Origin of the sequence: Pseudomonas sp. RC3H12 (genome assembly GCF_018596375.1) — a bacterium.
Classification (GTDB): Bacteria; Pseudomonadota; Gammaproteobacteria; order Pseudomonadales; family Pseudomonadaceae; genus Aquipseudomonas.
Genome location: NZ_CP075595.1, coordinates 4,542,257 through 4,654,023, shown reverse-complemented (window position 1 = coordinate 4,654,023; position 111,767 = coordinate 4,542,257). Strand labels below are relative to the sequence as shown.

At 64.3% G+C, this 111,767-nt stretch carries 109 protein-coding genes, 1 tRNA gene, 1 other RNA gene and 1 pseudogene (1 of these 112 cut by a window edge); 70 read left to right on the top strand and 42 right to left on the bottom strand.

All coding sequences use genetic code 11. The features are described 5' to 3' along the window. The 3 genes from KHO27_RS21270 to KHO27_RS21260 all read right to left on the bottom strand — a co-directional run. Positions 1–223, bottom strand: partial view of an SfnB family sulfur acquisition oxidoreductase gene (locus KHO27_RS21270; RefSeq protein ID WP_110697146.1) — the start only. The gene continues 959 nt to the left of window position 1, outside the view; the window shows 223 of its 1,182 coding nt (coding positions 1–223); it begins with the start codon at positions 221–223; the stop codon falls past the left edge of the window. A gap of 82 nt (positions 224–305) precedes the next feature. Beyond that, positions 306–1,547 (bottom strand): SfnB family sulfur acquisition oxidoreductase, encoded by a 1,242-nt coding sequence (locus tag KHO27_RS21265; RefSeq protein ID WP_110697148.1) that lies wholly within the window; start codon positions 1,545–1,547, stop codon positions 306–308. Between the two features lie 250 nt (positions 1,548–1,797). Next, positions 1,798–2,778, bottom strand: coding sequence for an NADPH:quinone oxidoreductase family protein (locus KHO27_RS21260; RefSeq protein WP_110697150.1), 981 nt, complete (start codon positions 2,776–2,778; stop codon positions 1,798–1,800). A 157-nt stretch (positions 2,779–2,935) separates the two neighbouring features. Between KHO27_RS21260 and KHO27_RS21255 the strand changes: the two genes are divergently transcribed. After that, positions 2,936–3,337 (top strand): flagellar basal body-associated protein FliL, encoded by a 402-nt coding sequence (locus KHO27_RS21255; RefSeq protein ID WP_046853718.1) that lies wholly within the window; start codon positions 2,936–2,938, stop codon positions 3,335–3,337. Here KHO27_RS21255 and KHO27_RS21250 read toward each other — a convergent pair whose 3' ends face one another. From KHO27_RS21250 to KHO27_RS21235, 4 genes are all read right to left on the bottom strand, one after another. After that, positions 3,338–4,447 (bottom strand): ABC transporter permease, encoded by a 1,110-nt coding sequence (locus tag KHO27_RS21250; RefSeq protein ID WP_111531964.1) that lies wholly within the window; start codon positions 4,445–4,447, stop codon positions 3,338–3,340. Position 4,448: 1 nt separating this feature from the next. Further along, positions 4,449–7,172, bottom strand: coding sequence for a ribosome-associated ATPase/putative transporter RbbA (gene rbbA, locus KHO27_RS21245; protein ID WP_214500727.1), 2,724 nt, complete (start codon positions 7,170–7,172; stop codon positions 4,449–4,451). Beyond that, positions 7,169–8,128 (bottom strand): HlyD family secretion protein, encoded by a 960-nt coding sequence (locus tag KHO27_RS21240; protein WP_046853721.1) that lies wholly within the window; start codon positions 8,126–8,128, stop codon positions 7,169–7,171. Before KHO27_RS21240 ends, rbbA begins: the two co-directional genes overlap by 4 nt. A 93-nt stretch (positions 8,129–8,221) precedes the next feature. Continuing rightward, on the bottom strand, positions 8,222–8,671 hold the full coding sequence (locus tag KHO27_RS21235) for an EVE domain-containing protein (RefSeq protein ID WP_110697156.1): 450 nt from the start codon (positions 8,669–8,671) through the stop codon (positions 8,222–8,224). 176 nt (positions 8,672–8,847) lie between these two features. Here KHO27_RS21235 and KHO27_RS21230 point away from each other — a divergent pair, with 176 nt between their 5' ends. After that, positions 8,848–9,003 (top strand): hypothetical protein, encoded by a 156-nt coding sequence (locus KHO27_RS21230; protein WP_011536298.1) that lies wholly within the window; start codon positions 8,848–8,850, stop codon positions 9,001–9,003. 8 nt (positions 9,004–9,011) lie between these two features. Here KHO27_RS21230 and KHO27_RS21225 read toward each other — a convergent pair whose 3' ends face one another. The 4 genes from KHO27_RS21225 to KHO27_RS21210 all read right to left on the bottom strand — a co-directional run bounded on the left by KHO27_RS21225 (position 9,012) and on the right by KHO27_RS21210 (position 10,402). Further along, entirely contained in the window at positions 9,012–9,620 is a 609-nt protein-coding gene (locus tag KHO27_RS21225; RefSeq protein WP_102690651.1) for a 5-formyltetrahydrofolate cyclo-ligase, read from the bottom strand. 61 nt (positions 9,621–9,681) lie between these two features. Continuing rightward, positions 9,682–9,861: non-coding RNA, 6S RNA (ssrS, locus tag KHO27_RS21220), on the bottom strand. Positions 9,862–9,878: 17 nt separating this feature from the next. After that, a complete protein-coding gene (locus KHO27_RS21215) occupies positions 9,879–10,196 on the bottom strand; it encodes a cell division protein ZapA (RefSeq protein ID WP_023631617.1) in 318 nt (105 codons plus the stop codon). Continuing rightward, positions 10,193–10,402 (bottom strand): TIGR02449 family protein, encoded by a 210-nt coding sequence (locus tag KHO27_RS21210; RefSeq protein WP_023631616.1) that lies wholly within the window; start codon positions 10,400–10,402, stop codon positions 10,193–10,195. Before KHO27_RS21210 ends, KHO27_RS21215 begins: the two co-directional genes overlap by 4 nt. 146 nt (positions 10,403–10,548) lie before the next feature. Between KHO27_RS21210 and KHO27_RS21205 the strand changes: the two genes are divergently transcribed. From KHO27_RS21205 to gcvP, 10 genes are all read left to right on the top strand, one after another. Continuing rightward, on the top strand, positions 10,549–11,103 hold the full coding sequence (locus KHO27_RS21205; RefSeq protein ID WP_038707024.1) for a YecA/YgfB family protein: 555 nt from the start codon (positions 10,549–10,551) through the stop codon (positions 11,101–11,103). A 21-nt stretch (positions 11,104–11,124) separates the two neighbouring features. Beyond that, on the top strand, positions 11,125–12,459 hold the full coding sequence (pepP, locus tag KHO27_RS21200) for a Xaa-Pro aminopeptidase (RefSeq protein ID WP_214500726.1): 1,335 nt from the start codon (positions 11,125–11,127) through the stop codon (positions 12,457–12,459). Beyond that, complete coding sequence (gene ubiH / locus KHO27_RS21195) at positions 12,456–13,655, top strand: 2-octaprenyl-6-methoxyphenyl hydroxylase (protein WP_214500725.1); 1,200 nt, start codon at positions 12,456–12,458, stop codon at positions 13,653–13,655. Before pepP ends, ubiH begins: the two co-directional genes overlap by 4 nt. Continuing rightward, complete coding sequence (locus tag KHO27_RS21190; RefSeq protein WP_110697164.1) at positions 13,652–14,134, top strand: DUF4442 domain-containing protein; 483 nt, start codon at positions 13,652–13,654, stop codon at positions 14,132–14,134. Before ubiH ends, KHO27_RS21190 begins: the two co-directional genes overlap by 4 nt. A 9-nt stretch (positions 14,135–14,143) precedes the next feature. Beyond that, positions 14,144–15,361, top strand: coding sequence for a 2-octaprenyl-3-methyl-6-methoxy-1,4-benzoquinol hydroxylase (locus KHO27_RS21185; RefSeq protein ID WP_178082000.1), 1,218 nt, complete (start codon positions 14,144–14,146; stop codon positions 15,359–15,361). 116 nt (positions 15,362–15,477) lie between these two features. Continuing rightward, positions 15,478–16,479, top strand: coding sequence for an extracellular solute-binding protein (locus KHO27_RS21180; RefSeq protein WP_110697168.1), 1,002 nt, complete (start codon positions 15,478–15,480; stop codon positions 16,477–16,479). A 116-nt stretch (positions 16,480–16,595) separates the two neighbouring features. Continuing rightward, positions 16,596–18,218, top strand: coding sequence for an ABC transporter permease (locus KHO27_RS21175; protein ID WP_102685069.1), 1,623 nt, complete (start codon positions 16,596–16,598; stop codon positions 18,216–18,218). A gap of 124 nt (positions 18,219–18,342) precedes the next feature. Beyond that, on the top strand, positions 18,343–19,425 hold the full coding sequence (gene gcvT / locus KHO27_RS21170; RefSeq protein WP_110697170.1) for a glycine cleavage system aminomethyltransferase GcvT: 1,083 nt from the start codon (positions 18,343–18,345) through the stop codon (positions 19,423–19,425). A 48-nt stretch (positions 19,426–19,473) separates the two neighbouring features. Further along, positions 19,474–19,857, top strand: a complete 384-nt coding sequence (gene gcvH / locus KHO27_RS21165; RefSeq protein WP_214500724.1) for a glycine cleavage system protein GcvH — start codon at positions 19,474–19,476, stop codon at positions 19,855–19,857. Between the two features lie 177 nt (positions 19,858–20,034). Beyond that, entirely contained in the window at positions 20,035–22,908 is a 2,874-nt protein-coding gene (gene gcvP / locus KHO27_RS21160) for an aminomethyl-transferring glycine dehydrogenase (protein ID WP_214500723.1), read from the top strand. Positions 22,909–22,940: 32 nt separating this feature from the next. Here gcvP and KHO27_RS21155 read toward each other — a convergent pair whose 3' ends face one another. The 3 genes from KHO27_RS21155 to KHO27_RS21145 all read right to left on the bottom strand — a co-directional run bounded on the left by KHO27_RS21155 (position 22,941) and on the right by KHO27_RS21145 (position 25,430). After that, positions 22,941–23,255, bottom strand: a complete 315-nt coding sequence (locus KHO27_RS21155; RefSeq protein WP_102685073.1) for a DUF2388 domain-containing protein — start codon at positions 23,253–23,255, stop codon at positions 22,941–22,943. A 92-nt stretch (positions 23,256–23,347) separates the two neighbouring features. Next, complete coding sequence (locus tag KHO27_RS21150) at positions 23,348–25,006, bottom strand: GspE/PulE family protein (RefSeq protein WP_111531969.1); 1,659 nt, start codon at positions 25,004–25,006, stop codon at positions 23,348–23,350. Between the two features lie 97 nt (positions 25,007–25,103). Beyond that, positions 25,104–25,430 carry an ACT-like domain-containing protein gene (locus KHO27_RS21145; RefSeq protein ID WP_110697176.1) on the bottom strand — a complete coding sequence of 109 codons (327 nt, stop codon included), beginning with the start codon at positions 25,428–25,430 and terminating at the stop codon, positions 25,104–25,106. 125 nt (positions 25,431–25,555) lie between these two features. On the opposite strand from KHO27_RS21145, the gene KHO27_RS21140 reads away from it, so the two are divergent. Continuing rightward, entirely contained in the window at positions 25,556–26,026 is a 471-nt protein-coding gene (locus KHO27_RS21140) for an Lrp/AsnC family transcriptional regulator (protein WP_110697178.1), read from the top strand. 56 nt (positions 26,027–26,082) lie between these two features. Here the strand turns inward: KHO27_RS21140 and KHO27_RS21135 are convergent, their stop codons facing one another. Continuing rightward, positions 26,083–27,462: a CYTH domain-containing protein gene (locus KHO27_RS21135; protein ID WP_102685075.1), complete on the bottom strand. Its 1,380-nt coding sequence runs from the start codon at positions 27,460–27,462 to the stop codon at positions 26,083–26,085. A gap of 143 nt (positions 27,463–27,605) precedes the next feature. On the opposite strand from KHO27_RS21135, the gene argE reads away from it, so the two are divergent. After that, a complete protein-coding gene (gene argE, locus KHO27_RS21130) occupies positions 27,606–28,751 on the top strand; it encodes an acetylornithine deacetylase (RefSeq protein ID WP_110697180.1) in 1,146 nt (381 codons plus the stop codon). Between the two features lie 108 nt (positions 28,752–28,859). Continuing rightward, positions 28,860–30,158, top strand: coding sequence for an amino-acid N-acetyltransferase (gene argA, locus KHO27_RS21125; RefSeq protein WP_102685077.1), 1,299 nt, complete (start codon positions 28,860–28,862; stop codon positions 30,156–30,158). A gap of 45 nt (positions 30,159–30,203) precedes the next feature. Here argA and KHO27_RS21120 read toward each other — a convergent pair whose 3' ends face one another. Further along, positions 30,204–31,580, bottom strand: coding sequence for a glutamine synthetase family protein (locus tag KHO27_RS21120; protein ID WP_038707015.1), 1,377 nt, complete (start codon positions 31,578–31,580; stop codon positions 30,204–30,206). A 667-nt stretch (positions 31,581–32,247) separates the two neighbouring features. Between KHO27_RS21120 and KHO27_RS21115 the strand changes: the two genes are divergently transcribed. From KHO27_RS21115 to KHO27_RS21085, 7 genes are all read left to right on the top strand, one after another. Continuing rightward, the gene (locus KHO27_RS21115; RefSeq protein WP_038707014.1) at positions 32,248–33,606 is read left to right on the top strand and encodes a glutamine synthetase family protein; all 1,359 of its coding nucleotides are present in this window, start codon (positions 32,248–32,250) and stop codon (positions 33,604–33,606) included. A 48-nt stretch (positions 33,607–33,654) separates the two neighbouring features. Next, the gene (locus KHO27_RS21110) at positions 33,655–35,016 is read left to right on the top strand and encodes an aspartate aminotransferase family protein (protein WP_111531971.1); all 1,362 of its coding nucleotides are present in this window, start codon (positions 33,655–33,657) and stop codon (positions 35,014–35,016) included. Positions 35,017–35,185: 169 nt separating this feature from the next. Beyond that, positions 35,186–36,283 (top strand): polyamine ABC transporter substrate-binding protein, encoded by a 1,098-nt coding sequence (locus tag KHO27_RS21105; RefSeq protein ID WP_110697184.1) that lies wholly within the window; start codon positions 35,186–35,188, stop codon positions 36,281–36,283. 162 nt (positions 36,284–36,445) lie between these two features. Beyond that, a complete protein-coding gene (locus tag KHO27_RS21100; RefSeq protein ID WP_110697186.1) occupies positions 36,446–37,540 on the top strand; it encodes a polyamine ABC transporter substrate-binding protein in 1,095 nt (364 codons plus the stop codon). A 57-nt stretch (positions 37,541–37,597) separates the two neighbouring features. After that, the gene (gene potA, locus KHO27_RS21095; RefSeq protein ID WP_110697188.1) at positions 37,598–38,740 is read left to right on the top strand and encodes a polyamine ABC transporter ATP-binding protein; all 1,143 of its coding nucleotides are present in this window, start codon (positions 37,598–37,600) and stop codon (positions 38,738–38,740) included. Then, positions 38,737–39,657, top strand: coding sequence for an ABC transporter permease subunit (locus KHO27_RS21090; protein WP_023630467.1), 921 nt, complete (start codon positions 38,737–38,739; stop codon positions 39,655–39,657). The genes potA and KHO27_RS21090 overlap by 4 nt, the downstream gene beginning before the upstream one ends. After that, on the top strand, positions 39,654–40,547 hold the full coding sequence (locus KHO27_RS21085) for an ABC transporter permease subunit (protein ID WP_038707013.1): 894 nt from the start codon (positions 39,654–39,656) through the stop codon (positions 40,545–40,547). The genes KHO27_RS21090 and KHO27_RS21085 overlap by 4 nt, the downstream gene beginning before the upstream one ends. A 63-nt stretch (positions 40,548–40,610) precedes the next feature. Here the strand turns inward: KHO27_RS21085 and KHO27_RS21080 are convergent, their stop codons facing one another. Further along, positions 40,611–41,777: an AAA family ATPase gene (locus tag KHO27_RS21080; RefSeq protein ID WP_110697190.1), complete on the bottom strand. Its 1,167-nt coding sequence runs from the start codon at positions 41,775–41,777 to the stop codon at positions 40,611–40,613. A 139-nt stretch (positions 41,778–41,916) separates the two neighbouring features. On the opposite strand from KHO27_RS21080, the gene KHO27_RS21075 reads away from it, so the two are divergent. The 18 genes from KHO27_RS21075 (at position 41,917) to KHO27_RS20990 (ending at position 59,983) form a co-directional block, all read left to right on the top strand. Further along, entirely contained in the window at positions 41,917–43,005 is a 1,089-nt protein-coding gene (locus KHO27_RS21075; protein ID WP_214500722.1) for an efflux RND transporter periplasmic adaptor subunit, read from the top strand. Continuing rightward, complete coding sequence (locus tag KHO27_RS21070; RefSeq protein ID WP_102685443.1) at positions 43,002–44,069, top strand: efflux RND transporter periplasmic adaptor subunit; 1,068 nt, start codon at positions 43,002–43,004, stop codon at positions 44,067–44,069. Before KHO27_RS21075 ends, KHO27_RS21070 begins: the two co-directional genes overlap by 4 nt. Then, on the top strand, positions 44,066–47,119 hold the full coding sequence (locus KHO27_RS21065) for an efflux RND transporter permease subunit (RefSeq protein WP_102685444.1): 3,054 nt from the start codon (positions 44,066–44,068) through the stop codon (positions 47,117–47,119). Before KHO27_RS21070 ends, KHO27_RS21065 begins: the two co-directional genes overlap by 4 nt. A gap of 189 nt (positions 47,120–47,308) precedes the next feature. Then, positions 47,309–47,491, top strand: coding sequence for a sulfur starvation response protein OscA (gene oscA / locus KHO27_RS21060; protein WP_003258557.1), 183 nt, complete (start codon positions 47,309–47,311; stop codon positions 47,489–47,491). Between the two features lie 47 nt (positions 47,492–47,538). Continuing rightward, complete coding sequence (locus tag KHO27_RS21055; RefSeq protein WP_102684754.1) at positions 47,539–48,546, top strand: sulfate ABC transporter substrate-binding protein; 1,008 nt, start codon at positions 47,539–47,541, stop codon at positions 48,544–48,546. Between the two features lie 199 nt (positions 48,547–48,745). Beyond that, positions 48,746–49,564 carry a sulfate ABC transporter permease subunit CysT gene (cysT, locus tag KHO27_RS21050; protein WP_110697194.1) on the top strand — a complete coding sequence of 273 codons (819 nt, stop codon included), beginning with the start codon at positions 48,746–48,748 and terminating at the stop codon, positions 49,562–49,564. 13 nt (positions 49,565–49,577) lie between these two features. Continuing rightward, on the top strand, positions 49,578–50,450 hold the full coding sequence (gene cysW, locus KHO27_RS21045; protein ID WP_046853746.1) for a sulfate ABC transporter permease subunit CysW: 873 nt from the start codon (positions 49,578–49,580) through the stop codon (positions 50,448–50,450). A 3-nt stretch (positions 50,451–50,453) separates the two neighbouring features. After that, positions 50,454–51,443, top strand: a complete 990-nt coding sequence (locus KHO27_RS21040; protein WP_008093195.1) for a sulfate/molybdate ABC transporter ATP-binding protein — start codon at positions 50,454–50,456, stop codon at positions 51,441–51,443. 390 nt (positions 51,444–51,833) lie between these two features. Beyond that, positions 51,834–52,640, top strand: coding sequence for an energy transducer TonB (locus KHO27_RS21035; protein ID WP_110697196.1), 807 nt, complete (start codon positions 51,834–51,836; stop codon positions 52,638–52,640). A gap of 30 nt (positions 52,641–52,670) precedes the next feature. Continuing rightward, entirely contained in the window at positions 52,671–53,393 is a 723-nt protein-coding gene (locus KHO27_RS21030; protein WP_110697198.1) for a MotA/TolQ/ExbB proton channel family protein, read from the top strand. Between the two features lies 1 nt (position 53,394). Continuing rightward, positions 53,395–53,796, top strand: coding sequence for an ExbD/TolR family protein (locus tag KHO27_RS21025; RefSeq protein WP_111531975.1), 402 nt, complete (start codon positions 53,395–53,397; stop codon positions 53,794–53,796). 193 nt (positions 53,797–53,989) lie between these two features. Further along, entirely contained in the window at positions 53,990–54,571 is a 582-nt protein-coding gene (locus KHO27_RS21020) for an alpha/beta hydrolase (protein ID WP_111531976.1), read from the top strand. 63 nt (positions 54,572–54,634) lie between these two features. Beyond that, positions 54,635–55,582: a sigma 54-interacting transcriptional regulator gene (locus KHO27_RS21015; RefSeq protein WP_110697203.1), complete on the top strand. Its 948-nt coding sequence runs from the start codon at positions 54,635–54,637 to the stop codon at positions 55,580–55,582. 181 nt (positions 55,583–55,763) lie between these two features. After that, positions 55,764–56,549: a MetQ/NlpA family ABC transporter substrate-binding protein gene (locus tag KHO27_RS21010; RefSeq protein ID WP_094010961.1), complete on the top strand. Its 786-nt coding sequence runs from the start codon at positions 55,764–55,766 to the stop codon at positions 56,547–56,549. Positions 56,550–57,026: 477 nt separating this feature from the next. After that, positions 57,027–57,692 (top strand): amino acid ABC transporter permease, encoded by a 666-nt coding sequence (locus KHO27_RS21005; RefSeq protein ID WP_102684747.1) that lies wholly within the window; start codon positions 57,027–57,029, stop codon positions 57,690–57,692. After that, entirely contained in the window at positions 57,673–58,332 is a 660-nt protein-coding gene (locus KHO27_RS21000; protein ID WP_214500721.1) for an amino acid ABC transporter permease, read from the top strand. The genes KHO27_RS21005 and KHO27_RS21000 overlap by 20 nt, the downstream gene beginning before the upstream one ends. Continuing rightward, positions 58,329–59,114, top strand: coding sequence for an amino acid ABC transporter ATP-binding protein (locus KHO27_RS20995; protein ID WP_110697207.1), 786 nt, complete (start codon positions 58,329–58,331; stop codon positions 59,112–59,114). The genes KHO27_RS21000 and KHO27_RS20995 overlap by 4 nt, the downstream gene beginning before the upstream one ends. Then, positions 59,111–59,983 (top strand): transporter substrate-binding domain-containing protein, encoded by an 873-nt coding sequence (locus KHO27_RS20990; protein WP_214500720.1) that lies wholly within the window; start codon positions 59,111–59,113, stop codon positions 59,981–59,983. Before KHO27_RS20995 ends, KHO27_RS20990 begins: the two co-directional genes overlap by 4 nt. Positions 59,984–60,020: 37 nt before the next feature. Here the strand turns inward: KHO27_RS20990 and KHO27_RS20985 are convergent, their stop codons facing one another. Both KHO27_RS20985 and KHO27_RS20980 read right to left on the bottom strand, forming a co-directional pair. Further along, the gene (locus tag KHO27_RS20985; RefSeq protein WP_110697211.1) at positions 60,021–60,839 is read right to left on the bottom strand and encodes an alpha/beta fold hydrolase; all 819 of its coding nucleotides are present in this window, start codon (positions 60,837–60,839) and stop codon (positions 60,021–60,023) included. A gap of 47 nt (positions 60,840–60,886) precedes the next feature. Beyond that, positions 60,887–63,250 (bottom strand): annotated as a pseudogene (locus tag KHO27_RS20980) (penicillin acylase family protein). An 88-nt stretch (positions 63,251–63,338) separates the two neighbouring features. Between KHO27_RS20980 and KHO27_RS20975 the strand changes: the two are divergent. Beyond that, positions 63,339–63,905 (top strand): sugar O-acetyltransferase, encoded by a 567-nt coding sequence (locus KHO27_RS20975; protein ID WP_214500719.1) that lies wholly within the window; start codon positions 63,339–63,341, stop codon positions 63,903–63,905. Here the strand turns inward: KHO27_RS20975 and KHO27_RS20970 are convergent. After that, entirely contained in the window at positions 63,884–64,441 is a 558-nt protein-coding gene (locus tag KHO27_RS20970) for a DUF6436 domain-containing protein (protein ID WP_094010966.1), read from the bottom strand. The genes KHO27_RS20975 and KHO27_RS20970 overlap by 22 nt on opposite strands. Positions 64,442–64,632: 191 nt before the next feature. On the opposite strand from KHO27_RS20970, the gene bipL reads away from it, so the two are divergent. Beyond that, entirely contained in the window at positions 64,633–65,559 is a 927-nt protein-coding gene (gene bipL / locus KHO27_RS20965; protein WP_102684738.1) for a phospholipase BipL, read from the top strand. Between the two features lies 1 nt (position 65,560). Here the strand turns inward: bipL and KHO27_RS20960 are convergent, their stop codons facing one another. Continuing rightward, positions 65,561–66,313: a DUF2059 domain-containing protein gene (locus tag KHO27_RS20960; protein WP_038707001.1), complete on the bottom strand. Its 753-nt coding sequence runs from the start codon at positions 66,311–66,313 to the stop codon at positions 65,561–65,563. Positions 66,314–66,434: 121 nt separating this feature from the next. On the opposite strand from KHO27_RS20960, the gene KHO27_RS20955 reads away from it, so the two are divergent. After that, positions 66,435–67,058: a 2OG-Fe(II) oxygenase gene (locus tag KHO27_RS20955; RefSeq protein ID WP_110697221.1), complete on the top strand. Its 624-nt coding sequence runs from the start codon at positions 66,435–66,437 to the stop codon at positions 67,056–67,058. After that, positions 67,045–67,542, top strand: coding sequence for a 2-thiouracil desulfurase family protein (locus KHO27_RS20950; protein ID WP_110697223.1), 498 nt, complete (start codon positions 67,045–67,047; stop codon positions 67,540–67,542). The genes KHO27_RS20955 and KHO27_RS20950 overlap by 14 nt, the downstream gene beginning before the upstream one ends. An 81-nt stretch (positions 67,543–67,623) precedes the next feature. Here KHO27_RS20950 and KHO27_RS20945 read toward each other — a convergent pair whose 3' ends face one another. Further along, positions 67,624–68,106: a transporter substrate-binding domain-containing protein gene (locus KHO27_RS20945; protein ID WP_214500718.1), complete on the bottom strand. Its 483-nt coding sequence runs from the start codon at positions 68,104–68,106 to the stop codon at positions 67,624–67,626. Between the two features lie 226 nt (positions 68,107–68,332). Between KHO27_RS20945 and KHO27_RS20940 the strand changes: the two genes are divergently transcribed. Beyond that, positions 68,333–68,809: a DUF4399 domain-containing protein gene (locus tag KHO27_RS20940; RefSeq protein ID WP_214500717.1), complete on the top strand. Its 477-nt coding sequence runs from the start codon at positions 68,333–68,335 to the stop codon at positions 68,807–68,809. 73 nt (positions 68,810–68,882) lie between these two features. On the opposite strand, the gene serA is transcribed toward KHO27_RS20940, so the two are convergent. After that, positions 68,883–70,112 carry a phosphoglycerate dehydrogenase gene (serA, locus tag KHO27_RS20935; protein WP_110697229.1) on the bottom strand — a complete coding sequence of 410 codons (1,230 nt, stop codon included), beginning with the start codon at positions 70,110–70,112 and terminating at the stop codon, positions 68,883–68,885. Between the two features lie 170 nt (positions 70,113–70,282). On the opposite strand from serA, the gene KHO27_RS20930 reads away from it, so the two are divergent. The 4 genes from KHO27_RS20930 (at position 70,283) to KHO27_RS20915 (ending at position 74,383) form a co-directional block, all read left to right on the top strand. After that, positions 70,283–71,680, top strand: coding sequence for a D-2-hydroxyglutarate dehydrogenase (locus tag KHO27_RS20930; RefSeq protein ID WP_110697231.1), 1,398 nt, complete (start codon positions 70,283–70,285; stop codon positions 71,678–71,680). Between the two features lie 25 nt (positions 71,681–71,705). Next, a complete protein-coding gene (locus KHO27_RS20925; RefSeq protein WP_110697233.1) occupies positions 71,706–72,371 on the top strand; it encodes a fumarylacetoacetate hydrolase family protein in 666 nt (221 codons plus the stop codon). A gap of 105 nt (positions 72,372–72,476) precedes the next feature. Then, positions 72,477–73,397, top strand: coding sequence for an SdiA-regulated domain-containing protein (locus KHO27_RS20920; protein WP_214500716.1), 921 nt, complete (start codon positions 72,477–72,479; stop codon positions 73,395–73,397). 86 nt (positions 73,398–73,483) lie between these two features. After that, a complete protein-coding gene (locus KHO27_RS20915; RefSeq protein ID WP_111531981.1) occupies positions 73,484–74,383 on the top strand; it encodes an SdiA-regulated domain-containing protein in 900 nt (299 codons plus the stop codon). 104 nt (positions 74,384–74,487) lie between these two features. On the opposite strand, the gene rpiA is transcribed toward KHO27_RS20915, so the two are convergent. Next, positions 74,488–75,162, bottom strand: coding sequence for a ribose-5-phosphate isomerase RpiA (gene rpiA, locus KHO27_RS20910; protein WP_214500715.1), 675 nt, complete (start codon positions 75,160–75,162; stop codon positions 74,488–74,490). A gap of 134 nt (positions 75,163–75,296) precedes the next feature. Here rpiA and ilvA point away from each other — a divergent pair, with 134 nt between their 5' ends. The 4 genes from ilvA (at position 75,297) to ptsP (ending at position 80,332) form a co-directional block, all read left to right on the top strand. Beyond that, positions 75,297–76,811, top strand: coding sequence for a threonine ammonia-lyase, biosynthetic (ilvA, locus tag KHO27_RS20905; RefSeq protein WP_102684731.1), 1,515 nt, complete (start codon positions 75,297–75,299; stop codon positions 76,809–76,811). 79 nt (positions 76,812–76,890) lie between these two features. Then, the gene (locus KHO27_RS20900) at positions 76,891–77,316 is read left to right on the top strand and encodes a DUF2269 family protein (protein WP_110697240.1); all 426 of its coding nucleotides are present in this window, start codon (positions 76,891–76,893) and stop codon (positions 77,314–77,316) included. A gap of 240 nt (positions 77,317–77,556) precedes the next feature. Beyond that, complete coding sequence (locus KHO27_RS20895; RefSeq protein ID WP_028688498.1) at positions 77,557–78,036, top strand: RNA pyrophosphohydrolase; 480 nt, start codon at positions 77,557–77,559, stop codon at positions 78,034–78,036. 22 nt (positions 78,037–78,058) lie between these two features. Then, the gene (gene ptsP, locus KHO27_RS20890; RefSeq protein ID WP_046853769.1) at positions 78,059–80,332 is read left to right on the top strand and encodes a phosphoenolpyruvate--protein phosphotransferase; all 2,274 of its coding nucleotides are present in this window, start codon (positions 78,059–78,061) and stop codon (positions 80,330–80,332) included. 47 nt (positions 80,333–80,379) lie between these two features. Here ptsP and KHO27_RS20885 read toward each other — a convergent pair whose 3' ends face one another. Next, positions 80,380–81,126, bottom strand: coding sequence for an NRDE family protein (locus KHO27_RS20885; protein ID WP_111531983.1), 747 nt, complete (start codon positions 81,124–81,126; stop codon positions 80,380–80,382). 132 nt (positions 81,127–81,258) lie between these two features. Between KHO27_RS20885 and KHO27_RS20880 the strand changes: the two genes are divergently transcribed. Genes KHO27_RS20880 through KHO27_RS20870 form a run of 3 tightly spaced genes read left to right on the top strand, consistent with a single transcriptional unit; the run spans position 81,259 to position 83,887 of the window. Further along, complete coding sequence (locus KHO27_RS20880; RefSeq protein WP_028688501.1) at positions 81,259–82,041, top strand: sulfite exporter TauE/SafE family protein; 783 nt, start codon at positions 81,259–81,261, stop codon at positions 82,039–82,041. A gap of 16 nt (positions 82,042–82,057) precedes the next feature. Then, complete coding sequence (gene lgt / locus KHO27_RS20875; protein WP_102684727.1) at positions 82,058–82,867, top strand: prolipoprotein diacylglyceryl transferase; 810 nt, start codon at positions 82,058–82,060, stop codon at positions 82,865–82,867. Positions 82,868–82,915: 48 nt separating this feature from the next. Then, positions 82,916–83,887, top strand: coding sequence for a thymidylate synthase (locus KHO27_RS20870; protein ID WP_046853772.1), 972 nt, complete (start codon positions 82,916–82,918; stop codon positions 83,885–83,887). A gap of 135 nt (positions 83,888–84,022) precedes the next feature. On the opposite strand, the gene cadR is transcribed toward KHO27_RS20870, so the two are convergent. After that, complete coding sequence (gene cadR / locus KHO27_RS20865) at positions 84,023–84,466, bottom strand: cadmium resistance transcriptional regulator CadR (protein WP_023630699.1); 444 nt, start codon at positions 84,464–84,466, stop codon at positions 84,023–84,025. 111 nt (positions 84,467–84,577) lie between these two features. Between cadR and KHO27_RS20860 the strand changes: the two genes are divergently transcribed. The 8 genes from KHO27_RS20860 to KHO27_RS20825 all read left to right on the top strand — a co-directional run bounded on the left by KHO27_RS20860 (position 84,578) and on the right by KHO27_RS20825 (position 93,123). Continuing rightward, complete coding sequence (locus KHO27_RS20860; RefSeq protein WP_110697246.1) at positions 84,578–86,821, top strand: heavy metal translocating P-type ATPase; 2,244 nt, start codon at positions 84,578–84,580, stop codon at positions 86,819–86,821. Between the two features lie 30 nt (positions 86,822–86,851). Further along, on the top strand, positions 86,852–87,721 hold the full coding sequence (locus tag KHO27_RS20855; protein ID WP_046853775.1) for a LysR family transcriptional regulator: 870 nt from the start codon (positions 86,852–86,854) through the stop codon (positions 87,719–87,721). 126 nt (positions 87,722–87,847) lie between these two features. Beyond that, on the top strand, positions 87,848–88,906 hold the full coding sequence (locus KHO27_RS20850; RefSeq protein ID WP_110697248.1) for a putative 2-aminoethylphosphonate ABC transporter ATP-binding protein: 1,059 nt from the start codon (positions 87,848–87,850) through the stop codon (positions 88,904–88,906). Position 88,907: 1 nt separating this feature from the next. Beyond that, positions 88,908–90,632 (top strand): putative 2-aminoethylphosphonate ABC transporter permease subunit, encoded by a 1,725-nt coding sequence (locus KHO27_RS20845; protein ID WP_110697250.1) that lies wholly within the window; start codon positions 88,908–88,910, stop codon positions 90,630–90,632. A 30-nt stretch (positions 90,633–90,662) separates the two neighbouring features. Further along, the gene (locus KHO27_RS20840; RefSeq protein WP_110697252.1) at positions 90,663–91,685 is read left to right on the top strand and encodes a putative 2-aminoethylphosphonate ABC transporter substrate-binding protein; all 1,023 of its coding nucleotides are present in this window, start codon (positions 90,663–90,665) and stop codon (positions 91,683–91,685) included. Positions 91,686–91,776: 91 nt separating this feature from the next. Continuing rightward, positions 91,777–92,322: a phosphonate degradation HD-domain oxygenase gene (locus tag KHO27_RS20835; RefSeq protein WP_102681828.1), complete on the top strand. Its 546-nt coding sequence runs from the start codon at positions 91,777–91,779 to the stop codon at positions 92,320–92,322. A gap of 179 nt (positions 92,323–92,501) precedes the next feature. Further along, entirely contained in the window at positions 92,502–92,693 is a 192-nt protein-coding gene (locus tag KHO27_RS20830; RefSeq protein ID WP_102681827.1) for a type II toxin-antitoxin system HicA family toxin, read from the top strand. 16 nt (positions 92,694–92,709) lie between these two features. Then, a complete protein-coding gene (locus KHO27_RS20825; RefSeq protein ID WP_214500714.1) occupies positions 92,710–93,123 on the top strand; it encodes a type II toxin-antitoxin system HicB family antitoxin in 414 nt (137 codons plus the stop codon). Here KHO27_RS20825 and KHO27_RS20820 read toward each other — a convergent pair whose 3' ends face one another. Together KHO27_RS20820 and KHO27_RS20815 are read right to left on the bottom strand one after the other, a co-directional pair. Further along, positions 93,124–94,446: an ATP-binding protein gene (locus KHO27_RS20820; RefSeq protein WP_214502012.1), complete on the bottom strand. Its 1,323-nt coding sequence runs from the start codon at positions 94,444–94,446 to the stop codon at positions 93,124–93,126. A gap of 58 nt (positions 94,447–94,504) precedes the next feature. Continuing rightward, positions 94,505–95,224: a response regulator gene (locus tag KHO27_RS20815; protein ID WP_214500713.1), complete on the bottom strand. Its 720-nt coding sequence runs from the start codon at positions 95,222–95,224 to the stop codon at positions 94,505–94,507. Positions 95,225–95,365: 141 nt separating this feature from the next. On the opposite strand from KHO27_RS20815, the gene KHO27_RS20810 reads away from it, so the two are divergent. The 3 genes from KHO27_RS20810 (at position 95,366) to KHO27_RS20800 (ending at position 99,190) form a co-directional block, all read left to right on the top strand. Continuing rightward, the gene (locus tag KHO27_RS20810; protein ID WP_110697260.1) at positions 95,366–97,660 is read left to right on the top strand and encodes a TonB-dependent siderophore receptor; all 2,295 of its coding nucleotides are present in this window, start codon (positions 95,366–95,368) and stop codon (positions 97,658–97,660) included. A gap of 88 nt (positions 97,661–97,748) precedes the next feature. Beyond that, the gene (locus KHO27_RS20805) at positions 97,749–98,000 is read left to right on the top strand and encodes a helix-turn-helix domain-containing protein (RefSeq protein WP_110697262.1); all 252 of its coding nucleotides are present in this window, start codon (positions 97,749–97,751) and stop codon (positions 97,998–98,000) included. Next, a complete protein-coding gene (locus tag KHO27_RS20800) occupies positions 97,997–99,190 on the top strand; it encodes a type II toxin-antitoxin system HipA family toxin (protein WP_111531986.1) in 1,194 nt (397 codons plus the stop codon). Before KHO27_RS20805 ends, KHO27_RS20800 begins: the two co-directional genes overlap by 4 nt. Here the strand turns inward: KHO27_RS20800 and KHO27_RS20795 are convergent. From KHO27_RS20795 to KHO27_RS20765, 7 genes are all read right to left on the bottom strand, one after another. Beyond that, positions 99,171–99,404, bottom strand: coding sequence for a DUF3079 domain-containing protein (locus KHO27_RS20795; protein ID WP_102681821.1), 234 nt, complete (start codon positions 99,402–99,404; stop codon positions 99,171–99,173). The genes KHO27_RS20800 and KHO27_RS20795 overlap by 20 nt on opposite strands. Before the next feature lie 78 nt (positions 99,405–99,482). After that, on the bottom strand, positions 99,483–100,628 hold the full coding sequence (gene nirK, locus KHO27_RS20790) for a copper-containing nitrite reductase (RefSeq protein ID WP_110697266.1): 1,146 nt from the start codon (positions 100,626–100,628) through the stop codon (positions 99,483–99,485). A 155-nt stretch (positions 100,629–100,783) separates the two neighbouring features. Further along, positions 100,784–100,859, bottom strand: a tRNA-Thr gene (locus KHO27_RS20785). Between the two features lie 98 nt (positions 100,860–100,957). After that, on the bottom strand, positions 100,958–101,209 hold the full coding sequence (locus tag KHO27_RS20780; RefSeq protein ID WP_371918090.1) for a hypothetical protein: 252 nt from the start codon (positions 101,207–101,209) through the stop codon (positions 100,958–100,960). Positions 101,210–101,231: 22 nt separating this feature from the next. Further along, positions 101,232–101,618 (bottom strand): Aq_678 family protein, encoded by a 387-nt coding sequence (locus KHO27_RS20775; protein ID WP_214500712.1) that lies wholly within the window; start codon positions 101,616–101,618, stop codon positions 101,232–101,234. 18 nt (positions 101,619–101,636) lie between these two features. Beyond that, positions 101,637–101,843 carry a helix-turn-helix domain-containing protein gene (locus KHO27_RS20770; RefSeq protein WP_023629980.1) on the bottom strand — a complete coding sequence of 69 codons (207 nt, stop codon included), beginning with the start codon at positions 101,841–101,843 and terminating at the stop codon, positions 101,637–101,639. A 9-nt stretch (positions 101,844–101,852) separates the two neighbouring features. Beyond that, complete coding sequence (locus KHO27_RS20765) at positions 101,853–102,431, bottom strand: hypothetical protein (protein WP_214500711.1); 579 nt, start codon at positions 102,429–102,431, stop codon at positions 101,853–101,855. 457 nt (positions 102,432–102,888) lie between these two features. Between KHO27_RS20765 and KHO27_RS20760 the strand changes: the two genes are divergently transcribed. Continuing rightward, complete coding sequence (locus KHO27_RS20760) at positions 102,889–103,248, top strand: SMR family transporter (RefSeq protein WP_214500710.1); 360 nt, start codon at positions 102,889–102,891, stop codon at positions 103,246–103,248. After that, complete coding sequence (gene mdtI, locus KHO27_RS20755; protein ID WP_023629978.1) at positions 103,242–103,559, top strand: multidrug/spermidine efflux SMR transporter subunit MdtI; 318 nt, start codon at positions 103,242–103,244, stop codon at positions 103,557–103,559. The genes KHO27_RS20760 and mdtI overlap by 7 nt, the downstream gene beginning before the upstream one ends. Before the next feature lie 225 nt (positions 103,560–103,784). Here the strand turns inward: mdtI and KHO27_RS20750 are convergent, their stop codons facing one another. The 5 genes from KHO27_RS20750 to KHO27_RS20730 are packed head-to-tail and all read right to left on the bottom strand — an operon-like array spanning position 103,785 to position 108,056. Next, complete coding sequence (locus KHO27_RS20750) at positions 103,785–105,008, bottom strand: methyltransferase (protein WP_214500709.1); 1,224 nt, start codon at positions 105,006–105,008, stop codon at positions 103,785–103,787. Between the two features lie 59 nt (positions 105,009–105,067). Beyond that, complete coding sequence (locus tag KHO27_RS20745) at positions 105,068–105,757, bottom strand: ABC transporter permease (protein ID WP_110697277.1); 690 nt, start codon at positions 105,755–105,757, stop codon at positions 105,068–105,070. Further along, a complete protein-coding gene (locus KHO27_RS20740) occupies positions 105,758–106,450 on the bottom strand; it encodes an ABC transporter permease (protein ID WP_110697279.1) in 693 nt (230 codons plus the stop codon). It abuts the gene before it with no gap. A 57-nt stretch (positions 106,451–106,507) separates the two neighbouring features. Beyond that, entirely contained in the window at positions 106,508–107,269 is a 762-nt protein-coding gene (locus KHO27_RS20735; protein WP_094010997.1) for an ABC transporter substrate-binding protein, read from the bottom strand. Between the two features lie 13 nt (positions 107,270–107,282). Next, the gene (locus KHO27_RS20730; protein ID WP_046853793.1) at positions 107,283–108,056 is read right to left on the bottom strand and encodes an ABC transporter ATP-binding protein; all 774 of its coding nucleotides are present in this window, start codon (positions 108,054–108,056) and stop codon (positions 107,283–107,285) included. Positions 108,057–108,662: 606 nt separating this feature from the next. Here KHO27_RS20730 and gabP point away from each other — a divergent pair. Next, positions 108,663–110,048, top strand: coding sequence for a GABA permease (gabP, locus tag KHO27_RS20725; RefSeq protein WP_110697283.1), 1,386 nt, complete (start codon positions 108,663–108,665; stop codon positions 110,046–110,048). Positions 110,049–110,134: 86 nt separating this feature from the next. Here gabP and KHO27_RS20720 read toward each other — a convergent pair whose 3' ends face one another. Together KHO27_RS20720 and ppk2 are read right to left on the bottom strand one after the other, a co-directional pair. Beyond that, the gene (locus KHO27_RS20720; protein WP_110697285.1) at positions 110,135–110,578 is read right to left on the bottom strand and encodes a hypothetical protein; all 444 of its coding nucleotides are present in this window, start codon (positions 110,576–110,578) and stop codon (positions 110,135–110,137) included. Between the two features lie 89 nt (positions 110,579–110,667). Then, the gene (ppk2, locus tag KHO27_RS20715) at positions 110,668–111,678 is read right to left on the bottom strand and encodes a polyphosphate kinase 2 (protein WP_250888388.1); all 1,011 of its coding nucleotides are present in this window, start codon (positions 111,676–111,678) and stop codon (positions 110,668–110,670) included. Between the last annotated feature and the right edge of the window lie 89 nt (positions 111,679–111,767).

Genomic DNA, 111,767 nt, shown 5'->3' with positions numbered 1-111,767 from the left:
TGCGTGCGATGACCTTGGCCAGGGTGGCACTGGACACGCCGGCGCCGCCAAAGGCCCTGGGCACGCTGATGCCCCACAGGCCGGACTGCACGAAATGTTCGAGTTCGGCATGGGGCAGGCGGCGTTCGCGGTCGCGCAGGGCGCTGTCTTCGCGCAGGTAGTGGGCGAGTTCGTCGGCGACGGCCAGGGCCTGGCCGTCGGTGGTGATGATGGATGCAGTCATTGTGCTCTCCAGGTCCCATCGCGGAGCACGCCCGACCTTACGCGAGCGCGTGGGAGCGGGCTTGCCCCGCGATGGGCCGATATCAGATCCAGGAATGGCGGGCAGGCAGGGTGCCGTTGAGGTGGTAGGCGCCGACGGCGTGGTATTTCCAGCGCACCGGGTCGTGCAGGGTGTGCACGCGGGCGTTGCGCCAGTGCCGGTCGAGGTTGAACTCGGCCAGGCTGGCGCGGCTGCCGGCCAGCTCGAACAGCTTCTCGCTGGCCTGCAGCGAAATCTCGGTAGTGAGCACCTTGGCTTCGGCTACGGCGATCGAGGCACGGGCCGCGGCGGCGGCATCGATCACGCCGGCGTTGACCTCGTCGAGCACCCTGGCGGCCTTGCGCAGCAGGGCCTCGGCGGCATGCAGTTCGAGCTTCAGGCGGCCGATGTCGGCAATCACATAGGGATCGTCGCTGTTGCGTTCGACCTTGGCCTCGATCCAGGGCCGGGACTTCTCCCGCACGAACTGGATCGTGTCCTCGATGGCCGCTTCGGCGATGCCGGCGTCGATGGCCGCCTGGATCAGCTGCGAGGCGGCGCCCTGGATGCTGGGCTCTTCACGCAGGCGCCAGTTGTCCACCACCAGGTCGGCGTCCACCGGCACCTTGTCGAGCAGCACGGTGCCGCTGGCGGTGGTGCGCTGGCCGAAGCCGGACCAGTCGTCGACGATGCGCAGCCCCGGGCTGCCGCGACGGACGAAGGCCAGGCGTTGCCGGCCTTCATCGTCCAGGGCTTTTACCGCTACCCAGTGGGCGTACAGGGCGCCGGTGGAGTAGAACTTCTCGCCACTGATGCGATAGCCGTCGCCCTCGCGGGTAATGCGTGCCTTGAGCGTCAGGGTGTCCTTGGTCCCGCGCTCGGGGCCGGCATTGCCGATGCGCCAGCCGTCGAGCACGGCGCGGAAGATCGCTTCCTGCTGCGCCTGGGTGGCGGTAAGGCGCACCAGTTGCAGGATGCCGAACTGGTTCTGCGGAATCTGCCCCAGCGCCGGGTCGGCGGCACTGATCAGGCGGAACACTTCGGCGATGGTTTCGAACGAGACCTCGGGGCCGCCGAACGCCTTGGGCACGCTGATGCTGCCCAGGCCGCTGCGGGTGAACTGTTCGATCTCGGCCCATGGCAGCTTGCGCTGCTGGTCACGTTTGGCGGCCTGCTGGCGGGCCACCTCGGCCAGTTCGCGGGCGGCCTGCAGGGCCTCTTCGTCGTTGCGCAGCACCTTGGCCGGCAGCAGCAGCGGCGAGCTGTCGTGATCGCTGTGGAATCGGGTAGTTGGTTGGCTGGACATCAGTACCGCTCCTTGGCTGCACTCAATGCCCTGGCGTTATGCACTGGGGTGATTGTGATCCTGACCATTCCTAACCTCACAAAGTTGAAAGCGTCGCCTCAGCTGATGGCGACAGACGTTTGCTGGTCCGGTGGTCCGGTTGATATACCCTATTCGTTTATAAAAAGCTTATGAACTACCGTTTAGGAATATGAATAGAAGAACTGCGGGGTCGGCCCTGTCACTGTGAGCCAGCGACAGGGCAGAAAGGTCAGCGCTGAACCGTTACCACCAGCTTGCCCGCTGCCTGGCGTTGCCCCAGACGTTCGATCGCGGCGCCGCCCTCGGCCAGCGGGTAGGTCTGCGACACCAGCGGTTTCAGCTTGCCCTCGGCATGCCAGGCGAACAGCTGGCGGAAGTTGGCGGCGTTGTCCTCCGGCTGGCGCTGGGCAAAGGCGCCCCAGAACACCCCGACCACCGCCGCGCCCTTGAGCAGCGCCAGGTTCACCGGCAACTGCGGGATCGTCCCGCTGGCGAACCCCACCACCAGCAACCGGCCGTTCCACGCCAGCCCGCGCACAGCCTGATCGAACAACTCGCCACCGACCGGATCGTAGATCACATCCACGCCCTGACCGCCGGTCAGGCGCTTGATCTCGTCCTTGAGGCTGGCCTGGCTGTAGTCGACCAGCTCGTCGGCGCCGGCCGCCTTGGCGATCGCCAGCTTCTCGGCACTGCTGGCCGCCGCAATCACCCGTGCCCCGAGGGCCTTGCCGATTTCCACTGCCGCCAGCCCCACGCCACCCGAGGCGCCGAGCACCAGCAGGGTTTCACCGGCCTTGAGCTGACCGCGCTGGGTGAGGGCGTGCATCGAGGTGCCGTAGGTCATGCCGAACGCGGCGGCAGTGGTGAAGTCCATGTCCGCCGGCATCGGCAGCACGTTGTAGAACGGTACCGCCACTTGCTCGGCGAAAGCGCCCCAGCCGGTCAGGGCCATGACCCGGTCGCCAACCTTGAACGCGCCGGCCTTCTCGCCGACCGCGGCTACCACGCCGGCGGCTTCCGCCCCCGGTGAGAACGGCAACGGTGGCTTGAACTGGTACTTGCCCTCGATGATCAGGGTGTCGGGGAAGTTGACCCCTGCGGCGTGCACGTCGAGGAGGATCTCGTTCTTCTTCGGCACGGGGCTGGCGACCTCTTCCAGGACCAGGTCCCGCGCCGGGCCCAGGGCTTTGCACAACAAGGCTTTCATCAGGGCTATTCCTTTGCGTGTGGTGGCCGATAAGTGTAGGAGGGCCGCCCCGAGGGTCAACGAGCATGGTCGGCCCTGATGAGCCGGCATAAGCCCGGGCTTGGGTTTGGCCGGCGCGCTGGGTAAGCTGGCGGCAACTGTAATGAGGAGCGAATTCGTGAAAGCGTGGATCTTGATGGTGCTGGCCCTGATGCTGCCGGCGGCGGCCATGGCCGAGGAAAAGGAAGGCGAGCCCAAGGTCGCCTATATCAGCCTCAGCCCGCCCTTCGTTGGCAACTACGCCCTCGACGGCGGCCCCAAGCTGCGCGTGTACAAGGCCGACGTCGCCCTGCGCGTGACCGGGGATGCCGCCGCCACGGCGGTCAAGCACCACGAGCCGCTGATCCGCAACCAGCTGGTGGCGCTGTTCACCCAGCAGGGCGTGGACAACATGAGCAACGTCGAGGCCAAGGAAAAACTGCGCCAGGAAGCCCTGAAGCAGGTGCAGCAGGTGATGGAGTCCGAAGAGGGCAAGCCGATCGTCGAGGACCTGCTGTTCAACAACCTGATCGTGCAGTGATCAGGCGGCGAGGCTGCGGCGAAAGCGCGCCAGGGCCACGCCGAAGAATATCAGGCCGATCGCGGCCAGCGCCGCGACGTCCGGCCAGACCACGCTCAGCCCGGCGTCGCGGAACAGGATCGCCGCGCCGAGGCTGACGAAATGGGTCGAGGGCGACCCCTGCATGACCCACTGCAGCCACTGCGGCATGCTGTCCAGCGGCGTGCTGCCTCCCGACAGCAGCAGCATCGGGATGATCACCGGGATCGCCAGCAGGCCGAACTGTGGTGTCGAGCGCGCCAGGGTGGCGAGGAAGATGCCCAGTGCCGTGCTGGCGAACAGGTACAGCGCAGTCACCCCCAGGAACAGCCCCATGGAGCCCGCCAGCGGCACGCCCAGGGCGCCCTTGACCACCACTTCCAGCGAAATCCAGGTACAGGCCACCACCACCAGGGCGTTGCTGGCGATCTTCGCCAGCATGATTTCCAGTGCCGTCAGCGGCAGCACCAGCAGATGGTCGAGGGTGCCGTGCTCACGCTCGCGCAGCAACGCGGTGCCGGTGAGGATGATGGCCAGGATGGTGATGTTGTTGACGATCTGGATCACCGCCAGGAACCAGCCGCCTTCGAGGTTGGGGTTGAACAGGGCTTTCGGGTTGAGCAGGGCAGGGCTGCTGGTGCTGCGGCCTGCGTACTCCAGCAGTTCGCGTTCGAAGATCCGCCCGATGTAGCCGGCGCCCATGAAGGCCTGGCTCATGGCCGTGGCATCGACGTTGACCTGCAGCTCCGGCGAACGCCCGGCCAGCAGGTCGGCCTGGAAGTTCACCGGCACGTTGATCACGAAGGTGTACTGGCCGCTGTCCATGGCCTGGTCAAGGCGATCCGCCGGCAGTGCCACGGTGGGCTGGAACTCGGGCGGTTGCAGCGACTCGGCGAGCTTGCGCGAGATGGCGCCGTGGTCTTCGTCGACCACTGCGACACTGGCGTTGTGCACGCCGATTACCGAGCCTGCGGCGGGCATGTAGATCGCCACGCTGAAGGCGTACAGCAGGAACAGCAGCAACACGCTGTCATGGCGCAGGCTGGTGAGTTCCTTCAGGCCCAGGCGCAAGGTATGGGAGAGCTGGCTCATCTCAGGCCTCCTGCTTTTTCAGCATGATCAGGCTCAGCCCGGTGAAGGCGGCGAAGAAGCCCAGCAGCGCCAGGCACTGCGGCCACAGTTCGCGCAGGCCCAAGGCCTTGGTGAAGGTGCCGACGGCGATGTCGAGGAAGTAGCCGGCCGGGAACAGCTGGCCCATCAGCGCTGCCGCGCCGTCCAGCGACGAGCGCGGAACGATCAGGCCGGAGAACTGGATGGTCGGCAGGCTGGTGATGATCAGAGTGCCGAGGATCGCCGCGATCTGCGTGCGGGTGAACGCCGAGATCAGCAGGCCCAGGCTGGTGGTCGCCAGCAGGTAGGCCAGGCCACCGCAGGCCAGGGCCAGCGGGCTGCCCTTGAGCGGCACGCCGAACAGCCAGCGGTTCATCGCCACCAGCAGCGCCAGGTTGACCAGGCTTACCGCGAGGTAGGGCGCCTGCTTGCCGAGCAGGAACTCCAGGCGGGTCAGGGGCGTGGCGTAGAAGTTGGTGATCGAGCCCAGTTCCTTTTCCCGCACGATGCCCAGCGCGGTCAGCATGGCCGGGATGAAGGCCAGGATCAGCGCCATGACGCCGGGGCCGATGGCGTTCACGCTGACCACGTCCTGGTTGTAGCGAAAGCGTGTTTCCAGGCGTACCGGCTGCTGGCGCGAGACAGGGTTCGGGCCGAGGGCCGCGAGCTGTTCGAGGTTGGCCTGGTGCACGGCTTCGACATAGTTGCGGCTGGTTTCGGCGCGAAACGGCATGCCACCGTCAAGCCAGGCCGCAACCACCGGCTGGCGCCCGGCATGCAAATCGCGGCCAAAGCCTGGCGGGATCTCCAGGGCCAGCTTGATCTCCGAGCGCTGCAAGCGCTGGTGCAGCTGGCGGGCATCGCGGATCGGCGGCTGCTCGGCGAAGTAGCGTGAGCCACGGAAGGCCTCCAGGTAGGCGCGGCTCTGCGGGCTCTGGTCCTGGTCGTACACGGCGAAGGCGAGGTTTTCCACATCCAGCGAGATGCCATAGCCGAAGATCACCATCATGAACAATGCCCCTGCCAGGGCGAAGGCCAGGCGCACCTTGTCGCGCAGCAGCTCTTTGCCTTCGCGACTGGCGACGGCCAGCAGGCGGCGCAGACTGAATGCCTGGCGCAGGGCGGTCGCTGGGGCAGCGGCCTGTTCCAGCGTGGTGTCGGCTTGTGTCTGGGTGGGCGCGTCCTGGGCCTGTTCGAGGCAACGCACGAAAGCGTCTTCCAAGGTGTCGCCGCCGAACTGGATTTGCAGGGCCTGCGGGGTGTCGCAGGCCAGCACCCGGCCGGCGTGCATCAGTGAGATGCGGTCGCAGCGCAGGGCCTCGTTCATGAAGTGGGTGGACAGGAAGATGGTCACGCCCTGCTCGCGGGACAGTTCCACCAGGAGCCGCCAGAAGCCGTCGCGGGCCGCCGGGTCGACGCCCGAAGTCGGCTCGTCGAGGATCAGCACTTCGGGGCGGTGCAGTACCGCCACGGCCAGCGAAAGGCGCTGACGCAGGCCCAGTGGCAGGGCGCCGGAAGGCTGGTCGGCGATGTTGCCAAGGTCGAAGCGCTCGATGAGTTCGGCGATGCGCGGCGCACTGTCGGCCTTGGCCAGGTCGAACAGACGAGCGTGCAACTCGAGGTTCTGCCGGGCGCTCAGCTCGCCGTACAGGGAATAACTCTGGGACATGAAACCGACCCGCTTGCGCGTGGCCAGGTCACCGGCATCCACCGGGCGCCCGAGCAGGCTGGCGCTGCCTTCGCTGGCCGGCATCAGACCGGTGAGCACCTTCATGGTGGTGGTCTTGCCGCAGCCGTTGGAACCGAGGAAGCCGAAAATCTCGCCGCGACCGATGGCGAAGCTGACCTTGTTGACCGCGGTGAAGTCGCCGAAGCGCAAGGTCAGGTCGTGGGCCTCGATGGCGATCGGCCCATCATCCACCTGGCGTGGCGGAATCCGCAGCGGCTCAGGCTGCTCGCGGCCGGCTCCCTGGAAGTGGGTAAAGGCATCATCGAGCTTGCCACTGGGCGTGGCCGCGGCCAGTTCACGGCTCAGGCCCGCAGCCAGCAGGCGACCGGCATCAAGCATCAGGCAGTGCTCGAACTGCTCGGCCTCCTCCATGTAGGCGGTGGCCACCAGCAGGGTCAGCTGCGGACGCTGGGCGCGCACCTGTTCGACCAGTTCCCAGAAGCGCCGCCGCGACAGCGGGTCGACGCCGGTGGTCGGCTCGTCGAGGATCAGCAGGTCCGGCTCGTGGATCAGCGCGCAGCACAATCCCAGCTTCTGCTTCATGCCGCCCGACAGCTTGCCAGCCGGGCGCTCGGCGAAACGTTCGAGGTCGGTGGCGCGCAGCAGGCTGGCCATGCGTTGCTCGCATTCGGCGCGGCCGAGGCCGAACAGGGTGGCAAAGAAGCGGATGTTCTCGCGGATCGACAGCTCCGGGTACAGGTTGTTGCCCAAGCCCTGGGGCATGAATGCGACCTTGGGGTACAGCGCGGTGCGGTGGCGGCGTTGGCGGATCGAACCGCCGAGCACCTGCAACTCACCCTGTTGCAGGCGCTTGACCCCGGCAATCAGCCCGAGCAGGGTCGACTTGCCGGCGCCATCCGGGCCGATCAGGCCGCAGCGGGTGCCGGCCGGCAGGCTGAATGCGAGGGGGTGCAGGGCCTGCAGATCGCCATAGCGGTGGCTGACACCGTCGGCCTGCAGCGCTGTCGCCGCGTTCATTGCAGGTTGGCCGGCCAGCCCACGTCGGCGGTGCGCACGTACCCGGCGCCGGGCATGCCCGGCTTGGCCTGGGGCACGGCGCTCGGCTCGGTCAGACGCAGCTTGACCCGGAACACCAGCTTTTGCCGCTCGTCACGGGTCTCGACTTGTTTCGGCGTGAACTGCGCCTTGGCCGCGACAAAGGCGATCTTCGCCGGCAGGGCCTGCTCGGGCAGGGCGTCGAGCACGATCCGCGCCTGGTCGCCCACGGTCAGCCGGCCGGTGGTGGCGGCGGGCAGGTAGAGGTTCATGTACTGGTCGCTGGGGTCGATCAGCATCAGCACCCGGCCACCGGCACCGAGCACCTCGCCAGGCTCGGCCAGGCGCAGCTGGATGATGCCGTCGATGGGGGCACGCAGGCTGCTGTCGTCGATCTCGCTGGTAAGCTGGGCCACCTGTGCCTCGGCGGCGCCAATGGCCGCCTTGATCGCCGCCAGCTGGGCGCGGGCGGCGACCACGGCTGAGGTGGCGGTGTCGTAGCGTGCCTGTTGCTGGTCGAGCAGTTGCTGGCTGGCGAACTTGCGCTGGTAGATTTCGCGCACGCGCTTGAGCTCCTGGCTGGCCAGCAGCAGTTCGCTCTGGCGCAATTGCACGCTGGCCTGGGCAGCGGCGTAGTTCTCGCGGGCGCGCAGTACCTCGGCCTCGGCCTGGCTGCGCTGGGCCTCCATGGTGCGGGTGTCGATGCGGGCGAGCAGTTGGCCGCGGGTGACCTTGTCGCCTTCATCGACCAGCACCTCGGCCAGGCGCCCGGGGACCTTGCTGGCGATCTGTACTTCGGTGGATTCGAGGCGCCCGTTGCCCATGCTCAGGCCTTCGGGCAGGCGGTCGTGAAGGGACTTCCAGTAACCCAGCCCGCCTGCCGCCAGCAACAGCAATACAAGGGCGGAGGCGAAGATTCTGGGGGCTTTTCGATTCATCGGTCTGCATCCTGCGGCTTGCACGCCTTATCCTGGCGCGACGCGCATCCTGGCGCGTTGATATTGATCAAACCCCTGACAATAGACGCACAATCAGCTCAGCGCGAGGATCGCGGTCCATTGTTCGGCGGTCACCGGCATCACCGACAGGCGGCTGCCCTTTTGCACCAGTGGCAGTTCCTCCAGTGCCGCCTGCTGCTTGAGCAGGCCCAGGCCGAGTACCTGGCGGAAGGTCTGCACATGCTCGACATCCACCGCGCTCCACGGGTTCTTCTCGGCGCTGGCCTTGGCGTCGTGGTAGTGGCTTTGCGGGTCGAGGGCAGTCGGGTCCGGGTAGGCCGCGGCGCTGATCCGGGCAATGCCGGCGATCCCTGGTTGCGGGCAGCTGGAGTGGTAGAAGAAGAACTCGTCGCCTACGCTCATGGCCCGCAGGAAATTGCGTGCCTGGTAGTTGCGTACTCCGTCCCAGCGGGCGCTGCCCAGGCGTGCCAAGGCTTCGATGGAGAGCTCGTCGGGCTCGGATTTCATCAGCCAGTAGGCCATGGATGCTGCTCCTGAAAGAGTTTGAAATAACTCGTTGCATGAAACCGACAGTCGGTTGGCGTCAACGTTTGCCTAGCGACTCATGTTGTCGGAAAATGCGCCGATTTTAAGCTATACGCTCCGGCAGCCATCAAGAAAGCCGCCGAGCCTGGACAGTTGTTCTTGGGGGGCAATCAATGAAACAACGTAAACCGGACCTGCTCTGGATCCTGGCCTTCATCTTCGGCCTGGGCGTGGTTACCACCGGTTACGCGCAAGGTTTGTGGGAGCGCAAGCTCGATGCCGCCTATCAGCAGGCGCCCGTCGATCCGGCGCAGCAACAGCACCGCTGATCGCGGGTTCATTTCGCCGCCAGGTACCAACCACGGTCTGACACCGTGCCTTGCAACGGTACATCCCAGCTTGCCTGGTTGAGCCGCTCCACCTTCTGGCATTCATGCGCCAGCCCCAGCAGCAATGGTTTTTTCCAGGCCTTGCGCCGGCCCTGGTAGGCCAGGCTGCGGTCATAGAAGCCCCCGCCCATGCCCAGGCGCCCCCCCCTCTCATCGAAACCGACCAGCGGCAGCAGGATCAGGTCCAGCGCCCAGATCGGCCGTTGGCGTTTGCGCTCCACCACCGGTTCCGCGATGCCGAACCGGTTGGGGCGCAGCTTCTCGCCTGGCTCGAAACGCTGGAACACCATGCGCGTGGCGGGCCAGGCGTGCAGCACCGGCAGGTAGACACACTTGCCGCGTCTGTGCGCTTCACGCAGCAGCAGGCGCGGGTCGATCTCGCCGTCATTGGGCAGGTACAGGGCGATGTGTCGGGCGCGGCGGAACAGTGGATGCTGCGCCAACTGGCGATAGAGGCCTTCGGCGGCCTGGCGTTGCTGGGCGGGTGTGAGGGCGCGGCGGGCGTTGCGCAGGAGACGGCGAAGCTGGGGGCGGGTGAGCGGCGCGGTGTCGGTCATGGCACGGGCGATCCCTGAAGAAACGAAAAGCCCGCCGTTGGAGGCGGGCAGTTCTGAAAGCAGGCTCCCCGACAAGACCGCTATCGGTGTAGCCCTTGAACCCGAAAGTTCAAGGTGGAGATTGCAGGGGGCGTTAAGGCTTTCCGTCGGGCGGACATGCACACCGGCCCCAGCGTGCAACCCCCGTGGTTGTGCGTATCGGCTCAGGGACATAACCGACTGGCGCATCCCCCAGGGAGTGGCGCCAGTATACCAATCTCAGTCGCTTTTGCTAACCGGATCGTCGGAGAGCGCCTGGTCGACCCGCTCCAGCAGGTCACGCACCTGTTCGCGGGTGGTGCCGCCGCTGGCCACTTCGGGGCGTTCCTGACGGTGCAGCAGCTCATGGGTGATGTTCAGCGCGGCCATCACGGCGATACGGTCGGCGCCGATCACCTTGCCGCTGCTGCGGATCTCGCGCATCTTGCCATCCAGGTAACGGGCGGCGCCGACCAGGTTGTTGCGCTCCTCGGGCGGGCAGATGATCGAGTATTCCTTGTCGAGGATCTGGACGGTGACGCTATTGCTTGAACTCATGAGTCTTGCTCCAGGGCCTTGAGGCGCAGGATCATCGATTCGATCTTGCGTTTGGCGATCTCGTTCTTTTCGATCAGGTGGGCGCGCTCCTCGCGCCAGGATCGTTCCTGAGCTACTAAGAGTGCGTTTTGCCGCTTTAGTTGCTCGACCCGTTCGATCAGCAACTCGAACCGGCTCATCAGCGCTTGCAGGTCGTTCTCTTGCATGGATTGCACTCGATTCCTTGACTCGCCTGGCGATCATGCCTGCCCCAAGGGCGCGACGGCCAGTGCCGATGGTCTTGGCGCGCCTGCCGGTGCTAGGATACAAGGTCTCCATTCTAGTCATTGCGCCGTCTGGCGCCTAGCTGCCCATGCCCAATACCCAATCGCCCTACATTGCCTTCGCCATGTTGCTTTCGAGCAATGGCCACCCAGTCACCCCCGCCGAGCTGCATGGCCTGCTGATCGGCCGCAGCTGCGCCGGCGCCGGCTTCGATGCCGATGCCTGGCTGGCCGACGCCGCCCAGCTGCTCGAGACCGAGCCCGGTGACACTGTCCGCAACGCCCTGGTCGGCCTGCAAGAGATGGTCAAGGCCGAGCTGACCGGCGACGACGTCGCCATCGTCCTGCTGTTGCCTTCCGATGATGCCGCACTCAGCGACCGCGCCACCGCGCTGGGCCAGTGGTGCCAGGGCTTCATCACCGGTTTCGGCCTGAACGCCGGTGGCAAGGACTTGTCCACCGATGCCAAGGAAGTGCTCCAGGACCTGGTGGCCATCTCGCAGGTCCAGGAAGCGCTGGAAGAATCCGAGGACGGCGAAAGCGACTACATGGAAGTCATGGAGTACCTGCGCGTCGCCCCGCTGCTGCTGTACACCGAGCTGGCCAAGCCCGAAGCGCCCGCGCCAAAGCCATCGCTGCACTGATCTGATCGGGGTCGTTTGCCCATGAGCCACATACCCAAGGCGGAGTACGCCCGTCGGCGCAAGGCGCTGATGGCGCAGATGGTCCCCAACAGCATCGCCATCCTGCCTGCCGCCGCAGTCGCCATTCGTAACCGCGACGTCGAGCATGTCTATCGCCAGGACAGCGATTTCCAGTACCTGAGCGGCTTCCCCGAACCCGAGGCGGTGATCGCGCTGATCCCGGGCCGCGAGCATGGCGAGTACGTGCTGTTCTGCCGCGAGCGCAATCCAGAGCGCGAGCAGTGGGACGGCCTGCGGGCCGGCCAGGAAGGCGCGGTGCGTGATTTCGGCGCCGACGATGCCTTCCCCATCAGCGATATCGACGAAATCCTCTCCGGCTTGATCGAAGGCCGCGAGCGGGTCTACAGCAACATGGGTGGCAACCCCGAGTTCGATCGCCGGCTGATGGAGTGGATCAACGTGATCCGCTCCAAGGCGCGCCTGGGCGCCCAGCCGCCGAACGAGTTCGTTGCCCTGGATCATCTGCTGCACGACATGCGCCTGTATAAATCGGCGGCGGAAGTGAAGGTCATGCGCGAGGCCGCGGCGATCTCCGCCCGTGCCCATGTGCGCGCCATGCAGGCCTGCCGGGCAGGGCTGCATGAGTACAGCCTGGAAGCCGAACTGGACTACGAGTTCCGCAAGGGTGGGGCGAAGATGCCGGCCTACGGCTCGATCGTCGCCGCCGGGCGCAATGGCTGCATCCTGCACTATCAGCAGAATGATGCGCCGCTCAAGGACGGTGACCTGGTGCTGATCGACGCCGGTTGCGAGATCGACTGCTACGCCAGCGACATTACCCGCACCTTCCCGGTCAGCGGGCGCTTCTCGCCGGAACAGAAGGCCATCTACGAGCTGGTGCTCGCGGCCCAGGCCGCGGCGTTCGCCGAGATCGCCCCGGGCAAGCACTGGAACCATGCCCACGAGGCGACCGTGCGGGTGATCACCGAAGGGCTGGTGACGCTGGGCCTGCTCAAGGGCGAGGTGCAGGCGCTGATCGACAGCGAGGCCTACCGTGCCTTCTACATGCACCGCGCCGGGCATTGGCTGGGCATGGACGTGCACGACGTGGGCGAATACAAGGTCGGTGGCCAGTGGCGCGTGCTCGAGCCGGGCATGGCGTTGACCGTCGAACCGGGCATCTATATCGCGGCCGACAACCAGGCCGTGGCGAAGAAATGGCGCGGCATCGGCGTAAGGATCGAGGACGACGTGGTGGTAACCAGACAAGGCTGTGAAATCCTCACTTCAGGCGTGCCGCGCACGGTCGCCGAGATCGAGGCGCTGATGCACGAAGCCCGCAAGGACGCCGCATGAACCGGGTCAACCTGGCGATCATCGGTGGCGGCCTGGTGGGCGCCAGCCTGGCCCTGACGCTGCAGGCCGCGGCCAAGGCGCGTGGCTGGACGATACTGCTGATCGAGCCGTTCGCCCCGGGCGACAGCTTCCAGCCCAGCTACGACGCGCGTTCTTCGGCGCTGTCCTTCGGCACCCGGCAGATCTACGAGCGGCTGGGGTTGTGGCAGGCCATCAGCCGCCGCGCCGAGCCGATCCGGCAGATCCAGGTGTCCGACCGTGGCCGCTTCGGCGCCACGCGCCTGGATGCGCTGGAGGAAGGCGTGCCGGCGCTTGGCTATGTGGTGGAGAACGCCTGGCTCGGCCAGTGCCTGTGGCAGGCCATCGACAACGAGGTGGTCAGCTGGCGCTGCCCGGCGCAAGTGCAGGCGATGCAGGCCATCGCCGGTGGCTATCGGCTGCAGCTGGACGACGACACCACGCTGGAATGCGACCTGGCGGTGCTGGCCGATGGTGGCCGTTCGGGCCTGCGCGAGCAGTTGGGCATCCATGTGCGCCACATGCCGTATGACCAGAGCGCGCTGATCGCCAACATCACCCCAGGCGAGGCCCATGCCGGGCAGGCGTTCGAGCGCTTCACCGAGCAAGGCCCGATGGCCTTGCTGCCGCTGGCGGACAACCGCTGCGCGCTGGTATGGACCCGTCAGGGGATGGACGCCAAACGCCTGGCCGAGCTCGACGAGCGCAGCTTCCTGCGCGAGCTGCAGGAAGCCTTCGGCTACCGCCTCGGCGCCCTGCGCCAGGTCGGTGCCCGCCATCTCTACCCGCTGGCGCTGGTGGAGGCCGAGGAGCAGGTGCGCCCGCACCTGGTGGTGCTGGGCAATGCCGCCCATAGCCTGCACCCTATCGCAGGCCAAGGCTTCAACCTGTCGCTGCGTGATGTGCAGTCGCTGGCGGATGCGCTACTGGCCGGCCCGGCGTTGCCCGGTGACCTGGGTTCGCTGCAGGCCTATCACCAGCGCCAGCGCCTCGACCAGGCCCTGACCATCGGCTTCTCCGACCAGGTCACCCGTGTGTTCGGCAGCAACCAGCCGCTGCTGGCGGCCGGGCGCAACATCGGCCTGCTCGGGCTGGACCTGCTGCCGCCGGCGAAAAGCTGGTTCGCCCGCCAGGCCATGGGCCTGGGTACCCGCCCCGACCTGCGGGGCCGCCCATGAGCGCTGCGCGCCGGCTCGCACGGCGAGCGCGGATGCTGCGCTGGTTGCTGAACGTCTACCCGCCGTACCTGGGCGCCGGCATCCACATCCAGGAAATCAGCCCGGACATGCGCAGCGTCAAGGTGCGCATGAAGCTGACGCGGTGGAATCGCAACTACGTCGGCACCCAGTTCGGTGGCAGCCTGTACGCGATGGTCGACCCGTTCTACATGCTGCTGCTGATCGAGCAACTGGGGCGCGAGTACATCGTCTGGGACAAGGCCGCCTCCATCGATTTCATCTCGCCGGGCAAGGGCCCGGTGTATGCCCAGTTCCACGTCGACGACGCGCTGCTCGACGAGATCCGCCAGCAGACCGCCAGCGGCAAGAAGTACCTGCCGCGGTTGCAGGTGGAGATCCGCGATGGCGCCGGCGAGCTGGTGGCGCGGGTCGACAAAACTTTATACGTGCGGCTCAAGCCGCAAGCGAGGCAGGCGTAAGGCATGGAAATGCGCGCAGATCTGTTGATTGTCGGTGCCGGCATGGTCGGCAGCGCCCTGGCCCTGGCCTTGCGCCACAGTGGCCTGGAGGTGCTCCTGCTCGACGGCGGTCCTTTGTCGGTCAAGCCGTTTGACGGCGAGGCGCCTTTCGAACCCAGGGTCAGTGCCCTGTCGGCCGCCAGCCAGCGCATTCTCGAGCGCCTGGGCGCCTGGGAGGGCATCGCCCGGCGCCGGGTTTCGCCCTACTCGGACATGCACGTCTGGGATGGTAGCGGCACCGGCGAGATTCATTTTTCCGCGGCCAGCGTGCATGCCGAGGTGCTGGGGCATATCGTCGAGAACCGTGTGGTCCAGGACGGCCTGCTGGAGCGTCTGCACGACAGCGATGTCGGGCTGCTGGCCAATGCCCGCCTGGAGCAGTTACGCCGCTCCGGCGACGAATGGCTGGTGACCTTGGCCGATGGTCGCAAGCTGCGCGCGCCGCTGGTGGTCGCCGCTGATGGCGCCAACTCGGCGGTGCGTCGCCTGGCGGGCTGCCAAACTCGCGAATGGGATTACCTGCACCACGCTATCGTCACCAGCGTGCGTTGCAGCGAGGCGCACCGTGCCACGGCCTGGCAACGTTTTACGGACGAAGGCCCGCTGGCGTTCCTGCCGCTGTCGCGTGATGGCCGCCAGGACTGGTGCTCGATTGTCTGGTCGACCACGCCGGAGCAGGCCGAGCAGGCCATGGCGCTGGACGACGCGGCGTTTCGCAAGGCGCTTGAGCGTGCCTTTGAAGGCCGTCTGGGGGACGTGCTCGAGGCTGATCCGCGGGTCTGCGTGCCGCTGCGCCAGCGCCATGCCAAGCGCTACGTCGATGAAGGGCTGGCGCTGATCGGCGACGCCGCCCACACCATCCATCCGCTGGCGGGGCAGGGGGTCAACCTGGGCTTCCTCGATGCCGCCGTGCTGGCCGAAGAGCTGGTGCGTGCCAGCGAGCGCGGCGAGCGCCTGGCCGATGTGAAGGTGCTGAGCCGCTTCGAAAGGCGGCGCATGCCGCACAACCTGGCGCTGATGGCAGCAATGGAGGGCTTCGAGCGGTTGTTCCAGGCCAACCCGTTGCCGCTGCGCTGGTTGCGCAACAGTGGGTTGAAGCTGGTGGAGCAGATGCCGGAGGCCAAGGCGCTGTTCGTGCGCCAGGCATTGGGGTTGTCCGGGGACCTGCCGGAGTTGGCCAAGGCCTGAGGGTCGCTGGGGCTGCGCAGCAGCCCCTTGCAACATCCAGTAACGGCTAAGCAGATGAGCGGGAAAATGGGATTCACTACCATTTGCACCTCTCAACCCAGCGAGGAGTACCCCCGATGTTGCCCCGCAAGCCCCTACTGGCCGCTTTGGCCCTCACTCTGTTCGGCGGCACCGCCCAGGCGGCGGAAGAAGTGGTGGTGTACTCCTCGCGCATCGACGAGCTGATCAAGCCGGTGTTCGACGCCTACACCGCCAAGACCGGCGTCAAGATCAAGTTCATCACCGACAAGGAAGCCCCCTTGATGCAGCGCATCAAGGCCGAGGGCGAGAACGGCGTGGCCGACCTGCTGCTCACCGTCGATGCCGGCAACCTCTGGCAAGCCGAGCAGATGGGCATCCTGCAACCGATCAAGTCGGCCACCATCGACCAGAACATTCCGCCGCAGTACCGTGCCTCGTCCCACGACTGGACTGGCCTGAGCCTGCGCGCACGGACCATCGCCTACTCCACCGACCGGGTCAAACCCACCGAGCTGACCACCTACGAGGCCCTGGCCGACAAGCACTGGGAAGGCCGCCTGTGCCTGCGCACGGCGAAGAAGGTCTACAACCAGTCGCTGACCGCCACCCTGATCGAGAACCACGGCGAGGCCGAGACCGAGAAACTGATCAAGGGCTGGGTCAACAACCTGTCCACCGACGTGTTCTCCGACGACACCGCAGTGCTTCAGGCCATTGCCGCCGGCCAGTGCGACGTGGGCATCGTCAACACCTATTACTACGGGCGCCTGCACAAGGAAAAGCCCGATCTGCCGGTGAAGCTGTTCTGGCCCAACCAGGGTGACCGCGGTGTGCACGTCAACCTGTCGGGCATCGGCCTGACCAAGCATGCGCCGCATCCGGAAGCGGCAAAGAAACTGGTGGAGTGGATGACCGGCGAGGAGGCGCAGAAGCTGTTTGCCGACATCAACCAGGAATTCCCGGCCAACCCGAAGGTGAAGCCATCGGCGGAAGTGGCGGCCTGGGGTAGCTTCAAGGCCGACAGCATTCCGGTAGAAGTCGCTGGCAAGCGCCAGGCCGAAGCCATTCGCTTGATGGATCGGGCTGGCTGGAACTGAGTCCGCCGCCTTATCCTTGAGAACCGATCGCGGGGCAAGCCCGCTCCCACGAACCATGCGGACGTGGGAGCGGGCTTGCCCCGCGATGCTATCGCTCAGCCATCGAGACCTTCGATTTGCCTCACACCCCCCAACGCCGCTGGTACCTGCCGGTCTTCCTGGTTGCCGCCCTGGTCTTGCTGCCGCTCAGCGTCTTGCTGTTGTCATGGCAGTCGGTCGACACCCAGATCTGGTCACACCTGCTCGACACCCAGATGAGCCGCCTGCTGGGCAATACCCTGACCCTGGTGCTGGGCGTGGGTATCGGCGTGACCGTGCTGGGGGTGAGCCTGGCGTGGCTCACCAGCCTCTGCGAATTCCCCGGCCGGCGTTGGCTGGATTGGGCGCTGATGCTGCCGTTCGCCATCCCGGCCTATGTGCTGGCGTTCGTCTTCGTCGGCCTGCTCGATTTTGCAGGCCCCGTGCAGACTGCGCTGCGCGAGGTGTTCGGGCCCATGCGCCTGCCCAGGGTGCGCTCCACCGGTGGCGTGATCACGGTATTGGTGCTGGTGTTCTACCCCTACGTCTACCTGCTGGCGCGCACAGCGTTCCTGGCCCAGGGCAAGGGCTTGATGGAGGCGGCGCGGGTGTTGGGGCTGTCACCGCTGCAGGCGTTCTGGCGGGTGGCCTTGCCCATGGCGCGGCCGGCCATCGGCGCCGGCATCGCCCTGGCATTGATGGAGACCCTGGCCGATTTCGGCGCGGTGGCAGTATTCAATTTCGACACCTTTACCACAGCCATCTACAAGACCTGGTACGGCTTCTTCAGCCTCTCCAGTGCGGCGCAACTGGCCAGCCTGCTGCTGCTGGCCGTGATGCTGGTGCTGTATGGCGAGCGCAGGGCCCGAGGGGCCAGCCGCAGTGGCAACGAACGCCCGAGGGCACAGGCGCTTTATCACTTGCGGGGTATCAAGGCGTTGGCTGCCAGTGTCTGGTGCCTGCTGGTGTTCGCCTGTGCCTTCGTCATCCCGATGCTGCAGTTGCTGGCGTGGCTCTGGCAGCGGGGTCGGCACGACCTCGACGAGCGTTATCTCGGACTGGTCATGCACACCCTGTACCTGGGGGCCATGGCGGCGCTGATCACGGTCAGCGTGGCCATGCTTCTGGCGTTCGCCAGGCGGCAGGCCCCGACCGCTGGTATCCGCGCCGGGGTCGGCTTGGCCAACCTGGGGTACGCCTTGCCCGGCTCGGTGCTGGCCGTGTCGATCATGTTGGCGTTCAGCTACCTGGACAACCAGCTGGTAGTGCCGCTGTCCCAGTGGTTGGGTGGGGCTGGCAAGCCGATGTTGCTGGGAAGCTTGTCGGCATTGTTGCTGGCTTATCTGGTGCGGTTCATCGCTGTGGCCTATGGTCCGCTGGAGAGCAGCCTGGAGCGGATCCGCCCATCGCTTCCGGAAGCGTCGCGCAGCCTCGGGGTCGGTGGCCCAGGATTGTTTTTCAAGGTGTATCTGCCGTTGCTGGTGCCCGGCGCCCTCAGTGCCGCCCTGCTGGTGTTCGTCGATGTACTCAAGGAGATGCCGGCGACTTTGTTGATGCGCCCGTTCGGCTGGGACACCCTGGCCGTGCGCGTGTTCGAGATGACCAGCGAGGGCGAATGGGCGCGTGCTTCGCTGCCAGCGTTGACCCTGGTACTGGTCGGCCTGCTGCCGGTGATCGGCCTGATCCGCCGCTCGGCCCATCGTCCGGGGCATCCGCGCTGAGGGTGTCACGCAGCTCCCTTGCGGCTACAATGCGCGGCATTCGCAGCGACGGGTCCTACAAGAACAGGTGATGCTTGAACATCGCCGACCGCCGCCGCCTCGCCACGCCCGGAAGGAGAAACCCATGGGACAGCGTACGCCTCTGTATGACCTGCACCTGGCGCTCGGCGCCAAGACGGTCGATTTCGGCGGATGGGACATGCCCCTGCACTACGGCTCGCAAGTCGAGGAGCACCACCAGGTGCGCAGTGATTGCGGGGTGTTCGATGTTTCCCACATGACGGTCATCGATATCGATGGCTGCGCCGCCACGCCCTGGCTGCAGCACCTGCTGGCCAACGACGTGACGCGCCTGGAAACCCCCGGCAAGGCCCTCTACAGCCCGCTGCTCAATGCCGAGGGCGGGGTCATTGACGATCTCATCGCCTACCGCACCGAAGACGGTTATCGCCTGGTGGCCAATGCCGCCACCCGCGACAAGGTGCTGGCCTGGCTGCAGACCCGCAGCGAAGGCTTCAAGGTGAATTTCAAGGCGCGGCCTGAACTGGCCATTCTCGCCATCCAGGGGCCTCACGCCCGAGAAAAGGTCGCTGCCCTGCTCAGCGCCTCGCGGGCCGCGCTGATCCGCGAGCTGCGCCCCTTCGAAGGCCTCGCCGACGGTGACTGGTTCATCGCCCGCACCGGCTATACCGGGGAAGACGGGCTGGAAATCATTCTTCCGGGCGAACAGGCCCCGGCGTTCTACAACGACCTGGTCGGCGCCGGTATCGCCCCGAGTGGCCTGGGCGCACGCGATACGCTGCGCCTGGAAGCCGGCATGAACCTGTATGGCCAGGACATCGACGAGGCCCATACTCCGCTGACCTCCAACCTGGGCTGGAGTGTCGCCTGGGAGCCGGCCGGGCGCGAATTTATCGGCCGCAGCGGCCTGCTCGCGGAAATCGAACAGGGCGTGAAGGAGAAACTGGTCGGCCTGGTGCTCGAGGAGCGTGGCGTATTGCGCGCGCATCAGGTGGTCCGTGTGTCCGGGATTGGCGAAGGGGAGATCACCAGTGGTAGTTTCTCGCCTACGCTGAGCAAATCCATTGCCCTGGCCCGCGTGCCCATGGCCACCGGTGACCGGGCCGAGGTGGAAATCCGCGGCAAGTGGTACCCGGTGCGAGTGGTCAAGCCGACCTTCGTGCGCCATGGCAAGATCCTGATCTGAACATTAACGGCGGGCCGTCCGCTGACCCATTACGAGGAATACAAGACAATGAGCCAAATCCCCGCCGACCTGCGTTTTGCCGAAAGCCACGAGTGGGCTCGCCTGGAAGCCGATGGCACGGTGACCGTGGGTATCAGTGACCATGCCCAGCAAGCACTGGGTGACGTGGTGTTCGTCGAACTGGCCGAAGTCGGCAAGGTATTCGAAGCCGGCGACGCCGCTGGAGTGGTTGAGTCGGTCAAGGCCGCCTCAGATATCTATGCGCCGGTGGGTGGTGAAGTCATCGCGGTCAACGAAGAGCTGGCCGACAGCCCGGAGCTGCTCAACGAAGAACCTTACGACTCGTGGATCTTCAAGCTGAAGCCGAGCAACCCGGCTGAATTGGACAAGCTGCTGGATGCTGCTGGTTACAAGGCTGCCATCGGCGAGTAAATGATCGCGGGGCAAGCCCGCTCCCACGACGTGCGCCATGGCGATGTGTTCCAGGCGTGGGAGCGGGCTTGCCCCCGATGAGGGCTGCACGGCAAACGCAATAATCCCCGCAGATTCGGCAATCCTTCCTAGACTTGTAAGTCTCCATGAGAGCTGGTCCAGGAAGAGATCGTCGCCATGTCCCAGTCACCATCGCTGAGCCAACTGCAAGAGCCAAACCCTTTCCTGCGTCGCCACCTGGGGCCCGATGCCCAGGAGCAGCAGGCCATGCTCGACGCCCTCGGCGTCGCCAGCCGCAGTGAACTGATCGAGCAGACGGTGCCGCCGGGCATCCGCTTCAATCGCCCACTCGACCTGCCGCCGGCCCTCGATGAGCAGGCCGCACTGGCCAAACTCGCAGGCTACGCTGCGCAGAACCAGCTATGGACCAGCCTGATTGGCATGGGCTACCACGCCACCATCACGCCCACCGTCATCCTGCGCAACGTGCTGGAGAACCCTGGCTGGTACACCGCCTACACACCCTACCAACCAGAGATCGCCCAAGGCCGGCTGGAGGCGCTGCTGAATTTCCAGCAAATGGTCATCGACCTTGCCGGCCTGCCCCTGGCCAATGCCTCGCTGCTTGACGAGGCCACCGCCGCCGCCGAAGCCATGGCCCTGGCCAAGCGCGTGGCGCGCAGCAAGAGCAACGCCTTCTTCGCCGACGAACACTGCCACCCGCAGACCCTGTCGGTGCTCAAGACCCGTGCCGAAGGCTTTGGCTTCGAGTTGATCGTCGACACCGTGGACAACCTGGGCAAGCACAAGGTGTTCGGGGCGTTGCTGCAGTATCCGGACACCCACGGCGAGGTCCGCGACCTGCGCCCGCTGATCGACCAGTTGCACGGTCAGCAGGCCCTGGCCTGCGTCGCCGCCGACATCCTCAGCCTGGTGGTGCTGACACCGCCCGGCGAACTGGGGGCCGACGTGGTGCTCGGCTCGACCCAGCGCTTTGGCGTGCCCATGGGTTATGGCGGGCCGCACGCGGCCTATTTCGCCTGCCGCGACGACTACAAGAGGGCGATGCCCGGGCGCATCATCGGCGTATCACGTGATGCCCGTGGCAACACTGCGCTGCGCATGGCCCTGCAGACACGCGAGCAACATATACGTCGCGAGAAAGCCAACTCCAACATCTGCACGGCCCAGGTGCTACTGGCCAACATCGCCGGCTTCTATGCTGTCTATCACGGGCCTGAGGGCTTGCAGCGCATCGCCCAGCGCGTGCACCGGCTGACCTTCGTCCTGGCCGCCGGGCTCGAGGCCAAGGGCATCAAGCGCCTCAACCAGCATTTCTTCGACACCCTGACGCTGGACGTCGGCGGCACCCAGGGGGCGATCATCGAAAGCGCCGAGGACGCCCGCATCAACCTGCGCATCCTTGGCCGTGGCCATCTGGGGGTGAGCCTGGACGAAACCTGCGACGAGGCCACGGTGCTCAAGTTGTTCGACATTTTCCTCGGCGTCGACCACGGCCTGGACATTGCCACCCTCGACCAGCAGGCCCTGCCCGAAGGCGTCCCCGGCGCGCTGGTGAGGCGCACACCGATCCTGCAGCACCCGGTGTTCAACCTGCACCACAGCGAGACCGAGATGCTGCGCTACCTCAAGCAGCTGGAGAACAAGGACCTGGCACTCAACCAGTCGATGATCCCGCTGGGCTCGTGCACCATGAAGCTCAACGCCACCAGCGAGATGATCCCCATCACCTGGCCTGAGTTCGCCCAACCGCATCCGTTCGCCCCGGCGGCGCAGGTGCAAGGCTACAAGGCGATGATCGACGAGCTCGAAGCCTGGCTGTGCGCCATCACCGGCTTCGATGCCATCTGCATGCAGCCCAACTCGGGCGCCCAGGGCGAGTACGCCGGGCTGATGGCGATCACTCGTTACCACCGCAGCCGCCACCAAGCCGGGCGCACGATCTGCCTGATCCCGTCCTCGGCCCATGGCACCAACCCGGCGTCGGCGCAGATGGCCGGCATGGAGGTGGTGATCGTCGAGTGCGACGGGGATGGCAACGTCGACCTCGACGACCTCAAGGCCAAGGCGCGCCAGGCCGGCGAGCGGCTGTCGTGCCTGATGGTGACCTACCCGTCCACCCATGGGGTGTACGAAGAGGGCATCCGCGAGATCTGCGAGGTGGTGCACCAGCTTGGCGGGCAGGTTTACATGGACGGCGCCAATCTCAATGCCCAGGTAGGGCTGACGCGGCCGGCGGACATCGGTGCCGATGTCTCGCACATGAACCTGCACAAGACCTTCTGCATCCCCCATGGCGGCGGTGGCCCGGGCATGGGGCCCATCGGCATCCGTGCACATCTCAAGCCGTTCGTGGCCAGCCACCCGGTGGTGCCGGTGCCGGGGCTGGACCCGAACAACAGCGCGGTGAGCGCGGCGCCTTGGGGCAGCGCCAGCATCCTGCCGATCAGCTGGATGTACATCGCCATGATGGGTCCGCAGCTGGCCGATGCCAGCGAGGTGGCGATCCTGTCCGCCAATTACCTGGCCAGCCAGCTGCGCGATGCCTTCCCGGTGCTCTACCGTGGGCGCAACCAGCGGGTGGCCCATGAGTGCATCTTCGACCTGCGCCCGCTCAAGGCGCTGACCGGCATTACCGAGGAGGACGTGGCCAAGCGCCTGATGGATTATGGCTTCCATGCCCCGACCATGTCGTTCCCGGTACCGGGCACGTTGATGGTCGAGCCCACCGAGAGTGAGTCGAAGGCCGAGCTGGATCGCTTCGTCGAAGCGATGCTGGCGATCCGCGCTGAGATCGCGCAGGTGCAGGACGGCAACTGGCCGGCCGAGGACAACCCGCTCATGCATGCCCCGCACACCCTGGCCGATGTGCTGGCGCCGTGGAACCGGCCCTACAGCATTGAACAGGGCATCGCCCCCAGCGCTCACGCCCGCCAGCACAAGTACTGGCCGGCGGTGAACCGGGTCGACAACGTGTATGGGGACAGGAATCTGTTCTGCGCGTGCGTGCCGGTGGAGGCTTATCGCTGAGCTAGCGATCCACCGCCACAGCAGGAATGGGCTTACTCGGCCACAGCGTTCTTGGCCAGGATAGCGTTGGCCAGTTCCATGTCGCTGGCCTGCACGCCTGGGTTGTCCGCGCGCACCTGGCGGATTGCGGCTTCCAGGAACGGCCCGCGAATGGCGCCATCACTGGCAACGAAGCTGCCGGCGTCGTCCTGGGCGGCGACGATCAGCTTGTGGTCCTTGAACGTCAGGTAGGTCGAGGCGGTAGTCGCGCCGGAGGAGATGATATTGCGCCAGAACGTGTCGGCCATGGCGGAGCCAAGGGGCAGCGAGAACAGGACGGTGGCTGCGATGGCTGTTTTGAAACGCATGATGAATCACCTCGGTGTATGAGGGCGGTTGAGATGCCGATTTGAGCGTTTCTCACTGCCCCAAGTTCCCGGCCACAAAGGGGATTTCTTGGTTATCCACAGACCCGCAGGACCTCTTCGGTACAGGTCCTGCCCTGGACGACCCGGTCACCACCGTGCCGTCGAAGGTCACGCAACCCGTCTACCTCGGCCTGTTGCCGCAAGTCGGCGAGATCGCTGGCGGGGGTGATCCGTTCGCGCAATGCGGCGCTGACCTGGAGCAGTTCGAACAGCCCGGTACGCCCATGGAAACCCGTACCCCTGCATTGCGGGCAGGCCTGGCGATCCTGCGGGGGCAGGCCCAGACAAGCGCGACATAGCGTGCGCACCAGGCGCTGGGCCATGACCCCGATCAGAGTCGCCCGGATCAGGTAGTCGGCGACGCCAAGCTCCAACAAGCGGGTGATCGCGCCGCAGGCGTCCTGGGTATGCAGGGTCGACAACACCAGATGCCCGGTGAGGGCCGCCTGCACGGCCACCTGGGCGGTTTCCCGGTCGCGGATTTCGCCGATCATGATGATGTCCGGGTCCTGGCGCAGCAGGGCACGGACACCGCTGGCGAAGTCCAGCTCCAGGCTGGGCTGGACCTGCAGCTGGTTGATCATCGGTTCAAGACGCTCGATCGGGTCTTCGATGCTGCACAGGTTGACCTGGGGGGTGGCCAGGTGCCGGAGGCTGGCATAGAGGGTGCTGGTCTTGCCCGAGCCGGTCGGCCCCGTCACCAGCAGGATGCCCTGGCGCTGTTGCAGCAGGGCCAGCCACTGCTCCAGCAACGCGCCCTCCAGGCCCAGGGTTTCTAGGCTGTCGTGCAGTTGCTGAGGGTCGGACAGGCGCAGCACCAGCTTCTCGCCGAACGGGGTGGGCAGGGTGGACAGGCGCAGTTCCACCTCGGCGCCGCTGGGCAGGCGGGTTTTCAGGCGGCCGTCCTGTGGCCGGCGTTTTTCGGCGACGTTCATGCGGCCCAGGTGCTTCAGTCGGCTGACCATGGCCAGTGTGACGCTGGCCGGGAAGGCATACACCGCGTGCAGCAGGCCATCGATACGCAGGCGCAGATGGCCTTGTTCACGGCGGGGCTCCAGGTGGATATCGCTGGCGCGCTGCTCGATGGCGTACTGCAGCATCCAGTCGACGATGTGCACGATATGGGCATCGTCCGCGCTGGCCTGGGCTTGCCTGGCACCCAGTTCGAGCAGTTGCTCCAGCTCGCCGAGACGGGGCAACTGGCCAAGGCCCGCGCCGCGCACGGAGTGGGCCAGGCCCAGGAAGGTCGGGCGCAGCTGGCGGAGCTGTCGCGGACTGGCCAGCACCCGACGCACTGCCTTGCCCAGGCTACGGCTCAGGTCTGCCTCCCATTGGTGTTGATAAGGCTGCGCGCTGGCCACCGTGACACTGTATTCATCCACGGCCACGGCGAGGATGCCATGGCGCTGGGCGAAGGCTGCGGACATCAGCCCGGCCACGCGCACCAGGTCGACCTGCAAGGGGTCGATTACCAGAAAAGGTTGGCCAACCCGGTCTGCCAACCAGCGGCACAGGGCGTCCAGCCCCAGCGGGTGGCTGATGGCGGCGATCAGTTCCAAGGGATGTTCAGCAGGGTGGGTCTTGCCGCGCTCAAGTGCCGCGAGAACGGCTTCGGGGGCGATCCGCTGCTCAGCCAGCAAGGCATCCAGCAGGCGATTGAGGTCAAGATCATGGTTTTCGTTGGCGAGCATGGAAGTGTCCTTGCCGAGCTTCAGAGGCCTGGGCAAGGCTAGCCGTGCAGGACGCAAGGCGTCGGTGCAAAGGGTTTCCGGACATTGCCTGCCGGTTTCAACGGCTGGCGACCTCGGAAAGCTGTGGCAGATTCGCCAGGCACACTTCGCTGACGCAGACCAGGTTGCGCAGTTTCTGTGCGATCACTTCGGCCCGGTGCCAGCTCAGGCCGCCGACGCCGATCGCCACGTCCAGCAGATCGTCGCACTGGCTCACATTGACGCTGTGTGGGGTGAGGAACTGCAGGGCGAACAGGTTGAGCACGCGGCACAGGCTGTCCGGTTCGGCGTCGGCCTGCAGGCGGTAGTGCACCGTGCAGTGGACAGTGTTGGCGGCCCAGGCGTCGAGGCGGGGCAAGTTGAGGGGCCGTTCGAGTGCGTTCATGCTGGGTCTCCGCGAAAGTGGAGGAATTCTTGCACGTCACACGGGGTATTTTTTCGCTATGATTCGCCAGTATCGCGCTTATGCGAATTTTTTAATTCGTAAAAATGCAAATTGGAGAATTATTCATGCTTGGCGAGTTGGATGCTTACGACCGGCGCATTCTTGAACTGCTGCAAGACGACGCCTCGCTGTCCAGCGCACAGGTTGCCGAGCGTGTGGGCCTGTCGCAGTCACCTTGCTGGCGGCGTATTCAGCGCTTGAGAGAGGAGGGGGTGATTCGCGGCCAGGTGACGCTGCTGGACCGCAAGAAGGTAGGGCTGAACACGCAGATCTTCGCCGAAGTGAAGCTCAACGCCCACGGCCGTTCGAACTTCGCCGAATTCACCGAGGCGATCCGCGGTTTTCCCGAAGTGCTGGAATGTTACGTGCTGATGGGGGCGGTGGACTTCCTGCTGCGTATCGTCACCTCGGACATCGAGGCTTACGAGCGGTTCTTCTTCGAAAAGCTGTCGAACGTGCCGGGTATTCAGGAAGTTAACTCGATCGTGGCGTTGTCGGAGATCAAGTCGACCACGAGCCTGCCGCTGAGGCCCTGAAGTGCCAATCGCGGGGCAAGCCCGCTCCCACGAGTGCAGGAGCGGGCGGTGCGGACTCAGGCCTTGAGCAGGTGCTTCCAGGCGCGGTTCTGCTCGATGGCGCGAGCCTGTTCGATACGGGCCTCCAGCAGTTCGCCCTTGTCTTCCTCTAGCAGCGGCAGTTCGGCCAGCTCGTGAAGCTTGTTCAGCTCGCCGTACAGACGGTCCAGCTGTGGCAGGTCGAGTACCTGGCGGGCGTGGTGCAGCCAAGTTTGCACGGTCTCTATGCGCGGCAGCTGCTCGGCCAGGTCCTCCGGACGCTGCACATACAGCGGCAGCTTCAGGGCGCGGGCTTCCTCGCCCAGCAAGTGCTGCAGCCAGCTGGCCAGCTGTGCCTTGCCCTGGCGCTCGCCACGGCCCTTGCGCTCGACGGTCCAGGTGCGGGCGGTCAGCCAGCGTGCGGTCTCCAGGGAGAACTGGCCCCAGCGCGGGTCTTCCAGCTCTTCAGCGAACTGCTCGGGCGCGGCGCGGCGGATGTCTTCGTCATCGTTGCCGGCCAGTACCAGCGGGCGCCAGTCTTCCAGCAGCGCATCGAGGCTGGCGCGCAAGGCTCGGGTGGTCGGGCGCGGTGCCGCCTGGCCGAGGCTGGCGGTGATGGCGCGCAGTTCGGCCAGGCAGCGGACCCAGTCCTGCAGCAGCCGCCAGTGGCCATTGTGGCGATACTGCTCGGCCAGGCGCTGGCTGCTGCCCAGCAGTTGCCAGGCCAGGGCGGCGTAGGCGTCGTCCAGCGGCATCTCGGCGTGCAGCTCGGTCGCGGGCAGGCCCAGCTCGTAGCTGTCCGGATCGAGCAGGCGGTAGCCCCGCTCGGCCTTGCTGATGTCGCATGGCATCAGGGCGAGGCTGGCGGACAGCTCGGCGGCCAGTTCCAACAGCGCCTCCGGGGCACCTTCACGCAGTTCCAGTTCCAGCTCGCAGATCTCTTCCTTGCGCTTGCCGGCGATCACGAAGCCCTGGTCGATGGCCGCTTCGATCACCACCTTGGCCTTGCCGCGACCCCAGGCGATTTCAGCGTACTCGCGGGTGAAATCGGTGGTGAACAGCGGCTTGATGGTCTTCTTGTCCAGCCCGGCCAGTTGCTCGGGCCAGCAGGTGCCATCGAGCTTCTTCAGATCGAGCTTGACCTTGTCCAGGTGCCACTCGAACTCGTTGCGCTCGGACAGGCCGGCCACGCTCTGGCCGCGGCACTTGAGGGTCTGGATGATGACCTCGCCATCGCGGCGCAGGCGCAGGGCGACACGGGCGGCGGACAGGTCGCGCTCCGGGGTGTCGAAGTACTGGTTGAGCAGTTCGCGGGTCTGCCAGCCGGACTTGTTGCGCTTTTTCAGCAGCGGGTGCTCGCGCAGGGCGGCAAGGGTCTCGCGACTGGCGCGGAGTTTGAGTTCGGTTTCTTTGTGCATCGCGGGCTCGGAAGGAGGGGCATCGTGGTGTGCAGTCTACAGGAGTCGGATGGTGCCTGCCGGTCCACGAAGGGGCGTATGGGGTTGTCCTGCCAGGCGACCGCGTTGTTATGATGCCTCTCACGCTTCCGAGGAGTCCGCGCATGCCGTTGCCATCGCTGAAAGACCAGTTTGCCGCCCTGATTGCCGCACCTTCGGTCAGTTGCACCCAGGCTGCGCTGGACCAGTCCAACCGAGCCGTCATCGACCTGCTGGCCGGCTGGTTGGGTGACCTGGGTTTCACGTGCGAGATCCAACAGGTCGGCCCTGGCAAGTTCAACTTGCTGGCAAGCCGCGGCACCGGCCCGGGCGGCCTGGTGCTGGCCGGGCACAGCGACACGGTGCCCTTCGACCCGCAACTGTGGAGCAGCGACCCGCTCAAGCTGACCGAGGTCGATGGCCGTTGGGTCGGCTTGGGCAGCTGCGACATGAAGGGCTTCTTCGCCCTGGTCATCGAGGCGGTGATCCCGCTGCTAGAGCACGATTTCAAACAGCCGCTGCTGATCCTCGCCACCTGCGACGAAGAAAGCTCCATGTCCGGCGCCCGGGCCTTGGCCGAGGCCGGCCAGCCCCTCGGGCGGGCGGCGGTGATCGGCGAGCCCACCGGGCTCAAGCCGATCCGCATGCACAAGGGCATCCTCATGGACCGCATCGACATTCTCGGGCGCAGTGGCCATTCGTCGGATCCGACCCTGGGTCGCAGCGCCCTGGAAGCCATGCATGCGGTGATGGGCGAGCTGATGACGCTGCGCCGCAGCTGGCAGGAGCAGTACCGCAACCCACAGTTCACGGTGCCTGCGCCGACCCTGAACTTTGGCTGTATCCATGGCGGCGACAATCCCAACCGCATCTGTGGCCAGTGCGCCCTGGAGTTCGACCTGCGGCCATTGCCGGGCATGGATGTTGAGCAGCTGCGCGCAGCGATCCGCGGCAAGCTGGCACCGTTGGCCGAACGCCATGAAGTGCGCATCGATTACGCGCCACTGTTCCCCGAGGTGCCACCTTTTGAACAGGCCGCCGACAGCGAGCTGGTGCGCCTGGCCGAGCGTCTGACCGGCCATCGCGCCGAAGCGGTGGCCTTTGGCACCGAAGCGCCTTATCTTCAGCAGCTCGGTTGCCAGACCATCGTGCTGGGCCCCGGTGACATCGCTTGTGCCCACCAGCCAGGGGAATACCTTGAAATGTCACGCATCGAGCCTACCGTGCGTCTATTGCGTGATCTGATCCGCCACTATTGCCTGAACCATTGATCCTTCCTGAGCAGAGGAGACCGCGCGTGACCGCAAGCCTGTTCCGACGATGACTTTCGAACGTTGTGCGCCTTTTCGTTCTCCGTTCACTTATCCACAGGCCTTGTCATGCCCGATTACGTCAACTGGTTGCGCCATGCTTCCCCCTACATCAACGCCCACCGCGACTGCACCTTCGTGGTCATGCTCCCCGGTGATGGCGTCGAGCACCCGAACTTCGGCAACATTGTCCACGACCTTGTGCTGCTGCACAGCCTGGGCGTGCGCCTGGTGCTGGTACACGGTTCACGTCCGCAGATCGAAAGCCGCCTGGCCAGCCGTGGCCTGACCCCGCACTACCACCATGGCATGCGCATCACCGACGCGGCGACACTGGACTGCGTGATCGACGCCGTCGGTGCCCTGCGCCTGGCCATCGAAGCACGCCTGTCGATGGACATGGCGGCCTCGCCGATGCAGGGCTCGCGCCTGCGCGTGGCCTCCGGCAACCTGGTCACCGCACGGCCGATCGGCGTGCTTGAAGGGGTCGACTATCACCATACCGGTGAAGTGCGCCGGGTCGACCGCAAGGGCATCAATCGCCTGCTCGATGAGCGTTCCATCGTGTTGCTGTCGCCGCTGGGCTACTCGCCGACCGGCGAGATCTTCAATCTGGCCTGCGAAGATGTGGCCACCCGCGCCGCCATCGAGCTGGGGGCCGACAAGCTGCTGCTGTTCGGGGCCGAGCCGGGCCTGCTGGATGAGCGTGGACAATTGGTGCGCGAGCTGCGCCCGCAACAGATCGCGCCGCACCTGCAGCGACTGGGCAGCGACTACCAGGCCGAGCTGCTGGATGCCGCTGCCGAAGCCTGCAAGGGCGGTGTGGCGCGCAGTCACATCGTCAGTTACGCCGAGGACGGTGCGCTGCTGACCGAGCTGTTCACCCGCGGGGGCGGTGGCACGCTGGTGTCCCAGGAGCAGTTCGAGGTGGTACGCGAGGCGACCATCGAGGATGTCGGCGGCCTGCTGGAACTGATCAGCCCGTTGGAAGAACAGGGCATCCTGGTGCGCCGTTCGCGGGAGGTGCTGGAGCGGGAGATCGAACAGTTCAGCGTGGTCGAGCGCGAGGGCATGATCATCGCCTGCGCGGCGCTTTACCCGATTGCCGATTCCGAGGCGGGGGAGCTGGCGTGCCTGGCGGTAAACCCGGAGTACCGGCATGGCGGGCGTGGTGACGAACTGCTCGAGCGCATCGAGGAGCGGGCGCGCACGCTGGGGCTCAATACCTTGTTCGTGCTGACGACCCGGACCGCACACTGGTTCCGTGAGCGCGGCTTCTCGCCCAGTGGCGTGGAACGGCTGCCGGCGGCGCGGGCTTCGCTGTACAACTACCAGCGCAATTCGAAGATCTTCGAGAAACCGCTCTGACGCGAAGGCAATGAAAAACGCCGCCCCTGAGGGCGGCGTTTTCAGTTACACGGTGTGCAGGTACCAGTTGTACTCGAGGTCGGAGATCGAGTGCTCGAACTCCTCCAGCTCGCTTTCCTTGCACGCGACGAAGATGTCGATGTACTTCGGATCAATGTACTTGTTGAGGATCTCGCTGTCGTCCAGCTCGCGCAGGGCATCGCGCAGGTTGTTCGGCAGGCTCTGTTCCAGCTGCTCGTACGAGTTGCCTTCGATCGGCTCGCCCGGTTCGACCTTGTTGGTCAAACCGTGGTGCACGCCGGCCAGTACCGCAGCCATCATCAGGTACGGGTTGGCGTCGGCGCCGGCCACGCGATGTTCGATGCGCACGGCATCCGGCGAGCCGGTCGGCACGCGCAGCGCCACGGTACGGTTGTCCAGGCCCCAGCTCGGTGCGTTCGGCACGTAGAACTGCGCGCCGAAACGGCGGTACGAGTTGACGTTCGGGCAGAGGAACGCCATCGAGGCGGGCAGGGTCTCGAGCACACCGCCGACAGCGTGACGTAGCGCGGCGTTCTGCTCGGGATCCTCGCTGGTGAAGATGTTGTTGCCATCTTTGTCCAGCACGGAGATGTGTACATGCAGGCCGTTGCCTGCCTGGCCCGGGTAGGGCTTGGCCATGAAGGTGGTGTCCATTTCATGGTCGTAGGCGATGTTCTTGATCAGGCGCTTGAGCAGCACCGCATAGTCACAGGCCTTGAGCGGGTCGGCGACGTGGTGCAGGTTGACTTCGAACTGCGCCGGGGCGCTTTCCTTGACGATGGCGTCGGCTGGGATGCCTTGTTCCTTCGCGCCTTCGAGGATGTCCTGCAGGCAGTCGGCGTATTCGTCGAGGTCGTCGATCAGGTACACCTGGGTCGACTGCGGGCGCTTGCCCGAAATCGGCGAGCGTGGCGGCTGCGGGCGGCCGTTCACGTTCTCCTGGTCGATCAGGTAGAACTCCAGCTCGAACGCGGCGCAGATGGTCAGGCCCAGGTCGGTGAACTTGCTCACCACCTGGCGCAGCACTTCACGCGGGTCGGCAAAGAACGGCTCGCCTTCGATCTCGTGCATGGTCATCAGCAGCTGCGCGGTCGGGCGCTTCTGCCAAGGCTCGTTGCAGAGAGTGTCGGGGATCGGGTAGCAGATCCGGTCGGCATCGCCGATGTCCAGGCCCAGGCCTGTGCTTTCGACGGTCGACCCGTTGATATCCAGGGCGAAGAGGGAGGCCGGCAGGTTGATGCCTTTCTCGTAAACCTTGTGGAGGCTGGTGCGCTCTATGCGCTTGCCGCGCACCACACCATTCATATCTGCAATCAGAAGGTCAACGTAGAGAACCTCAGGATGTTCCTTAAGGAACGCGTTCGCTTCGTTAAGCTGAACGGCACGCGGGGGTACCGACATGATGCAACACCTTTGTTGTTAAAAATATCAATCAAGGGGGGCTTGCAACCCCAGTCAATCGGAAAGACCAGGTTAAGTCAAGCCAGCCCCCTGATGCCCTTAAATGGCACATCTACGGCAGATTTGCTGCATCTCGGGGCGTGCCATTATCCGCTATTTTCGACTTGAAGGGTTATCCCGAGCGGGGCGTGTTTTATTTTTTACGGGGGAGTTGTGTAAAAAAATGAACGAGGCTAAGCTCGGCATCAACCCAGAACACAATAATACGAGGGTCACATGGTCCGCCTGTCGAGACCTGCCAGCGCCGCATGCACGGTGCGTTCAGGTACATCTCCCGGTTGCCGTCCGGTCATTGCACGCCTGTTTCGAAGGGGCGCTGCGCTGGCCGCAATAATTGACGGTTCGCTTGAAAAAGCCATGCCTCGTAACGCTTTAGCGCAACACCTCCTTTCCTTCTGCCCTTCGCTTTCTGTCCGGACGCGCGCCCATGGCGTGTATGCATTGTCGTCCTGCGCGAGGGTTTTTGCTTTAGCCATGCACAGCATCCAGAATCAAGGCGCGGGCCTGTCCAGGCCCCTCGGCGCGCTGCGCGCCGACTTTGTCCGACGCCTGGCGTCAGTGGCCGCCGGTTGCCGCCAACCGCGCCACATTACCTCCTGAGGTATTTATGAGTAACAACCTCGACCAGCTCACCGATTGGTTGAAAGAGCACAAGATCACCGAAGTGGAGTGCCTGATCAGTGACCTGACCGGCATCACCCGCGGCAAGATCTCGCCGACCAACAAATTCATCGCCGAAAAGGGCATGCGCCTGCCCGAGAGCGTGCTGCTGCAGACCGTGACCGGCGATTACGTCGACGATGACATCTATTACGAACTGCTCGACCCGGCCGACATCGACATGATCTGCCGCCCCGACGAGAACGCGGTGTTTCTCGTGCCATGGGCCATCGAGCCGACCGCCCAGGTGATCCACGACACCTACGACAAGAAGGGCAACCCGGTCGAACTGTCGCCGCGCAATGTGCTGAAGAAGGTCCTGAAACTCTACGCCGACAAGGGCTGGCAGCCGATTGTCGCGCCCGAGATGGAGTTCTACCTGACCAAGCGTAGCGAAGATCCCGACTTTCCGCTGCAGCCGCCGGTGGGTCGTTCCGGTCGCCCGGAAACGGGGCGGCAGTCGTTCTCCATCGAGGCGGCCAACGAGTTCGACCCGCTGTTCGAGGACGTCTACGACTGGTGCGAGCTGCAGCAGCTGGACCTCGACACGCTGATCCACGAGGACGGCACCGCGCAGATGGAAATCAACTTCCGTCATGGTGACGCCCTGCACCTGGCCGACCAGATCCTGGTGTTCAAGCGCACCATGCGCGAGGCGGCGCTCAAGCACAACGTGGCCGCCACCTTCATGGCCAAGCCGATGACCGGCGAGCCGGGCAGTGCCATGCACCTGCACCAGAGCGTGGTCGATGCCGTCACCGGCAAGAACATCTTCTCCAACGCCGACGGCAGCATGAGCGAGCTGTTCCTCAACCACATCGGCGGCCTGCAGAAGTTCATTCCCGAGGCCCTGCCGCTGTTCGCCCCCAACGTCAACTCGTTCCGTCGCTTCCTGCCGGACACCTCCGCGCCGGTAAACGTCGAGTGGGGCGAAGAGAACCGCACCGTCGGCTTGCGCGTACCGGATGCCGGGCCGCAGAACCGCCGGGTCGAGAACCGCCTGCCGGGGGCCGACGCCAACCCGTACCTGGCCATTGCCGCCAGCCTGCTGTGTGGCTATATCGGCATGGTCGAAGGCATCGAGGCCAGCGCGCCAGTCCAGGGTCGTGGCTACGAGCGCCGAAACCTGCGCCTGCCGCTGACCATCGAGGACGCCCTCGAGCGCATGGAAATCAGCCGCGCGCTGGAGCAGTACCTGGGCAAGAAATTCATCACCGGCTACGTCGCCACCAAGCGCGCCGAGCACGAGAACTTCAAGCGCGTCATCAGCTCCTGGGAGCGAGAGTTCCTGCTGTTTGCCGTGTGATCAACCCTGAGGCCGCCAGGGCGCGGCCACCGGACCATGGAGAAGCACATGAGCGTCAACAACCCGCAAACCCGTGAATGGCAAACCCTGAGCGGCGAGCACCACCTTGCACCTTTCAGCGACTACAAACAGCTGAAGGAAAAGGGGCCGCGCATCATCACCAAGGCGCAGGGTGTGCATTTGTGGGACAGCGAGGGGCACAAGATCCTCGACGGCATGGCCGGCCTGTGGTGCGTGGCGGTCGGCTATGGCCGCGAAGAGCTGGTGCAGGCGGCAGAAAAACAGATGCGCGAACTGCCGTACTACAACCTGTTCTTCCAGACCGCCCACCCGCCGGCACTGGAGCTGGCCGAGGCGATCACCGACGTGGCGCCCAAGGGCATGACCCATGTGTTCTTCACCGGCTCCGGTTCCGAGGGTAACGACACCGTGCTGCGCATGGTTCGCCACTACTGGGCGCTGAAGGGCAAGCCGCACAAGCAGACCATCATCGGCCGCATCAACGGCTACCACGGCTCCACCTTTGCGGGTGCGTGCCTGGGTGGCATGAGTGGCATGCACGAGCAGGGCGGCCTGCCGATCCCGGGCATCGTGCATATCCCGCAACCGTACTGGTTCGGTGAGGGGGGCGACATGACCCCGGACGAATTCGGCGTGTGGGCGGCCGAGCAGTTGGAGAAGAAGATTCTCGAAGTCGGCGAGGACAACGTCGCCGCCTTCATCGCCGAGCCGATCCAGGGTGCGGGCGGGGTGATCATTCCGCCTGAGACCTACTGGCCGAAGATCAAGGAGATCCTCGCCAAGTACGACATCCTGTTCGTCGCCGACGAAGTGATCTGCGGTTTCGGCCGTACCGGCGAGTGGTTCGGCTCCGACTACTACGACCTTGCACCCGACCTGATGACCATCGCCAAGGGCCTGACCTCCGGTTACATCCCCATGGGCGGTGTGATCGTGCGTGACAAAGTGGCCAAGGTGATCAGCGAAGGTGGTGACTTCAACCACGGCTTCACCTACTCCGGCCACCCGGTGGCAGCGGCGGTGGGCCTGGAAAACCTGCGCATCCTGCGCGACGAGAAGATTGTCGAGCGTGCCCGCAACGAAACGGCACCGTATTTGCAAAAACGACTGCGTGAGCTGCAGGACCACCCGCTGGTGGGCGAGGTACGCGGCCTGGGCCTGCTCGGCGCGATCGAGTTGGTCAAGGACAAGGCCACCCGCAGCCGCTATGAGGGCAGGGGCGTCGGCATGATCTGCCGCACCCATTGCTTCGAGAACGGCCTGGTGATGCGCGCGGTGGGCGACACCATGATCATTGCGCCGCCGCTGGTGATCAGCCGCGAAGAGATCGACGAACTGGTGGAAAAGGCGCGCAAGTGCCTGGATCTGACCTACGAGGCGGTCAAATGACAGTCTGCTAGGCTGGCGAGGTGACATTAATGTCGTTGCAAGGCCCTGCTTCTGTTGAAACAGCGCCTTGTAACTTGCCAGACTAACGGCTGTTTAGTCGCCCAACGCGCGTCCCGTGGTACCTGGCTGCTGAACAGATGGCTTGATAATAAATTCTGGAGCATTACGCATGAAGAAATTGGGCAAGACGCTGCTGGCCGCCGCCCTGATGGGTGCCATGGCCACCGCTGTTCAGGCTGACGACAAGGTGCTGCACGTCTACAACTGGTCGGACTACATCGCCCCGGACACCGTGGCCAACTTCGAGAAAGAGACCGGCATCAAGGTCGTCTACGACGTCTTCGACAGCAACGAGACCCTTGAAGCCAAGCTGCTGGCGGGCAAGTCGGGTTACGACATCGTCGTGCCGTCCAACAACTTCCTGGCCAAGCAGATCAAGGCCGGCGTCTACCAGGAGCTGGACCGCTCCAAGCTGCCGAGCTGGAAAAACCTCGACCCGGCCCTGCTCAAGGCGGTCGGCGATGCCAGCGACCCGGGCAACAAGTTCGCCTTCCCCTACATGTGGGGCTCCATCGGCATCGGCTACAACCCGGAGAAGGTCAAGGCCGCGCTGGGCATCGACAAGATCGACTCGTGGGACGTGGTGTTCAAGCCAGAGAACATCGCCAAGCTCAAGAGCTGCGGCGTGAGCTTCCTCGATGCACCGACCGAGATGATCCCGGCCGCGCTGCACTACCTGGGCAAGCCGAGCGACAGCACCAAGAAAGAGGACCTGAAGGCGGCCGAGGACCTGTTCCTGAAAATTCGCCCTTCGATCACCTACTTCCACTCCTCCAAGTACATCTCTGACCTGGCCAACGGCAACATCTGCGTGGCGGTGGGCTACTCGGGCGACCTGGAGCAGTCCAAGGCCCGTGCCCACGAGGCCGGTGACAAGGTCAAGCTGAGCTATGTCATTCCGAAGGAAGGCGCTGGCACCTTCTATGACATGGTCGCCATTCCGAAAGACGCCGAGAACCTCGACGCTGCCTACAAGTTCATGGAATACCTGCTGCAACCGAAAGTGATGGCCGGTATCACCAACGCCGTGCGTTTCCCGAACGGTAACAAGGCTGCCACCGAGTTCGTGGACAAAGACATTACCAGCGACCCGGCGATCTACCCGTCTGAAGAAGTGAAGGCGCAGCTCTACGCTATCAAGGCGCCAGAGAAGACCGCCCAGCGTGAGATCACTCGCAGCTGGACCAAGATCAAGTCGGGCAAGTAAGTCCGATGCACACCCCCTCTGGGCCGGGCCTTCCCGCCCTGGAGGGCGCTTGAGGCAAATAAGTTTGCGGCATCCCCGCCGTGAAGGTAAGTTGCGCGCCGGTTTTGCGTGAGCGGCCGAAGTCTACCGCCAGCAAAGGCACTGATTGTGAGGACCACCCACTTGTCTATTTCTGTTTTTCGCAAGGCCTTGATGGCTGGAGCGGGTCTGACGCTGGCTTGCAGCGTCCAAGCGGCGCCCACGGTGCATTTCTACAACTGGTCCGACTATGTCGGCCCGACCACACTCGCGGACTTCCAGAAAGCCACAGGCATCAAGCCTGTGCAGGATGTCTTCGACTCCAATGAAACCCTGGAAGGCAAGCTGCTGGCCGGCAACACCGGCTATGACGTGGTGGTGCCGTCCAACCATTTCCTGGGCAAGCAGATCAAGGCGGGCGCGTTCCAGAAGCTTGACCGCAACCTGCTGCCCAACTACGCAAACCTGGACCCGGCGCTGATGAAGCGCCTGGAGAAGAACGACCCGGGCAACCTGTACGCTGTTCCCTACCTGTGGGGCACCAACGGCATTGGTTACAACGTCGAGAAGGTCAAGGCGGCGCTGGGCACCGACAAGATCGATTCCTGGGCGGTGCTGTTCGAGCCCGAGAACATGAAGAAGCTCAGCCAGTGCGGCGTGGCCTTCCTCGATTCGGCCGACGAGATGCTGCCGGCGGTGCTCAACTACATGGGGCTGAACCCCAACAGCACCGACCCGAAGGACTACGCCAAGGCCGAGCAGAAGCTGCTGGCGGTGCGCCCCTACGTGACCTACTTCCATTCGTCCAAGTACATCACCGACCTGGCCAACGGCGACATCTGCGTCGCGGCGGGTTTCTCGGGTGATGTGTTCCAGGCCAAGTCCCGCGCTGAAGAAGCGAAGAAGGGCGTGAAACTGGCCTACGCCATTCCCAAGGAAGGCGGCAACCTCTGGTTCGACGTGCTGGCGATCCCCAAGGACGCCAAGAACGTGAAAGAGGCCCATGCCTTCATCAACTATTTGCTGAAACCTGAGGTTATCGCCCAGGTCAGTGATTACGTCGGTTACGCCAACCCGAACCCCAAGGCTGGCGACCTGATGGACCAGGCCGTGAGGACTGACGCCGCGGTTTACCCACCGCAGGAAGTGCTGGACAAGATGTTCGTCAACGCCGAGTTGCCACCCAAGGTGCAACGTTTGATGACCCGCAGCTGGACCAAGGTCAAGTCGGGCAAGTAACAATCCAGGCCCGCCAGCGCAGCGGCGGGCACACAAATCTTGTTGGGAGTTTCACTCATGGCAGTTGCCTCCGGTGCCTATAAGAAAGCCCTCGAGGGTGGCCAGCAACCCAAGCAGGTGCTGGTCAAGATCGACCGGGTCACGAAAAAGTTCGACGAAACGGTAGCCGTGGACGATGTGTCCCTGGAAATCCGCAAGGGCGAGATCTTCGCCCTGCTGGGCGGCTCCGGTTCCGGCAAGTCCACCTTGCTGCGCATGCTGGCTGGCTTCGAGCGTCCGACCGAAGGGCGGATCTTCCTCGATGGCGTCGACATCACCGACATGCCGCCCTACGAGCGGCCGATCAACATGATGTTCCAGTCCTACGCGCTGTTCCCGCACATGACCGTGGCGCAGAACATCGCCTTCGGCCTGCAGCAGGACAAGATGCCCAAGGCCGAGATCGACGCCCGTGTGGCCGAGATGCTCAAGCTGGTGCACATGACCCAGTACGCCAAGCGCAAGCCGCACCAGCTCTCCGGTGGCCAGCGCCAGCGCGTCGCTTTGGCACGCTCGCTGGCCAAGCGCCCCAAGTTGCTGCTGCTCGATGAGCCGATGGGCGCGCTGGACAAGAAACTGCGCTCGCAGATGCAACTGGAGCTGGTGGAGATCATCGAGCGCGTGGGCGTGACCTGCGTGATGGTGACCCACGACCAGGAAGAGGCCATGACCATGGCCCAGCGCATCGCCATCATGCACCTGGGCTGGATCGCCCAGATCGGCAGCCCGATCGATATCTATGAAACCCCGACCAGCCGCCTGGTTTGCGAGTTCATCGGCAACGTCAACCTGTTCGAAGGCGAAGTGGTCGACGATGCCGAAGGCCATGCGGTCATCGCCAGCCCGGAGCTGGAGCGCAAGATCTACGTCGGCCACGGTGTCACCACTTCGGTCGAGGACAAGCACATCACCTACGCCCTGCGGCCGGAAAAGCTGCTGGTCACCACCGCGCAGCCGACCTGCGAGCACAACTGGTCGCGCGGCAAGGTCCACGACATTGCCTACCTCGGCGGCCACTCGGTGTTCTACGTCGAGCTGCCCAGCGGCAAGATCGTCCAGTCGTTCGTCGCCAACGCCGAGCGCCAGGGCACTCGCCCGACCTGGGACGACGAAGTCTACGTGTGGTGGGAAGACGACAGCGGCGTGGTACTGCGGTCATGAAAATCCGCAAGCTCAAGCGAGCATTCCAGCGCCTTGTCCCGGAGGGGCGGCACCTGGTGATCGGCGTGCCGTTCATCTGGCTGTTCCTGTTCTTCATGCTGCCGTTCTTCATCGTCCTGAAGATCAGCTTTGCCGAAGCCGATGTGGCCATCCCGCCGTACACCGAGATCTACACCTACCTGGAAGGCAAGGTTCAGCTGGTGCTGAACCTGGCCAACTATGGCCTGCTGACCGAGGACGAGCTGTACATCGCGGCCTACCTCGGCTCGCTCAAGGTCGCCTTCTTCAGTACCTTGCTCTGCCTGCTGATCGGCTACCCGATGGCCTATGCCATCTCCAAGGCCAGGAAAGAGTCGCAGACCGTCCTGCTGCTGCTGATCATGATGCCGACCTGGACTGCGATCCTGATCCGCGTCTACGCCTGGATGGGCATTCTCAGCAACAACGGCCTGCTCAACAGCTTCCTGCTGTGGCTGGGGCTGATCGACCAACCGCTGCAGATCCTCAACACCAACCTGGCGGTGTATATCGGCGTGGTCTATTCGTACCTGCCGTTCATGATCCTGCCGCTGTACGCCAACCTGGTGAAGCACGACGAAAGCCTGCTGGAAGCTGCATCCGACCTTGGCTCGAGCACCTTCAACAGCTTCTGGAAGATCACCGTGCCGCTGTCGAAGAACGGCATCATCGCCGGCTGCATGCTGGTGTTCATCCCGGTGGTGGGTGAGTTCGTGATTCCTGAACTGCTCGGCGGCCCGGAAACCCTGATGATCGGTAAAGTGTTGTGGCAAGAGTTCTTCAACAACCGTGACTGGCCGGTGGCATCGGCGCTGGCGGTAGTGATGCTGGCGATCCTGATCGTACCGATCCTGCTGTTCAACCGCAGCCAGGCCAAAGAGATGGAGGGCCGCGCATGAAACGCTTCAGTTTCTCCAAGCTGATGCTGGTGCTCGGCTTGCTGTTCATCTACCTGCCGATGCTGATCCTGGTGATCTACTCGTTCAACGCCTCCAAGCTGGTAACGGTATGGGGCGGCTGGTCGGTGAAGTGGTACGTCGGCCTGCTCGACAACACCCAGCTGATGGGTTCGGTGATGCGCTCGCTGGAGATCGCCTGCTACACGGCGGTCGCCGCGGTGGCGCTGGGCACCCTGGCGGCCTTCGTGCTGACCCGGGTCACCCGCTTCAAGGGCCGCACCCTGTTCGGTGGCCTGGTCACCGCGCCACTGGTGATGCCCGAGGTGATCACCGGTCTGTCGCTGTTGCTGCTGTTCGTGGCCATGGCGCAGATGATCGGCTGGCCGCAGGAGCGTGGCATCGTCACCATCTGGATCGCCCACACCACGTTCTGCGCAGCCTACGTGGCGGTGGTGGTGTCGGCGCGCCTGCGCGAGTTGGACCTGTCCATCGAGGAGGCGGCCATGGACCTGGGTGCCAAGCCGTGGAAGGTGTTCTTCCTGATCACCATCCCGATGATCGCACCGTCGCTGGCGGCGGGCGGCATGATGTCGTTCGCCCTGTCGCTGGATGACCTGGTGCTGGCCAGCTTCGTCTCCGGCCCTGGCTCGACCACCCTGCCGATGGAAGTGTTCTCGGCCGTGCGCCTGGGCGTGAAGCCGGAGATCAATGCCGTGGCCAGCCTGATCCTGCTGTCGGTGTCGCTGGTGACTTTCATGGTCTGGTACTTCAGCCGCCAGGCCGAGGAGCGTCGTCGTCGGGCGATCCAGCAGGCCATCGAGGAGGGCGCCGCGGCGAACGTCTCGCAGCCGCAGGTACGTCGTCCGGCCCAGGCCGCCGCGCAGGCCTGAGCCAACGCATCGCGGGGCAAGTCGCATCGGCGGTGTGCCGATGCGCCTTGCCCCGCGGTCTTTTCAGCCCTGGTCCGGCCAGTTCCAGGCCGGCTCATCCAGCATGCCCTGCCCGACGATACCGGTCTGCCCCAAGGTCTTCTCCAGGTGGATCGAGTTACAGTCGGCATCCTCTTCCAGGGCCGCCACCAGCCTCGGCGCGTGCGACACCACCCATACCTGACATTCGCGCGCCGTGCGGCGGATCAGGCGCGCCAGCGCCGGCAACAAGTCCGGGTGCAGGCTGGTCTCCGGCTCGTTGAGCACCATCATGCTCGGTGGGCGCGGCGTGAGCAGGGCAGCCACCAGCAACAGGTAGCGCAAGGTCCCGTCGGACAGCTCGGCAGCGCTCAGCGGCCGCAACAGCCCGGCCTGGTGGAAACGCAGGGCGAACAGACCGCCGGGCTGGGCGTCGACCGCAAGCCGGGCGCCGGGAAACGCGTCGCTCACTGCATCCTGCAGGGCCTGCAGGTCGCCGATCTCGTCGATGGTCTGCAGGGCGGCGGCGAGGTCGCGGCCATCGTGATGCAGCACCGGCGTGCGCGTCCCCAGCCGCGATTGTCGGGCGGGCGCCTCGGCATCGGTACGGAAATGGTCGTAGAAGCGCCAGCTGCGGATCTGCTCGCGCAGATGCGGCACCTCGGGGGAGCCCTGGAGACTGCCGACCTGGTCGAACAGGCTGTCGAATTCGGTCATGTGCTGGTGCAGCACCTGCCATTGGCGCCCGTCGCGGGCCTTGACCATCCCCGCATGGCGCTGCACCAGTTGGCTGGCGGGTCGGCACAGGGGGCCGGCCCAGATCGTCTCCTGCTTGATCTGCGGGTCCAGAGCGAACTTCGACCGGCTGGGTTCGGGCAGACCGAGGCTGATCGCGTATCCGAAGTCTTCGCCGGCAAAGCCCATTTTCAGGCGCCGGGCTTGCTGGCGTGGCCCGCCTTCCACTGGCACCTCGCCGTTGAGCATGCGCCGGGTGAGCTTCTCGGGGCCTGCCCAGAAGGTCGATTCCAGCCCGCCCTCGGCAGCCAGCGCGTTGACCACGCCGCCGCGCGCGGTCTCGGCCAGCAGGCGCAAGGCCTTGTACAGGTTGGACTTGCCACTGCCATTGGCACCGGTAATCACGTTCAGCCGGCCCAGCGGCAGCACCAGCTGGTTGATCGAGCGGTAGTTGGCAATGGCCAGGGTGGTGAGCATAGGCGGCATCCTTGAGCGGTCGGAACGCAGTATCGCCGATACCGCCTCGCTTTGTTGAACCCTGGCCGATGCCGTTTGTCGATCCCTGATCTACGCTTTCAAACGCATCCCTTTCACCTGAGAGAAGCAAGGAGCCTGCATGACGCTAGAGCGTGTGCCGCTGGTCGTTTGCCTGGGGTTGCTGTCCCTGCTTTCAGGATGTGGCAAGGAGGAGGTCCGCCAGGTGCTGCCCCGGGTCGCGGTGCAGCAGGTGCAGCCCACCGACTTTGCCGCCCGGGTCACCCTGACCGGTGACGTGCAGGCGCGGGTGCAGACCGACTTGTCGTTCCGCGTGGGCGGCAAGATCATTGCGCGCAGCGTCGATGTCGGTGACCATGTGAAGGCCAATCAGGTACTGGCGCGCCTGGACCCCAAGGACCTGCAGAACAACGTCGATTCTGCCAAGGCCGAGGTGTTCGCCGAACAGGCCCGGGTTACCCAGACCAGCGCCGCGTTCGTGCGCCAGCAGAAACTCTTGCCCAAGGGCTACACCAGCCAAAGCGAATACGACTCCGCTGAAGCCGCGTTGCGCAGCAGCCAGAGCGCGCTCAAGGCCGCCCAGGCGCAACTGGCCAACGCCAACGAGCAGCTGAGCTACACGGCATTGGTGTCCGAGGCCGACGGCGTGATTACTGCGCGCCAGGCCGAAGTCGGCCAAGTGGTGCAGGCGACCATGCCGATCTTCAGCCTGGCGGTCGATGGCGACCGTGACGCGGTGTTCAATGTCTATGAATCGCTGCTGGTGGCACCCAGCGGTGACAAGGGCGTGACGGTCAGCCTGATCGACAACCCCGCCATCACCGCCCAAGGCCACGTGCGCGAGATCACCCCGACGGTCTCTGCGCAAAGCGGCACGGTGCAGGTCAAGGTGGCCCTGCGCGATGTGCCCAAGGGCATGGCCCTGGGGGCACCGGTAACGGCGTCGGCCAGTGCCCATGGCAAACCGAGCGTCGAGCTGCCCTGGTCAGTCCTGACCAAGGCGTTGAACGAGCCCGCCGTGTGGGTGGTCGGTGAGGGTGACAAGGCGCAACTGCGCAAGGTCCAGGTGGCGCGCTACCTGACCGGAAAAGTGGTGATCAGCGAGGGCCTGGAGGCCGGTGAGGTGGTGGTGGTCAGTGGTGGCCAGCTGTTGAACCCAGGTATTCAGGTCGAGAAGGTCGATGCCAGAAACGGGGGAGTCGCGCCATGAGGCCGTTGCTGCCGATAGTGTCTGCCTGCCTGTTGCTGGCTGCCTGTGGTGGAGAGGAAGCCCAGCCCGAACCCGTGCGACCGGTGTTGTCGACCGTGGTCGAGCCCCAGGTGCAAGCGCAGCTTGGGCGCTTTGCCGGCAATATCCAGGCGCGCTTCGAGAGCACCTTGGGCTTCCGCGTGTCTGGCCGTATCGCCCGGCGCTGGCTGGATGTCGGGGCCCAGGTCAAGCCCGGCGATACCTTGGCTACCCTCGATCCGACCGACCAGCAGAACCAGCTGCGTGCCGCCGAAGGCGACCTCGCGCGGGTGCAGGCGCAGTGGATCAATGCCCAGGCCGATGCCCGTCGCCAGCAACAACTGTATGACCGCGGCGTCGGCGCCCAAGCCCAGCTGGACATCGCCCAGACCAACCTGAAGACTACCGGCGCGTCGCTGGCGCAGGCGCGTTCGGCAGTCAGCCAGGCCCGCGACCAGCTCGACTACAGCACCCTGCGTAGCGACCATGCCGCGGTGATCACGGCCTGGCAGGCCGAGGCCGGGCAGACTGTCAGCGCCGGCCAGGCCGTAGTCACCCTGGCGCGCCCGGACGTGAAGGAAGCGGTGATCGACCTGCCGATAGCCTTGGCCGAACAACTGAGCCGCGACCTCACCTTCACCGTCGCCTCGCAGCTCGACACGAGCATCAACACTACTGCCACCTTGCGCGAGCTGGAGCCCCAGGCTGATGCCACCACCCGTACCCGCCGCGCCCGCCTGACCCTGGCCAGCACCCCGGAGGCTTTCCACCTGGGGACCGCGATCAGCGTCACCCTGACCTCGGCGCTGACGCCGCGCAGCCAGTTGCCGCGTTCCGCGTTGCTCGAGCGCGATGGCAAGACCCAGGTCTGGGTGGTCGACCCGCAGGGCAAGACCGTGGCCACCCGTGACGTCACCCTGGCGGAGCGTGGCCCTGACAGCATCATCCTGTCCTCCGGTGTGCAACCCGGCGAGCGCGTCGTCACCGCCGGCGTGAACAGCCTCAAGCCTGGCCAGAAGGTCATCTTCGACGAGGACGCACGATGAAAGGAAGCTTCAACCTCTCCGAATGGGCGCTCAAGCACCAGTCCTTCGTCTGGTACCTGATGTTCGTCGGCCTGCTGATGGGGATTTTTTCCTACTTCAACCTGGGTCGAGAGGAGGATCCGTCCTTCACCATCAAGACCATGGTGATCCAGACCCGCTGGCCCGGCGCGACCCAGGACGAGACGCTGTACCAGATCACCGACCGGATCGAAAAGAAACTCGAGGAGCTCGATTCGCTCGACTACGTGAAAAGCTATACCCGCCCCGGTGAATCGACGGTCTACGTGTACCTGCGCGACACCACCAAGGCCAAGGACATTCCGGACATCTGGTACCAGGTGCGCAAGAAGATCCAGGACATCCGCGGCCAGTTCCCCCAGGGCGTACAGGGCCCGGGCTTCAACGACGAGTTCGGCGACGTGTTCGGCTCGATCTACGCGTTCACCTCCGATGGCCTGAACCTGCGTCAGCTGCGCGACTATGTGGAGCAGGCCCGCGCGGAGGTGCGCGAGGTGCACAACATCGGCAAGATCGAGCTGATCGGCACCCAGGACGAAGTGCTCTACCTGAACTTCTCCACCCGCAAGCTGGCAGCCCTGGGCATCGACCAGCGGCAGGTCATGGAGGCGCTGAAATCGCAGAACGCGGTGACCCCGGCGGGGGTGATCGAAGCCGGCCCCGAGCGGATCTCGGTGCGCACCACCGGGCAGTTCGCCTCGGAGAAGGACCTGGAGACGGTCAACCTGCGCATTAACGACCGCTTCTTCCGCCTGGCCGATATCGCCGACATCGAGCGTGGCTATGTCGACCCGCCGTCGCCGATCTTCCGCTACAACGGCCAGCCGGCCATCGGCCTGGCCATCGGCATGAAGGCCGGCGGCAACATCGAGGTGTTTGGCGCGGCGCTGAAGAAGAAGATGGACAGCATCGTCAGCGAACTGCCGGTCGGGGTCGGCGTGCACACCGTGTCCGACCAGGCGGTGGTGGTCAAGCAGGCGGTTGGCGGCTTCACCAGTGCCTTGTTCGAAGCCGTGGTGATCGTGCTGGTGGTGAGCTTCGTCAGCCTGGGCGTGCGTGCCGGGCTGGTGGTGGCCTGCTCGATCCCGCTGGTGCTGGCCATGGTGTTCGTGTTCATGGAGTACAGCGATATCACTATGCAGCGGATCTCGCTGGGTGCGCTGATCATTGCCCTGGGCCTGCTGGTGGATGACGCGATGATCACCGTGGAGGTGATGGTCACGCGCCTGGAAATGGGCGAGACGAAAGAGCAGGCGGCGACCTTCGCCTACACCTCGACGGCCTTCCCCATGCTTACCGGCACCCTGGTGACCGTGGCCGGTTTCGTGCCGATCGGCCTCAATGCCAGCTCGGCCGGTGAATATACCTATACCTTGTTCGCGGTGATCGCCGTGGCGCTGCTGGTATCGTGGGTGGTGGCGGTGTTCTTCGCCCCGGTGCTGGGGGTGCATATCCTCAGCAGCGAAAAGCTCAAGCCCCACGAGGCCGAACCTGGGCGAGTGGGTCGGGCATTCGAACATGGCCTGCTGTGGTGCATGCGCCACCGCTGGGTGACGGTGATCGGCACCATCGTGCTGTTCGCACTGTCGGTGGTGGGCATGCGCTTCGTGCAGAACCAGTTCTTCCCATCCTCGGACCGCCCGGAGATCCTGGTCGATCTCGACCTGCCGCAGAACGCCTCGATCGAGGAAACGCGCAAGGTGGTGGATCGCCTGGAGGCGAAGATCAAGGACGACCCCGACCTCGTGCGCTGGAGCACTTACATCGGCCAGGGCGCGATCCGCTTCTACCTGCCCCTCGACCAGCAACTGCAAAATCCCTATTACGCCCAGCTGGTGATCGTCAGCAAGGGCTTCGAAGAGCGCCAGGGCATGATCGAGCGCCTGCAGAAACTGCTGCGCGAGGACTTCGTCGGCATCGGCAGCAACGTGCAGTCGCTGGAGATGGGCCCACCGGTGGGCCGGCCGATCCAGTACCGGGTCAGCGGCAAGGACATCGACCAGGTGCGCCGCTATGCCATCGAACTGGCCACGGTGCTCGATGGCAACGAACATATCGGCGACATGATGTACGACTGGAACGAGCCCGGTAAGGTGCTGCGCATCGAGATCGCCCAGGACAAGGCACGCCAGCTGGGGCTGTCGTCCGAAGACGTGGCCAATGTGATGAACAGCATCGTCAGCGGCGTGCCGGTCACCCAGGTCAACGACAACATCTACCTGGTCGACGTCATCGCACGCGCCGAGGACAGCGAGCGGGGCTCGCCCGACACCCTGCAGAACCTGCAGATCGTCAGCCCCAGCGGTGTATCCATTCCCCTGTTGGCGTTCGCCACCGTGCGCTACGAGCTGGAGCAGCCATTGGTGTGGCGGCGCGATCGCAAGCCGACCATCACCATCAAGGCCTCGGTGGTCGGCGATATCCAGCCGACCAACCTGGTGGCGCAGCTCAAGCCGAAAATCGACGAGTTCGCCGGCAAGCTGCCGCCCGGCTACGGCGTGGCCACCGGCGGTACGGTGGAGGAGAGCGGCAAGGCCCAGGGGCCGATCGCCGATGTCATTCCGTTGATGCTGTTCCTCATGGCGACCTTCCTGATGATCCAGCTGCACAGCGTGCAGAAGCTGTTCCTGGTGGTCAGCGTCGCGCCGCTGGGGCTGATCGGCGTGGTGCTGGCCCTGGTGCCCACGGGCACGCCCATGGGTTTCGTGGCGATCCTCGGCATCCTCGCTCTGGCCGGGATCATCATCCGCAACTCGGTGATCCTGGTGACCCAGATCGACGAATTCGAGGAACAGGGTTACACCCCCTGGGACGCGGTGGTGGAGGCGACCAACCACCGCCGTCGGCCGATCCTGCTGACGGCGGCGGCGGCAAGCCTGGGCATGATCCCGATTGCCCGGGAAGTGTTCTGGGGGCCGATGGCCTACGCCATGATCGGCGGCATCATCAGCGCAACGCTGCTGACGCTGTTGTTCCTGCCGGCGCTGTACGTGGCCTGGTACAAGATCCGCGAGCCGGAAAAGACTTCCTGAGAACCACGCGCACCCTGTGGGAGCTGGCAAGCCAGCTCCCACAGGGTTCAGTGTTCGCGTTAATGGTTATATAAACATTCTTAAACAGTATTTTTAAGAATATCCGCGCCTCACTAGTATTGCCCTCAAGCCAGGCGCAAATCCCCTTCAAAACCTCTGCCCGGCGCCCTTACTCACAGGAGAACGAGCATGAGTGCATCTCTGCGCAGCATCGACGGTCAGGACGAAGCCACCATTCTGCGTGAAATCCAGAGTGCCCTGCGCGACCTGCGCTTTGGCGCGGTGGAGATCACCGTGCACAACGCCCAGGTGGTGCAGATCGAACGCAAGGAGAAGTTCCGCCTGCAGCAGCCCGGTAACAAGACCGGCTGACACCGCACCCCTTCAAAACTAGAAAAATGCCAATCGGGAGCTTCACCATGTCCATCCGCCGTTATGCGCTTGCCGCCCTGGCCAGTGCCGTTTTTGCCGGTTCCGCGATCGCCAAGGACTACGAATTGCTGAACGTGTCCTATGACCCGACCCGCGAGTTGTACCAGCAGTACAACGCCGAGTTCATCAAGCATTGGCAAGCCGCCAACCCCGGCGACAAGGTGAAGATCCAGCAGTCCCACGGTGGTTCGGGCAAGCAGGGCCGCGCGGTCATCGACGGCCTGCGCGCCGACGTGGTGACCCTGGCCCTGGCCGGCGATATCGACGAGATCGCCAAGCTTGGCAAGACCTTGCCCGAGGACTGGCAGAAGCGCCTGCCGGACGCCAGCACGCCGTACACCTCGACCATCGTGTTCCTGGTACGCAAGGGCAACCCGAAAGGCATCAAGGACTGGGGCGACCTGATCAAGAAAGACGTCTCGGTGATCACGCCCAATCCAAAGACCTCCGGCGGCGCCCGCTGGAACTTCCTCGCCGCCTGGGCCTATGGCCTGAAGACCGGCGGCAGCGAAGACAAGGCCAAGGCCTACGTGCAGGAGCTGTTCAAGCACGTGCCGGTGCTCGATACCGGCGCCCGCGGCTCGACCATCACCTTCGTCAACAACGGGCAGGGCGATGTGCTGCTGGCGTGGGAAAACGAAGCCTTCCTGGCGCTGAAGGAAGACGGTGGCGCCGACAAGTTCGAGATTGTCGTGCCTTCGCTGTCAATCTTGGCCGAGCCGCCGGTGGCGGTGGTCGACAAGAACGCCGAGAAGAAGGGCAACGAGAAGATCGCCGAGGAGTATCTCAAGCATCTGTACAGCCCGGCTGGCCAGAAGATCGCTGCACAAAACTTCTACCGTCCGCGTGACGCGAAGGTTGCCGCCGAATTCGGCAAGCAGTTCCCGAAACTGGACCTGGTGACCATCGACAAGGACTTCGGTGGCTGGAAGACTGCGCAGCCGAAGTTCTTCAACGATGGCGGTGTGTTCGATCAGATTTATCAGGCACAGTGATCGGCAATGAACAAGCGGGGCCGCTTCGCGCCCCTTTCGCCGGCAAGCCGGCTCCCACAGGAAGCGGGAATGCACCGCCACTGTGGGAGCTGGCTTGCCAGCGAAAGGGCTGCGCAGCAGCCCCACAAACAAAACCCTCCAGTAGCCTGCACCGGCCCGGGATGACTCCCGGGCTTCGTGCGTTCAACCAGGGACCTTTATGTCACGTCGCATTTCCCCCGTCATACCCGGCTTCGGGCTGACGCTGGGCTACACCTTGGTGTACCTCAGCCTGATCGTGCTGATACCGCTGGCGGCCATGTTCATCCATGCCTCGCAGCTCACCTGGGAGCAGTTCTGGAGCATCGTCAGCGCGCCGCGGGTCATCGCCGCGCTGAAGCTGAGTTTCGGCACCGCCCTGTTCGCCGCCATCATCAACGGCGTGATCGGCACCCTGCTGGCCTGGGTGCTGGTGCGCTACACCTTCCCCGGGCGCAAGGTCATCGATGCGATGATCGACCTGCCGTTCGCCCTGCCCACCGCCGTGGCCGGCATCGCCTTGACCGCCTTGTACGCCCCTGCGGGCTGGGTCGGCCAGTTCGCCACGGATCTTGGTTTCAAGATCGCCTACACCCCACTGGGCATTACCCTGGCGCTGACGTTCGTCACCCTGCCGTTCGTGGTGCGCACGGTGCAGCCAGTGCTGGCTGACATCCCGCGTGAGGTGGAAGAGGCCGCTGCCTGCCTGGGCGCGAAACCCTTGCAGGTGTTCCGCCATGTGCTGGCGCCCGCTTTGCTGCCTGCCTGGTTGACCGGCTTCGCCCTGGCCTTCGCCCGTGGCGTTGGCGAGTATGGCTCGGTGATCTTCATCGCCGGCAACATGCCGATGAAGACCGAGATCCTGCCGTTGCTGATCATGGTCAAGCTCGACCAGTACGACTACACCGGCGCCACTGCCATCGGCGTATTGATGCTGGTGGTTTCCTTCATCCTGCTGCTGCTGATCAACTTGCTGCAGCGGCGCATCGAAACCCCTTGAAGGAGGCCCGCTAATGTCTTCATCAACCCTTGGCGCAACCGCCGCCGCCAACGCCGCCCGGCGTGGCAGTGCCACTTCGCGCCGCGTGCTGATCACCCTGGCCTGGATCGTCTTTGCGCTGTTCCTGGCCCTGCCGCTGGTGATCGTTGTGTCCCAGGCCCTGAAAAACGGCTTCGGCACCTTCTTCGAGGCGATCTTCGAGGCCGATGCGTTGTCTGCGCTCAAGCTGACCCTGCTGGCGGTGGCCATCTCGGTACCGTTGAACCTGCTGTTCGGGGTCAGCGCCGCCTGGTGCGTGAGCAAGTACAGCTTCCGTGGCAAGAGTATCCTGGTGACCCTGATCGACCTGCCGTTCTCGGTGTCACCGGTGATCGCCGGCCTGGTCTACGTGCTGATGTTCGGCGCCCAGGGCCTGTTCGGCCCGTGGCTGCAGGACCACGACATCCAGATCGTCTTCGCCCTGCCGGGCATCGTCCTGGCGACCATCTTCGTCACCGTGCCGTTCGTCGCCCGTGAACTGATCCCGCTGATGCAGGAGCAGGGCACCCAGGAAGAGGAGGCCGCGCGCCTGCTCGGGGCCAACGGCTGGCAGATGTTCTGGCACGTCACGCTGCCGAACATCAAATGGGGCCTGATCTACGGCGTGGTGCTGTGCACCGCCCGGGCCATGGGCGAGTTCGGCGCGGTGTCGGTGGTGTCCGGGCATATCCGTGGCGTCACCAACACCTTGCCGCTGCACGTGGAGATCCTCTACAACGAGTACAACCATGTCGCGGCCTTCAGCGTGGCCAGCCTGCTGCTGATCCTGGCGCTCTTCATCCTGCTGCTCAAGCAGTGGAGCGAGAACCGTATTAACCGCCTGCGCCACAGCGCCGCGGAGGAATGATTCATGTCGATCGAAGTTCGTAACGTCAGCAAGCGCTTCAACAGCTTCCAGGCCCTGGACAACATCAACCTGGACATCCACAGCGGCGAGCTGGTTGCCCTGCTTGGCCCGTCGGGCTGCGGCAAGACCACCCTGCTGCGCATTATCGCCGGCCTGGAAACCCCGGATGACGGCAGCATCGTGTTCCATGGTGAAGACGTGTCCGGGCACGACGTGCGTGATCGCAACGTCGGCTTCGTGTTCCAGCACTACGCGCTGTTCCGCCATATGAGCGTGTTCGACAACGTCGCCTTCGGCCTGCGCATGAAACCCAAGGGCGAGCGCCCGAGCGAGAGCAAGATCGCCGAGAAGGTCCACGAGCTGCTGAACATGGTGCAGCTCGACTGGTTGTCCGATCGCTACCCCGAGCAGTTGTCCGGTGGCCAGCGCCAGCGTATCGCCCTGGCTCGTGCCCTGGCGGTGGAGCCCAAGGTATTGCTGCTCGACGAGCCGTTCGGGGCGCTGGATGCCAAGGTGCGCAAGGAGCTGCGCCGCTGGCTGGCGCGGCTGCACGAGGACATCAACCTGACCTCGGTATTCGTTACCCACGACCAGGAAGAGGCCATGGAAGTCGCCGACCGCATCGTGGTGATGAACAAGGGCGTGATCGAGCAGATCGGTTCGCCTGGCGAGGTGTACGAAAAGCCGGCCAACGACTTTGTCTACCACTTCCTTGGTGACTCCAACCGCCTGGCGCTCAGTGAAGGCCACCATGTGCTGTTCCGCCCGCACGAGGTGTCGCTGTCGCGCCATGAGACCGAAGGCCACCATGCCGCCGAGGTCCGCGATATCCGCCCGTTGGGCGCGACCACCCGGGTCACCTTGAAGGTGGAAGGGCAAAGCGAGCTGATCGAGGCCGAGGTGGTCAAGGATCACGACAGCCTGACCGGGTTGGCGCGCGGGGAGACGTTGTTCTTCCGGCCAAAGGTATGGCAGAAGGTGGCGGATATCTGAGCTGCAGGCATGAAAGGAAAAGCCCGGGCATGGTCCTGGGTTTTTTATGTGCTGGCGGATAGTCGGGGCTGCGCTGCAGCCCATCGCCGGCAAGCCGGCTCCCACAGTACAGGGTCTGCTGCAATGACCTGTGAGAGCTGGCTTGCCAGCGATCGAGGGTAAAGCCCTCGCAGCGGATTGATGCCTTGAACGAATATTTTGCATGCTGATAAGGCATCGTTCGCAAGCTGTTCTGCGGCAGGCCGCGAAATACGCGGGTTGTGGACAGACCATCGAAATAATTATTCCATTTAGGTCTAATTTTACGTTTAAACATTTCTTTATGAGCTAAGCCCCTAGGCCCGATGATTCAGCCACACACCTGAATCATCACTCCAGGAGTTTCTAGCAATGGGTAATGTCCAGACGGCCGTCAGGGCCTTTGAGCCGCCATGGCACCCGGCATCGGGCGACCTGGTCGAGCTCGGACGCACGCTACGCCTGCCGCTTGGCCAGTTACGCCTGCAACGCACGCCGCTGAGCGGCCTCAAACGACGCGACAAGCTGGCGTTGGTGCTGCTGGTGCTGGCCCTGCACGGTGCCGTCGCCTACTGGATCAACCAGGCACCGACCCCGGCGTTGCCCATCGTGCCGCCGCAGATTCCGCCCATGACCATCGAGTTCGCCGCGCCCGCGCCGCCAGTCGTCGAGCCGCCGCCGCCAGCCCCGGCAGCGCCTGTGCTCGAACCGCCACCGCCGGTGCTCGACGAGTTGGCTGCCAAGCCCAAACCCAAGCCGAAGGTCGTGCCCAAGCCTGTGGCCAAGCCACAGCCAAAACCGCAGCCGAAACCAGTCGAAGTGCCGCCACCCACGCCTACGTCCGTGGCCGCGCCGGCTCCGCCTTCGCCTGCGCCTGCGCCACCCGCCCCGGCCCCGGTGACGCCAGCCTCGGCCAACGCCGCGTACCTCAAGAACCCGGCGCCGGAATATCCGCAGATGGCCCAGCGCCGTGGCTGGGAGGGCACCGTGCTGCTGCGCGTCGAGGTGCTGCCCAGTGGCAAGCCGGGGCAGATCCAGATCCAGAAGAGCAGTGGCCGCGACGCCCTGGACGCCGCCGCACTGGCCGCGGTGAAACGCTGGAGCTTCGTCCCGGCCAAGCAGGGCGAGGTGGCCCAGGTGGGTTGGGTCAGCGTACCGATCGATTTCAAGCTTCGTTAACTTGCGAGCGTACACAGGAAGGACTTCATCATGAGCGTGTTGGCATCTCCCCTCGAATCCGTTGAAGGCGCGGTCATCTGGCTGCTGGTCGGCTTCTCCGTCGCCACCTGGGCGCTGGCCCTGGTCAAGGTCGTGCAGTTCGTGCGCCTGAAGAACCAGGACAAGCGCTTCCACCAGCAGTTCTGGGCTGCGTCCAGCCTCGACTCCGCCGCCGAGCCGGCCCACGATCTGCCAGGCCCGGCCGCCCGTGTCGCCCAGGCGGGCTTTGCGGCGATCGCGGTTGGCGAGCCTGGTCACGCTAACGATTTGAGCCAGGCCATCAACCACCAGGACCGCCTGGAGCGCGCCCTGCGCCAGCAGATCGTCCGTGAGCGTCGTTCGCTGGAAACCGGCCTGGCGGTGGTGGCCAGTATCGGCAGCACTTCGCCCTTCATCGGCCTGTTCGGCACGGTGTGGGGCATCATGGAGGCGCTCAAGGGCATCAGCGCGGCGGGCTCGGCGAGCCTGGAGACCGTGGCCGGGCCTATCGGCGCGGCGTTGGTGGCCACCGGCGTGGGGATCGCCGTCGCGGTGCCAGCGGTGCTGGTCTACAACTACTTCCTCCGTCGCCTCAAGCTGACCGCCGCCGACCTCGACGACTTCGCCCACGACTTCTACAGCCTGGCGCAGAAGAGTGCCTTCCGCGTGCTGGTGCACCCGGCGGTGCAGCGCCAGCACACCGGCTTCACCCAACCTGTGAAGGAGGCGTCCTGACATGGCCTTCTCGACCCAGGACAGCGATGAAGTGTTGAGTGAAATCAACGTCACGCCGTTGGTGGACGTCATGCTGGTGCTGTTGGTGGTGTTCATCGTCACCGCGCCGTTGCTGACCAACGCCATCCCGATCAACCTGCCCAAGACCGAGGCCGTGGCCCCGGTGGAGCAGAAGGACCCGCTGGTGGTGAGCATCGACGGCAGCGGCAAGCTGTTCATCAACAAGGACGAGATCCAGCCCGACCTGCTGGAGACCAACCTCAAGGTTGCCAAGGACAAGGACGCCGAGCTGCGTGTGCAGCTGCAGGCCGACGATGGTGTGAACTATGGCGAGGTCGCCCGCGCAATGGCGGCGATCGAGCGTGCCGGGATCAGCAAGCTGGCGGTGATTACCGCGCGCTGACCGGCGATACCTTCTTCAGGCAAGTGCTTAGGGGCCATTTTCCTTGGCAGGGGATGGCCCTTTTTTTATGCGCGAAGCCAGGACTCTTTCATTTTGGTATTTTGGTTATTAATAAATAGCTTCTTATTCCTTTACGAATATAACCCCCTCCCTATACTTGCACCCAAGCACGCAAACTTCCGGAGGCGTCCCCATGCGCAATGAGTCGATTCGTTACCTGATTGTGCCGGGCTGGCAAGGATCGCCAGACAACCATTGGCAGAGTCACTGGCAGCGCAGCCTGCCCAACAGCGCACGGGTCGAGCAGAGCGACTGGCTCACGCCACAACGGCGCGATTGGGTACAGGCATTGGAGCAGGCGATTGCCGCCGAGCGCTCGCCGGTGATTCTCATCGCCCACAGCCTCGGCTGCATCACGGTCGCGCATTGGGCCGCCCAGGCCAGCCCTGATCTACAGCAAAGGGTGCGCGGCGCGCTGCTGGTGGCACCGGCGGATGTCGAGCGGCCGAATTGCGCGCCGGCCCTGCGCAATTTCGCGCCGATTCCCCTGCAGGCCCTGCCGTTTCCCAGCCAAGTGGTCAGCTCCGACAACGACCCGGCGGTGAGCGTGCCGCGCGCGTTGTACCTGGCGCAGGCCTGGGGCGCCGAAGCCGGGCTGTTGGCCAACGCCGGGCATATCAACGTCAAGTCCGGGCACCTGCGCTGGGAGCAAGGCTTTGCCTATCTCTACCGGCTGCAGGCCCGTGTCGACCAGCGCGCCCTGCGCCGCGCCTGATCCACAGGTTTCATCGACTGAGCTGAATCCCTCGACCGCTTGCGGCCGGGGCGGGAGTATTCCATGACATTTCACACACCATTCGGTCAGCCGCTGCTGACCTTCCCCGAACTGGACAAGAGCCCGCTGAGCATCCGCGCCAAGGCGCTGGTGTTCGTCGATCCGCGCTCCCAGGCGCTGCGCCAGGCCCTGGAGCGGCTGGCGCCACAACCGTTGCCGGTGCTGATTCGCGGCGAGACCGGCACTGGCAAGGAGCTGCTGGCCCGGCAGATTCATCGCGCCAGCGATCGGGGCGGGCTGTTCGTGTCGGTCAACTGCGCGGCCATCAGCCCGACCTATGCCGATGCCGAGCTGTTCGGCTACAGCGCCGGTAGCCAGGGCGGTACTGCCAGCAGTCGCGCCGGATGGTTCGGTTCGGCCAATGGCGGCACGTTGTATCTGGACGAGATCGCCGACCTGCCCCTGGCGATCCAGGGCAAGCTGTTGGCCGCCCTGGAGAATCGCGAGGTGATCCGGGTCGGCGCCACGCAACCGCAGGCGGTCGATGTGCGGCTGGTGGCCGCGTCCAGCATCGACCTGGCGCTGGCAGTGCGCGCGGGGCGTTTCAACGAGCGGCTCTACCATTACCTGCACGAAGGTGAGCTGGCGTTGCCGGCGCTGCGTGAGCGGGTCGGCGATATCCTGCCGTTGGCCGAGTACTTCGTGGGGATCTACAGCGTGCGCCTGGATCGGCCGGTTCCCCTCATCAGCGAGGCCGCCCAGCAGGCGCTCGAAGCGCATGCCTGGCCGGGCAATACCCGCGAATTGGAGAACGTCATTCACTTCGCCCTGCTGGTCAGCGATGGCGAGGAAATCCTCCCCGCGCATCTCGACCTGCCCGATACCGCTCCCCTCGCCAGCCTGGCCCGCCAGCTCATGCAGCTAGGCGGCAGTCGAGAGGCGGATACCTTGGCCGAACTGCGCGATCTGCTCGGCGCGGCGCTGGCACGACTGGGGAAAAGCTCGCCGTAGAGCAGTCTGCCGCCGTTCATAAGCAAAGGGCGTGATGGCCATTTGTTTTTGGCATAAGCAGCTAATCAAAAGATATTGTTCCGGAATAAAAAATCTCGGTATTGTCCGCTGCACGCCCACCCGAACGGATGGGCACCCGACTCGCCATCTGCGATGGCCCAGCTTTAGAACAAGGATCACCATGAAAAAGACCCTGCTGACCACCGCCCTGGCCGCCGCACTGTCGTTCGCGGGCCTCGCCAACGCCGCCGAGAAACTGGTGGTGGCCGCCACGCCCGTGCCGCATGCCGAAATCCTCGAACTGATCAAGCCGACCCTGGCCAAGGAAGGCGTGGACCTGGAGATCAAGGTCTTCACCGACTACGTCCAGCCCAATGTGCAGGTCGACCAGAAGCGCCTGGACGCCAACTACTTCCAGACCCTGCCGTACCTGAAGAACTTCAACGAAGGCAAGGGCACCCACCTGGAGACCGTGATCGGCGTGCACGTCGAACCGTTCGGTGGCTACTCGAAGAAGGTCAAGAGCCTGGCCGAGCTGAAGGACGGCGCGACCGTGGCCATCCCCAACGAGGGGAGCAACAGTGGCCGTGCCCTGCTGCTGCTGCAGAAGGCCGGGCTGATTACCCTGAAGGATCCGAAGAACGCCCTGGCCACGCCGAAGGATATCGCCGAGAACCCGAAGAAGCTCAAGTTCAAGGAGCTTGAATCGGCCATGCTCCCGCGTGTGCTGGATCAGGTCGACCTGGACATGATCAACACCAACTATGCGCTTGAAGCCGGCCTGAACCCGGCCAAGGACGCCCTGGTGATCGAAGGTAGCGATTCGCCGTACGTGAACTTCCTGGTTGCCCGCCCGGACAACAAGGACAGCGCGGCTATCCAGAAGCTGGCCAAGGCGCTGACCAGCCCGGAAGTGAAGGCATTCATCGAGAAGAAGTACAGCGGCGCGGTACTGCCAGCGTTCTGATACGCGACCTGGAACGAAAAACGCCGACGCATTTTGCGTCGGCGTTTTTGTTTGCGCTGGCCTGACGGACTGGCCGGTCTCGAGCAGTGCAGCGCAAGCCTCAGCGCTGAGTCGCCAGGGCCCGGCGCAGCGCCAGGAGCCACAGCAGTTGTTCGTTCGAAGCAGGCAAGCAGGGGCTGTTCATCGTTGTCTTCCTTGTTGAATGTGATGGGCCGTGCAAGTCACAGTTTGAAATCCCTTGGAGGGGAAAATCCTCGGAAAGATCCGCGTCTAGTGAAGGAAATTTCTGAGCGTCACGGGGTGGTGATATAGATATGCAATAAAGATATTTATAAAAATATTTTTATGCCTTTAGAGTCTAGGAATCGTGCTTACCGGCACAGCGCCACTATTCGTGAAACGACGCCGAGCTACCCTCGCGCCGACCCTGGACCTTCCCATGCCGTACCTTCGTGACCCCGTGCCGAGGCCCCTTCCATGAGCTTCGACACTGCTTTCATGCTTAGCACACTGCCGGCCTTCTTCAAGGCCGTTGGCGTGACCCTGCAAGTCGGGGCGATCGCAATCGTCACCTCGTTGCTGGTGGCGCTGCTCAATGCGACGATCCTGGTGTTGCGCACGCCGTACCTGTGGCGCCTGGTCAAGGGCTATGTGGAGCTGGCGCGCAACACCCCGCTGTTGATCCAGCTGTTCTTCGTCTACTTCGCCTTGCCGAGCCTGGGGGTGAAGGTATCCGGCTTCGCTGCCGCGATCATCACCCTGACGTTCATGGGCGGTGCCTACCTCACCGAGGTACTGCGCGCCGGGGTCGAGGCCGTGCCACGGGCGCAACTGGAGTCCGGGCGCTCCATCGGGCTTTCCGAGGGCCAGCTGCTGCGCCATGTGATCCTGCCCCAGGCCGGCATCCTCAGCCTGCCGGCACTGTTCGCCAATTTCGTCTTCCTGCTCAAGGAAACCACCGTGGTTTCGGCGGTGGCGGTGCCGGAGATTCTCTACACCACCAAGAACTACATCGCCCTGTACTACAAGACCTACGAAATGCTCGCCGTGCTGACCCTGCTCTGCGTGCTGATCTTCCTGCCGCTGTCGCTGCTGCTGCGCTACCTGGAACGGAGGCTGCAACATGGCCAGTTCGGGCATTGAGTTGCTGCTGGTTTCGCTGCCGCAACTGGCCATGGGCGCCGGGCAGACCCTGGCGATCTCGGCGCTGGGCATCCTGTTCGCCACCTTGGGCGGCGTGCTCTACGGCGTGCTGGCGACCCTCGGCAGCCGTGGGCTGAACATCCTGTTGCAGGTGTACCTGGAACTGTTCCGGGCGATTCCGGTGCTGGTCTGGCTGTACCTGGTGTTCTTCGGCTTGCCGATCTTCTTCGGCCTGAGCATCCCCAGCTTCTGGTGCGCGGTGCTGGTGCTGGGCCTGTGGGGCGCCAGTGAGGTCGGCGAGGTGGTGCGCGGCGCCTTGCAGTCGCTGCCACGCGGGCAGCGCGAGGCGGGGTTGTCGATCGGCCTGGGCGGCTGGCAGCTGTATGCCTATGTGCTGCTGCCCCAGGCGCTCAAGCGCATGACCCCGCCGACCATCAATATCTACACGCGGATCATCAAGACTAGTTCGCTGGCGGTGCTGATCGGCGTGGTCGAAGTGATCAAGGCGGGGCAGCAGATCATCGAGCGCACCTACGAGTCGGTGCTGATCTACGGCGCGCTGTTCCTGTTCTTCTTTCTTGTCTGCTATCCGCTGTCAGCCGCCTCCCGCGTGCTGGAGCGGCGCTGGGCCCACGCATGAATCCATTGATCGAATTCCAAGGCTTCAACAAGTTCTTCGGCCAGCACCAGGTGCTCGCAGACGTCGACCTCAAGGTCGAGGCCGGCGAGGTGGTGGTGATCCTCGGCCCCAGCGGCTGCGGCAAGAGCACCCTGCTGCGCTGCCTCAACGGCCTGGAAGAGGCCCAGGGCGGCAGCCTGCGCCTCGACGGCCAGGAGCTGCTCGGCCCCGACACCGACTGGCGTCAGGTGCGCCAACGGGTCGGCATGGTGTTCCAGAGCTACCACCTATTCGGCCACATGAGCGTGATCGACAACTTGCTGCTGGGGCCGCTGAAGGTGCAGAAGCGCGAACGCCACGAGGCCCAGGCCCAGGCCGAGGCTCTGCTGGCCCGGGTAGGGCTGCTGGACAAGCGTGACGCGTTCCCGCGCCAGCTCTCCGGTGGCCAGCAGCAACGCATCGCCATTGTCCGTTCGTTATGCATGAACCCACAGGTGATGCTCTTCGATGAGGTCACCGCCGCCCTCGACCCGGAGATGGTCAAGGAGGTGCTGCAGGTGATCCAGGGTCTGGCCCGCGAAGGCATGACCCTGCTCATCGTCACCCACGAAATGGCCTTCGCCCGCGCGGTGGCCGACCGCATCGTGTTCATGGAGGCCGGCAGGATCCTTGAACAGAACCACCCTGAGCGCTTCTTCACTCAACCGCAGACCGCACGCGCGCAGCAGTTCCTGGAGAAATTCTCGTTCGTCGAAAGCCTGCCCAAGACACTGTCTAAGCCACTGCACAAGGAACTGTCATGAAGACTGCCCCGTTCGCCAAACTGCTCGTTCCATTGCTGGGCCTGGCCCTGCTGGCCGGCTGCAACAAATCCGAAGACCCGGCCAAGCCCGCCGCCGCCTCGCCGGCCAGCAGCTACCTGGAAACCATCAAGGCCCGCGACAAGCTGATCGTCGGCGTGTTCACCGACAAGCCACCGTTCGGCTTCGTCGATGAAAGCGGCCGCTACGTGGGCTTCGACACCGACATCGGTCGTCGCTTCGCCAAGGACCTGCTGGGCGACGAGAACAAGGTCGAGTTCGTCGCGGTCGAGCCTGCCAGCCGCATCCCGTTCCTGCAGAGCGACAAGGTCGACCTTATCCTCGCCAACATGACCGTCACCCCGGAGCGCAAGGAGGCCGTGGACTTCACCAACCCCAACCTGCGCGTGGCGGTGCAGGCCATCGTCGCCGACGGCAGTCCGGTGCAGAAGCTCGACGACCTGGCCGACAAGACCATCATTGTCACCACCGGCACCACCGCCGATATCTGGCTGACCAAGACCCACCCGGACTGGAAACTGCTCAAGTTCGAGAAGAACACCGAGTCGCTGGCCGCGTTGGCCAACGGTCGGGGTGATGCCTATGCCCAGGACAACCTGATCCTGTTCAGCTGGGCCAAGCAGAACCCGGGCTACCGCGTGCTGCCACAGCTGTTGGGTGACGAAGCACCGATCGCCCCGGCGGTGAAGAAGGGCAATACCGAGTTGCGCGATTGGGTGAACGCCGAACTGGCCAAGCTCGGCGAGGAGAAGTTCCTGCTCAAGCTGTACGACCAGTACGTGCGCAAGGAGCTGAGCGACGACACCAAGCCTGAGAGCGTGATCGTCGAGGGCGGCAACTGGCAGGGCTGATCGCCTGAACGGGGCTGCAAAGCAGCCCCTTTCGGTCTCAGCAATTGCGCGGTAACCAGTTCAACAGGAAATCATTCACCACCTGCGGATTCTCCAGGCTGGAGATATGCCCGGCGAATGGAATCTGTGCCGCTAGGCATCCAATCAACTGCGCCATCTCGGCGGACTCCGCCGGTGGCCTTGGTATGTCCTGATCGCCACAGAGCACGATGGTCCGCTCTCCCGGCAGCTCACTGAGTCGCGCCAGCAGGTCTGGCCGGCCGAAGATCACCCGGCCCATCGGGTCGAGGCTTTCGCGGATGGTTTCGGCGCTGCTTGCCTTGAGGTCCGCACGGAAGCACTCGCGCACCTCGGGCACCGTCTGGCCACCGGCATGGAAGAAGATCGGCACCACAACGTCCAGCAACGGGTCGATGAAGGCTCCCGCTTTGCTTGCCGCATCCAGCAAACCGAAATACTTCAGCCGCGTCGCCTCGGGCTCCGCGCCCAGGTAGGTGTCCATCAGCACCAGGCGGTCGACTCGTTCAGGGTGGTCGACGGCCAACTGCGCGCCCCACATGCCGCCAACCGACAGCCCGACCAGGTGGCACTTCTGGATATCCAGGGCATCGAGCAACGCCAGGTGCTGGCGGGCCAGGGCAGCCATGTCGACGGTGCTTGCGGGCGGAGCGGCGGAATCGCCGTGGCCCCACAGCTCAGGCACGATGACCCGGAAGTGCCGTGACAGGGCGTCGATCTGCGGTTGCCACATGGCGGACGACCACAGGTAGCTGTGACCGAGCAGCACTGGGAAGCCCTGGCCCTGGTCGACATAGCTCATGCGTGCTCCGTCGATCTCGATGAAGTGTTTCTGCATTGCGTGACCTCATGGATTGCGAGAGGGCCGCTGTGCGGCCCCGGTTTCTATCTGGGCACCAGCCGCAGCGTGCTTTGCGCCGGAATCACCCCCATCCGCGCCTTGTGATAGCGCCCCTCGATGTAGTCCTCGGCCTGGTCGCCATAGTGCCGGTCGAATGGCACGCCACTCTGCCCGACCGGGTTGATGGTCAGCGCGGCGCCGGCGTCGGCGAAGTCGATCAGGCGGCGGGTGGATGGCCCGTAGGTGACCGGCCAGGGCGCCGGGCCGATCTTCGCCGACAGGTTGTTCGGCACCTCATGGGTCCCGGGCGCGGCGTACGGCCCGACATTGAACAACAGGTTCAGCGGCTTCTTCACGCCCAGCGGATGGTTATGCGTGAGGGTATGGGCCTTGCCCCATTGCCAGCTGGCCGGATCCTTGCCGAAGGTCTCGCGCAGGTGCTTGAGGCTGCGCTGCCAGGCCAGGCGAACGATGGCGTTGCGATCGGTGTGTTCATTGCTACCACGCAGATTCCACCACGGCGATTGAGGGTCGCCAGCCAGGCGAGGCAGCGCGGCGTCGATGGCACGGGTGCTGATCAGCACCGGGAACCAGGTGTCGCCCAGTTCGTCGTGCAGGGCGGCGAACGCCAGCTCGTATAGGAACTGGTTGAACAGCGTGGCGCTGGTGGAGTCCAGCGGGTAGTCGCCGCGCCAGGCCGCCAGTTGCTCGACCAGTTCCTTCTCTTCGTCGCCTTGGGCGACATTGCGCAAGGTGCCGAGCAGCGGTGCCAGGGTACGCGGGCCATAGTCGGTGCTGGTGTCCAGCTGCAAGGCCTGGCTGTTCTGGGTGTCCCACTTGATGTCCGGGTCGCGTAACAGGCGATCGAGCTGGCGTCCCCGGTCGGCCAGGTTGTAGTAGCCGGGCACGGGCAGTGCGCCCGGTGGTTGGTAATTGGCCGAGACGATATAGCCGCTGGCCGGGTTCTCTTGCTGTGGATTGGCACTGAACGGGTAGAACCCCGGCTTGGCGGCCTGGCCGCTGCCGCCGTCGAGGATGAACGCCGGGTTGACGCCATCCGGGCGGATCGGCAGGCGCGCCGCCGCCCACCAGCCGATGTCGCCACGGGCACTGGCCCATACCAGGTTCAACCCTGGCGCCTGGATCTTGCTTGCCGCCTCGCGCATCTTGTCCAGGGTGTCGGCGCGGTTGATCTGGTAGAAACCCTCGAGTATCGGGTTCTCGGTTTCCAGGAAGGCCCACCACATGGCGATGGGCGTCGGGCCGGCGGTGTCGCCGAGCACGCTGTTGACGATCGGACCGTGGGGCGAGCGGCGCAAGGTGATGTTGGCCGGCTGCGCATCCTTGACCGCGATTTTCTGCTCGGTCTTTTCCAGCGACTGCCAGCGGCCATCGACCATCACCTGCTCGGGGTTCTGCGGATTGGTCCGCTCCGCGATCAGGTCGACGTCGTCGTTCTGGAACATGGTCAGGCTCCAACCGAAGTCGCGGTTGTGGCCGAGCAGGGCGAACGGGTTGAGCGCCTGGAAGTAGCCATACAGGTTGAAGCCTGGTGCCGACAGCTCGGCTTCGTACCAGATCGCCGGCACCGCGAAGCTGATGTGCGGGTCACCCGCCAGCAGTGGCCGGCCGCTGCGGGTATGGCTGCCGGCCACGGCCCAGGCGTTGCTGCCCTCGAACTGCGGAATGCCGGCATCGCCCAGGGCCTCGTGGCTGAGCCGCGCCAACTGCTCCAGGCTGCGTCAGTCGGCGGCGGCCAACGGCGTGGCCACGGCGCCGTCGGGCTGCCAGTCGAGGTCGAATATCTTCAGGTACTCGGGGCCGAGCTGGTCGCGGATGTAGGTCAGCGCCGGGTCGGTGCGGAACGCGGCGGCGAAGCTGTAGGCGAGGTAGCCGGCAATGCTCAGGGTGTCCTCGGCGGTGAAGGGGCGCGGCGTGATGCCGAGCAGGTCGAACTCCATCGGCTTGGGGTGGCTGGCCTGCCACTGGTTGATGCCGTCCAGGTACGCCTGCAGCGCCTGCCAGGCCGGTGACTGGCGGTCCTGGCGCTGCACCATCAAGGCTGCCTGGTCGCGAATGCGCAGGCTGCGGAACAGGGTGTCGGTGGGCAGCAACTTCTCGCCCAGCACCTCGGCCAGCTCGCCGCGAGCCAGACGGCGCATGATCTCCATCTGGAACAGACGGTCCTGGGCTTGTACGTAGCCCAGGGCGCGGTACAGGTCCTGCTCGTTCTGCGCCTGCAGGTGCGGCACGCCACGGGCATCGAAGCGCACGCTGACCGGCGCCTGCAAGCCGTTGATGGCCGCTTCGCCATCACGCTGGGGCTGCTTGCCCTGCACGTACCAGTAACCGCCGCCCGCAGCGGCCACGGCGATCACCACCGCCAGCAAGGTCAGGCTGCGCTTCATCGAGACTCCTTGTGCACTCGAGCGAAAGAATGTGGTCCGATCATCGGCGGATTCGCGAACTGAGCATAGCCCCCTGAAAGGAGTTTCCATGTCCCTCAGCGAAAAACAGAAAATGCTGGCAGGCCAGCTCTACCATGCCGGCTGCCCCGAGCTGCAAGCCGAGCAGGCGGCCAACCGGCACTGGATGCACCGCTACAACGGCAGCGTCGAGAAACCCAACGAGGCGCGCCATGATTTGTTGAAGGCGCATTTCGCCAACGTGGGCGAAGGCGTGGTGATCCGTCCGCCGTTCCACTGCGACTACGGCTACAACATCAGCGTGGGCGCCAACACCTTCATGAACTTCAACTGCGTGATCCTCGACGTGCTGCCGGTGCGCATCGGCGCCGACTGCCAGATCGCCCCGGCGGTGCAGATCTACACCGCCGACCACCCGCTGGACCCGGCGCTGCGCCGCAGCGGCCTGGAAAGTGGGCGGCCGGTGATCATTGGCGACAATGTCTGGATCGGCGGCGGGGCGATCATCCTGCCTGGGGTGACCATCGGTGATAACGCCGTGGTCGGCGCCGGCAGTGTGGTGACCCGGGATGTGCCGGCCGGAGCGGTGGTGGTGGGTAATCCGGCGCGGGTGCGTCAATCGATCCAGGGGCAATAGCAGCCGACCGCCAGGGTATTTGAGGCCTGCACCCGACGCCCTTGTGCCAGCGCCTTGAGGATCGGCTCGATGAAGCTGTTGCTCGAGTTGCACACCGCGCCTTCGCTGTAGGGGCCGAAGTAGGCGAGGTTGCCGTCGTGGTCCCAGATCGCCACGGCGGGGCTGGCGGGTAGGTGCTCGCTGCCGGGCAGGCTGGCCAGGGGCTTCAGTGTTCCCAGATTGGCCGGCAGTTGGCCGTGGCTGCCAGGCTTTTGCACGACATGGAAACTGACCCCGAGCGGCGCGAAGTGCTCGACCAGCTCGCCCAGGTGCTGCTGGTTGCCGACATTGCACGGGCAGGCCGGGTCCCAGAAGTGCACCACGCGGATCGGGCCCGGGCCGGCCAGCTCGGCTGGGAGGCGCAGTTGGCTGCCGTCGAAGAAGGTGGCCTGGTTGTCGAACGGACGCAGGTAGCGGGACTGGAAGCTGTCGTAGGCCCACCAGGCGGTGGCAGCGCAGAGCAGCAGTGCAAGGAATATCAGAAGTCGCTTCGCCATAGGGGCCCGGTCGCGGTACCTGCAGGAGCGGGCTTGTCCCGCGATGGCTGCGGTGAAGCCAGCATCGCTATCGCGGGGCAAGCCCGCTCCCACGAGGTCGCGTGTGTCGTTGAGAAAGGCAGCAAGCTTGCCATGACGCGGCCCAGAGCTGAATATCGCAGATCAATACTTGCTTCACTCTGGATGTACCGATGCCCGCCAGTTTCCACCCCGACCTGCTGCGCGCCAGCCTGCCGCCCCTTGCCGATCGCCACCTGCTGTCCACCCAGGGCCAGGCCTACCAGGGCTTCTACGGCCTGGGCCTGTCCGCACACAGTTGGCTGGGCGGCTTCCAGGTGGCAGGCTTCGACCTGGTCGGCCAGGTCTGGCTGCCCGAACGGCCACAGGCGACGTTGTTCCTGTTGCATGGCTACTACGATCACATGGGGCTATACCGCCATGTGATCGAATGGGCCCTGGGGCGCGGCTACGCCGTGATCGGCTGCGATCTGCCTGGGCATGGTCTGTCCAGTGGCGAACGGGCCAGCATCGATGATTTCAGCATCTACCAGCAGGTGCTCGAGGCGTTGTTCGAACAGGCCCGCCTGCTCGACCTGCCACGGCCCTGGCATCTCTGTGGCCAAAGCACCGGTGGGGCGATCGTGGTCGACCATCTGTTGCACCAGGGCGAAAGCAGCCCTGTCGACGGCGAGGCAATCCTGTTGGCCCCCCTGGTGCGCCCGCGCGCTTGGCGCTGGTCGAAGCTGAGCTATTGCGTGCTGCGCCACTTCGTCAATGGCATCGAGCGGCGCTTCAGCGAAAACACCAACGACCCGGGCTTCCTGCCTTTTCTCGAAGCTGACCCGCTACAGCCACGGCGCCTGCCGACCGCCTGGGTCGGTGCGCTGATGAAGTGGGTCCGGCGCATCGAAGCCGCGCCCCGGAGTACGCGGCGGCCGCTGATCGTGCAGGGCGAGGCGGACGGTACGGTAGATTGGCCGTACAACCTCAAGGTGCTCAAGGCCAAGTTCGCAGAGCCGCAGATCCTCATGCTGCCTGAGGCACGGCACCACCTGGCCAACGAGCTGCCCGGCATCCGCCAGCGCTACTTCGAGTTCATCGGCCAGCGCCTGGACTGACTTACTTCAGGTTGGCGGCGTTCTGGCCCACGGCCAGGGCGGCGCGAATCGCGGCCACCGCGGCCTTGTAGTAGGCCTGGCCGTCCGTCGATTCGGCGAAGGTGGCGAACTGCTCGAGCTCAGCGTCGGACAGGTCGCGATAGACGTACAACAACGTGTTGTTCAAATCCTCGCCCACTTGGTTCATCAAACGCTGGCGCTGGCCATCGAGCAGGTTCTGGGCTTGGCCGCCGCCGAACAGGCCGGGCAGCATCGAGCTCAGGCTGTCGGCCGCCACGCCGGCGATCGCCAGGCTGACCTCGGCGCCGGCCTCGCGGGCGGGCAAGGCCTGGGCCAGGTGGCCGACGATCAGCACGCGGTTGTCGCTGGCCTGGATCTTCGGCAGGCCCTTGGCGTGCTTGGCCAGTTGGTCCTTGCGTGTGGCAAGTAGCTCGGCGGCCACGACCTTGCGCCCCAGCGGCGACTGGAAGAAGGCCAGGGCCGGCGAGGGGTTGGGCAGGTTGGCGCGCAGTTGCGCCTGGGCCCTTTGGTCCATGGCCTGGGCCTGGAACCGTTGGTTGCTGTTGTTGACCAGCGCCTGGTAGACCGCAGGCGGCAAGCTGTTGCGGTAGCGCTGTTGGGCGGCGCTCACGGCATCGTTGAAATGGGCGCGCTGGTCGGGCCAGCCAGCGACCTTGTACAGCTGATCGAGGGTGTCTGCCCAGACAGGCATGGTGCAGATCATCAGCAGAAGCAGGGAAAACAGACGGCGCATTCAGGACTCCTGTCGGCAGGCCGCTATTGTCCTTGGCGTGGCGGGGCTTTGTCGAGTCGCCAGCGGCGCTTCCTGACCAAGTGGCGCTGTGCGAGCGATGGCCGAATGGCTATGATGCGCCATGCACATTCCTTCCGAACATCCGCTGCTGTCGACCATTGTCGATGACCTGGCCACCCGTGGCTGGTCGCAGCAATCTCTTTTCCTGCCCGACGAACTGTCGCGTGCGCTGGCGGCCGAATGCCGTCGTCGCTACGCCGAGGGTGAGCTGAACCCCGCCGGCATAGGGCGTGGCGCCGCGCAGGAGATCCGCGAGGCGATCCGTGGCGACCAGATCCAGTGGATCGACCCCGGTGAATCGGAGGTCTGCGACCGCTACCTGGGGGCAATGGACAGCCTGCGCCAGGCCATCAACCGGGGGTTGTTCCTGGGGCTCGAGGACTTTGAGTGCCACTTTGCCCTGTATCCGCCGGGCGCCTTCTACAAGCGCCATCTCGACCGCTTCCGCGACGATGACCGGCGCATGGTGTCGGCCGTGCTGTACCTCAACGAGGGTTGGCAGCCGCAGGACGGTGGACAATTGCGCATGTTCCTGAAGGGCGATGTCGAACACGACGTGGCGCCGTTGGCCGGTAGCCTGGTGGTGTTCCTGTCGGGTGAAGTCCCGCACGAGGTACTCCCGGCAGGGCGTGAACGCCTGTCGTTGACCGGTTGGTTCCGGCGCCGTGGCAATGAGCCGTTCTGAGCTGGCGAAGGTGCTGGTCAGCGCCTGCCTGTTGGGCCAGCCGGTACGCTATGACGGGCGTGCCAGCGGCCATCCCGACGTATTGCAGCGTTGGCAGGCAGAAGGCAGGGTGGTGCCACTGTGCCCGGAGGTTGCCGGTGGCTTGCCTACACCACGACCGCCTGCGGAGATACCCGGTGGGCAGGGCGGGGCGGTTCTGGATGGGCAGGCACAGGTGCTGACGGTGACCGGCGATGATGTCAGCGGCGCCTTTCTCGCCGGGGCCCGCGTGGCGCTGGAACTGGTGCGTCGGCATGGCATCCGTGTGGTGGTCCTCAAGTCGGGCAGCCCCTCGTGTGGCAATCTGCAGACCTATGACGGCAGTTTCAGCGGTGTGAAGGTGGCAGGTGAGGGCGTGACCACGGCCTTGTTGCGGCGCGAAGGGGTACTGGTGTTCAGCGAGCTGGAGCTGGAAGACGCGCAGCGAGCGTTGAGCCAGATCTGATCGCGGGGCAAGCCCGTTCCCACGCAATGCTGAGCATGACGGCAGCGTTGCGCGGCAGCGGGCTTGCCCCGCGATGTGGTGTTACTGTCCGGCGCTCGCCTGCTTGGTGCCCTTGAGCCATTTGCTTTCCAGGTCAGCCAGGCGGCCATCGTCCTCGATCCGTTGCAGGGCATTGCTCACAGCCGTCTCGAAGGCTGGATTGCCCTTCAGGTACGGAATCACCAGTTTCTGGCTGGCGAGGGTCCGAATGGTGTCGAGTTGGTCGCTCGGTTCGATGCCTTGCTTATTGAAGGCCATGTCGAACTTGCCGCTCTCCACCCCAGGCAGCACCTCTTCGGCTGCGGTCTCGACGAACTCGGCCCGCACATCCAGCTCCTTGGCCAGGGCCTGGCCCAACTCGATCTCGAAACCGGTCAGGTGTTCGTCTTCCTTGAACGCATAAGGTGGTGAATCGCTCAGCACGGCAATCCGCAGTTCGCCACGGTCGTTGATTTCGTCGATCAGTTCGGCCTGGGCCAGTGGGCTGAACAATACCGCCAGCAGAATGCCAATGGTCAAACGCATGAGTGCCCCTTCTTGTTCGGCAGGTGAATGTCATTCGCCGAGGCTTTCTTTTCTGCCGCGGTCGAACGCAGCCTATGACCGTGTAGCCGCGTTAATGTTTACGCCGGCCTGAAATATTTCTGCCCCTGTTTTTGAACCTCTGCCTGGCTGGTTGGACTATGGTGAAGTACCGCTGTGCTTCGTTTAAGTGATAGCGGTCAATTGAAGTGAATCACAGGAGAAGTGAATGAAAAGCCTATTTTCGCGTGCTGCCGTCGCCGGTCTGCTGATGGGGGCGTCGGTGTTCGCCAGTGCCGCGGATGCGCTGAAGAGCCAGCAGCCACCGGAGGGCGCCAAGGTCTTCATCGTTTCCCCCGCCGACGGGGCCACGGTCGACAAGACCTTCACCGTCAAGTTCGGTATCGAGGGCATGGGCCTCAAGCCTGCGGGTGACCAGACTCCGCACACCGGGCATCACCATCTGCTGGTAGATGTGGACAAGGCGCCGGTCGCCGACATGCCGTTGCCGACCAGCCTGATGCCGGAGAACAACGCACCCCTGCCAGCTGGCCCGCAAGTACTGCACTTCGGCAAGGCACAGACCGAGGCGACCATCACCCTGACGCCGGGCAAGCACGCCCTGCAACTGGTGCTGGGCGACATGTACCATGTGCCGTTCAAACCGAGCGTCGAGTCACAGAAGATCACCGTCATCGTCAAATGACGCTTGCTCTGTAGACGCACGCAACGAAAAAGGGAGGCCACCAGGGCCTCCCTTTCTCATGCAGCCGGCAAACTTAGAACAGTACGCGCGAGCGAATAGTGCCCTTCACATGCTGCAGTTTTTCCTGGGCCAGATCGGAGTACTCGGCATCGACGTCGATGACCACGTAACCCACTTTCTCGTCGGTCTGCAGGAACTGACCGGAGATGTTGATACCGTTCTCGGCGAACACTTTGTTGATCTCGCTGAGTACGCCCGGGATGTTTTCGTGGATGTGCAGCAGGCGGTGCTTGCCTGGGTGGGCCGGCAGCGCGACTTCCGGGAAGTTGACCGACGACACCGAGGTACCGTTGTCGCTGTACTTGACCAGCTTCTCGGCCACTTCCAGGCCGATGTTGGCCTGGGCTTCGGCGGTGGAACCACCGATGTGCGGGGTCAGGATCACGTTGTCCAGGCCACGCAGCGGGCTTTCGAACTCTTCGTCGTTGGAGCGTGGCTCGACCGGGAACACGTCGATGGCGGCGCCGATCAGGTGCTTGTCCTTGATCGCGGCGGCCAGGTGGTCCAGCTCGACCACGGTGCCACGGGCGGCGTTGATCAGGATCGCGCCCTTCTTCATCGCGCGGATTTCCTTCTCGCCGATCATCCACTGGGTGGATGGCAGCTCGGGCACGTGCAGCGAGACGATGTCGGCCAGGCCCAGCAGCTCGTTCAGGCTGGTGACCTGGGTGGCGTTGCCCAGCGGCAGCTTGGTCAGCGGGTCGTAGAAGTAGACCTGCATGCCCAGGCTTTCGGCCAGCACCGACAGCTGGGTACCGATCGAGCCATAGCCGACGATGCCCAGTTTCTTGCCGCGGATCTCGAAGGAGTTGGCCGCGCTCTTGATCCAGCCACCGCGGTGGCAGGAGGCGTTCTTCTCGGGGATGCCGCGCAGCAACAGGATGGCTTCGGCCAGCACCAGTTCGGCCACCGAACGGGTGTTGGAGTACGGCGCGTTGAACACCGCGATGCCGCGGTTGCGGGCCGCGCTCAGGTCGACCTGGTTGGTGCCGATGCAGAAACAGCCGACCGCGACCAGTTTCTTCGCACAGTCGAAGACCTCTTCGGTCAGCTGGGTGCGCGAGCGGATGCCGATGAAGTGGGCATCGGCGATCTTTTCCTTCAGCTCTGCATCCGGCAGCGAGCCGGTGAGGTACTCGATGTTGCTGTACCCGGCAGCCTTGAGGATATCCACCGCATTCTGGTGGACGCCTTCAAGAAGAAGGAACCTGATCTTGCTCTTGTCGAGAGAAGTCTTGCTCATCTGCGTAAACCTGTATCCCGGAGAAAAATGGCGAGGGGGGTGAAGCGGCGCGGCGTCGGCCTTAGCACGAACAGCGGGAGGGCTATGCTAGCATACGCGACACAATCTGAGCCCATCCCGACAGGTGAAGCGTGCTCAGGGTGACTATGAATAAGTCGAGAGTTCCAGCGATGACCCAGTCCGTGGTAATTGATGAACTGATGACCCTGGTCGACCCTGGCAAGGTCCTCACCGACCCTGCCTCGCTCGACGCCTACGGCAAGGACTGGACCAAGCACTACCCGCCTGCGCCAAGCGCGATCGTCTTCCCCAAAACCATCGATCAAGTCCAGGCCATCGTGCGCTGGGCCAACCGGCACAAGGTCGCCTTGGTGCCATCGGGCGGGCGTACAGGATTGTCGGGCGCTGCCGTGGCCGCCCATGGCGAGGTGGTGGTCGCCTTCGACTACATGAACCAGATCCTGGCCTTCAATGAGTTCGATCGAACCGTCGTGTGCCAGCCGGGCGTGGTGACCCGCCAGCTTCAGCAGTTCGCCGAGGACCAGGGGCTTTACTATCCGGTGGACTTCGCCTCCTCCGGCTCCAGCCAGATCGGCGGCAATATCGGCACCAATGCCGGCGGAATCAAGGTGATCCGCTACGGCATGACCCGCAACTGGGTGGCTGGGCTGAAGGTGGTCACCGGCAAGGGCGAGCTGCTCGAGCTGAACAAGGACCTGATCAAGAACGCCACCGGCTACGACCTGCGCCAACTCTTCATCGGCGCCGAAGGCACCCTGGGGTTCGTGGTGGAGGCGACCATGCGCCTCGACCGTGCGCCGCGCAACCTTACGGCGATGGTGCTGGGCACGCCTGACTTCGACGCGATCATGCCAGTGCTGCACGCCTTCCAGGGCAAGCTCGACCTCACCGCTTTCGAGTTCTTTTCCGACAAGGGCCTGGCCAAGATCCTCGCCAGGGGCGATGTGCCCGCGCCATTCGAAACCGACTGCCCTTTCTATGCCCTGCTGGAGTTCGAAGCCAGCACCGAGGAGGTGGCCAACGAGGCGCTCGCCACCTTCGAGCACTGCGTCGAGCAGGGCTGGGTGCTGGACGGGGTGATGAGCCAGAGCGACACCCAGCTGAAGAACCTGTGGAAGCTGCGCGAGTACCTGTCCGAGACCATCTCCCACTGGACGCCGTACAAGAACGACATCTCTGTCACCGTCTCGAAAGTGCCGGCGTTTCTACGCGACATCGATGCCATCGTCGGCGAGCACTATCCGGACTACGAGGTGGTCTGGTACGGCCATATCGGCGACGGCAACCTGCACCTGAACATCCTCAAGCCCGACCACATGAGCAAGGACGACTTCTTCGCCTCCTGCGCCAAGGTCAACAAGTGGGTGTTCGAGATCGTCGAGCGTTACAACGGCTCGATCTCCGCCGAGCACGGCGTGGGCATGACCAAGCGCGATTACCTGGGCTACAGCCGCTCACCGGAAGAAATCGCCTGCATGAAGGCGATCAAGGCGGTGTTCGACCCGAACGGCATCATGAATCCGGGTAAGATCTTCGCTCCCGAATAAAAAGCAGTGTTCACAGGAGTCGGCCATGAGTTACCAGCACCAGTACGTAGACGGCACGCGCATCCACTTCCCGCTGGGCAAGGTGGTGTGCATTGGCCGCAACTACGCCGAGCATGCCAAGGAACTGGACAACCCCATCCCCAGCGAGCCGCTGCTGTTTATCAAGCCCGGCAGTTGCGTGGTGCCCCTGGAAGGTGGCTTCAAGATTCCGACCGAGCGTGGCTCGGTGCACTACGAGGCGGAAATCGCGGTGTTGCTGGGCAAGGCGTTGTCGACCAAGCCGACCGAGGAAGAAGTGCTCGATGCCATTTCCGGCTATGCCCCGGCTTTGGACCTCACCCTGCGCGACCTGCAGAGCAAACTGAAGGAAAAGGGCCTGCCGTGGGAGCTGTGCAAAAGCTTCGATGGTGCTTGCGTGCTGCCGCCGTTCGTCTCGGCAGGCGCCTTCGAGGATGTGAAGGACATCGGTATACGCCTGACCATCAACGGCGAGGTGCGCCAGGACGGCAACAGCGCGATGATGCTCAACCCTATCGTGCCGATGATCCAGCATATGGCCGCGTGCTTCTCGTTGCAGGCGGGTGATGTGATCCTCACCGGCACTCCGGCGGGCGTGGGGCCGTTCAAGGTTGGCGACGAGCTGGTGCTGGAGCTTCCAGGCGTCAGCCGGTTCGAGAGCCGGGTACTCTGACCCGAAGGTTCGCGCCTTTCCTGCAAAAAGTGCAGAGACGTTTACCGTTTTTTCACACCCTTTGCGGATAATGCGCGAACCTACGCCTACCCTCAGGACCCTTGCATGCCCTCTCCCTCCCGCGCTTCCGTGTCTCCCAAGCGCCCCTTTTACCGGCGCTGGCCGTTCGGCCTGGCAGCAGCTGCGGTTATTGGCTATGGCGTCATTTCGGCCATGCACTGGGACGACCGCGGCCTGCTGTGGATAAAGGAAGGTTTCGAAAGCCAGGCTGAACGCCAGGAAAGCATCTGGCTGCCCAGCTACGTGGTCGACATCGATGCCAAGCCGTTGCCCGGCATGGAGCGTGACGAGGCGTCGGACCTGGCGTTCAACCCGCACACCCGGTCGTTGTTCGCAGTCATGGGCAAGCACCCGTTCCTGGTCGAGCTCACCCTCGATGGCGACGTGTTGCGCAAGATTCCCCTGGTGGGCTGGTCCAACCCGGAAGGGGTGGCGGTGCTTGAGGATGGCCAGATCGCCATCGTCGATGAGCGCAACCATGACCTGACGCTGGTCAAGGTGGATGCCGGCACCACGTCGCTGAACCGCGCCGACTACCAGCCCTACGACCTGGGCGACGCTGATGAAGGCAACAAGGGCTTCGAGGCCATTGCCTGGGACCTGATGCGCCAGCGCCTGGTCATCGGCGCCGAGCGGCCGCCCAGGATGTTCATCTGGAACACCGATGGGCGCAGCCCGCTCAAGGGCCAGAAGCAGCCGCTGGCCAGCGACGAACTGGATCTGCGCAACTTGTCCGCGCTGGGTATCGACCCGCGCACAGGGCATCTGCTGGCATTGTCGGCAGACTCCAACATGCTGCTCGAGCTTGACGAAAAGGGTGAGCAGGTCAGCTTCATGACCCTGCTGGGCGGCTTCAATGGCCTGGCTGACACCATTCCGCGGGCCGAGGGAGTGGCAATGGACGATCAGGGCAACCTGTACATGGTCAGCGAGCCGAATCTGTTCTATCGCTTCAAAAAGAACTGACCGATCAGCCATTTCTGATGGTGGCATTAAGCTTTGCTTCAGTTGATAGTGGTTAGCTACGCGCTCCTATTGCCGAGTCCGCCCGCATGCGCCGCCACGTTCGCCTGATCTTCGTCTTCTTCGTGTTTGTCTGCCTGCTCGTGCTGGGGGCTGCCGGGCACGAGTTCCGCTTGTTCGAGCGGGGCTGGTTCAACCTCAAGACCTGGTGGCAGCCGGCTGAGCAGAGCATCGGCCTGGATCGTTACCAGGTGGTGCTCGAGGCCAGGCCTATCGAGGGCCTGGACGACGACATCTCGGCGTTGACCTACGACCCCGACCGCAAGAGCCTGTTCACCGTCACCAATGCCCGGTCGGAGCTAATCGAGTTGTCACTGGATGGCCGTATCCTGCGCCGTGTCCCGCTGACCGGCTTCGGCGACCCCGAGGCGGTGGAGTACGTCGGGCCCAACAGCTACGTGATCACCGATGAGCGCCAGCAGCGGCTGATTCGTGTGCGCCTGGACGATGACACCCTGTTCCTCGATGCCGCCGACGCCGAGCAGTTGTCCCTGGGCATCGGCCTGAACGGCAACAAGGGGTTCGAGGGGCTGGCCTACGACTCGGCAGGCAAGCGCCTGTTCGTGGCCAAAGAACGGGACCCGATGATGATCTACGAGGTGCACGGCTTTCCCCACGACAATCCCGACAAACCCTACGCTGTGCATGTGGTGCAGGATCGCAAGCGCGACCGGCGGTTGTTCGTGAGGGATCTGTCGAGCCTGCAGTTCGACGAACGCAGCGGGCACCTGCTGGCGCTGTCCGACGAGTCGCGGCTGGTGCTGGAGCTTGATGTGAAGGGGCGGCCGTTGAGTACCCTGTCATTGCGCAAGGGTTTCCAGGGGTTGAAGCAGACCGTGCCACAGGCTGAGGGGATTGCGATGGACGACGCCGGGACCATCTACCTGGTCAGTGAGCCGAACCTGTTCTATGTGTTCAAGCAACCTTGATGGGTTGAGGATGGCCCTTTGCTTCGCCGGTGTTCGCTGGCAAGCCAGCTCCCACAGTGGGAGCTGGCTTGCCAGCGATTCGAGGGCCCAGCCCTCGCTGGCGATTACTCGGCCTTCAGGCTCTTCACGCCTTCAGCGGTCCCCAACAACAGCACATCCGCCGGGCGCGTCGCGAACAGACCATTGGTAACCACGCCGACGATCGCGTTGATCTGGCTTTCCAGCTCCACCGGGTTGGTGATCTGCAGGTTGTGCACGTCGAGGATGACGTTGCCGTTGTCGGTTACCACGCCTTCGCGATAGACCGGGTCGCCGCCCAGCTTGACCAGCTGGCGCGCCACGTGGCTGCGAGCCATCGGGATGACCTCGACCGGCAGAGGGAAGGCACCCAGCACCGGCACCAGCTTGCTGCCGTCGGCGATGCAGATGAAGGTCTTGGCCACTGCCGCGACGATCTTCTCGCGGGTCAGGGCCGCGCCGCCGCCCTTGATCAGGTTGAGGTGGGCATCGCTCTCGTCGGCGCCGTCCACGTAGAACTCCAGCTCGCTGACGCTGTTCAGCTCGTACACCGGGATACCATGGCCCTTCAGGCGCTGTGCGGTGGCTTCGGAGCTGGCGACGGCGCCGTCGAAGGCGGTCTTGTGCTGGGCCAGGGCGTCGATGAAGAAGTTGGCGGTCGAGCCTGTGCCGACGCCGACGACGCTTTTCTCATCCAGTTTCGGCAGGATGAGGTCGACGGCGGCCTGGGCGACGGCCTGTTTGAGTTGGTCCTGGGTCATGCGGGCTCCGGGAGGGGCAGGGCGGATATCGAAAGTTGCCTAGTATAACGGCTCCCGCGGCTTTGCTGTGGTCGCCCGACGTGGCGCTGCGGTAGACTCCCAGCCCTTGTCCCGCGGCCCAGTGATGCTTTCCGATGCTCGAACAGTACGTCAAGAAGATCCTCACCTCGCGCGTCTACGACGTTGCTGTCGAAACCCCGCTGCACACTGCCGGGCAACTGAGCAAGCGCCTGGGCAACACGGTGCTGCTCAAGCGCGAGGACCTGCAACCGGTGTTCTCGTTCAAGATCCGCGGGGCCTACAACAAGCTGGCGCAACTGAGCGCCGAGGAGCTGGCCCGTGGCGTGGTCACCGCCTCGGCCGGCAACCATGCCCAGGGCCTGGCACTGGCGGCGCGGGAGCTGGGTATCAAGGCGACCATCGTCATGCCCAAGACCACCCCGGAGATCAAGATCGAAGGCGTGCGCTCGCGTGGTGGCAAGGTGTTGTTGCATGGCGACAGCTTCCCCGAGGCGCTGGCCTACTCGCTGAAGCTGGTGGAGGAGAAAGGTTTCGTCTACATCCACCCCTACGACGACCCACACACCATTGCCGGGCAAGGCACGGTGGCCATGGAGATCCTGCGCCAGCACCCGGGCCAGTTGGACGCGATCTTCGTGCCGGTCGGCGGCGGCGGTCTGATCGCCGGTATCGCCGCCTACGTGAAATACCTGCGCCCGGAAATCAAGGTCATCGGCGTCGAACCGGACGATTCCAATTGCCTGCAGGCCGCCATGGCCGCCGGTGAGCGCGTGGTGCTGCCACAGGTCGGGCTGTTCGCCGACGGCGTGGCGGTGGCGCAGATCGGCCAGCACACCTTCGATATCTGCCGTCATCATGTGGATGAAGTGATTACCGTCAGCACCGATGAGATCTGTGCAGCAATCAAGGATATCTACGACGATACCCGCTCGATCACCGAACCTGCCGGTGCCCTCGGTGTTGCCGGGATCAAGAAGTACGTCGAGCTCAAGGGTGTGGCCGGGCAGACCCTGGTAGCCATCGACTCGGGCGCCAACGTCAACTTCGACCGCCTGCGGCATGTGGCCGAGCGCGCCGAGCTGGGCGAGAAGCGCGAGGCGATCATCGCTGTGACCATCCCCGAGCGCCCGGGCAGCTTCAAGGCTTTCTGCGAGGCCATCGGCAAGCGCCAGATCACTGAATTCAACTACCGCAAGCACACCTCGGACGAAGCGCACATCTTCGTCGGCGTGCAGACTCATCCGGAAACCGACCCGCGTGCGGCATTGGTACAACAGCTGACGGAGCAAGGTTTCCCGGTCACCGACCTGACCGACAACGAACTGGCCAAGCTGCATATCCGCCACATGGTGGGTGGCCACTCGGCCGGCGCCAGCGACGAAATGGTGCTGCGCTTCGAGTTTCCGGAGCGGCCCGGTGCCCTGTTCAATTTCCTCAACAAGCTGGGCGGGCGATGGAACATCTCGATGTTCCACTACCGCAACCACGGTGCCGCCGACGGGCGCGTGGTCGCGGGCCTGCAGGTGCCGGAGGATGAGCGTCACCTGGTGCCGGCGGCCCTGGCCAAGATCGGCTATCCATACTGGGACGAGACCGAGAACCCGGCTTACCGGCTATTCTTGGGCTGAACACGCTTCACCTCGCGGGAGCAGGCTTGCCCCGCGATGAGGCCGAAAGCGAAAAAGCCTGCTGAAGGATGATTTTCACATGGAACACCTGACCACCCTCAAGACCCTGCATATCCTCGCCACGGCCCTGTTGCTGCTTGGCGCCCTGGGCCTGGCGGGCTGGACCTGGCATGCCCGGCGCAAGGGCGACGCCGAGGCCTATGGCAAGTTGTTGCGCCGCCCGCTGGTGTTCGTCTGGCTGCTGATGGGGCTGTGCCTGCTGAGCATGCCGTTCACCGGCTGGTGGCTGGTGCACCTGGTCGGCTGGCCGCTGGGGCAGACTTGGGTGCTGGTCTCCAGCGTCATCTATACCCTTGGCGCGTTTGCCGTGTGGTGGCTGGTGGCACGCCTCAACCGGCTGCGCAAGGCCGAAGCCGTCGGCTTGAAGTTCACCTTGGCGCTGGCGGTGTTCAGCGGTGTGTGCTTCCTGTCCATCGCCGGCCTGATGGGCGCCAAGCCGGTCTGATGACACCCGCCAGCCCGCTCCCATTGGTAAACCTTGGGGGCGGGCGGGGCCCGCGAGGGGTTAACGCAGTCGCGTCACCTTGCCTTCATGCAAACCCTGTATACCAGTGCCACGCCCGGTGTGGCGACGCTCGCCCAATACGCAGTCTTCACCTCGCCGCACATAAGCGTGGCGGGCGCGTTGCTGCGCGCTCAGGCTTTGTGGAACAATGCGGCGACATGCGTTTGCGAGGTTGCTGCCGTGATCGACCCGGATGGTTTTCGCCCCAATGTCGGGATCATTCTCACGAATGATGCCGGGCAGGTGCTATGGGCTCGGCGGATCAACCAGGATGCCTGGCAGTTTCCACAGGGGGGTATCAACCCTGACGAAACGCCGGAAGATGCCCTGTACCGCGAGCTGAACGAAGAAGTAGGCCTGGAACGCCAGGATGTGGAAATTCTTGCCTGCACCCGCGGCTGGTTGCGTTATCGTTTACCCCAGCGCCTGGTGCGCACCCACAGCCAGCCGTTGTGTATCGGCCAGAAACAGAAGTGGTTCCTGCTACGCCTGGTGAGCAATGAGCAACGGGTGCGCATGGACCTGACCGGCAAGCCGGAATTCGATGGCTGGCGCTGGGTCAGCTACTGGTATCCGCTGGGCCAGGTGGTGACATTCAAGCGCGAGGTATACCGCCGCGCCCTGAAAGAGCTAGCCCCGCGCCTGCTGACGCGCGACTGACGACGGAGTCCGACCCCGAGCCATGCTCAATACGCTGCGCAAGATCGTCCAGGAAGTGAACTCCGCCAAAGATCTCAAGACGGCGTTGGGGATCATTGTCTTGCGCGTCAAGGAGGCAATGGGCAGCCAGGTCTGCTCCGTCTACCTGCTCGACCCGGACACCAACCGCTTTGTGCTGATGGCCACCGAGGGCCTGAACAAGCGCTCCATCGGCAAGGTCAGCATGGCGCCCAACGAGGGCCTGGTCGGCCTGGTCGGCACCCGCGAGGAGCCACTGAACCTCGAGAACGCCGCCGATCACCCCCGTTACCGCTACTTCGCCGAAACCGGCGAAGAGAAATTCGCCTCCTTCCTCGGCGCACCGATCATCCACCATCGTCGCGTGGTCGGCGTGCTGGTCATCCAGCAGAAGGAACGCCGCCAGTTCGACGAAGGCGAAGAGGCCTTCCTGGTCACCATGAGTGCGCAGCTCGCGGGGGTTATCGCCCACGCCGAGGCGACGGGGTCGATCCGTGGCCTGGGCCGCCAGGGCAAGGGCATCCAGGAAGCCCGTTTCGTCGGGGTGCCGGGTTCGCCGGGCGCGGCGGTCGGTCGATCGGTGGTGATGCTGCCGCCCGCTGACCTGGAGGTGGTGCCCGACCGCACTGTCGAGGACATCGACAACGAACTCAAGCTGTTCAACAACGCGCTCGAAGGCGTGCGCGAGGACATGCGCAAGCTGTCGGCCAAGCTCGCCACCCAGCTGCGCCCCGAAGAACGTGCGTTGTTCGACGTGTACCTGATGATGCTCGAGGACGCCGCCCTCGGTGGCGAGGTGGTCGAAGTCATCAAGACTGGCCAGTGGGCCCAGGGCGCCTTGCGCCAGGTGGTCGGCGAACACGTCAATCGCTTCGAGCTGATGGATGACGACTACCTGCGCGAGCGGGCATCGGACGTCAAGGACCTGGGTCGGCGCCTGCTGGCGTACCTGCAGGAGGCCCGTTCGCAGTCGCTGGTCTACCAGGACAACACCATTCTGGTCAGTGAAGAACTGACCCCCGCCATGCTCGGCGAGGTGCCGGAGGGCAAGCTGGTGGGCCTGGTTTCGGTACTCGGCTCGGGTAACTCCCACGTGGCGATCCTGGCCCGGGCCATGGGCATTCCCACGGTCATGGGGGTGGTCGACCTGCCTTACTCGAAGGCCGACGGCATCGAGATGATCGTCGACGGCTACAAGGGCGAAGTCTTCACCAACCCCGGCGAAGTGCTGCGCAAGCAGTACAGCGACGTGGTCGAGGAAGAGCGCCAGCTGGCCAAGGGGCTCGATGCCCTGCGCGAGCTGCCGTGCATCACCCCGGACGGCCACCGCATGCCGCTGTGGGTCAATACCGGCCTGCTCGCCGATGTGGCCCGCGCCCAGCAGCGCGGCGCCGAAGGTGTGGGCCTGTACCGTACCGAAGTGCCGTTCATGATCAATCAGCGCTTCCCCAGCGAAAAGGAGCAGCTGGCGATCTACCGTGAGCAGCTGCAGGCGTTTCATCCGCTGCCGGTGACCATGCGCAGCCTCGACATCGGCGGCGACAAGTCGCTGTCGTATTTCCCGATCAAGGAAGAGAACCCGTTCCTCGGCTGGCGCGGCATCCGCGTCACCCTCGACCACCCGGAAATCTTCCTGGTGCAGACCCGCGCCATGCTCAAGGCCAGCGAAGGGTTGAACAACCTGCGCATCCTGCTGCCGATGATTTCCGGCATCCACGAGCTCGAAGAAGCCCAGCACCTGATCCACCGCGCCTGGGGCGAAGTGCGCGACGAAGGCACCGATGTACCGATGCCGCCGGTCGGGGTGATGGTGGAGATCCCCGCCGCGGTGTACCAGACCCGCGAACTGGCGCGCCAGGTTGACTTCCTCTCGGTCGGCTCCAACGACCTCACGCAATACCTGCTGGCAGTCGACCGCAACAACCCGCGGGTCGCCGACCTCTACGACTACCTGCACCCGGCAGTGCTGCAAGCTCTGCAGACCGTGGTCAGCGTGGCCCACGAGGAAGGCAAGCCGGTCAGTATCTGCGGCGAGATGGCCGGTGACCCGGCCGCGGCAATCCTGCTCATGGCCATGGGCTTCGACAGTCTGTCGATGAACGCCACCAACCTGCCGAAGGTGAAGTGGATGCTGCGCCAGATCAACCTGAGCAAGGCCAGGGAGCTGCTGGCCGATGCCATGAGTCATGACAACCCGCAAGTTATCCACAGCTCGTTGCAGCTGGCGCTGAAGAATCTTGGGCTGGCGCGGATGATCGGGCCGAACAAGACCCTCTGATTACCTGTACCGACCTCATTGCGGGCTTGCCCCGCGATGAGGTCTATTCAGATCTCCAGGCTAACCTCGCCCAGATGCCCCCCAAACGGCCCGAAACTGCGCTCGATCATGCGCCGACGGCCTTGGTCATCGACGATCAGCACCGTGCTCGCCCGCGTTCCGTAGTTCTGGCTGGCGATGAATACACTCGATAGCAGCCGCTCGGTGGCCAGCCCCACGCCGGTCTCGGGTAGTTCGCCGTCCGGCGCGGGCTGTGCATCACCCAGCAGCGTCAATAGTTGCTGTGGATCGGCGTTTTCGAGCAATTTCTCAAGCCCGCTGCGCGCTTTGATCAGCTTCGGCCATGGCGTATCCAAGCCGGCATTCGACAGCCCGTACACCCCCGATTCAAGCAGGCGTGGCGCCGGCTCACGGGCATGCAGGTAGCCCAAGCGCTTGTCATCGCCGACCAGCAGGTTGAACCCTGAATACTGGTCACTGCGGCTGGCTACCCGGTCCAGATAGGCCTCGACCCCCAGTTCGCCTTGCAGGTAGGCTGCCACCAGTTCACCGCGGGACCGCGGCCCCAAAGGCTGGCGTGGGTCACGGATATTGGTCAGCGCCGCAAAACGCCCGTTCGGCCCGACACCCAGCCAGGTGCCACCGGCTTCCAGGTCACGCCCGGCGTGCACACCCGTCGCGTCCTCCCAGGCCTTCAAGGCCTGGGTCGGCCGCGCATAGAACTCATCGCGGTTGGCCGCGACGATCAGTGGCCGGGCTGTCCCCGGCCGCCAGGCGAATACGATCAGGCACATAGGTTGTCCCCTTGTGTATTGGGCCACTCTACCCGCGCCGCTGGCCGCTATCCATCTTCTGACACAGAGTTCACTAGAGCGCCGGGCGTGGGTTCCGTTACCATGCCGGATTGTTTTCCACTGGGGCCACGAATGGAATTCGCTCTCTATCTGCTGTTGGGCGCCTGCGCCGGCGTGCTGGCCGGGCTGTTCGGCGTCGGTGGCGGCATCATCATCGTGCCGGTGCTGGTGTTCAGCTTCACCTTGCAGGGCTTCGACCCTTCGGTGCTGACCCACCTGGCGGTCGGCACCTCGTTGGCGACCATCGTCTTCACCTCGATCAATGCCGTGCGCGAGCACCAGCGCAAGGGCGCGGTGCAATGGCCGATCTTCGCCTGGATGACCGTGGGCATCCTGCTCGGCGCGCTGGTCGGGGCCAAGACCGCCTCGCTGATACAGGGCCCGATGCTGCAGAAGATCATCGGTGTGTTCGCCCTGGTGATCGCCGCGCAGATGGCCCTGGACCTCAAGCCAAAGGCCAGCCGCGGCATTCCCGGCAAGCCCGGATTGACCGCCGCCGGTGGGGTGATCGGTTGGGCCTCGGCCATTTTCGGCATCGGCGGTGGCTCATTGACCGTGCCGTTCCTTACCTGGCGTAGCCTGCCCATGCAGCAGGCAGTGGCGACTTCGTCGGCCTGCGGCCTGCCGATCGCCCTGGCTAGTGCCCTGGGCTTCATGTGGCTGGGTTGGCATGAGGAACACCTTCCGGCCCACAGCCTGGGCTACGTCTATCTTCCGGCGCTGGTCGGCATCGCTGCCACCAGCATGTTCTTCGCCCGCTACGGCGCGCGTCTGGCCCACAAGCTGTCGCCGCGCGTGCTCAAGCGTCTGTTCGCCGCTCTGCTGTTCTGCGTCGGACTCAGCTTCCTTATCTGAACCTAGAGGAAAGACAATGCTGCCTTACCCGCAGATCGACCCGGTGGCCGTGGCCCTCGGTCCACTGAAAATCCACTGGTACGGCCTGATGTACCTGATCGGCATCGGCGGCGCCTGGCTGCTGGCCTCGCGCCGATTGAACCGCTTCGACCCCACCTGGACCCGCGAGAAGCTCTCCGACCTGGTGTTCTGGCTGTCGATGGGCGTGATCGTCGGCGGGCGCCTGGGTTACGTGCTGTTCTACGACCTGCACCAGTACCTGGCCAACCCGACGCTGATCTTCGAGGTATGGAAGGGCGGCATGTCGTTCCATGGAGGTTTCATCGGTGTGATGCTGGCCGCGCTGTGGTTCGGCAAGCGCAACAACAAGTCATTCTTCGAGCTGATGGACTTCGTCGCGCCGCTGGTGCCGATCGGCCTTGGCGCCGGGCGTATCGGCAACTTCATCAATGCCGAACTGTGGGGCAAGGCCACCGACGTGCCGTGGGCAATGATCTTCCCGCCGTTCAGCGACCCGGCGCAATTGCCGCGTCACCCGTCGCAGCTGTACCAGTTCGCCCTCGAAGGTGTGGCATTATTCGTCATCCTGTGGCTGTACTCGCGCAAGCCGCGCCCGACCATGGCCGTTTCCGGCATGTTCGCGCTGTTCTATGGCATCTTCCGCTTCATCGTGGAGTTCGTGCGCGTACCCGACGCCCAGCTTGGCTACATCGCCTTCGGCTGGTTGACCATGGGTCAGTTGCTCTGCGTGCCGATGATTCTCGGCGGCATATTCCTGATCTGGTGGGCCTACAACCGCAAACCGACGGCCAAGGCCACCGTTTGATTTCCACGGCAGGGGCGCTCCCCCTGCCGTTCTTGTTACAGGTAAGCCATGAAACAGTATCTAGATCTGGTCCGTGACGTCATCGACAACGGCACGCTGCAGGAAAACCGCACCGGTATCCGCACCATCAGCCTGCCGGGCGCGATGCTGCGTTTCGACCTGCAGAAGGGCTTCCCGGCCATCACCACGCGCAAGCTGGCGTTCAAGTCGGCGATCGGCGAGATGGTCGGCTTCCTGCGCGGCGTGAAGAACGCCGGCGAGTTCCGCGAGCTGGGCTGCAAGGTCTGGGACCAGAACGCCAACGAAAACGCCCAGTGGCTGGCCAACCCGTTCCGCCAGGGGCATGACGACCTCGGCGAAATCTACGGCGTGCAATGGCGCCAGTGGCCCGGCTACAAGCGCATACCGCTGAGCAACCCGGCCGCCATCGAGATGGCCGAGAAGGCCGGCTTCCGCCGTATCGCCCAGGACGAGGAGGACGGCCAGGCGTTCGTCATCCTCTACAAGGCCATCGACCAGGTGCGCCAGTGCCTGGACACCATCGCCAACGACCCGGGCAGCCGCCGCATCCTGTTCCACGGCTGGAACTGCGCCCAGCTCGACGAGATGGCCCTGCCACCGTGCCACTTGCTGTACCAGTTCCACCCGAATGTCGAAACCCGGGAAATTTCCCTGACCCTCTACATCCGCTCCAACGACCTGGGCCTGGGCACGCCGTTCAACCTCACCGAGGGCGCGGCGCTGCTGTCGCTGTTCGGCCGCCTGACCGGCTACACCCCGCGCTGGTTCACCTACTTCATCGGCGATGCCCATGTGTACGAGAACCACCTGGATATGCTGGGCGAGCAGATGAAGCGTGAACCGCTGGCGGCACCGAAGCTGGTGATCAGCGACCGCGTGCCGGCGTTCGCCGAGACCGGCAAGTACGAGCCGGAGTGGCTGGAGAAGATCGAGCCGAGCGACTTCTGGCTGGAAGGCTACGAGCACCATGCGCCGATGACGGCGCCGATGGCGGTCTGACAGACCTTCATCGCCTGAGCTTGAACAATCGCGGGGCAAGTCGCATCGGCGCACCGCCGCTCCCTCGCAGGTTATGCACAGCCGGCGTGGGAGCGGCGGTGCGCCGATGCGACTTGCCCCGCGATGCTTTTGGTATCAATGCCCGTGGCTGCGCCCCACATGGGAATGCTCGATCTCCGGCACCGACACCGCCCCATTCGTCTCCAACTGCTGCAAGATCGCGCACTCCGCCCCCTGCGCATTGCACTGCTGCCGCAGTTCCACCAGCTGCGCCTGCAGCGCCACCAGCCCATCGATCCTCGCCTGCACATGCTCGATATGCTCGTCGATCAGCGCGTTGACGCTGCCGCATGAGCCGTCGGGGCTGTCGCGCAGATTCAATAGGCTGCGGATCTCGTCCAGGGTCATGTCCAGGGTGCGGCAGTTGCGGATGAAGGTCAGGCGCTCGACATGGGCCTGGGTGTAGAGCCGGTAGTTACCGTCGCTGCGGGCAGGTTCCGGCAGCAGCTGTTCGCGCTCGTAATAGCGGATGGTCTCCACGGCGCAGTCGGTGGCCTTGGCCAGTTCTCCGATCTTCATGGCAAATCTCCTGCAAAGGGCTTGACCCTATAGTGGCTACAGGGTGTTCACTTGGCAACAACCCACTCTGTGGATCTCTACAGAGGCCAGCGCTCAGTTAAGGATGATTCCATGAACCAGCCTGTCAGCCCCGACCACAAGCATGATCACGCCCATGACCTCGATCATGGCCACGCGCCCCACGCCCACGGCTGCTGCGCCAGCAAGGCCGCCCCGGCCCTGGTGCAGCTGACCGAAAAGGCCAGTGGCCAGGCGCAGCTCAGCCGCTTCCGCATCGAGGCCATGGACTGCCCTACCGAGCAGACCCTGATCCAGGACAAGCTGGGCAAGCTGGCCGGTGTCGAGCAACTGGAATTCAACCTGATCAATCGTGTGCTCGGCGTGCGCCATACCCACGAGGGCACCGCCGAGATCGAGCGGGCCATCGATAGCCTGGGCATGAAGGCCGAACCCTTGGCCGCCGAGGATGATGGCGCCGCCAGCGCGCCCCAGGCCAGCAAGACCCGTTGGTGGCCGCTGGCGCTGTCCGGTGCTGCGGCGATCGCTGCCGAAATCGTGCACTTCTCCGGCAAGGCACCGGAGTGGGTGGTCGCCGCGCTGGCCCTGGCGGCCATCCTCGGCTGCGGCCTCGGTACCTACAAGAAGGGCTGGATTGCCCTGAAAAACCGCAACCTCAACATCAATGCGCTGATGAGTATTGCCGTGACCGGCGCCGTGCTGATCGGCCAGTGGCCGGAAGCGGCCATGGTCATGGTGCTGTTCACCGTTGCCGAACTGATCGAAGCCCGTTCACTGGACCGCGCGCGCAATGCCATCGGCGGGCTGATGCAGCTGGCGCCGGACATGGCCACCGTGCAACAGGCCGATGGCCAGTGGCGCGAGGTCGAGGTGCGCGAGGTGGCAATCGGCGCACGGGTGCGGGTGCGCCCGGGCGAGCGCATCGGCCTGGACGGCGAGGTGGTCGGTGGACAGTCCAGTGTCGACCAGGCGCCGATCACCGGGGAAAGCCTGCCGGTCGAGAAGGCGGTCGGCGACAAGCTGTTCGCCGGCACCATCAACCAGGCCGGCGCGATGGAGTACCGCGTCACGGCCGCCGCCGGTCAATCGACCCTGGCCCGCATCATCAAGGCCGTCGAAGAAGCCCAGGGCGCCCGTGCGCCGACCCAGCGCTTCGTCGACCAGTTCTCGCGCATCTACACCCCCGTGGTGTTCGCGGTAGCGCTCGCCGTGGCGCTCATCCCGCCGCTGTTCATGGCCGGTGCCTGGTTCGACTGGATCTACCGTGCCCTGGTGCTGCTGGTGGTGGCCTGCCCGTGCGCGCTGGTGATCTCCACCCCGGTGACCATCGTCAGCGGCCTGGCCGCGGCGGCGCGCAAAGGCATCCTGATCAAGGGCGGTGTGTACCTGGAGGGCGGGCGCAAGCTGGACTTCCTGGCCCTGGACAAGACCGGCACCATCACCCACGGCAAGCCGGTGCAGACCGACAGCAAGGTGCTCGACCCACTGTTCGAAGGCCGCGCCCAGGCCCTGGCCGCGAGCCTGGCTGCCCGTTCCGACCACCCGGTGTCAGGTGCCATCGCCCTGTTCGCCAAGGGCCAGGATCTCGTTCTGAGCGAAGTCACCGAGTTCGCCGCCCTGGCCGGTCGCGGTGTGCGCGGTGATATCGAGGGCCAGACCTACCACCTGGGCAACCATCGCCTGGTGGAAGAGCTCGGCCTGTGCTCCCCAGAGCTGGAAGCGCAACTGGATGTGCTGGAGCGCCAGGGCAAGACCGTGGTGCTGCTGCTCGACCGCTCAGGTCCGCTGGCGTTGTTCGCCGTGGCCGACACGGTCAAGGACAGCAGCCGCCAGGCGATTGCCGAGCTGCACGCGCTGGGTATCAAGACGGTCATGTTGACCGGCGACAATCCCCACACCGCCCAGGCCATTGCGGCCCAGGTGGGGATCGACCGCGCCGAGGGAAACCTGCTGCCCGCGGACAAGCTCGCCAGCATCGAGAACCTGTACGCCCAGGGGCATCGTGTCGGCATGGTCGGCGATGGCATCAACGACGCGCCGGCCCTGGCCCGCGCCGAGATCGGCTTTGCCATGGCCGCCGCCGGTACCGACACCGCCATCGAGACCGCCGATGTGGCGCTGATGGACGACGACTTGCGCAAAATCCCGGCCTTCGTCAGGCTGTCGCGCCAAAGCGCGGCGATCCTCACCCAGAACATCGTGTTGGCCCTGGGGATCAAGGCAATCTTCCTGGCAATCACCTTCGCCGGCATGGCCACCATGTGGATGGCGGTATTCGCCGACATGGGCGTGAGCCTGCTGGTGGTGTTCAACGGTCTGCGCCTGTTGCGCAAATAACGCCTGCGGCGTGAAAAAGAGGTCCTGCCAATGCTGAGCGCCGAGCTCAAAGCCTTCTACATGGTGGCCCGCCTGGGCAGCATCACCCTGGCGGCGAAGAAGCTCGGGCTCAGCCAGCCCACGGTGACCACGCAGATCCGCAACCTCGAGGGCCAGTACAACGTCGAGCTGTTCTACCGCGGCGGCCGGCGCCTGGTGTTGAGCGAGGAGGGCGTGCGCCTGCTGCCGATGGTCAAGGCGCTGCTGCAGCAGGAAGCCGATATCGAGTTCGAGTTGCGCAACAGCGGCCAGGCCCAGGGCAGCCTGCGCATCGCCGCCACCGCGCCGTACTACATCCTCGACCTGGTGAAGATCTTCCGCGAGCGCCTGCCGCAGGTGGAGGTGGCGGTGGAGATCGGCAACTCGCAGCAGGTGCTGGAAATGCTCGAGGACTACCGGGTGGATATCGCCGCCTCGTCGCAATTGCTCGAAGACGCACGCCTGGTACGCCGGGTGCTGGGCACCGACCCGCTGGTACTGGCGGTGCACCGCAATCATCCCTTGGCACAACGCCAGGCGGTGTCGATCGAGGTGGTGGCCGGGCATTGCCTGCTGATGCGCGAAAAGGGCTCGACCACCCGCAAGCTCACCGAGCAGATGATGCAGGACGCCGGGGTTAAGGCCGGGGCGCTGCTGGAGATCGGCAGCCGCGAGTCGATCCGCGAGGCGGTGCTGCGCAATATCGGCATCAGCATCATTGCCCGCCATGAGGTGCCGCATAACCCCGAGCTGCGGGTGCTGGCGCTGGACGACGCACCAGTGATGCACGAGTACCTGTACTGCCTGAAGGAGCGGCGCCAGGCGCGGTTGCCGGCGGCGTTCCTGGGGGTGGCGCAGGAGGTGGTTGGATCGCAATTCTGACAGGACCCAATCGCGGGGCCACTACAAAATCTGCCTATACCACTATCACCGGCTTTTGCTCCAACGCCACAGAACCTTCGCACAGTCTGCCTAGCATGGCCCCCATCGCTTCGATGAGGACCTGCCATGAACCACGTCACCCCGGGCGCACAGATGAAAGTGCGCGGCATCCACAAGCGCTTTGGCGCTTTCACCGCGCTCAACGACGTGTCCCTCGACATCGCCGCTGGCGAGCTGGTGTGTCTGCTCGGCCCCTCGGGCTGCGGCAAGACCACCCTGCTGCGTTGCATCGCCGGCCTCGAGCGCCAGGACCGCGGCACGCTGTACATCGGCGACCGCGATATCTCCGAGCTGCCGCCCCAGGCCCGTGACTACGGCATCCTGTTCCAGTCCTACGCGCTGTTCCCCAACCTCACCGTCGAAGCCAACATCGCTTATGGCCTGACCGGCGGCAACCGCGAGGCCGCGCGCCAGCGGGTGAGCGAGATGCTCGAACTGGTGGGCCTGGCCGGCAGTGAGAAGAAGTATCCCGGCCAGCTCTCCGGTGGCCAGCAGCAGCGTGTGGCCCTGGCCCGCGCCTTGGCGCCGTCGCCCTCGCTGCTGCTGCTCGACGAGCCCATGTCGGCCCTCGACGCCCGTGTTCGCGAGCACCTGTGCACCGAGCTGCGCCAGCTGCAACGCCAGTTGGGCATCACCACGCTGATGGTCACCCACAACCAGGACGAAGCCATGCTGATGGCTGACCGCATAGCCGTGATGAACAACGGCCAGGTCGAGCAATACGCCACGCCCCAGGAAATCTACGACCAGCCGGCCACGCCGTTCGTCGCGGAGTTCGTCGGCCAGGGCAACTGGCTGCCGTTCCAGCGCAGCAGCAATAGCCACGCCCAGGTCGGCGGCATGCACATGCGCCTGGCCGACAACGCCAGCGCCGTCAGCAGCGGCCGACTGTTCTGCCGGCCCGAGGCGATCACCGTCAACCCGGTGGTGCACGAGGAAAACCTGTTCCCGGCCAAGGTCCGGGAAGTCACCTTCCTCGGCAATCGCTGCCGCATGAGCTTCGAACTCGAAGCCCTGCCAGGCCATGCGCTGCTCGCGGAGCTTGCGCCCGAAGCCATGCCGCGCCTGGGTTCGCAGGACATCTGGGTGGCCCTGCCGCCGCAGAGCCTGCAGGTGTTCGCCTGAGATGGCCGCGCCCATGACCCTGCCGCTCACTCACGGCAACGACAGGCCACGCACCGGCGTCGCCCTGGGGGACCGACTGTTCGTTGTCGGTGGCAAGAGCCTGTTGCTGGGCCTGCTGGTGCTGGCGGTGCTGCTGCCGTTGCTGGCGATCTTCTGGCGTGGCTTCAGCGCTGAAGCCGGGCAGGGCGGGGGACTGCTGGCCGCCGGCGAACTGTTTGCCAGCGCGAACTTCCACTGGCTGCTCGGCAACAGCCTGTCGGTAGCCCTCACCGTTGCCGCCATCGTCGTGCCGCTCGCCTACCTGTTCGCCTATGCCCTGCAACGCACGCTGATCCCGGCCAAGGGGCTGTGGCGCGGCATTTCGCTGCTGCCGTTGTTGGCGCCGTCGATGCTGCCGGCGATCGCGCTGGTCTATCTGTTCGGTAACCAGGGCCTGCTGCGCGGGCTGCTCAGCGACAACATCTACGGCTTCTGGGGCATCGTGCTTGGCGAGGCCATCTACACCTTCCCCCATGCGTTGATGATCCTGCTCTCGGCGCTGTCACTGGCCGACGCACGGCTGTTCGATGCCGCTTCGAGCATGGGCGCGGGGCCTGCCCGGGCATTCTTCAGCATCACCTGGCCGGCCACGCGCCAGGCGGTGTTCGCGGCGTTCTGCCTGGTGTTCACCCTGACCATCACCGACTTCGGCGTGCCGGTAGTGGTCGGTGGTGATTACCAGGTGCTGGCGCTGGAAGCCTACAAGGCGGTGGTCGGCCAGCAGCAGTTCGGCCGTGGTGCGCTGATCGGCATGGTGCTGCTGGTGCCGGCGCTGCTCAGTTTTACCGTGGATGCCTGGCTGCGCCGCCGCCAGGGCGAGGCCATGAGCGGCCGCGCCCAGGTGTTCGAGCCCAAGCCGTCGAGGCTGCGTGATGGCTGCTACCTGGCCATCGTGTTGCTGGTCTGCACGGCGCTGCTGGCGGTGATCGGCATGGCGGTGTACTCGTCGCTGGTCAAGTTCTGGCCGTACAACCTGTCGCTGTCGCTCAAGCACTACATGTTCGAAGACACTGCCGGCGGCGGCTGGCTGGCCTATCGCAACAGCGTGACCATGGCCATCGGCACCGCGCTGATCGGCAGCGTGGTGATCTTCACCGGTGCCTACCTGATGGAGAAGACCCAAGGCCAGCGCCTGCTCAATCAACTGCTGCGCCTGCTCAGCTTCATCCCCATGGCGGTGCCCGGCCTGGTGCTGGGCCTGGGCTACGTGTTCTTCTTCAACCTCAACGGCAACCCGTTACACGTGTTCTACGGCAGCATGGCGCTGCTGGTGGTGTGTACCATCGCCCACTACCTGACCACCGCGCAGATGACCGCCACCACCGCCCTGCGCCAGCTCGACGGTGAGTTCGAAGCCGCCGCGCTGTCGCTCAAGGCGCCGCTGTACAAGCACTTCGTGCGGGTCACCGTGCCGATCTGCCTGCCCGCGCTGCTGGACATCATCCGCTACCTGTTCGTCTCGGCGATGACCACCGTGTCGGCGGCGATCTTCCTCTACAGCCCCGACACCATCCTCGCCGCCGTTGCCGTGCTGAACATGGATGACGCCGGCAACGTTGGCGGCGCCGCTGCCATGTCGACCCTGATCCTTTTGACCAGCGCCGCCGCCTCCCTGCTGCTGGCCGGCGCTTCGCGCGGCCTGCTGCGCCGCTCCCAGGCCTGGCGCCAACGCGCTCCCGGCCATTGACCGACTGCCCATACCAATAGGAACCGCATCATGTTCAAGCCCCTCGCACTTGCCGCTGCCGTATCCGCCGTGTTCAGCCTGCAGGCTTCGGCCGCGACCCAGCTGACCGTCTACACCGCCCTGGAGGCCGAGCAGCTCAAGAGCTACAAGCAGGCCTTCGAGAAGGCCAACCCGGACATCGAGATCAAATGGGTGCGCGACTCCACCGGCATCATCACCGCCAAGCTGCTGGCCGAAAAAGAGCGCCCACAGGCTGACGCCGTGTGGGGCCTGGCGGCCTCCAGCCTGGCCATCCTCGACCAGAACGGCATGCTTGAAGCCTATGCGCCGAAGGACCTGGGCAAGATCTCGCCCAACTACCGCGACGCCGCCAATCCACCGGCCTGGGTGGGCATGGACGTGTGGGCCGCGACAATCTGCTTCAACACTGTCGAAGCCGAGAAGCAGGGCCTGAGCAAGCCGGTGAGCTGGCAGGACCTGACCAAGCCTGAGTACAAGGGCAAGATCGTCATGCCCAACCCGGCCTCGTCCGGTACGGGCTTCCTCGATGTGAGCGCCTGGCTGCAAACCTTCGGCGAGCCTCAGGGCTGGGCTTACATGGACGCACTGCACCAGAACATCGGCCAGTATGTTCATTCCGGCTCCAAGCCATGCAAGCTGGCGGCGGCAGGTGAGTTCCCGATCGGCATCTCGTTCGAGTACCCGGCCGTGCAGCTCAAGCGCCAGGGCGCACCGCTGGACATTGTCCTGCCCAAGGAGGGCCTGGGCTGGGAGATCGAGGCCACGGCGGTGATCAAGGGCTCGCCGAAAGCCGATGCCGCCAAGCGCCTGGCCGACTTCTCCGCCAGCCCTGCCGCCATGGAACTGTACAAGGAGAACTTCGCGGTGCTCGCCGCCCCCGGCATCGCCAAGCCGCAGACCGAACTGCCGGCCGACTATGAGCAGCGCCTGATCAAAAACGACTTCGCCTGGGCCTCGAAGAACCGCGACCAGATTCTCGCTGAGTGGCGCAAGCGCTACGACGGCAAGTCGGAGAAAGTCGCCCAGCAGTAAGGCCCTCATCGCGGGGCAAGCCGGCTTCTACACTCAAGAAGCGGGCCTGCCCCGTGATGGCGTCAGCCCAGGCAACGCAGGAGTCCACGCAATGCCAACTTCTTCCCGGATCATCGACGACACCTTCGCCCTGTACGAGCGTCATGGCAGCGCCGACTACATCGGCGAGGCCATCACCCAGCTCGAGCACATGTCCCAGGCAGCCCAACTGGCCATGGCCGAAGGCTACGACGACGAAGTGATCCTGGCCGCCTTCTTCCACGACATCGGCCACCTGTGCGAGGGCGAGGACATGGGCGGTTATGGCGTCGTCAGCCATGAGCGCATTGGTGCCGAATATTTGCGCCGGTGTGGTTTCAGCGAGCGGCTGGCCAGGCTGGTGCAGTACCACGTCGAGGCCAAGCGCTACCTGACCTTGCGCCAGCCCGGATACTACGACCGTTTGAGTGAAGCCAGCCGACGCACCTTGGCGTACCAGGGTGGAGTGATGAACGATGCCGAAGCCGATGCGTTCGAGGCCGACCCGTTGTTCGGGGTCAGCCTGCGCCTGCGCGAGTGGGACGAGATGGCCAAGCAGGTCGGGGTGCCAGTGATGGATCTGCAAGTGTTGAAGGCAAAGGCATTGGCCGTGCTCTGAACAATCTGGCGATTCTCCCTGCTGCAAGATCCCGCATCACTTCTCCCGGTGTTTGCTCCGTTCCTCTCCCCATACTTCTCATCCTGGCAGCCCGCTTGTCGTAATGGTGGGTATGGTGTTGATAATTGTCTTTCGGTGGTTATACTAACCACCGATCGGCCGACCCAAGGAATGGGTGAATGAACAGCCGTGAAATGATTGCTGTGATCGAGGCGGATGGCTGGTATCTGGTGCGCTCCAAAGGCAGCCACCATCATTTCAAGCATCCTGAAAAAGCCGGGCTGGTCACCATCCCGCATCCCAAGAAAGACCTGCTGCCCGCGACTGCGGCCAGCATTCTGCGCCAGGCACGCATCAGCTACGCCAGCTGACGAGGAGACCATCACCATGTTGTTCCCTATCGCGATCCTCCCCGGTGACGACCAGCACGCCTGGGGCGTGGAAGTCCCGGATATCCCCGGCTGCTTTTCGGCGGGCGAAGACCTCGACGACGCCATCGCCATGGCGCGTGAAGCGATCGAAGGCCACCTCGAACTGCTGGCCCAGGACCAGCAGGAAATCCCCAGGGCCAGCAAGGTCGGCGTGCATGCGGCCAATCCCGCCTATGCCGGCTGCACCTGGGCATTGATCGATATCGACATCACCCGCTACCTGGGCAAGGCCGAGAAGCTCAACATCACCTTGCCGGCGTACCTGCTCACCCGCATCGACAGTTACGTACAGAACCACCCGGAGCACAAGAGCCGTTCGGGCTTCCTGGCCGAAGCGGCGCTCAGGATCCTGCAAAGTGACGGCAAATGATCAGGCGATCTTGCCCTTGGGCAATCGCACGCTGACCCGCAACCCGCCCCCTTGCCGATTCACCAGCGTGAGTTCGCCGCCATGGCTGGAAACGATGCGCTGGGCGATGCTCAGCCCCAGCCCATAGCCGCCAGAGGCCTGGTTGCGTGAGCCCTCGCCGCGCACGAAAGGCTCGGTGACAGTCGCCAGCAAGCCCGGGTCGATGCCCGGGCCGCGATCGTCGATATGGATGTACCCATCGGTTGGCGTGCTTTCCAGCACCACCGCGACCTCCCTGGCATAGCGCAGGGCATTGACCAGCAGGTTTTGCAGGCACCGCTGCAGCAGCAGGGCGTCTACCTGGGCCAGACCCACCTGACCATGGATCGGCAAGGGCTCTTCGGCGCTGGCCAAATCCGCGCATTGGCGTGCCACCAGGCGGTCGAGGTCGACCGCTTGCAGGTTCTGCTGCTCGCCCGCCCGCAAGTAGTCGAGCACCTGGCCGATCATGCCGTCCATCTGCGCGATGTTCTGGCGCAGGCGTTCCTTGTGTTCGCTGTCCTCCAGCCGTTCCAGGCGCAGGCGCATGCGCGTCAGCGGTGTACGCAGGTCGTGGGACACGGCGGCGAGGAAGTAGGCCTTGTCGTTGACCATGCGGATCAGCCGCTGCTGCATGGCGTTGAAGGCCTGGGCGGCGTGCCGCACTTCCTCGGGGCCGTCCAGCGGCAACGGCGCCTGTTCCAGATTGCCTCCCAGGCCACGGGCGGCATCGGCCAGGCGGCGCAGCGGGCGCAGGCACAGACGTACCGCCACCAGGCACACCACCAGCACGGCGGCGATGCGCAGGGCATAGACCCGCAGCAGGTAGTCGCTGATCAGCACCCACGCCGACTCGCCACTCCAGCCCTGCAACTCCTGGCCATCGATGACCAGCCAGTGGCCATCGGCGAGGGGTACGGCAAACTCGATATGCGCCTGGGCGGTGCGCAAGCCGAACAGGCTGCGCCAGACGATGGGCTGGCCCAGTTCGTCGGTGAGCCGAACCTTGAGCAACCTCGGCCGCGCATCGCCCCCCAGTTCGTAGGCCAATGCCTGATGCAGCAACAGCTCGATGCGCCGCCAGCCTCGCCGTTGGTCATGCTCACCCTCGGGCGGCGCTTCGGCGCAACGTAGCTGGTAATGCTTCGGTTCCTGGCGTGCCGCGCCATGGCACTCGGCCTGGGCGATCAGGGGGGCGCTGCGCGCCGCGATCAACCGCACCGGCGCTTCCAGCACCTGGGCGAAGCGAACGTCGAACCAGATGCTGCTGGACAGCAACTGGATCACCAGGGTGCCGCTGATCATGATCAGCAGCAGTTGGCCGAACAGCGTGCGCGGCCACAGCAGGCGAAGCAGCCGCACCTCAGGCGCCCAGCGCTTCGCGGGCCAGGCTCAGCAGATAGCCTTCGTTGCGGATGGTGAGGATCTGCGCGCCTTGGCCTGGCGCCCGGCGCAGTTGCTGGCGCAGGCGGCTGATGCACATGTCCACCGAGCGGTCGTCGGGCAGATGGTCGCGGCCGAACGCGCTGCGTGTCAGGTGGTCCCTCGAGACCACGCGGTTGTTGGCGTCCAGCAGCTCACGCAGCACACGGTAGTCGGAGCGTGGCAGGTTGAAGGCTTGGCCGTCCGGGTGAACGAGCAACCGTTTGACGTGATCGAGACGCAAGCCTGCAAACAGTTGTGCCTCGCTGGCCGACGTTTCGGGCTCTGCCTCCAGACGCTGGGGGCGGCGCAGCACAGCCTTGATCCGGGCGACCAGTTCGCGCGGCTCGAAGGGTTTGGTCAGGTAATCATCGGCGCCTACTTCCAGGCCGATGATGCGGTCCAGGGTGCTGCCCCTGGCCGACAGCATCACCACCGCCAAGCCCGGCTGCGCCTGCAACTGCCGGCACAGGCTCAGGCCGTCCTCGCCGGGCAGCATCAGGTCGAGTACCACCAGGTCGACCTTGTGCCGGGTCAACTGCGCGTGCATTTGCTCTCCATCGGCGGCTGCGATTACCTGGTAGCCGGCGTCTGTCAGGTAATCGCAGAGAAGTTCGCGGATCTCGTCGTCATCGTCGACGACCAGCAAGGTCGTGCTCATGGTTGTGGGGTACCTGTGCAAAGGGGAACCGTGAGGCTCATTACGTTCGATTACATCCCCGTACATCCCGTCCATGGAGCCGAAGGGGCAGATGCCTAGAATCGTAACAAAAAATCATCTGCGAATACGAAGCCTTCCCAAATGGTATGCAAGAGCATCATGACTGACACAACCCCCTGGGTCCGAGGCGGCAGTCGCCTCTCCCCGCTTGCCTTCTTCGTGGCCCTCGGGCTTAGCGGCACAGCCTTCGCTGACGGTCCGGTGCTGGAACTGGGCGCCACCAACATCGACAGCAGTGCGCTGCCACTGGCCGACGACAGCGGCCAGATCGGCTACACCGTGCAGAACACACGCAGCTCCACAGGCTTGCAGCTGACACCCCGGCAGACGCCGCAGTCGGTCACCAGCATCACCCGCCAGCAAATGGAAGACCGTGATATCCACACCCTCGAGCAGGCCCTGGACACCACGCCGGGCGTGAGCATGAGCAAGATGGAAGTGGGCGGGCGCACCGACTTCCGCGCCCGTGGCTACTCGATCAGCAACTGGAAGATCGACGGCTTGCAGTTCCCCGGCGGTTCGGACTTCAGTGGCGGCGGCAATGCGCTGAACATGGACCTGTACGAGCGCATCGACATCGTCCGTGGCGCCAACGGCCTGCTCGGTGGCACCGGCGACCCCTCGGCCACCGTCAACCTGATCCGCAAGGCGCCGACCCGGACCTTCGGCGGCAGCGCCTACGCCACCTACGGCAGCTGGGACAAGCGCCGCCTGGGTGCCGACCTGAACCTGCCGCTGTCCGAGGACGGCCGCCTGCGTTCGCGTCTGGTCATGACCCAGCAGGACGCCGGCTCGTTCCGCGACAACCAGTCCGAACGCTCCCGCGCGGCCCTGGCCAACTTCGAATTCGACCTGGACGATGCCACCACCCTGGGTGCCGGCTACCAGTACGAGTACAGCAAAGTGGTCGGCGGCGGCTGGGGCGCCAACATCCCGATCTGGTACGGCGACGGCAGCAAGACCGACCTGCCGCGCAGCACCAACGTGGTACCCAGTTGGAGCTTTGGCGAGTACATCACCCGCACCGCCTTCGGCTCGCTGGCGCACCGTTTCGACAACGACTGGAGCCTGGACCTGAAGGTTGCCCAGAGCAGCGGCGAGGCGCTCAACCACCGTGGCCTGGCCAAGGTCAACTCGTCCGGTCGCGGTGTCTACGGAGGCTACTGGAACCAGGACGGCAGCGGCGCTGTGCTCAACGGCCTGCACAGCTCCACCGACACCACCCAGCAATCGGCGCAGATCGACCTGTCCGGCCCATTCCAACTGTTCGGGCGCACCCATCAGGCGATGGTCGGCTACAACGACAGCCGCACCGTGGCCTGGTCACCGCAGTACACCTGCAGCATGGTTGGCGGCGGCAAGGCAGTGAACAGTGGCGTGGGTTGCCAGTTCCGGGCGAACAATGGCCTGGGGCTGGGCAACTGGCTCGACGGCGTGGACGACGACTACGCCATGCTGGCCTCGAAAACCGGCCTGCACAGCAAGACCACCACCCGTCTGCAGGGCATGTATGCCGCCACCCGCCTGAGCGTCACCGACCCCCTGTCGCTCATCCTCGGTGTGCGCAGCACCGACTATTCGGCCACTACCGTCAGTGTCAACGGTGCGCGCAGCAACCAGCAGAACAATGGCATCGTCACCCCTTACCTGGGCGCGGTGTACGACCTGGACGACAACTACTCGCTGTACGCCAGCTACACCGACATCTTCAACCCGCAGAGCGAAGAGAGCGCCAGCGGCACCAAGGTCGAGCCGATCCGTGGCCAGAGCTACGAAACCGGGATCAAGGGTGAATGGTTCGATGGTCGCCTGAACGCGTCCGCGGCCTACTTCCGCACCAGGCAGGAAAACAAGGCGGTGATGGACGGCGACCTGCTGACGCCGACCGGCGCCACTGCCTACAAGGCCGGTTCCGGCCAGGAAACCGACGGTATCGACCTGGAAGTCGCCGGCGCCCTGACCCCGAACTGGAACGTCTATGCCGGCTACACCTACCTGCACTTCCGCCGCCTGGACAGCGACGGGCGCAGCGATCCTTCGCACCTGTTCAAGGCCTCGACCACCTATCGCCTGTCTGGCCCGCTGGACCGCCTGACCCTGGGCGCTGGCGTGAGTGCGCAAAGCAACATCCGCGCGGTGTCCACCCCTGCCGGGCAGCCGAGCAACGGCGTCAGCCGCAGCTCCAGCGATGTCAACTGGTCGGGCTATGCGATCTGGAATGCCATGGCCAAGTACCAACTGACCGACGACACCAGCGTCAGCCTCAACGCCAACAACCTGTTCGACAAGCATTACTACACCCGTTACGGGTTCTATGCCGGGGCAATCTATGGCGACCCGCGCAACCTGGCGGTGACGGTGAGCACGGCGTTCTAGAAAAGCTTTTGATACCGTTGATGCTGGTTGATTTTTGATCATGTTCTTTATACGTTACACTCATATAAATTTGTCACGTATAAAGAACATGGACCACTCATTGATCGTTGAGCGCCTGGGCGCGCAGGTTCGCTCGCGAAGGCTTAACCGGGGATTGACCCAGCAGGCGCTCGCAACCTTGGCCGGTATCACCCGGCAAAAGATCATTGCCATGGAGAAAGGTAGCCTGTCAGTGGCCATCGGGGCATATGCACGTGCATTGGCGGCGCTCGGCTGCGAACTGCAGGTCATAGCGGCGGTGATGCCGACGCTTGACGAAATCGAGGGGATGTTCGAATGACGCCGCTGATAGTCGCGACACCCGAGGGTGACAGTGGAGCATTGCTGACCAGTTCAGGCGACTACCTCTTCCGCTATGGCCCGCACACCGTTGCTGATGCGGCGATCAGCCTGTTGATGCCGGTCCGCACCGAGGAATACAGGCATCGCGAGCTGCATCCGGTGTTCCAGATGAACTTGCCCGAAGGGTATGTGCTCGAGCAATTGCGCAACCGCCTGGCGAAGATCGTTCAGGTCGACCCCATGCTTCTCCTGGCGTTGTCCGGCAGCAGTTCGCCGATCGGGCGTGTGCATGTCAGTTCGCAGGTAGTGGACACATTGCTGCGGCGGCAGACGTTTCCGGGAGAGAAGCTGGCGAACATTCTTTCATGGGATGGGGGAGAGGATATCTTCGCCGATCTGGTGGATCGCTACATTCTGCGCGCAGGCATTTCTGGTGTGCAGCCGAAGGTCCTGGTTCCGGAGCAACTGGACCCGTTGTCACAGCGCTTTACCTCGAAAACAGCCGAGCTGATCATCAAGAGCGGGCGCGACGAGTTCCCGGGCTTGGCGATCAACGAATTCCTGTGCATGTCGGTTGCGCAAACCTCTGGCCTGCCAGTGCCTCAATTCTTCTTGTCCGACAACGGCAAGCTGTTCGTCATGCGCCGCTTCGATCGTGACGAGCAGAACAATCCACTTGGTTTCGAAGACATGGCTGCCTTGATGGGGCTTGGCGCCGAACAGAAGTACAGCAAGAGCTACGCTGCCATTGCCAAGGCGATCCGCCTGTTCTGCGCGCCTGAGCATCTTCGGCTATCGCTGCGGCAACTGTTCGAGATGGTTGCGCTCAGCTGTATCGTCGGAAATGGTGATGCCCATCTGAAAAATTTCGGGTTGTTGTACACCGATCCTCTTCGAGGCGATGCGCGCCTGGCTCCGGCGTACGACATCGTCAATACCACGGCTTACATACCGGAAGACGTGCTGGCGCTTTCGCTATCCGGCAACAAATCCTTGTTTGCGTCGCGGCAAGGCTTGCTGGACTTCGCACCGCTTTGCGACGTGAGCAACCCGGCTGAAGTCATTCGCAAGCAGCTTGAAGCATTGGAGCGAACACTGGCCAGGGAGTCCGCGCTTTGCGATCAGGCACCCAAGGTGGTTGCCGCCATCAAGGCGAGCGCGGCGCCGTTCATTCAGACTTTTGGTTGAGCGGCATTTCCTGTCCGGGCGCGGCATGCGAAGTGGCCATGGTCACATCCAGATGATCATCGAGCTGTTCCCAATCCTCGCCGAACAACTCCACCGGGTGCATGGTCCGGTCCGCGCCATTGCCACAGGCCAGCGCCTTGGCTGGGCAGTACAGGTCGCAGCCCCAGCAGATCCGTTCGGGATGGCTGGGGTTCGTGGGAAATCGCTTGGCCATGGTCTCCCTCCATGAAGTGGATGCCTGCGCTCAGGCTATGCCGCGCATGGCCAAGGGGTTTGATCCGGATCAATACCGCTAGCGGATCGGCCCGGGCGCCTGCACCTGCTTCATCAAGTCGTCATTCCACTGCCCCTCCACCTGCACATGCGCGGCGGCGCCGAGCATTACCGCCTCGATCAGGTTGTGGTTGAGGTAGGTGTACAGGCCGGGCTGGCGGAAGGTGTACAACGCCGCCCCCGCCGCGCCGCCGGGGATGAACCAGGTCTCCAGGTTGCGCTGCGGCGGGTTGGCGAACTTGCCCGAGGCCCAGACGTAGTCGCCGTGGCCGCCGATCAGGTGCGGGCGAGTATCACGGTTGGCCTGGGAGTGGACGATCAGCACGGTCTCGCCCACTTTGGCGGTGAGCGCCTGCTTGCCGGTCAGGGCGCCGACGCTGCCGTTGAACACCACATGGCTGGGCACCAGCCCCTTCATCAGCTGGCTCATGTCACCGAAGCTGGCCATGGGGTTGGCGTAGCGCTTGTACTTGCCGTCCTTGTCGCGGGGGATGTAGTAGTCCTGCTCGCCGATATACCAGACCTTGTCGTACTGCAACGGGCGGCCTTCGGGGTCTTTCAGGCCGTCACGGGGCAGCACCATGATCGCGCCGTTCATGCCGCACACCACATGCCAGGGAATCATCGCCCCGCCCGGCGCGCAGTGATACACGAACACCCCGGCACGGTCAGCCTTGAAGCGCAGCACCACCTGCTCGCCCGGCTTCACATGGGTCAGCTCACCGCCGCCGAGGGCGCCGGTGGAGGCGTGGAAGTCGATGTTGTGCATCATGCTGTTGCTGGCCGGGTTGACCAGCGTCAGCTCCACGTAGTCGCCTTCGTGCACCACCATCAGCGGGCCGGGCACCGAGCCGTTGAAGGTCATGGCGTGGATATAGGCACCGGCGCTGTCGACGGCCAGTTCCTTCTCCTCGATGACCATGCGGAACTCGACAATGCGCGGCTTGCCGGGAGCGCGCTGGCTGTGGGGGTGCACCTGTGGCGGTGCCACCAGTTCGACGCTCACCCGCTCCAGTTTCGCCAGGTCAGGCACCGGGCCGGCGGCGGGTGAAGCGGTAGCGGCCTGGGCCAGGCCACTGCCAAGCGGCGAGGCACCGACGCCCAGCAACACAGTGCCGGCCAGCATGCCACGCCGGGTCAGGGACACGCCTTCTTGCTCGTTCATGGGACTTCTCCTTAAGTCGACGAAAGTCGTCGGGCACAGGAATAGCCGCTTTGAAAGTAGGGTTTATTGAGCGAAAACAAGAAGTGGAGAGGGTGGACAATGTGTCGCAGGAGCGGAAACGAAAAAGCCCCGACATTCGTCGAGGCTTTTGAGGATGGTGCCGGCACCAGGAATCGAACCCGGGACCTACTGATTACAAGTCAGTTGCTCTACCATCTGAGCTATACCGGCACAGGGGCGTCATTATAGCGATGGATTCGGCGCTGTAAACCACTTCGTTGCATCCAGCGCACAAAACCCTAAGTCACCGAACTGAAAGGAGAATTTTCCTACCAGCCGCGGTGGATGGAGTTGACGCTTGGCTCGGGCTGGCCGGGGTTGAAGAACAGCTTGCCGTTGTCGCAGCCGCGCTTGCGGCAGCTGCCGTCGGCGTTGTGCAGGGGCAGGCCGCGGTCACCGCCCAACTGCATGCCGGGCATGTTCCAGTTCAACGGGGCCGGCTTGCTGCTTGGCAGGCTGTTGGCGCAGCCGGTCATGGCCAGGGCGAGGGTCAGCAGGGCGAAAGGCTTGGTGTGTTTCACGATGTTCGAGTCCGTTCCGGGATCATTCTTTGTTCAGGATGCGCTGGATGGTGCCGCCGCAGGCCATGTAGCAGGAGTCGTAATCATTGCCGCAACTGTAGCTGCTCCCTGTGTTGAAGGGGTAGCTCGGGTAGTGGCAACTGTGACGCGCTTCCTTCTTGCTCTTGCCGTTCTGGCAGTACTGGTAGGCCCTCATCTCGGCCTGGTACAGCGCACGTTCGCTGTTGTCCTGCAGGCGGGCCATCTGCTGGCAGTGGTTGCGCTCCGTCGAACAGCTGTTGATGCAGTTCATGCCATGCGCGCTGGGCGGTGGCGAGTATCTATAGGTGTAGCTCGGGCCACAGCCGGTCAGGGCCAAGGCCAGGCAGGCCAGCACGAGGGCGGCCAGGCCATTGTGGAAAAGTGCCATGGGTGTTGCAGTCCTTGATCATTCGTCACTGAACTCCAGCAAATCGCCGGGCTGGCAGTTCAGGGCGCGACACAGCTTCTCCAGGGTCTCGATCTTGAAACCCTTGATCTTGCCGTTCTTCAGCAGCGACAGGTTCGCTTCCGTGATACCGATGATTTCCGCCAGGTCCTTGGAACGCATCTTGTTCCGGGCCATGACGACGTCGAGGCGGATGATTATCGGCATAGGAAGCAGTCAGACATAACAGTTGTGTTCATCGCTGATGGTCTTGGCGTCACGCATGAGCAGCGAGAAGGCACACAGCAGGATGCCTTTCATGATCTCGTAGACAGCCTGCGATGATACACCGATCGAGAAGCTGAAGCTCCTTTCGCCGGCCGGCAGGTCGATGGCCAGGGCCAGGCCCTGCAAGGTGTAGGTCACCGGCCACAGCAACGGGGTGAAGATGCACAGCAGGCCGACCCACCACAGCAATTTGATATTGGCCGAGCTCCAGGTCTGCCCACGCGAGAGGCGGTGGAAGAACAGGCCGGTCAGGCCGAGGGCCACAACGGAAATCAGCGTGGGAATCATGTCCACCGCCAGTACCAGGCCGATGGCCAGGGGGGATGCCTGGTAGCCGGGCTCGAGCAGCAGCGGCATCTGGTCGCCGTAGGCTTGCAGGTAGCCGTTGAATATCTCTGGGAAGTCGAAGATGAAGAGCAAGGGCGTGATAGTCAGCTCGACGACCGCGGTTGTCCAGGCCAGGTAGGCGGCGAATGCGCCGATGGTGCGTAGGCGCGAACGCGCATAGGCCACGGATCTACTGTTCATGGGGTGCCTCCGTACAGTGATGAACGGAGCGGATTATTCTTGAATAATTATTGTAAAACAATAATTAATTTTGAGTTTTTCTCAATGGCGACGGTTTGTCGCAGGATTGGCTTTGCTGGCTATTGCGGGGCAAGCTGGCTCCTGTATGGACAGTGTGGGGATTATAATTTACGAAGCTTTCAGCAAGCTTTACGGGGGATTCTCTTGAGAAGTCCATTTTCCCCGAGAAATTATTAGTCTTAACCTATCATTTTGACTAAATCGATCAGCTAAGCTAATCTTGTGTTCATTATGTTGAACAGTAAAGCTTTTAAGCTCCTCTCTTCCTCCCGCCTGGTCTCCCGTGAACGTCACTGGACCGGCGACCTCTAGCGCCACCCTCCCTCTACAGCCGTAAACGTCTCTGTCTGGCGCCGATGCCTGTGTGCTCGGCCGCTGTCGCCCATGGGAGGGCACCATGCGTTCCTGGATCTACCTGATTGTCGCCATCACCTTCGAGGTGATCGGCACGGCGTCGATGAAACTCGCCGCCACTCATTTCCCCTTGATGGGACATGCCGTCATGTACGTCATGATCTGTCTGTCGTATTTCTTCCTGGCCCTGGCGGTCAAGCGCGTGCCGGTGGGTGTGGCCTACGCGCTGTGGGAAGGTTTCGGCATCGTGCTGATCACCTTGATCAGTGTGCTCTGGCTCGGTGAAAGCCTGGGCTGGACCAAGGCCCTGGGCCTGGCGGTGATGATCGCCGGCATCCTGCTGGTCAAGGCCGGTACCCGCACCAAGCCCGTCGAGCGTGAAGGGGAGGCCGTGCCATGTTGATTCCATTTGCCTGGCTGGGCCTGGCCATCGTGCTGGAGGTATTGGCCAACCTGCTGCTCAAGTACTCCGACGGTTTCCGCCGCAAGGGCCTGGGCCTGGCCTCGATCCTCTGCGTGCTGGCGGCGTTCACCGCGCTGGCGCAGGCGGTGAAGGACATCGACCTGTCGCTGGCCTACGCCATCTGGGGCGGCTTTGGCATCCTTGCCACCGTGGCCATGGGCTGGGCCTTGTTCGGTCAGCGTCTGGCCGGGCGTGGTTGGTTGGGTCTTGCATTGCTGCTGGTAGGCATGGGCTTGCTCAAACTGGCTTGACAACTGCCCCGCCAAAGCGCTTGGCAAAATTGCTTATGCACAAGTGGCATTGACCGCTTGCGCGAAAGGCATGCCGACAGGCGCTACCACCGGTCTTTGCGCAAAGGCCTGTTTTTACTGGCTTTGAGGCCCATGACGGAATAAGCAAAGCAGCGCAAATAGCCCAAGGATCCAAGATTTCGTGAGTTTCATCACAAGCTTGTACACAGAGTTATCCACAGGCTGTCAACCGCGCTGCGGCGTTGCGTCGCGCTCACCCAGCAGCAACAGGTTGCGCGGGGTCAGCGGGTAATCGCAGAACACGCCTAGCCGTACCGAATAACCTTGCTCCTGCAGGAACAGGGCGCGATCGAGCACCAGCCACATCTCCAGTGGGCGGCGGAACAGGTTGCGTACCTGTTCGAGGTTGCGTACCTGGGCCAGGCGTTGCTGGCCAGCTGCCTCCAGGGCAACCCAGTCGGGTTGGTCGTTGATCGTCAGTTGCTTGAGTTCGGCCAGGTCGCGACAGTAGTGCTCGAAAGGCTTTGCCAGCCAGCTGACCGGCAGCGAAGGGGTGGGCAGGTATTCGTCCACGTCCCGTTGCTGGCGCTGCAGCAGGTCGAACCCGAGGCGGCGGGCCATGGACTGGTCGCGCTGGCGCCGAGTGCGCTGGCTGGAGGTGACCGCTTCGCTCAGTGGCAGGCCCAGGTCTTCCTGGGTCAATGCCAGAGCCGAGGCCTGGGCGGCACCGGAGAGCGGCTGATAGCGCTTGCCCTGGATGCGGTTGTAGCAGCAGGGCGCGACGGCGATCTGTCGGCACCCTTGCTGGCTTGCCAGTTGCAGCAGCCGCACATGCAAGTCGCCGCAAGCGTGCAGGGCGACCGCGCTCTTGTCGCCATCCAGATGCCGGGCGCTGTCCATGGCCATGACGTCCTGGTGGACATGGGTGGCAGCCAGGTGGTGATGCTCGCTCAGGGCCTTGCCGGCACTGACCAGCTCGGCATCGTACTCCAGGCAGGTCAGATGCTGGCCGGGTTGCAGCAGGCGCCTGCCCAGGTGGCCTTTGCCGGAGCACCAGTCGAGCCAGTGCCGCGCAGGCTGGCTGAATGCCAGGCGGCGGCTGAAGGCTTCGATCTGCTGCCACTTGCGGCCAGGGACGTTGACGTCGAGACGGTGGCCGGCGGGGTGCAGGCCGGCATCGGGCAGCTCGCCGACGGTGGACAGGGCCAACGCTTGGGCCGCCAGTTGCGGAAATGGGGCTGGGGCTGCAGGTTGCTCGGGTGCTTCAGCTTGCTCAAGGGTACGTTGGCGCAGCCAGCGGGACAGCTCGGTGTGCTTGTCTTCCCAGCCCAGGCGCAAGTGGTTGAACGGGCGCGGGCGCCACAGCTGTTGGTGCTGGAGCAGGAAGTGGTCGAGGGCCTGGAAGCGCTCGAACAGGTGCTGGTCGTGGAGGTAAGGCGTGGTCGGCATGCAGGTACCGCAGCACTATCGATGGGGGCCGCCATGCGGCCCCGATGTTGTTTACAGCCTCAACGCCCTTGGCAGGCATCCACGCGCAGCCAGCGCTCCAGCACTTTGAAACCCTGAACCAGCACAAACGAGATCAACAGGTAGAACACTCCGGCGGCAAAGAAGATCTCCACCGGCAGGTAGGTGCGGGCAATGATGGTCCGTGCCATGCCAGTCAATTCCAGCAAGGTGACGGTACTGGCCAGCGCACTGGCCTTGAGCATCAGGATCACTTCGTTGCTGTAGGCCGGCAGGCCGATGCGCGCGGCGCGCGGCAGCATGATGTAGAGCAGCGTCTTGCCCCGTGACATACCCAGCGCCCGTGCGGCTTCGATCTCGCCCTTGGGGATCGCCTGCAGGGCGCCGCGCAGTATCTCGGCAATATAGGCGGCGGTGTGCAGGGTCATGGTCAGCACCGTGCACCAGAACGGATCGCGCAGGTACGGCCACAGCGAGCTGTTGCGCACCACGTCGAACTGGGCCAGGCCGTAGTACACCAGGAACAGCTGCACCAGCAGCGGCGTGCCGCGGAAGAAGAAGATGTAACCGAAGGGCAGGGCGCGCACATACCAGTGACGCGACGAGCGCGCCACGCCCAACGGTATGGCCAGGATCAGGCCGGCGATGACGGCGATGGCCACCAGCTCCAGGGTCAGGGTGGCACCCTGGGCCAGGCGTGGCAGCCACTTGATGATGACTTCCCAGTTCATTTATTCGGCCCTCATGAAGCCGCGAGCGGCGCGCTTTTCCAGGAAGTGCATGCCGGTCATGGCAATCACGGTCAGGCCCAGGTAGATGCAGGCGGCCACGGCGTAGAAGGTGAACGGCTCCTTGGTGACGGTCACGCCGATCTGCGCGTGGCGCATGATCTCTTCCAGGCCGATCACCGACACCAGCGCAGTGTCCTTCATCAGGATCATGAACAGGTTGCCCAGGCCCGGCAGGGCGATGCGCCACATCTGCGGCAGGATGATCCGCGACAGGATGCGACCCTTGGAGAGGCCCAGGGCCAGGCCCGCTTCACGATGCCCCTTGGGGATGGCCAGGATCGCGCCGCGGAACACTTCCGTGGCGTAGGCGCCGAAGCACAGGCCGAGGGCGACCACGCCAGCGGTGAAGGCGCTGAGCTCCAGGCCAGGCATGTTCAGCAGTTCGCCAAGGCTGTTCATCAGCCCGACGGTGCCGAAGTAGATGAGCAGCACCCAGAGCAGTTCGGGAACGCCGCGCACCAGTGTGGAATAAGTGCCGCCAAGCCATTGCAAGGGCTTGACCGGCGAGGTCTTGGCCAGGGCGCCGAGCAGGCCCAGGACCAGCCCCAGCAGCAAGGCGCAGAGCGCCAGTTTTACGGTCATCAGGGTGCCGGCCATCATGGCCGGGCCGAATCCGTGCAGGTCGATATTCATGGGTAAGTTTGTTCAAGGGACAGGCACCGCCAGGGCGGCGATGCCTGTCGGGGCGAATCAATAGATGCTGAACGGGAAGTACTTGTCGTTGATCTTCTTGTAGGTGCCGTCGGCGACGATTTCCTTCAGCGCGGCATTGAGCTTGTTGCGCAGCTCGTTGTCGCCTTTGCGTACTGCGATGCCGACCTTGTCGCTTTCGTTCACCGGGTCGCCTTTGAACTCGTAGTTCTTGCCGGCTTCGGATTTCAGCCAGTCGTAGTTGGCGTACTTGTCGGCGAGGATGGCGTCGACGCGGCCGGAGGTTAGGTCCAGGTAGGCGTTTTCCTGGCCGTCATACAGATTGACCTTGAATTTGCCGTCCATACCGCCGTGATCGTCCAGCCAGGTAGCGGCCTGGGTGGCGCGCTGGGTGCCAATGGTCTTGCCTTCGAGCGATTTGTCGTCAGTCTTGAAGTCGACGTTCTTCGGCGCGATGAACTGCTGCTTGTTGGAGTAGTACGGGTCGGTGAAGTCCACGGCCTGCTTGCGCTCGTCAGTGATCGACAGCGAGGAGACGATGAAGTCGAACTTCTTGGCGTTCAGGGCGGGGATGATGCCGTCCCAGTCGGAGGTGACCACTTCGCATTCGACCTTCATCTTGGCGCACAGGGCGTCGCCGATGTCTTTGTCGAAGCCGACGACCTGGCCGCTGGCATCTTTGTTGTTGAACGGCGGGTAGGCCGCCTCGATGCCCATTTTCAGTTTCTCGGCTGCCATGGCATTGGCCGAGAATACCAAGGTGGCGGCAGCGGCCAGGAGGACTTTTTTATAGGTCTGCATTCGTGTTGCTCCGTTAGCGGTGGCTGGACATGAATTGCTTGCAACGCGCCGAGGTCGGGTTCTCGAAGACCTGCTGCGGCGATCCTTGCTCTTCGACCAGGCCCTGGTGCAGGAAGACCACTTCACTGGACACCTGGCGGGCAAAGTTCATCTCGTGTGTCACCAGCAGCATGGTACGGCCTTCTTCGGCCAGGGCGCGGATGACGTTAAGCACTTCCTGGACCATTTCCGGATCGAGCGCCGAGGTTGGCTCGTCGAACAGGATGACCTTGGGTTTCATGGCCAGGGTACGGGCGATGGCGGCACGTTGTTGCTGGCCACCGGAAAGCTGGGCGGGGTAGCTGTGGCGCTTGTCGAAGATGCCGACCTTGTTCAGCAGCGCCTCGGCATGCTCGATGGCCTCGGCCTTGCTCTGGCCAAGTACGCGGCGCGGCGCCTCGATGATGTTGTCGAGGATCGACATGTGCGGCCACAGGTTGAAATTCTGGAAGACAAAGCCGATCTCGCTGCGCAGGCGGTTGATCTGGCGGTTGTCGGCGGCGATCAGGTCGCCGTTTTTCTGCGCCTTGAGCTTGAGGGCTTCGCCGGCGACCAGGATCTCGCCCTGGTGCGGGTTCTCCAGCAGGTTGATGCAGCGCAGCAGGGTGGACTTGCCAGAGCCGGACGAGCCGAGGATGGAGATCACGTCACCGTCGCGCGCGGTCAGCGAAATGCCCTTGAGAATTTCCTGCTCGCCATAGCGTTTGTGCAGGTTGCGGATTTCCAGCGCGGGCGTGGCCTGAGCCATTTGCGGTCCTCATGTGTTCGGGTGCGTTCCCAGCTGTTGGCGGCCTTCCTGGCGAGCGCCACGCTAGCATAGCGGCGCAACGGCGGCCAACCGGGTCGCGGGGTGCTCGGGTCGCTGGTGGGACAGTTTGTCGCATCGCTGCAGTGGACTGTCGCCAGGATGTCCGCAATAGCGTTTTGCCCAGCACCGGAGCCTTGATGAAAAAAGGCGCGATGGTGCCAGCTTTGGCCCGGTCTGGGAAGCCGTTTTTAGCCGGGTGGCACTGTGTCGCGGACTTGACGGGGGCAAGGTTGCGCCTGTTGGTTGCGCTTTCTGATGCGCAGAATTCGTGCGCAGGTGTTACCGAGGAGCACCTGTGGTGCATTTGTAAGTGGGTATTTCCGTAATCCAGACTTGGCATGGGGATTTGGCGACCTTTCGGTCAAAGCTTGGCACAATGCCCTGCAAGCCGCGCCGTTATTGGAGGCAGAAACATTTCAGACGAAAGTCATTCTCACCTGGCCCGCTTATTGCCATCTGCAAACCACTGAATGCGGCGACGCCTATCCACTCCCCGGCGCGCTGGCCAGTCATTCGTGTAGTCCACCTCCTTACAAAGGTAGTTTTATGAGCGGTAACAATTCCAATGACCTCGCTCAGGGGCTCAAGCAACGGCATGTGACCATGCTGTCCATCGCCGGCGTGATCGGCGCAGGGCTGTTCGTCGGCTCCGGCCACGCCATCGCCGCCGCCGGCCCCGCCGTGCTGCTGGCCTACGCCGCGGCCGGTACCCTGGTCGTTTTGGTGATGCGCATGCTCGGCGAAATGGCTGTCGCCTCGCCTGACACCGGTTCCTTCTCCACCTACGCCGACCGCGCCATCGGGCGCTGGGCAGGTTTCACCATCGGCTGGCTGTACTGGTGGTTCTGGGTGCTGGTGATTCCACTGGAGGCCAACGCCGCCGCCGCCATCCTGCATGCCTGGTTCCCCTCGGTGGACCTGTGGGCGTTCTCGTTGATCATTACCCTGGCGCTGACCATCACCAACCTGTTCAGCGTGAAGAACTACGGTGAGTTCGAGTTCTGGTTCGCCCTGCTCAAGGTGCTGGCGATCATCGGCTTCATCGTCGTCGGCTGCGCGGCCATGTTCGGCATGGTGCCGAGCAGCCAGATCAGCGGCGTCAGCCACCTGTTCGACACCCAGGGCTTCATGCCCAATGGCCTGGGCGCCGTGCTGGCCGCCATGCTGACCACCATGTTCTCGTTCATGGGGACCGAGATCGTCACCATCGCCGCCGCTGAATCGAAGGATCCGGGCAAGCAGATCAGCCGCGCCACCAACTCGGTGATCTGGCGTATCTGCCTGTTCTACCTGGTGTCGATCTTCCTGGTCGTGGCCATGGTGCCCTGGAACGATCCGACCCTGGCCGAGAAAGGCTCCTACCAGACTGTCCTCAGCCTGATCGGTGTGCCGAACGCCAAGCTGATCGTCGACATCGTCGTGCTGATCGCCGTGACCAGTTGCCTGAACTCGGCGCTGTACACCTCCTCGCGCATGCTCTTCTCCCTGAGCAAGCGTGGCGACGCCCCGGCCATTGCCCAGCGCACCACCAAGGCCGGCACCCCGCACTGGGCCGTGCTGCTGTCCACCGCCGCGGCGTTCCTGTGCGTGTTCGCCAACTTCCTGGCCCCGGCCGAGGTGTTCGAGTTCCTGCTGGCCAGCTCCGGCGCCATCGCCCTGCTGGTGTACCTGGTGATCGCTGTTTCGCAACTGCGCATGCGTGCCCAGCGTGAAGCCAAGGGCGAGAAGATCTCGTTCAAGATGTGGATGTTCCCGGGCCTGACCTGGGCGACCATCGCCTTCATTATCGCCGTGCTGGCGGTGATGGCGCTGCGCGAAGATCACCGTGCCGAGATCATCGCCACGGCAATCCTGAGCATTGGTGTGGTGGCAGCTGGTCTGCTGGTGCACCGCAAGCGTGGCGCTGCTGCGCGTGTGGCGCTGGATAGCTGATCCACAAATGAAATGAAAAGGCCGCGTCCTGTGAAGGACGCGGCCTTTTTTGTCTGCACGGGTTGTGGAAGCGGGTGCGTTTCGACTCAGCCGAACTGCTTCTGCTGTTGCTGCTGCTTGGCCACCGCTTCCGAAGCGGCGACATAGGCGTCCTGGAACTCGTCGCTCTCCAGCCACGCCATGGTCGCGTCCTCGTCAATGCCGTCGAGCCATGCGCGGTAGGCGGTGAACACCATGACGATGTAGTCGGTGGCGTGCTCTTCCTTGTGGCCCTTGAGCACCAACGCCAGCAGCGGGTCGACCAGGAACACCGAGATCATCGGCACCAGGCCGTTTTCCTGGGCTTCCTTCATCTTTTCGAACAGGCTGTTGTAGCTGCCCGATTCCATGGCCTTGTTGAACACCTGCTCGACACTGGCGCTGTCGCCGGCGCTGGCCTTGACCGCCTGGCCGCTGCGCACCATGCGATTCTGCTTGGCCTTGGTGGCGGCGCGCTTGGCGCGTTTCTGTTGCTTGGTGTTGGTGGCCATGGGTGGATCCTTGGGCTGACTGGTAAAGGCGCGTATTGAAGCGTAGTTGCGCGAGAAACCCAAGAGGCCGCCCAGCGGCCCCAAAGTGTTCAGCTCACCAGCGCCTCCGGCTCATCTTCCTCGAACCCCCGCGACGCCCGCCCGACAAGCAGCGGATCCGGCGCATGCGCCACGCTGTGGTCCTTGCCTGGATAATCCAGCGAGTGCAGGAAGTGACGAATGCAGTTGATCCGCGCGCGTTTCTTGTCGTCCGACTTGATCACCGTCCATGGCGCATCGGCCGTGTCGGTATGGAAGAACATCGCTTCCTTGGCAGCGGTGTAGTCCTCCCACTTGTCCAGCGACTTGATGTCGATGGGTGAGAGTTTCCAGTGCTTGAGCGGGTCATCGCGGCGGGAGATGAAGCGGCGCAGCTGTTCCTCGCGGTTCACCGAGAACCAGAACTTGAACAGCAGGATGCCACTGTTGCACAGCATGCGTTCGAGGTCAGGTGCCTGGCGCATGAACTCCAGGTATTGCAGGGGCGAGCAGAAGTCCATCACCTTCTCGACCCCGGCGCGGTTGTACCAGGAGCGATCGAAGAACACCATTTCACCGGCGGTGGGCAGGTGCTGCACATAACGCTGGAAGTACCACTGGCCCTTTTCCTGCTCGGAAGGCTTCTCCAGTGCCACGATCCGCGCACCACGCGGGTTCAGGTGTTCCATGAAGCGTTTGATGGTGCCGCCCTTGCCCGCAGCATCACGGCCCTCGAACAGCACGACGATGCGCTGGCCGGTTTCCTTCACCCAGTTCTGCACTTTCAGCAGCTCGATCTGCAGATCGTGCTTGGCCTTCTCGTAGTCCTGGCGGCGCATGCGCGTGCGGTAGGGGTAGCTGGCCGGCAGGCGTGCCGAGGTGCTGTCCTCGCTGCTGCCCTTGCGCGCGTTGGCCACTTCCAGGGCTGCTGGCTGCTGGCTGACCTGGGTGATGACCTCTGGCGCGGCGGCGCTGGCGGCCGGCTTGCGCTGGCGCGGACGGCGGGTGCGAGGGGTGGGCTTGGCGCTGCTGCCGGCCTCGGCAGGCGATGGCAGGAGGAGGGTGGCGGATTCTTCGCTCATGGAGGTCCTTGCGGGGTCGTTCGAATGTCCACCTTCCATCCTATGAGCGCATGGCAAGTGGCTTTTTGATATCGATCAACCGGGCATGA

Coding starts and splice junctions, on each gene's coding strand:
- KHO27_RS21265 (WP_110697148.1), bottom strand. CDS start 1,547: ATGTCCAGCCAACCAACTACCCGATTCCACAGCGATCACGACAGCTCG.
- KHO27_RS21260 (WP_110697150.1), bottom strand. CDS start 2,778: ATGAAAGCCTTGTTGTGCAAAGCCCTGGGCCCGGCGCGGGACCTGGTC.
- KHO27_RS21250 (WP_111531964.1), bottom strand. CDS start 4,447: ATGAGCCAGCTCTCCCATACCTTGCGCCTGGGCCTGAAGGAACTCACC.
- rbbA (WP_214500727.1), bottom strand. CDS start 7,172: ATGAACGCGGCGACAGCGCTGCAGGCCGACGGTGTCAGCCACCGCTAT.
- KHO27_RS21240 (WP_046853721.1), bottom strand. CDS start 8,128: ATGAATCGAAAAGCCCCCAGAATCTTCGCCTCCGCCCTTGTATTGCTG.
- KHO27_RS21235 (WP_110697156.1), bottom strand. CDS start 8,671: ATGGCCTACTGGCTGATGAAATCCGAGCCCGACGAGCTCTCCATCGAA.
- KHO27_RS21230 (WP_011536298.1), top strand. CDS start 8,848: ATGAAACAACGTAAACCGGACCTGCTCTGGATCCTGGCCTTCATCTTC.
- KHO27_RS21225 (WP_102690651.1), bottom strand. CDS start 9,620: ATGACCGACACCGCGCCGCTCACCCGCCCCCAGCTTCGCCGTCTCCTG.
- KHO27_RS21215 (WP_023631617.1), bottom strand. CDS start 10,196: ATGAGTTCAAGCAATAGCGTCACCGTCCAGATCCTCGACAAGGAATAC.
- KHO27_RS21210 (WP_023631616.1), bottom strand. CDS start 10,402: ATGCAAGAGAACGACCTGCAAGCGCTGATGAGCCGGTTCGAGTTGCTG.
- KHO27_RS21205 (WP_038707024.1), top strand. CDS start 10,549: ATGCCCAATACCCAATCGCCCTACATTGCCTTCGCCATGTTGCTTTCG.
- pepP (WP_214500726.1), top strand. CDS start 11,125: ATGAGCCACATACCCAAGGCGGAGTACGCCCGTCGGCGCAAGGCGCTG.
- ubiH (WP_214500725.1), top strand. CDS start 12,456: ATGAACCGGGTCAACCTGGCGATCATCGGTGGCGGCCTGGTGGGCGCC.
- KHO27_RS21190 (WP_110697164.1), top strand. CDS start 13,652: ATGAGCGCTGCGCGCCGGCTCGCACGGCGAGCGCGGATGCTGCGCTGG.
- KHO27_RS21185 (WP_178082000.1), top strand. CDS start 14,144: ATGCGCGCAGATCTGTTGATTGTCGGTGCCGGCATGGTCGGCAGCGCC.
- KHO27_RS21180 (WP_110697168.1), top strand. CDS start 15,478: ATGTTGCCCCGCAAGCCCCTACTGGCCGCTTTGGCCCTCACTCTGTTC.
- gcvT (WP_110697170.1), top strand. CDS start 18,343: ATGGGACAGCGTACGCCTCTGTATGACCTGCACCTGGCGCTCGGCGCC.
- gcvH (WP_214500724.1), top strand. CDS start 19,474: ATGAGCCAAATCCCCGCCGACCTGCGTTTTGCCGAAAGCCACGAGTGG.
- gcvP (WP_214500723.1), top strand. CDS start 20,035: ATGTCCCAGTCACCATCGCTGAGCCAACTGCAAGAGCCAAACCCTTTC.
- KHO27_RS21155 (WP_102685073.1), bottom strand. CDS start 23,255: ATGCGTTTCAAAACAGCCATCGCAGCCACCGTCCTGTTCTCGCTGCCC.
- KHO27_RS21150 (WP_111531969.1), bottom strand. CDS start 25,006: ATGCTCGCCAACGAAAACCATGATCTTGACCTCAATCGCCTGCTGGAT.
- KHO27_RS21145 (WP_110697176.1), bottom strand. CDS start 25,430: ATGAACGCACTCGAACGGCCCCTCAACTTGCCCCGCCTCGACGCCTGG.
- KHO27_RS21140 (WP_110697178.1), top strand. CDS start 25,556: ATGCTTGGCGAGTTGGATGCTTACGACCGGCGCATTCTTGAACTGCTG.
- KHO27_RS21135 (WP_102685075.1), bottom strand. CDS start 27,462: ATGCACAAAGAAACCGAACTCAAACTCCGCGCCAGTCGCGAGACCCTT.
- argE (WP_110697180.1), top strand. CDS start 27,606: ATGCCGTTGCCATCGCTGAAAGACCAGTTTGCCGCCCTGATTGCCGCA.
- argA (WP_102685077.1), top strand. CDS start 28,860: ATGCCCGATTACGTCAACTGGTTGCGCCATGCTTCCCCCTACATCAAC.
- KHO27_RS21120 (WP_038707015.1), bottom strand. CDS start 31,580: ATGTCGGTACCCCCGCGTGCCGTTCAGCTTAACGAAGCGAACGCGTTC.
- KHO27_RS21115 (WP_038707014.1), top strand. CDS start 32,248: ATGAGTAACAACCTCGACCAGCTCACCGATTGGTTGAAAGAGCACAAG.
- KHO27_RS21110 (WP_111531971.1), top strand. CDS start 33,655: ATGAGCGTCAACAACCCGCAAACCCGTGAATGGCAAACCCTGAGCGGC.
- KHO27_RS21105 (WP_110697184.1), top strand. CDS start 35,186: ATGAAGAAATTGGGCAAGACGCTGCTGGCCGCCGCCCTGATGGGTGCC.
- potA (WP_110697188.1), top strand. CDS start 37,598: ATGGCAGTTGCCTCCGGTGCCTATAAGAAAGCCCTCGAGGGTGGCCAG.
- KHO27_RS21090 (WP_023630467.1), top strand. CDS start 38,737: ATGAAAATCCGCAAGCTCAAGCGAGCATTCCAGCGCCTTGTCCCGGAG.
- KHO27_RS21085 (WP_038707013.1), top strand. CDS start 39,654: ATGAAACGCTTCAGTTTCTCCAAGCTGATGCTGGTGCTCGGCTTGCTG.
- KHO27_RS21080 (WP_110697190.1), bottom strand. CDS start 41,777: ATGCTCACCACCCTGGCCATTGCCAACTACCGCTCGATCAACCAGCTG.
- KHO27_RS21075 (WP_214500722.1), top strand. CDS start 41,917: ATGACGCTAGAGCGTGTGCCGCTGGTCGTTTGCCTGGGGTTGCTGTCC.
- KHO27_RS21070 (WP_102685443.1), top strand. CDS start 43,002: ATGAGGCCGTTGCTGCCGATAGTGTCTGCCTGCCTGTTGCTGGCTGCC.
- KHO27_RS21065 (WP_102685444.1), top strand. CDS start 44,066: ATGAAAGGAAGCTTCAACCTCTCCGAATGGGCGCTCAAGCACCAGTCC.
- oscA (WP_003258557.1), top strand. CDS start 47,309: ATGAGTGCATCTCTGCGCAGCATCGACGGTCAGGACGAAGCCACCATT.
- KHO27_RS21055 (WP_102684754.1), top strand. CDS start 47,539: ATGTCCATCCGCCGTTATGCGCTTGCCGCCCTGGCCAGTGCCGTTTTT.
- cysT (WP_110697194.1), top strand. CDS start 48,746: ATGTCACGTCGCATTTCCCCCGTCATACCCGGCTTCGGGCTGACGCTG.
- cysW (WP_046853746.1), top strand. CDS start 49,578: ATGTCTTCATCAACCCTTGGCGCAACCGCCGCCGCCAACGCCGCCCGG.
- KHO27_RS21040 (WP_008093195.1), top strand. CDS start 50,454: ATGTCGATCGAAGTTCGTAACGTCAGCAAGCGCTTCAACAGCTTCCAG.
- KHO27_RS21035 (WP_110697196.1), top strand. CDS start 51,834: ATGGGTAATGTCCAGACGGCCGTCAGGGCCTTTGAGCCGCCATGGCAC.
- KHO27_RS21030 (WP_110697198.1), top strand. CDS start 52,671: ATGAGCGTGTTGGCATCTCCCCTCGAATCCGTTGAAGGCGCGGTCATC.
- KHO27_RS21025 (WP_111531975.1), top strand. CDS start 53,395: ATGGCCTTCTCGACCCAGGACAGCGATGAAGTGTTGAGTGAAATCAAC.
- KHO27_RS21020 (WP_111531976.1), top strand. CDS start 53,990: ATGCGCAATGAGTCGATTCGTTACCTGATTGTGCCGGGCTGGCAAGGA.
- KHO27_RS21015 (WP_110697203.1), top strand. CDS start 54,635: ATGACATTTCACACACCATTCGGTCAGCCGCTGCTGACCTTCCCCGAA.
- KHO27_RS21010 (WP_094010961.1), top strand. CDS start 55,764: ATGAAAAAGACCCTGCTGACCACCGCCCTGGCCGCCGCACTGTCGTTC.
- KHO27_RS21005 (WP_102684747.1), top strand. CDS start 57,027: ATGAGCTTCGACACTGCTTTCATGCTTAGCACACTGCCGGCCTTCTTC.
- KHO27_RS21000 (WP_214500721.1), top strand. CDS start 57,673: ATGGCCAGTTCGGGCATTGAGTTGCTGCTGGTTTCGCTGCCGCAACTG.
- KHO27_RS20995 (WP_110697207.1), top strand. CDS start 58,329: ATGAATCCATTGATCGAATTCCAAGGCTTCAACAAGTTCTTCGGCCAG.
- KHO27_RS20990 (WP_214500720.1), top strand. CDS start 59,111: ATGAAGACTGCCCCGTTCGCCAAACTGCTCGTTCCATTGCTGGGCCTG.
- KHO27_RS20985 (WP_110697211.1), bottom strand. CDS start 60,839: ATGCAGAAACACTTCATCGAGATCGACGGAGCACGCATGAGCTATGTC.
- KHO27_RS20975 (WP_214500719.1), top strand. CDS start 63,339: ATGTCCCTCAGCGAAAAACAGAAAATGCTGGCAGGCCAGCTCTACCAT.
- KHO27_RS20970 (WP_094010966.1), bottom strand. CDS start 64,441: ATGGCGAAGCGACTTCTGATATTCCTTGCACTGCTGCTCTGCGCTGCC.
- bipL (WP_102684738.1), top strand. CDS start 64,633: ATGCCCGCCAGTTTCCACCCCGACCTGCTGCGCGCCAGCCTGCCGCCC.
- KHO27_RS20960 (WP_038707001.1), bottom strand. CDS start 66,313: ATGCGCCGTCTGTTTTCCCTGCTTCTGCTGATGATCTGCACCATGCCT.
- KHO27_RS20955 (WP_110697221.1), top strand. CDS start 66,435: ATGCACATTCCTTCCGAACATCCGCTGCTGTCGACCATTGTCGATGAC.
- KHO27_RS20950 (WP_110697223.1), top strand. CDS start 67,045: ATGAGCCGTTCTGAGCTGGCGAAGGTGCTGGTCAGCGCCTGCCTGTTG.
- KHO27_RS20945 (WP_214500718.1), bottom strand. CDS start 68,106: ATGCGTTTGACCATTGGCATTCTGCTGGCGGTATTGTTCAGCCCACTG.
- KHO27_RS20940 (WP_214500717.1), top strand. CDS start 68,333: ATGAAAAGCCTATTTTCGCGTGCTGCCGTCGCCGGTCTGCTGATGGGG.
- serA (WP_110697229.1), bottom strand. CDS start 70,112: ATGAGCAAGACTTCTCTCGACAAGAGCAAGATCAGGTTCCTTCTTCTT.
- KHO27_RS20930 (WP_110697231.1), top strand. CDS start 70,283: ATGACCCAGTCCGTGGTAATTGATGAACTGATGACCCTGGTCGACCCT.
- KHO27_RS20925 (WP_110697233.1), top strand. CDS start 71,706: ATGAGTTACCAGCACCAGTACGTAGACGGCACGCGCATCCACTTCCCG.
- KHO27_RS20920 (WP_214500716.1), top strand. CDS start 72,477: ATGCCCTCTCCCTCCCGCGCTTCCGTGTCTCCCAAGCGCCCCTTTTAC.
- KHO27_RS20915 (WP_111531981.1), top strand. CDS start 73,484: ATGCGCCGCCACGTTCGCCTGATCTTCGTCTTCTTCGTGTTTGTCTGC.
- rpiA (WP_214500715.1), bottom strand. CDS start 75,162: ATGACCCAGGACCAACTCAAACAGGCCGTCGCCCAGGCCGCCGTCGAC.
- ilvA (WP_102684731.1), top strand. CDS start 75,297: ATGCTCGAACAGTACGTCAAGAAGATCCTCACCTCGCGCGTCTACGAC.
- KHO27_RS20900 (WP_110697240.1), top strand. CDS start 76,891: ATGGAACACCTGACCACCCTCAAGACCCTGCATATCCTCGCCACGGCC.
- ptsP (WP_046853769.1), top strand. CDS start 78,059: ATGCTCAATACGCTGCGCAAGATCGTCCAGGAAGTGAACTCCGCCAAA.
- KHO27_RS20885 (WP_111531983.1), bottom strand. CDS start 81,126: ATGTGCCTGATCGTATTCGCCTGGCGGCCGGGGACAGCCCGGCCACTG.
- KHO27_RS20880 (WP_028688501.1), top strand. CDS start 81,259: ATGGAATTCGCTCTCTATCTGCTGTTGGGCGCCTGCGCCGGCGTGCTG.
- lgt (WP_102684727.1), top strand. CDS start 82,058: ATGCTGCCTTACCCGCAGATCGACCCGGTGGCCGTGGCCCTCGGTCCA.
- KHO27_RS20870 (WP_046853772.1), top strand. CDS start 82,916: ATGAAACAGTATCTAGATCTGGTCCGTGACGTCATCGACAACGGCACG.
- cadR (WP_023630699.1), bottom strand. CDS start 84,466: ATGAAGATCGGAGAACTGGCCAAGGCCACCGACTGCGCCGTGGAGACC.
- KHO27_RS20860 (WP_110697246.1), top strand. CDS start 84,578: ATGAACCAGCCTGTCAGCCCCGACCACAAGCATGATCACGCCCATGAC.
- KHO27_RS20855 (WP_046853775.1), top strand. CDS start 86,852: ATGCTGAGCGCCGAGCTCAAAGCCTTCTACATGGTGGCCCGCCTGGGC.
- KHO27_RS20850 (WP_110697248.1), top strand. CDS start 87,848: ATGAACCACGTCACCCCGGGCGCACAGATGAAAGTGCGCGGCATCCAC.
- KHO27_RS20845 (WP_110697250.1), top strand. CDS start 88,908: ATGGCCGCGCCCATGACCCTGCCGCTCACTCACGGCAACGACAGGCCA.
- KHO27_RS20840 (WP_110697252.1), top strand. CDS start 90,663: ATGTTCAAGCCCCTCGCACTTGCCGCTGCCGTATCCGCCGTGTTCAGC.
- KHO27_RS20835 (WP_102681828.1), top strand. CDS start 91,777: ATGCCAACTTCTTCCCGGATCATCGACGACACCTTCGCCCTGTACGAG.
- KHO27_RS20830 (WP_102681827.1), top strand. CDS start 92,502: ATGAACAGCCGTGAAATGATTGCTGTGATCGAGGCGGATGGCTGGTAT.
- KHO27_RS20825 (WP_214500714.1), top strand. CDS start 92,710: ATGTTGTTCCCTATCGCGATCCTCCCCGGTGACGACCAGCACGCCTGG.
- KHO27_RS20820 (WP_214502012.1), bottom strand. CDS start 94,446: ATGATCAGCGGCACCCTGGTGATCCAGTTGCTGTCCAGCAGCATCTGG.
- KHO27_RS20815 (WP_214500713.1), bottom strand. CDS start 95,224: ATGAGCACGACCTTGCTGGTCGTCGACGATGACGACGAGATCCGCGAA.
- KHO27_RS20810 (WP_110697260.1), top strand. CDS start 95,366: ATGGTATGCAAGAGCATCATGACTGACACAACCCCCTGGGTCCGAGGC.
- KHO27_RS20805 (WP_110697262.1), top strand. CDS start 97,749: ATGGACCACTCATTGATCGTTGAGCGCCTGGGCGCGCAGGTTCGCTCG.
- KHO27_RS20800 (WP_111531986.1), top strand. CDS start 97,997: ATGACGCCGCTGATAGTCGCGACACCCGAGGGTGACAGTGGAGCATTG.
- KHO27_RS20795 (WP_102681821.1), bottom strand. CDS start 99,404: ATGGCCAAGCGATTTCCCACGAACCCCAGCCATCCCGAACGGATCTGC.
- nirK (WP_110697266.1), bottom strand. CDS start 100,628: ATGAACGAGCAAGAAGGCGTGTCCCTGACCCGGCGTGGCATGCTGGCC.
- KHO27_RS20775 (WP_214500712.1), bottom strand. CDS start 101,618: ATGGCACTTTTCCACAATGGCCTGGCCGCCCTCGTGCTGGCCTGCCTG.
- KHO27_RS20770 (WP_023629980.1), bottom strand. CDS start 101,843: ATGCCGATAATCATCCGCCTCGACGTCGTCATGGCCCGGAACAAGATG.
- KHO27_RS20765 (WP_214500711.1), bottom strand. CDS start 102,431: ATGAACAGTAGATCCGTGGCCTATGCGCGTTCGCGCCTACGCACCATC.
- KHO27_RS20760 (WP_214500710.1), top strand. CDS start 102,889: ATGCGTTCCTGGATCTACCTGATTGTCGCCATCACCTTCGAGGTGATC.
- mdtI (WP_023629978.1), top strand. CDS start 103,242: ATGTTGATTCCATTTGCCTGGCTGGGCCTGGCCATCGTGCTGGAGGTA.
- KHO27_RS20750 (WP_214500709.1), bottom strand. CDS start 105,008: ATGCCGACCACGCCTTACCTCCACGACCAGCACCTGTTCGAGCGCTTC.
- KHO27_RS20745 (WP_110697277.1), bottom strand. CDS start 105,757: ATGAACTGGGAAGTCATCATCAAGTGGCTGCCACGCCTGGCCCAGGGT.
- KHO27_RS20740 (WP_110697279.1), bottom strand. CDS start 106,450: ATGAATATCGACCTGCACGGATTCGGCCCGGCCATGATGGCCGGCACC.
- KHO27_RS20735 (WP_094010997.1), bottom strand. CDS start 107,269: ATGCAGACCTATAAAAAAGTCCTCCTGGCCGCTGCCGCCACCTTGGTA.
- KHO27_RS20730 (WP_046853793.1), bottom strand. CDS start 108,056: ATGGCTCAGGCCACGCCCGCGCTGGAAATCCGCAACCTGCACAAACGC.
- gabP (WP_110697283.1), top strand. CDS start 108,663: ATGAGCGGTAACAATTCCAATGACCTCGCTCAGGGGCTCAAGCAACGG.
- KHO27_RS20720 (WP_110697285.1), bottom strand. CDS start 110,578: ATGGCCACCAACACCAAGCAACAGAAACGCGCCAAGCGCGCCGCCACC.
- ppk2 (WP_250888388.1), bottom strand. CDS start 111,678: ATGAGCGAAGAATCCGCCACCCTCCTCCTGCCATCGCCTGCCGAGGCC.